Origin of the sequence: Anaerobutyricum hallii DSM 3353, assembly GCF_000173975.1 — a bacterium.
GTDB lineage: Bacteria > Bacillota > Clostridia > Lachnospirales > Lachnospiraceae > Anaerobutyricum > Anaerobutyricum hallii.
In genome coordinates this window covers 57,672-173,014 of the sequence record NZ_ACEP01000064.1, presented here as the reverse complement: position 1 = coordinate 173,014, position 115,343 = coordinate 57,672, and the positions used below count along the sequence as shown (strand labels likewise).

Sequence of the window (115,343 nt, the reverse complement as noted above, 5' to 3'; positions counted from 1 at the left end):
CGACAAATTATACACCTAATTCCTCAAGAAATGCCTCACATCCCTGAACAATATCATCATAAGTCACATCAAAATTACCAGTATACCACGGGTCTGCAATATCCCTCTTAACCCCTGCATATTCTAATAGCAGATGTACCTTGTGCTTTGGATCATGACCAATGATCCTCTTTACATTATTGATATTCCACTGATCCATACACAACAGATAATCATAGGTAGTATAATCTTCTTTGGTAAGCTGTACCGCCGCACGCTTTTTATGAGGTATCCCCATCTCATCAAGCTTCGCTCTTGCACCCGGATGCAGAGAATTACCAATTTCCTCCCTGCTCGTTGCACAGGAAGCAATAAGGAACGAATCCTCCATTCCCTTTTTTTTCACCATATCCTTTAAAATAAATTCCGCCATTGGTGATCTGCAGATATTGCCATGGCATATCATCAAGACTTTAATCATATGCTCCACCCCTCTTTCTTTTTAAATCTATTTTACCATAAATTCTGGGGTTTTTGTAATTTTTTCAAAGATTCTATTTCTGATGGAGATTAATTTATTCAATTAGATATGAAAATGTATTTCTTCTGTTTCCATTATATTTTTTAAGACTCATATTTCGGAGCTATCTGTGTTGTCCATTCAAATATCTTATTTAACACCTTATCCACAAGAACCGTATAAATAGAAGCAAATACATTGGCTCCAATACGAAGCACAACCGCTCCTGTCATTCCAAATAACCCAGAAGCAATGGACAACGCACCAAAGGTATTAAACACGGTCTGCCACGCGTAACCTGCAGAATATCCCACTCCAATTCCACCAATAATTCCGATATATGGGTACATTGATTTTGGAAGAACAATATAAAGTACCACAAAAATGAGGGAACCTAAGATATTATAAGGCCCTCTTAATTTAGCCCTTGCAACTAAATCACTGGAAAATGGCAGACATACAGACATACAGGCAATTCCTGCCCACATCGCTCTTGGTAATCCTAATAAAGACATAATGAGTAATGCGGTAGAAACCATTACTGTCAGTCGAATATACCACCAGTTTCTTGCAGAATGAAGATTAAATTCTCTGAACAAATCAAGAAATGTCCGGCGATATGGCCGATTCCTCTGATTCTTATAAAATACTGCCATGCAGATAGCCATTCCAATGAGTAAACTTATTACTCGCATACTATACTCTTCTCCAGTAACATCATATCCCTGTAATAATAAATATCCTAATACAAATGTTGAATGATTAGACATGATCACATTATGGCAGCCTAAAATCATCAGTAACATAATACAAACAAGATTTACAAAAAATGCAGGTATCGGGGCTAAAGTGTTTGTAAATCTCGGCCCTATGATAAGAATCCCGAAAATTCCTGCAATACACAAAAGACCATGTGTTGTTTTAATTCCGAAATCCGCCTGTCTTAATACAAGCAATGCTAAGAGAACAACAACTCCTGCAACACTGTTTCCAGAACCAAATACTGCGCTAAACAGCGTTACTAAAGCAAAGCAGAAAGCCACAACAAGGTATACCTTAACATTATAAATTAGGATGTGCCTTCTCTTTTCCTTCGGGTCTGTTGTCTTTTTGATCAATTCTTTTGAACCAGTTGAGCTAAGTTGCAGCTCTTGATAAAATGTCATAAATTTCCCACCTTTTCTCTTTTCATAAAATGAATTTATCGTCAAAGTGGAATACAATATACCTCAAGCTACTCTAATTGTCAAGCATATTAAATCAAAGAATTTTGGCATAACCATCATAAATTCTCATATCTTTGTCTGAATTGGGTTATAAATATAGCTAAATTGAACTAAATAAATTTACATAATTATACAATTCTATTCGTAGGTAGTAGGTAGTCCTAGTATCTTTTTAGTACTTCTCAGAAAAAGAAAAAAGCCCTAGAGCCACTATTTAAGCGGCTTTAGGGCTTTTAAAATATGTTCAAAAATTAGTTGTTGATTAACTGGTCTTCATCACTCCAGCTGTACAGCTTACGGATATCTGCACCAACTTTTTCTGATGGATGCTCAGAAGCAAGTTTTCTCATAGCTTTGAAGTGTACCTGAGATCCAGCATCAGACATATCAAGTAAGAAGTCTTTTGCGAATGTACCATCCTGAATATCAGAAAGAATCTGTTTCATTGCTTTCTTTGTCTCAGCTGTTACGATCTTAGGACCTGTGATGTAGTCACCGTATTCAGCTGTATTAGAGATAGAATATCTCATTCCAGCGAAACCTGACTGGTAGATTAAATCTACGATTAACTTCATCTCATGGATACATTCGAAGTATGCGTTACGTGGGTCATAACCAGCTTCGCAAAGTGTTTCGAAACCAGCCTGCATAAGAGCACAAACACCACCACAAAGTACTGCCTGCTCACCAAATAAGTCAGTTTCTGTCTCTGTTCTGAATGTTGTTTCAAGAAGACCTGCTCTTGCTCCACCGATACCAGCACCATAAGCTAATGCAAGTTCCTGAGCTTTTCCTGTGTAATCCTGCTCTACAGCAACTAGACAAGGTGTTCCTTTTCCTGCTAAGTACTCAGAACGTACTGTATGACCTGGAGCCTTAGGAGCGATCATTGTTACATCAACGTTTGCAGGTGGTACGATACATCCGAAGTGAATGTTGAAACCATGAGCGAACATTAACATATTACCTTCTTCAAGGTTTGGCTCAATACTTTCTTTGTAAAGTTTTGCCTGTTTCTCATCGTTGATTAAGATCATGATGATGTCAGCCTGTTTTGCAGCCTCTGCTGCTGTATAAACTTTTAATCCCTGCTTTTCAGCTTTAGCCCAGGATTTACTTCCCTCATAAAGACCAACGATAACATCACAGCCAGATTCTTTTAAGTTTAATGCATGAGCATGTCCCTGGCTACCGTATCCGATAATCGCAATTTTTTTTCCATCCAATAAAGATAAATCACAATCTTCCTGATAAAAAATTTTTGCTGCCATTTTTGTTTCCTCCTGTAAAAATTATAAAAATAAATGTATTCAATTATCAAAATTGATTTTATCTCTTCTGATAAGAATTTCAATCGTTATAATACTCCTCTTTATAGGAGAAATCAAGGGATATTTGATTATTTTTTTAAAAATTTTCTTAAAAAATGAATCAACTTACCGGTTTTCCTGCATTTATTTTAAAAAAACGCCTTTTTCCCGTAAAAAAAGAAAGGATAAATGCATATCCTTTCTTTAATAGTAAAAAATTATAGTTATTGCTCTTATTTCAAACTACAGTATATTATTATATTAAAATCAATTCAGTGTACTTACGCCTCTTCCAAGCCCAGTAATTCCTGTACGAACCATTTCAAGGACTTCAAAGTCTGCCATAAGATTTAAAAAGGCATCTAGTTTGTTCTGGTTACCAGTAAGCTCAATCATAAGGGAGTTAGCAGCTACGTCAACAACCTTTGCGCGGAAAATATCTGCAATCGCAATAATCTCCTGTTTTTCTTTCTTATCTGCCATCACTTTCACAAGGACAAGCTCGCGACATACAGAATGGCTGTTCTCAAGTTCTACGATTTTACGAACTTCAACCAGCTTGGCAATCTGATTACGAATCTGCTCAAGAATCTGGTTATCCCCACTTACTGCTACTGTAATACGGGTATACTTCGGATCGTTCGTGATTCCCGCCGTAATGCTGTCGATATTATATCCACGACGGCTGAACAGAGCAGCAACTCTTGCTAACACTCCCGGGTTATTATCTACTAAAAGAGATAAAACAATCTGTCTCATAATACTTTCCTCCACTAACATAAATTAATATGTAGAGATACCCTCCGTCTTCTCCGGATAGTATCCTTTTATAAATTTATCGTTACCAACTCCATAAGAATCATTGATTCCCGGATCTTCTCCAATACCAAAAACAAAGTACTGTAACGCCTTTTTATTTGCTTCGTAGTCTACCTGCATTACCCATGCTCCATTGCCACTAAGACGTCCTTCTGTATAAGAGCCTTCATATGGAATACGGAACTGTTCTACTTCGGTCGCTCCCATTGTGATCACTGAAGTTAAAAGACTTCTTATCTGCTTTTCCGTAAGGTCTGTTGTAACATATTTTAATGCTTTCATGCAGATATTTGTAATTGTCATAACATCTTCGCTCTTTAATTCATTAAATACAGAAATAAGAATCTTACGCTGACGATCTGTTCGTCCAAACTCTCCAGTAATATCCTGACGGATTCGGCAGTATGCCAATGCCTGATATGGTGTAAGCATATTCTCCCCTGCCTTTACATTCTTTTCTCCATGTTTTGAATTTACATAAGCAGTCTTCAAGAAATAAGCTTCTGCCTCAGTGAGATCCATTGGAACACCGCCGATCAAGTCAACTACCTCACGGAAGGCTTCCATGTCTACTTCCACATAGCCATCAAGCTTAATGCCAAATGTTTCTGCAATAGTCTCATACTCAAGCTGTACACCACCGTAAGAATAAGCTGCATTAAACTTATGGTATCCATATCCTGGAATATCAATATACATATCTCTCATAAGAGACGTAAGCTTTAACTTACCATTCTTCAAATCTATCGTTGCGATCATAGTCGAATCCGAACGTCCGGCTTCTGTCTCATCGGAACGCTTGTCACAGCCAATCAGTAAAATATTGACTACATCCTGATCATACTCAAGATCTGCATCTACGACATCCGCGTTCTTCAATGCTGTCTTTGTATCTGTCGTAATCGTATTCGTTGCTGCTTTATAATAGGCTGCCACCGCTCCTCCAGCTGCTGAAGCAACAAAAGCTACTGTAAGAAGAAAGCACATAAGCACCTGCGCAATTCTCCGGCCTGCTCTTCCACGTTTGCGGGCCTTTTTCGCTTTTTTGGCTTCTTTTTTGTCTATATTTTTGTTTTTATCTGTCTCTTTCAAACTTTAAAACCTCCTGTACAAAAAAACTCTTTTTATACATTATACTAATTTTTCCTCTATTGCAAGTCAAAATTTCTTAAAGTTTATTTAAACTATTTCGAATTCTTTTGCAAAATGATGTCTGTAATACCTTCTTTTTGCAAATATGATATCTTGCTATGCTAAAGCGTGTTTGAAAAATCATTCCTGCAATCTGCATTCCCCAATTTTTATTTCCAATACCACGGGTTAAGAGAAATCTTAAGAATCCACTTTTTCGGAAGTTTTTTATAGTTTTTTCCAAGACGATATCCAATATACTTTGCACCATTTTGTGTAATGATCTTTGGAATATAATAAAATTGTCCCTTTTTAATAAAGTGTTTTAACGTCATCTTAACCAGACGGATTCCTTCAGATTCAGACTTCACCTGAGTAAAAAGCCCGCCGGCATCTACCTGGGATACCGCAAGATCAAAATTTCTCTTTAACTGATCCTTCGCGGTATAATTATGCCAGTGCCATACTTTTGCATCTGCCGCATAGGCAATCTTCTTTCCTGCTTCAATAAGATGAGAAGCAAAAATCATATCCTCATTAAATATCGTATGCAGAGGGAATCCTCCAAGCGCATTATATTCTGACTTGCGGTATGCCGCACAGACATTAGAACAGAAAAATGTCTTAATTCCAAGCTTCGGCAAATCTTCTTTACTCTTAATCCTGCTTTCTTTTGGATAATTAAAAATTCTTGTGTACGCCTCAACTGGATTATCCTTTTTATCTGCCATTTGTCTGCCATATGCCGCACAGACTTCTTCATCTTCAAATGGCTTAATTAAATTCTCAATTAAATGTTCATCCGCAGGAATGGCATCCTGTGTCAAAAGAATCATAATCTCACCATCACACATTGCTGCTGCCTGGTTTCTGGTACCACCGTGATCAAATTCCGGCTTGGTGATATGGATAATCTCCCCCTGTTTTAACGTAGAAAACACCTTGCTATGAAAAAATTCTTCTTCCGTATTAATTAAAAGAATCCTCTGTGGCTGTACTGTCTGTCTTTTTAGCATACGAAGACATTTTTCTAACTTTTCATCTGGATGATATGTCGGAATAATGACATCAATTTTTCGTGTCTCGCTCATTCTTATCTCCCTTTTTAATTTTATATACTCGTAGAATCTTTTTGTACTGATTTTACATGAAAACCGGGTGCAGCCGACAAAAAAACGGCCGCAAAAATAAGTATAAGAAAAGACTCCGAGTAACTATTTTATAGACATTTTACTCTGCTAAGAGCTTTTTGGCAAGACGTACTGCATCGGCTGCATCTGCAGAATATCCATCTGCTCCGATTTCATCAGCAAAACTCTGTGTCGTTACCGCTCCGCCAATCATCACTTTCACGTCAAGATGCTCTTTTTCTTTTAAGGCAATCGTATCTTTCATACGCATCATTGTTGTTGTCATCAATGCAGATAACACGATAATTGACGCATTATGTTCTTTTGCTGCTGCAATAATTTCATCGGCAGGAACATCTTTTCCAAGATCAATTACATCATACCCATAGTTGCGAAGCATCAGGGCAACAAGATTCTTTCCGATATCGTGAATATCACCCTCTACTGTAGCAATAATGATTGTCGGCATTTTTTCCTGTATGCCGCCTTCTTTTAATAGCGGCTCTAAATATTCTACCGCCTGTTCCATTGTATTCGCACTGGAAATAAGCTGCGGCAGGAAATATTTCTGTTTGTCAAATAACACTCCTACTTCATTGATCGCAGGAATCAGCAAACCATCAAGAATTTCTCCTGGCTTTGTTCCTTTAGAAAGTTCTTTTTTTACAACATCAACGATTCCATCTTTATTTCCCTTTAAAACCGCCTCAAATACTGGATTTTTCTTAATATTCCCATCTGCCTCCCCGACAGCTGCATTCTTTTCATTCGGCTGTTTTTCTCCATTTCCGGCTGTCTTTGCTGCTTTTGCAATTGCAGCTTCTTTTAAAGGTTCCATCCGCTGAATCTGTTCAATATAGGCAATATCAGAACCTTCTTTATTGCGAAGCAAATCAGAAGCAAAGGAAATTCCCATTAAAAGCTGATTGGATGGATTCGCAATTGCCATCGTAAGTCCACTTGCAATCGCCATTGAAGCAAAAGCTCCGTTCACATATGGTCTCTCTGGTAATCCAAAGGAAATATTAGAAAGGCCCATTGTAGTACAAAGTTTTAAATCTTCTTTACAATAACGGATGGTTTCTAACGTTTCTAATGCCGCATTTTTATTTGCTCCAACTGTCGTTACTAATCCGTCTACAATAATCTGATTCTTAGAAACGCCAAGTTTCTTTGCCTTTTCTAAAATTGTATTAATAATTTCTTTCTTTTCTGCAAGACTCTTTGGCAGCCCCTCATCAGAGAGTGGAAGAAGAATAAACATTGCTCCATACTTTTTCGCCAAAGGAAGAAGTTTTTCAATTTTCTCTGTTTCAAGAGAAATAGAGTTAATAAGAGCACGTCCCGGATAAGCGCGAAGTGCCGCCTCCATAACTTCCACATAACTTGTATCAATACAAAGAGGAAGGCTTGATACCATTGTTACTTTAGAGATAGCCTTTAACATCATCTCCTTTTCATCAATACCGTTTGTTCCCATATTAATATCAAGGATATGTGCCCCCATTTCTTCCTGCTGTTCTGCCATCTCTTCTACAAGGTCAAGTTTTCCGGCACGAAGTTCTTCCTGCAGTTTTTTCTTTCCGGTTGGATTGATTCTCTCACCAATAACAAGGAACTTTCCGTCAAGAGCGATTTCCTGACTCTTTCTCTCTGAAGCAAGCATAATTGGATGTATGTTGCATGGAGCTTTTGTTGTGAGGCCCGAAACTTTTTCAGTAAGCATTCGAATATGTTCTGGGGTAGAGCCACAGCATCCGCCGATGAGTCCTGCACCTGCTTCAATAAAAGCCGGCCCCCAGGAAGCAAACTCTTCTGGTGTCATCGGATATACCGTTACGCCATCCTCTAACACAGGGAGTCCTGCATTCGGCTTTGCAAGAATAGGAACTTCGGCATACTCTTTCATTTTCTTAATGACAGGGATCATTTCTCCCGGACCGGTAGAGCAATTCACACCGATAATATCTGCACCAATGCTCTGTAACACAACAACTGCTGTGACTGGGTCTGTTCCATATAAAGTTCTTCCATCTTCCTGAAAAGTAAGAGAAGCGATAACAGGAAGATTGCACACTTCCTTAATGGCAATAACAGCTGCTCTTGTCTCAGCGAGACTCATCATCGTCTCTACAACAAACAGATCAACACCAGCCTCTAACAAATACTTTGCCTGTTCTTTATAAATATTAATTAAAGCCTCAAGCTTCATCGGACCTACCGGCTCTAAAGCCACACCAGTCATTGTCATGTCTCCGGCCACAAGAGCCTTATCTCCTGCTGCTCTTTTACTAAGGCCAACTAAGCGTTTATTAATTTCCTCTGCGCGGTCTGCCAGTCCATATTCTTCTAGCTTAACACGGTTTCCAGAAAAGGTAGGCGCATATAAAATATTGGTTCCTGCCTCCACAAAAGACTTTTGCAAATCAATTAACTTATCTTCATTTTCAAGGATCCATTCTTCCGGGCATACTCCCGGTTTCATTCCAACTTTCTGGAGATTTGAACCGGTCGCTCCATCTAAAATAACCGGTTTTTGTTGTATCATGGTATAAAGTTCTTCTGTCTTCATTTTTTGTTTTCCCTTTACTTATATTTATATTTTCTTTATGCTTATTTAACTTATTCTTTATTTCAAATTTTTCTCAACTGGTTTTGTCTTAATCCATTTTTTCAAATTTTTTTATGATGCTGATTGATTTTTCTTTTTGTTATCTCAAAAGCACCGATTATACATATTCTAATATTGACTTAACCAGAGAAACTCTGTTAAATGGTGTCATAAAATAAAATCCTGCCCCGATACCTTTCCCCATCTCAATAATCTGTTTTGAAATCTCAATTGCCGCTTCCTCAAATTCTTCTCTTGAGGCACCTTCTTTATATTTTGCGACCACTTCATCCGGCACATGAATTCCCGGCATCTCATTTTTGATAAAAAGTGCATTCCTTCTGCTGACAAGCGGCATGATTCCGATTAAAATCTTTGCTCCTGTCCTTTCTTTTAAAAATGTAAGACGCTCAATTCCCTCTTTATCATAAACCGGCTGTGTAAGGAAATATCTGCAGCCTGCCTCCATTTTCTTAAGCATTCTTCCGGCAATATTTTCAGGACTCGCCCCGTTCTGATTCAGCGCACCGCCATAAAAAATCGTATCGTCCTTAAATACTTCCTGATTCATGCTCTGTGCAAACTTCATAAGACGGATGGAATTAAAGTCAAATACACTCTTTGTAAACTCCCTGTCTTCTCGTGCTACCGGGTCTCCTGTCACAAACAGATAATTGCGAATACCGCTTGCGTAACTTCCAAGTAATCCACTACGGATTGCAATCCTGTTTTTATCACGACAGGAAAGATGCGGCATCACATCCATTCCTGTTGTCATTTTTATTTTTGCTGCCATCAGAGAAGCATCCGCTCTTGAACGGGCGAGCGGAGAATCTGCAATCGTAATGATATCTGCCTTTGTAGAAAGCAGCGCCTTCGCACCATTAAGCAGCTTTGTATCATCTGTATCAAATGGCGGGTCAAGTTCCACAGCACAAACAAGTTCTCCCATTTCTAATTTCTGACGAAATGTATTTGTTACCTGCTTTTCCTTTATAGCCTCTTTCTGTTCTCCTGCCTGTGTGATGTGTACAGCTGCTTCTTTTCTTTTTTGTACTCGCTTTGTCACATCCCCCCACACTATTTTTGTTGGAATCTTAACAGCACCTTCTGTTTTCTTCGCCTGAAATACCGTTTTATAAATTTCTCCAATATATTCTGGAGTTGTGCCACAGCAGCCACCAAGAACCTGCACACCCAATTCAGAAATTTCTCCAAGTTTCTCTCCAAAATAAGGCACGCTGTCCGAATATACTGCATGGCCTCTAACAATCTGTGGATAGCCACAGTTTGGCAAAGATGTGAGAACCATATCCTCCGGCACACCAAACTCTTCAATGTAACTCTTTAAAAATTTCTTCATATGAGCTGCACCAACACCACAGTTTAAACCAGCTCCATCAAGGAGTCCACTCTGGGTAGCCTCCTGCAAAATCGTTTTATAATGAAAACCAGTACGGCTATATCCCGTTGGTGTCAATGAAAACTGACCGATAATAAAGGCTTCCGGACAACTCTTTCTGATATATTCTGCCATTTTTAAGACATACTGCGTATCCGGAAATGTTTCTAATACAAAAATATCAGCACCAGCCTCTAAAAAGCTGTCACATATTTCATAATACTGTTGTAAAATGTCTGCCTCTTCACTGTCTCTTTCTTCTAAAATAGGGCCGATATCTGCCGCTGCAAATATCGGATATTCCTCTTGATATACTTCTTGCGCAGTTTCTTTTGCCAATTGGTAACCCGCAATGATTAATTGTTTCAATGTTATATTTTCAAACGCTTCTGCCTTTGCCTGTGTCAAAGACAAGAAAGTTCCTTCATTCGCCAAAAAAGTATTACTTCTTAAAAGCTGCGCCCCATTTTTCACATAACTTCTATGTATTTCTCTCACCAACGCAGGATTCGTAATATTGGCTTCCTCAGAGCAGATGTAATTTTCTTTTTCTATAGAATCAAAATACGTTCCCATCGCTCCGTCTGTTAATAGTTTATGATTTTCTAAATATTCCCGTATATTCATCCTCATTCATCCTGTTCATAAAACGTTTTGTTGAATCTATAATAATTCCATATAATACATCAGAAAACCCATTATACTATCGTTATCCTATGGAATTACTATACATTGTCATAGTTACAAAAAATCCTGTAACTTCTGTCGGGGTAAAATTACTTGTCGCAGCAGCTACAGGATCTATGTCATTAAATTTCTGTTACTTTACCTTCATACTCAAGTAGCAATCTGCCTTTCATTCCACAGGCAATTGCAAGCTTTCTCATACAGCGCATCATAGAGCGGTTATCATCTACCCCGTAACGGTCAATAATATCTACATATTTATCAATCGCATCCATCGCACTCTTATCAGAAAGATAGAACGTCTCGATAATCTCTTCTATATTACTTCTCTTTGATGTCGTAAAATATAACAGTGTAATCTGAAGTCCAGTAAAGACATTATATAACTCTCTGTTATAGTCTGCCATTCCAGATTTCAAAAATGCGTACAAATCACTCAAACGCATCGTATCAATATCATCAATATGCATATCATAGCTTCTTAACTTATTCTCTACATCAATATCCATGATAATAGAGCTAATCATCATCGCCACCTGAAATCCATCAATATCATTTCTACTCTTCGCAGTTAATACCGGTGCGTTATTACTCATCTGCTGACAATAAATAATATCACGAATCAGCGCATTTTCAAAGAGGTTATCTGCTAAAGTATTATCTACTTTTACAATAAATTCTTTCTTTCCGGTATCCATTGCAACCGGACGGCTGCAGTCTTCCTCATTCTCCGGATCTAACTTTACGATTTTAATCGGATAAATCAGTCCTCCTGTAATGTCTTTATAAATGGCTTCTGTCTTTTCAGAAAGCACTTTCCCTAAAATTTCCATTATTGTTCTTCCTTCCTTCGTATCCTGTAATAAACTTCTCATATTTTAACAAAATACTTTCTCTGATGCAAGGAAGATTTTTGTTCTCCCCCTTCCTTCCTCTGCTATTTTTTACTAATATCTATCCTCTTTTCTCCCATAATACGCTTCGGCCCGTCCAGATATCTCATTATAAAATGCTGCCTCAGCCGCATAACGATATGGATTAATAAAAATAAGTCCTATTCCAAGCGTTAATATTCCAATAATATACCATCCAATAAAGCTGAATCTTAAACAAAATAGTTCCCATTTATGCTTTTTCATAATCTGTTTCGATGCTTTAAATGCCTCGTGCACTGTAAAGTCTGGTCTTTCCTCAAGAATATATGGCACCATCGCATAAGAATATTTTGTGATAATTCCTGGCGCAATCAGCAAGACATATCCCAGTGACAGAGCAAAAAACAATGTAATCTTTGCACAAAGCACTCTCCACCAATCAGACATTCTGCTCCCCAGACGATAGATTCCGTTCTTTCTTCTGTCTAAGAGAGCCAGATTAAAATCAATATAACCAAGACGTATTACTCCTCCAATAAAAAAGTAAATCAATGCTATGATTGTCGTACCAAGAAATAAAATTGGATAAAATCCCGGAAGGAATTCAAGAAAATAAACAAGGATAACCGCCACTAAAACATATCCTGCAATAAACAAAAAAGAGGACGAAAAAACGCCAAGCCATCCTGCTGCAAATCCTGCTGCAATCGCCTTCATCCAATTTCCTTTCAGCGCATCCCGCGCAATCTCTTTATACATACCTGAACCTAGTTTCATAAATAAAATCCTTTCATTTGCATCATACGAAAAAACCCTATATTTGAGCATGGTAAAAGCAGACTTCATATAGTACAGAAAAAAGCCATCCATTCACAGGACAGCTCTTTTTTCCGTATACACTTGTGCAATTAGATATTCCACATCTCTTTAATTCTTACAAGTTCATTCAGGGTCATATTCATGAATGCCTCGTTCTTTGGATTATTGCTAAAAGCGTTCGTCTCTTTGCGGTATGTGATTTCTTCTGCGACATCTTCTACCGTAATTCCCTTTTCTTTTAAAATCTGTGCTGCTTCATAACCTCTCATAGTAAGCCTCCCGTTTTATTTAAATAAAATTCTGTATTCATTATAAAACAATCTTTGCAAATAATCCACCCTTTTTATATATTGTGAAATCTATTTTGATCTTTCGCATCTTCACCTGCACCAAAGCCAAGTTCATCATATTTAGACTTTACTTCTTCCCATGGAAGTGTATCTCTCTCTTCTTTTAAATAGGAAAGAATATCTGCAATCCCCTCACCTGTATAGGCACTTGTATAAAAAATCTTCTTACAACCAGCCAGTTCAAGCCACGCCGCTGCCTGTGCCGGCTGCGCCGCCCAGTGATCAATCTTTGTCACAACACCCACGACTTCTCTGTTACAGACTGGTGTAAGATTGGGTGAATATAAGGAAAAGGGTTCTGTTGCATCCATCAAAAGTCCGATAACATCTGCCTCCGCTGTAAAAACAGCCAATGCTGAGATCAGATTCTTTGACTGGAGATATTCTCCTGGAGTATCAATGATAACATCATAGTGATTGACATACTGTGTTTTATGGTAAGTAATTGTATTCCCCTTCATCGCCTGGGTCAAAGTAGTCTTGCCTGCCTCGCTTCGTCCGATAAACATAATTTTTCTCATAGTATCTTCCTCTCATCCGCCTGTAATCAAACGATTATACTATACCATAAGGGAAGGGGGGATGTAAACTGCTGAGTGATTTTGGTCCTCTCCGGGGGATGTTTGAAACACGCTCTAGTTTGTTTAAGAGTTATTTTATTTTGATTGATTTTATTTTTGAGTATGCACTATAGTAGGTGTGTCCTTTGACTGTTTTTGAACAGCGGACTTTGAAGTAGTATTTTTTCTTTGATTTTAGTTTTTTTACAGTAGCTTTTCCTTTGGATGAGTTTATTGTTGCGGCTTTTTTATAGCCTTTGTTTTTCTTGGTGGAATAATATACTTGGTATTTTACGCCGTTTCCTTTTAAATTCCATATAATCTGTGCCTTTTTCTTTGCAGAAGATTTCACTTTTATTGTAGGGGTGCGTAGTTTTACAGGTGCTGGTCTGGTATTATTTTTTGCTGCAGTTGTCGTAGGTTTGGTGGCTGATGTGGCTGGTTTTTCCGTGGATGTTCCTGGATTGTTATCGCTTGATGAGGTAGTTTTCATGGCAAAATTGATATCTACTGCTCCATTTCCCATCGATTGTTCCTGTATCGGCTGCCTGCCATATCTGATACGTTCCTTTGTATGTACATGCTGCTGAATTATATTGTGCTACCCACTTATTCCACTGACTAAACTGGCTGTCCGTAAGAAATGTCTCAAAATTACTCTTATTAGAATAGATACCTGTCTGGTATCCTTCTGCTTTCACTTTATTTACAAAGGTTGCTGCTATTTTCCCTAACTGTTCTGCTGTCAATTTATTCAAAACAGCTTTTTCTTCGATATCATAATATACCGGATACGCTAATGTATGGCCTTTTATCAGTCGAAGTACATGCTCCGCCTCACTTTGCGCCTTTTTTACTGTATCGGCATAGGAATATAAATATACACCATATGGAATATTATTCTCCTCACACCCTTTTACATTATTAAACCACTGTGCATCATCCTGTTTTGTCTGATTCATCCCAAATCCACAGCGAATAATGGCAAATTCCACACCATCCTCTTTTGCTTTTTTCCAGTCAACCGTTCCCTGATGGTGACTAACATCAATTCCCTTTGCAACAGCTCCTTCAATTACGCTTCCATCGCCGCTATAATACTTTCCATCTATCTTCTTCCAGGCATTCGGAGAAAGCGTAGAAAATGGTACTGCCTTTGCGATTGACTGTCCATTCTCATAACGGAAACTATTTGCCTTATCTCCTGTCTCTTTTGCATAAAGTGGCATGCCAGAAGTGGCTACTATAATAAGTGTAAGTAAGAGTGCCACTATCTTACCAGATATTTTGTTTTTCATTACATTCTTTCCTTTCATTAATAAGTATCTTGCATTCTTCTTTAATCATACTACAACACCTTATTATGGTAGATATTTTTTTTACTCTTCCATCCAAATATTTTAAACTGTGTTTTATTGCTCTTATTCCATATCTTTTTTCACTGTTGTAGTTCTACTTCCTCCTCCGTCCCATCTGAACATACCGTTCCTGTATAGGAGTATGCATCCGAAAATACAAGATTTAAATAATAAAAAGCACAATCACTTTGGATGGGCGGTGTATCCATCATCTCAGGTACTCCTTATGGAGTGTGTCGGGAACCATTTCCGACCTCAAAATAATCATGCTCAGTATTACTATATTCTGTTATATTAACAATATACTATATTTTTTTTACATTGTCAACGGACATTTCTTTTAGTCTTCCGCTGTATAAACGTCTGTTAAGCTTGGATTCCTGCACCTCATACATTGTTGAAATATATAGATATTGCCCCTCTTTTTCTAACTTCACGCCAAGTAAAACATTCTTTGAATACTTTTTTACAAACTCTATGGACTTGTCCTTTTCATTAGGATTTACTCCCACGTAGTCTGGATTTTCCAAAATATCAGGAATATCATCTATATATTTTAGACAATTGAAATGTTTACGTTTAACCATATGTGCTGGCAATCCTGTAGAACGATATATATCTAACTCTGCAATATCAATGTCTAATATTTTATTATATTTAAGATCATATTTACCTACCTTTATCAATTCTCCGCTCATATATCTCACCCTATTATATGTTTTCTAACACTATAATATCATGACATTTAAAAGCATTCCAGTAGTTTAATCAAATTCTGATTGCCGCAGGCAAAGGAGACGCTCCCAAAGAGAGAGCATACCCTATATTTGTGACTTTAGTCGCTGCAGGTTGAATGTTCGCTTAACCGCTCGCATCCAACCTTTGCTCCGAGGCCACAAATATAGGGTATGCTCTCTCTTTGGGAGCTGTCTTTGGCTGCCTATGCAAACTCAGAATTTATTTTGAGAAAGATTTGACGGGATGCACACCATTTATCTTCAGGAGTTCGTCTGCTCCGCAGCCTCACAAATCAGGACTTTAGAATAATCCTCCGATTTTGAGGAACAATGGTGCAAATACCAATGATACAATTGTCATCAGCTTAATAAGGATATTAATAGAAGGTCCTGAAGTATCCTTGAATGGATCACCTACTGTATCACCAACTACTGCCGCACGATGTGCTTCGCTTCCCTTTCCGCCGTGATGTCCATCTTCAATGTATTTCTTCGCATTATCCCATGCTCCACCGGAGTTTGACATGAAAATCGCGAGCATAACACCTGTTACTAATGCACCGCCAAGAAGTCCGCCAAGCGCATCAGGTCCAAGTACAACGCCGATAAATACTGGTGCAAGTACTGCCATAACACCTGGGAGAAGCATTTCTTTTAATGCTGCCTGTGTAGAGATTGCTACGCAGGATTTATAATCTGGCTTTCCTTTTCCTTCTAAGATTCCAGGAATTGTTTTAAACTGTCTTCTTACTTCTTCAATCATCTTATATGCTGCTTTGGATACAGAATCCATTGTAAATGCGGAGAAGAGGAATGGAAGCATTCCACCTACAAACATACCTACAATTACTTTATAATCTAATAAGTTGATTCCTTCTTCGAATAATCCAACTGCCTGTGCGTAAGATACGAATAATGCTAATGCGGTAAGGGCTGCAGAACCGATAGCGAAACCTTTACCCATAGCGGCTGTTGTGTTACCAACGGCGTCTAATTTGTCTGTGATGTTACGAACTTCTGATGGAAGGCCAGACATCTCAGCAATACCACCAGCGTTATCTGCGATTGGACCGTAAGCATCTACGGCTACCGTAATACCTGTTGTGGAGAGCATACCTACTGCTGCCAAAGCAATTCCGTAAAGACCGCTGAAAGAATATGCCCCAATGATTCCGATAGCGATTAAAATAATCGGAACGGCTGTGGACTGCATACCTACGGCAATACCACTGATAACTGTTGTTGCAGGACCAGTCTCAGACTGCTGTGCGATTTTTTTAACAAAACGGTAATCTCCAGACGTATAAATCTCTGTGATTACACCGATTAAAAGACCAACAACAAGACCAAAGATAATCGCGATAGCTTCTTTGAATCCGTTGAAGAACATTTTGCTTAAAATTAAAGAACCAATCATTACCACGATTGCTGCAGAATAACTTCCGTATTTCAATGCCTTGTGCGGGCTGGAATTCTCATCACCCTTTACGAAGAAACATCCAATAACAGATGCTAATACACCAAGTGCTGCAATAACTAATGGGAAAATAGCTCCGCTCTCTTTTGCGTAAACAACACCAAGAGTGATGGCAGATACTAAAGACCCTACATAAGACTCAAATAAATCAGCACCCATTCCGGCAACATCACCTACGTTGTCACCTACGTTATCAGCGATAACAGCTGGGTTACGAGGATCATCTTCCGGGATACCTGCTTCTACTTTACCTACGAGATCCGCTCCAACGTCGGCAGCCTTTGTATAGATACCGCCACCTACACGGGCAAACAATGCGATAGAAGAAGCTCCTAAAGAGAAACCAGAAAGAACATCCGGATTTTTTGTCAGGATATATACAACACCTGCTCCAAAAAGTCCAAAACCTACTACACACATACCCATAACGGCACCACCGGAAAATGCGATAGATAAAGCTTTATTCATTCCGCTATCTTTTGCCGCTGCGGCTGTTCTTACATTCGCCTTAGTCGCAACGTTCATTCCGATATAACCGGCTGCAGTGGAAAATAATGCTCCGACTAAGAAACATACTGCAGTTACCCAGTTACCGATACCAATACCAATCAGTACAAATAATACAGCAACAAAAACGACAAGAATCTTATATTCTGCAGTAAGGAAAGCTCTTGCTCCCTCATGAATAAATGCTGCAATCTCCTTCATTCTATCTGTTCCTGCATCCTGTTTTCCTACTTTTTTTGTAAGATAAAACGCAAAAAGCAATGCGCAGATTCCAAGAACCGGTGCAAAATAAATCAAACGTTCCATACTCATCCTCCTATAACTTATTTTTCTTCATGAAATGTTAATATCATTATCCAAAAAATGCTTTTGTTTGTAAATGTTTTTTATTGTTATAAACAAGAATATTGACGGTTTTTCTTGTTTTTTGGTTACTTTTTTAAAAGTTCCACACATATTTTTCTACCTTTTATGTATTTTTTCTCAAAAAGTATCTTTTTTAGCAATTAAAATTTACCTTTATCTTTTCATTTGAAATCATATTTTTTCTTTATATATATTTTCATAAATACAAAAGAAAGTTTATTTATAAATTCTATTTCTGCATTCGAAAATAACTTTTGCTCCAACAGATATATATATCATAATCTATAGAAAAGTTCATCTGAACAAATGCACAAAAGCGCTTCGTAAACGATATTCATCAAGCTGAAACAAACTACTACTTAATGCCTATAGATATTTTTGATTTTTCTGAATAGGTGCCCATTGCAGGCTGCACTAACCGCACAAAAAAAGGAGATTCATCTATAGCACGCTAAAATACAGAAAAATATAACATAAAAAGATATTTTTCCATAATTAACCCTATGCCAAAGATAAACCCCCATTTTCATTTGTATAAATACTAATAATTCTCTGCTATAACGTGTTTAAAAAATGTTCTGGCAGATTTTTCAAACACGTTGTAGGAAATATATTAAAAGTCCAGATAAAAGTTACGTCATTCATTAACATTACAGCGCATGAAAACATATCTGAAAATACTTTGAATTTATTTTCTTACCTTGATGTGTACTTCACGAAGCTGCATTTCGGAAACTTCATTTGGAGCACCACACATAACGTCCTGTGCATTACCATTCATAGGGAATGGGATAACCTCACGGATATTCTCCTCATTGCGAAGAAGCATGATCATACGGTCTACACCAGGAGCCATACCTGCGTGTGGAGGTGCACCATACTGGAATGCATTATAAAGCGCACCGAACTTTTCTTTTAAGTCTTCCTCTGTATATCCGGCAATTTCGAAAGCCTTTACCATGATATCAAGGTTGTGGTTTCTTACGGCTCCGGAAGAAAGTTCTACACCATTACATACGATATCATACTGATAAGCAAGTAACTCTAATGGGTCTTTTGTTGTTAACGCTTCTAAACCGCCCTGTGGCATAGAGAATGGGTTGTGAGTGAAGATAATCTTCTTCTGTTCTTCGTCATACTCATACATTGGGAAGTCATTGATAAAACAGAAACGATATGCATTCTTCTCTAATAAATCAAGACGCTGTCCTAATTCGTTACGAAGCTGTCCGGCATAAAGTGCTGCCTGTTTTTCCTTATCGGCGATGAAGAAAATGGTATCTCCTGCCTTAAGGCTAGCAATCTCACGAATCTCTGCCTTCATATCATCAGGGATAAACTTATCGATTGGTCCCTTATAGCTTAAATCTTCTTTTACTTCTAAGTAACCAAGTCCACCCATTCCAATCGATGTGGCAAACTTAAGAAGTTTCTCATGGAAACCTTTGGACATCTTATTGGAAACCTTGATAGCACGAACAGTCTGTCCGTGGAATGGCTTAAAGGTACATCTCTGGAAAAAGTCTGTTACATCTACGATACGAAGTGGGTTTCTTAAGTCTGGTTTATCAGAACCAAACTCAAGCATTGCCTGTTTGTAGCTGATAACTGGATAAGGTGCTGCAGTTACAACACTTCCCTCTGGTGCAAATTTTTCAAATGTTGCTGTAAGTACTTCCTCACCTACACGGAATACATCTTCCTGTGTTGCAAAACTCATCTCAAAGTCTAACTGATAGAACTCTCCTGGAGAACGGTCTGCTCTGGCATCCTCATCACGGAAGCAAGGAGCAATCTGGAAATATTTATCAAATCCAGACACCATAAGAAGCTGTTTGTACTGCTGTGGAGCTTGTGGAAGTGCATAGAACTTACCTTTGTACTTTCTGGATGGTACGATATAGTCTCTGGCCCCTTCTGGAGAAGAAGCACAAAGAATTGGGGTCTGAATCTCTAAGAAGCCCATGTCTGTCATCTTCTGTCTTAAGAAGCTGATTACTTTAGAACGGAAAATCATGTTATCTTTTACTTTTTTATTTCTTAAATCAAGATAACGGTATTTCAGACGTACATTTTCATGGTTTTCTTTAGAAGTCATTACTTCAAATGGAAGCTGTTTATATACCTTTCCTAGCATATCTACTTTATGAGCCTCTAATTCAATGGTTCCTGTAGGAATCTTTGGATTGTAAGTCTCCTCATCACGGTGCTCGATCACACCCTCAAGAGAAATACAGTCTTCCTTGTTAATTCCCTCTAATAAAGTAGTATCTCTCATTACAACCTGAAGAACACCATACATATCTCTTAAGTCAATAAAAGATACTCCGCCGTGGTCACGGATATTCTCTACCCAGCCTGCCACACGGACAGTTTCGCCAACGTTTTCTTCGCTAAGCATATCAAGAGTCCTGTCTCTGTAAATGTTTGCAATATTCATTTATCTAAATCTCCCTTCTTATAATACAGCTTTTCATCATATTTTTATCAATTAAGTGGGTAACAAATACAATTCATTTCCTATCTTAGAGGTAGGAGTCTTCTTGCTGAAAAAGAATAAAGTCACAATTTCATTCTCAAAGGAAATCTATCTTTCTTCTTTAATAGCCCACAAGATAAAAATCTTATGCAATAAAAAACGTCCTGAACTAAAACTAGTTCAGGACGGATTATTCCGCGGTACCACCTGAATTACTGCCTTATGAAAAGCAGTCACTCAAAACCAACTTCTGTCTAACGCACAGTCACGGCGCACCTACTAAGGAATCTGCCTGTGTCCGTATTGACAGATTTCGTTCAGATTGCGGCTGGTAAAGTGTTATTCACAGGAATTCATTCTGCAGGGTTCTCAGCTATCCCCACTCTCTGGAAGCGATAATTCCCACTACTTCTCTTCGTCATCGCCTTTACATCAAATCTTAATCAGTCTACCACAGCTTAAAAAAAATGTCCAGAATTTTTTTGAAATATATTTTATACCTCAAGAGGATTCTTTATTGCATACTCTAAGGCTTCCACAAATGCATTCGTCGCTGCCCGGCAGGCAGATTCCGTTCCCGCAAGAACCGCTCCACTGGAATTCGCATGTGACGGCGGATACCAATATCTTGCCACGCGGGTATTGCCTGCCTTTAATGCTTTATCTAATGCATAGTTTGTCTCAATCGGGCCACCAACAAGATAGGCATAAGATTCGCCAGGCTTAAGCTCACACCATTCCTGAAAATACTTTCCCGGTCTTGGAATCGTCTGTGCATAAAATGCGGTTCCCTCATCCCCGTCAAAGTTACAAAGTTCCGAATGATTCTCGATAAAGTCTCTTACATATCGAAGTCCACTCTTCACATCTTCTACCTTCGGTCCGGAAAACAATACAAATACACTGCCGCCGTATTTACTCCAGGAGCATGTTGTTCCTCCATAGTATGTTTCTGCGTGAATCAGCTTGATATTTGCCTTTTTGCTGGCATCATCCACTGCCAGATAACCAATATCATCATTATCTGCCGAGAAAAATCCGACACTCGTATGTCCTTCCGGTATATTATACACACGCGCAAACTCTGGTGTCACATTCGCAATGACTTTCTGGCTGAGCATATGCGTTTCCATTTTTACAATTTTCATAAACAAAATCCTTTCGCTTCCGACAGAACTTTTATTATCATTTTAAACATCACAATATTTTCAATAATCATTCTAAATAATGTATTCTGCCTTTTATAACACCGTATCACTTTAATACCTGATTACATTCATAACACTTATATGCATATCATGTATGTAACATAAGCAATATCCTGCTCAATCACTCAATATCCATTGGGTGAAACGCACAATACTCCACACCCTCTGCGAACGCCTCAACTGCAGAGCGGCATGCCGATTCCGTTCCATATACAATCGCGCCACCTGTATTAACACGGGAAGGAATCTCGGATAATTCTGCAATCTTCACATCGGCTGCTTTTAACGCTTTATCCAGTCCATACATACTCTCCACCGGTGCAGATACAAGATAGGCAATAGAAGTTCCCTCACTAAGTCCCAAAGACTCCTGATAATACTTTCCGATCCGTGGTACATAATCCACATAATAGCCAAGTGTCCCCTCTTCATTTAAAGAATAATTTCCCGACTTATTCTCTATATAATCCTTTGCATACTGAAGTCCACTCTTCACATCTGCAACTTTCTCGCCGGAAATAATCGCCGTAATCTCTCCGCCATATCTGCTCCACGAATAATCCACTCCGCCATAAACCGTCTCAATCTGAATAACTTTAATCTTGGCTTTCTTAGTCGCATCATCCACTGCAAGCCACATAACATCCTCGCAGTCTGCCGAAAAAATAGCCATGCTCTCATGATTCTCCGGGATGTCATAAATCTTTCGATACTCTTCCGTAATCCGTGGAACAAGCTTCTCCATCACTACATGGGCATCAATCCTTCTTTTCATTTTGCCCTCCTCATTTCATTCACTTTACGGTAAAATAGCCTTCTACCGTTTTTATTTGTATTTTACCACGAAATTGCCATACTGAACATAAACTATTTTTTACTTTGCCTGTGAATTTCTGTTCTTTGGTTCTATTTATTTTTCTACTTTTCTTCTTCAATTCAAGAAAAAATAACAGAATCTCAAAACAGCTTTTATCAGAATACATTATTTAAGATTCAAGAATGTCCCAGCATTCTTGCTGTGAGATGCGCGTCATGCAATGCATGACATACTTCTTCTGTGATAAAATACTTATATTTTACTTCATACAACAACATTTACTTATCACTGTACAAATCCTTAAGCACCTGTCTTGCATTTTTCTTCTGGTAACCATCTGGGTCGCTTATCATCTTTCCCTTTCCTGCTCTCCAGCGGAACTGTGCATAATCCGTCAGATAACTCTTATCTTTTTTGCAGGATGGATATCTCTTATACCAGGATGGATAATATTTCTTCATATACTTTTTGGCAAGCTTTACTGCCTCGCTGTTTGTTCGTCCCTTTTTATCTGGGGTTCCAGACAGGCGTACTCCTGCCGGACTCGAATGCACTAAAACAACACTGCCATCTGCACAGCTTCCCACAACAATATAGATATGCGTAGGTGAACTCATAATATCCCCCGGTTTCCAGTCCTTTACCGCTATCGTCTTTTTATAGGTTCCCCAGCCGTACTTTGCATAAGTAGATGCTGCTTTCGATGCCTTTGTAACATAACCCTGACCCTGTTTTCCATTTTTTGTTTTATTTATGTTGTATACACTCCATCCAACAAATCCAGAACAATCCAGTCCATTTCCAAATGCAAACCTGTGCTTTCTATAATTATAGCTTGCTTTCTGCTTTGCACAAAACTTCCTCCAGCTCGCATTCAGTCCAATTCGCAGACCGTCTGTACCTGCCCCGGTATCTGCCTTATTCCAGCCACCGCCCCAGATATACATGGTAGAACCTACAGGAGCAAGTGCCGTTGTCAGAAAATTTTTAATCGTAGAAGTTGAGTTTTTTGCTACCGTTGTTCTGGCAACCGCCCCAAAAGAACTATAGATACGCTTCTCTTCGCCATTCTTCTTGTATATTTTATATGCCCTTACTTTATATTGGTATACACTCCCTCTTTTCTTATTTTTAAAGACAAGCTTACATTGCTTTGTCGCCCTTAACTTCAGGAAAACATTTTCTTCTTCCGTTTTTTCAAACACTTCATAACCATCCGCTCCCTGCACTGATTCCCAGGAAAGTACCACCTGGCCATCTACTCCATTTGCCAGCACACCAAGAGGTTTCCTTAAACTTGTTTTTGCCATCGCATCTGCTCCCCGTCCCAAAAATAATATTGATACTATCAATATCCATGCTATGTATTTCTTTTTCATCATTACCTTCCTTTCCTTTTCTCATCCATGGTAGCATAGAGCATTACACAATTTCAACAGTTATCCGACATCCCACAAACATTTTAATAAAAGAACAAATTTCTTGCCCTTTTCAACAAATTTTTTCTTAAATTTCTCCTAAAAATGTGTTACAATTTATTACAAATTACATATGAGGAGATGTGTCATCTATGAACGCAAACAAACACTCGAAAAAAGTTGTGCATCTGCCGAAATTCATACAAAAGAATCATACGGCAATACTTTTTTCTCTTCTACTTTTTTTGATGCTCCCTGTAACTTTTGTTCACGCACAACGTCTATATACGACAGACGGTGTAAATGTGCGCGCAAAACCAAACAGTTCTTCGAAAGTACTTACATCTGTTTCTGCCGGAACATCTGTAACGAAAACTGGTAGAAGTGGAAACTGGATTGCCGTCAGGGTAAATGGCATAAAAGGTTATATTTACAAATCTTATCTGTCTGGAAGTAAAAATACTTCTACTGCCACAGTCTCTAAAAGTACTTCTTACCGTGCAGTCATTACAGCAAGTAGTGTGAATCTGCGCGCAAAGCCTTCTTTTTCTAGCCGTGTAAAGGGTAGTTTATCTGCAGGTCAGGCTGTGACGGTTTGTTCTACAAATGGCTCCTGGAAAAAAGTACAAACTTCCAAGGGCAAAAAAGGCTATGTATACGGAATTTATGTTAGGAAAAGTGCTTCATCATCAAAGACTACAGCCAAGAAAACTACTACTGCTTCTTCTAGCAGTTACCGAACAAAAGCAGTCTCCTACGCAAAAAGAAGAGTTGGCGATAAATACAGCCAGTCTCGAAGAAACCAGAAAGGATATGCTGATTGCTCTAGTCTGATGCGTGACGCTTATAAGAGTGCTTCCGGCAAATATATCGGAAACACAACCTATGAACAGTTAGAATTGATGCATTCTTATCTGTATTCGATTTCTTCTGTCAGACAGGCAACAGTTGGAGACCTGGTGTTCCATCAGAACGGCTCTAATCATGTTGGGATTTATCTTGGAAATGGAAAGGTTCTTCATGCTTCACAGACTGCGGGGAAAGTGAAGATCAGTACGTTTAGTAGTAGTAGCCGGTATTGGGATACGGGTTGTAATGCGGCGGGATATTGTGTGAAACACTGATCTACCGCAAGCAGGAGGATGCTCCTAAACGAGCAGATGCCCCAAAGAGGAAAGCCCCTATATTTGCGCCCTTAAAGCGAGAATTGAATGTTCGCTTAACGGCCACAAATATAGGGGCTTTCCTCTTTGAGAGCTGTTTTTGGCTGGAGATAGCTCGCTAACTTATAAAATCTAATGTGTAAAATTAAGAAGTTTAATTCATGCAAAGATATGCAAAATATCCCACATACGCCACAAGCATTACAACCCCGCATGGTCTGCGAAGTTCTTTATGGCGTATCGTTCCAAGCCATAGGATAACACCTGCCGCTACTGCCACCGCAGAGTCAATCAGGAACTTGCTTTCAAATGGTACATTGCAAATCAATGCAGTTGTTCCTATTACGAAAAGAATGTTAAAGATATTGCTTCCAACGATATTTCCAATGGCAATCCCGGCATTACCGCTTTTAGCAGCAGTAACCGAAGTAACCAGTTCTGGAAGTGATGTTCCAAAGGCTACAATAGTAAGACCGATGAAACGCTCACTCATGCCAAAAGCTCTTGCAATCTCTGATGCGGCATCTACAACAAGGTCACTGCCCCAGACTACCATAATACCTCCAGCGATAATGAAAATAATGCATTTTAAATAGGACATCTGGCATTCATCTTCTTCTTCAGCCGCTTTATTCTTTTTCGACATCACAAAAAGATAGGCCAGGAAAGCGATAAACAATATCCAAAATATAACGCCTTCTGGAAAGCTGACTGCCCGTCTAGTTATTCCAAAAACAATCATTAAAGCTGTAATTCCTATCATAAATGGAATCTCACAATACAAAGTAGATTTTTGAATCGCAACATTTGTTATAACGGCTGTGATTCCTAGAATAACAAGCACATTCATAATATTACTGCCTACTACATTACCGATAGTGATTCCGGCACTTCCCTTTAATGCGGAAGTAATGCTGACCGCCGCTTCCGGAAGGCTTGTTCCCATTGCTACAATAGTAAGGCCGACAATCAATTGCGGGATTCCCAACTTCCCTGCAATTCCTGCTGCACCATCTACAAAAAAATCTGCTCCTTTTACTAAAAGGACAAATCCGACACATAAAAGTAAAATCTGAAGTATCATTAAGTCATTCTCCTTCTAAATATTTATCTACTCTCGAAATTCTGTACATTCTCAAAATCCAATGCAAAAGCAGACATTTTAAAACGTGTGTGAAAATTCTTCATTGCGTGCTTGAAACATACTCCAAGAGTACACTACTCTTAGAGCGTGTAACTTACAAAAGTCAAGGCTTCTTGTTTCATTTCGGAGTATATTTGAATATATTTACTGAAGGTGATAGTGAGGAAGTTCTGCCTGCTTTCCAAAGCTTTCTTTATGAAGGGCATCCATAACTTTTTCTACTGGACAAATGTCATGTTCTTCCCGCAGGAATTCAAAGATTTCTTCGATTCCCTCTCCAGTATAGGCACTTGTAAAAAATATTTTTTTACACCCAGTGAGTTTTAGCCATTCGGCTGCCTGCTGTGGATTCGCTGCCCAGTGGTCAATCTTGGTTACAATTCCCACTTCGTCGCGGTTTCCAAGCGGTGTTATGTTTGGAGGATATAAAGAATAGGGTTCTGTCGCACTTAACACAATTCCTACCACATCGGATTCTGCAGCATACAGATCAATCGTATGCGCCAAATCCAGATTCTCCGCATATTCGCCCGGCATATCAATGACACAGTCATACTGGCTGACATATTGTGTCTTTTTATAGGTAATATTCTCCCCACGTAAAACCTGCTTTAGTGTTGTCTTCCCACTTTCACTTCTTCCAATTAACAATATCCTTCTCATATAACTTCCCCCTGCTTTTTAGTTGCCATACATCATATATAGTTATACTCCCATAAAGAACATCAATGCAGCCCATGTAAATAATGGATAATACATTCCATGTTCGTCTCTTCCTTTACAAAGATATTCTTCGGCATCTTCTTTACTTACCAGACGGAATCCCTCAAACACTTCTGAACCTTCTGCCCCATCATGGTTCATCTTTGGCATCTCATCACGGTTGATGGAAATGTATACTAAAGCGTTCCCTTCGTCTGTCATGCCCGGTGTACTGAATACGCATGGAGAAACAACTTTGATCTCATCGGATTCCTCCACTTCGATTCCTGTCTCCTCTTTCAACTCACGAATGGCAGTATCTACAAGAGCATTCGGATTATTCCAGTCTCCTTTATCAATGAGTCCTGCCGGAACACTTAACATATACTGTCCGACCGGATAACGATACTCCCAGTTTAAGAGAAGCTTCTTTGGCTGCCCCTTAATATTAAGAACAACGAAACAGCTTACTGCATCTGGCTGCATGGTTCCACACTCTTCATCTGGTGTCAGTGCAACCATTCTATCCTTGTTTCTTCGGCTGGCACAGTAGTAATGGCCACCCTCTCTGTACTGTAAATCATACAGGTTCATATATTCTGATTCATAAATGGTTTCCATTTTTCCGTTATACATAATTTTATCGCCTTTCTTGCTATAAAAAATCCTAAAAGAAATACCATTTTACACAAAAGCGGTACTTCTTTTAGGATATATTGTCATACATTTAAATGGCTTTGTCAAGGTGATTCTGTGGTAAAATCCGATGTACAACCATGCACAACACAGCAGTAATTACAATATCCGGCAGTGTGTAACCGATTATGATATCTACATGCATCAATGCACGGTATAAAATAAGTCCAATAAGCCATACAGCCAGGTTTGCCCAATCCCATTCTTTCACAGCTCTTCTCTTTTTATTAAAGAAGAAATCAGCAATCATAACTGCAATCATCGGCGCAAACACGGAGTTAATCAGATAAAGAAATTCTTCGATATTGTCCATTGGATAAAGAATTGCCGCAATCGTACCAACGATAACTACAACGACAGAAATGTATTTTCCATTGATTTTTTTAGAAAAACTCTCCCCGACAACTTCACCAGAAACACCTGCAGAATGTGCTGCCAAAAAGTTAGTGGTAACGGTAGAAAAAACAATAATAAGAAGTCCGACTACACCAAGACCTGCACGAAGAGAAATCTGTGCGATATCAGAAGTTCCCATACCGATTGCAGCAGACATTCCGATAATATACATCCAGCAGCTTACGAGTCCGTAAACAATTGTGCTTACTGTCGTCGCCTTTACTGGCTTTGTGCTGTTTGAAGTGTAATCACTGATTACCGGAATCCAGGACAATGGCATGGATGCGGCAAGTTCAATCGCTGCACCAAAAGAAAGGGTTTCACCACTCACACTACCGCCGTTTAAAAATGCCCCTGCGTTGCCCTTTGTCACGATAACAAAACATAAAGCGACTGTCATTAAAAATAATGCCGTCATCGCAACCATATTGATTTTTTCAAGACGTTTTAAACCGACCAGAACCCACACAAGCAGTAACACACCGATGATGGCACACCACACACCTGCTCCTGCAGAAAAAATACCATTCGCTGCCAAAGCTCCGTCATAATTTAAAATCGCAAGCCAGCCTGCAAGCTGTAAAATATTTAAAATAGAAAATGGCAGGTTTCCCTTTCGTCCAAAGCTGACTGCAACGGTCTCCATAGCATTATTGTTTGTCTTTGCTCCAAGATATCCTGCTAAAAATAACAGAATACATCCAATAACGTGACCAATTAAAATAGCCAGAAGGCCAGTTTTCATTCCAAGTGGTGCAAAATATGTTCCTGTCAGGATTTCTGACATTGAAACTCCTGCACCAAACCAGATCAGTCCATTACTGAGGACCGATGTTTTATTTTCTTCCATACTAAAATATCCTCCTTGTAAAAATATTAGAAACAAGTATAATATTATAGTACACTTTAGCCATATTTAAATAGCCAATTCGCATACAGCCAGTATGGTCAGATGTATACAATAATACATATGTACTCTTGAAATCTTTTTAATTTTGATTTTATGAGATTTTTTTGTCAGTTGTGTCAAAATTTTTGAGGCATACGCGGTACGCATGTTGATAAATTTCAGGTGCAGCTGATGGAAAATCGGTCACAAAAGTAATTGTAAGAAAAACACCGAGAGCACATTACATACATTAAGGAGAATTCGAATGCTAACCTATTCTTTTACAAACTTAAAAAATGAATCTCTATACATGCATCTTTATCAATGTATCCGTCAGGATATTGTTGATGGCAAGTTAGTTTCCGGGGAAAAGCTCCCTTCCAAAAGAAGTTTTGCAAAAAATCTCGGCGTAAGTACGATTACGATTGAAAATGCCTATGCTCAGCTTTTATCGGAAGGATATATTTACTCCATTCCAAAGAAGGGATTTTATGTCTCTGATTTTAAAAATAATGTGATAAAACCAGTCAAACTGACAACAGAAAATGTGAAACTTTCCTCTGGGCAGTCTGACTTTCTTGCTGACTTTTCCAGCAACCAGACACGTCCGGAAAACTTTCCATTTTCTATCTGGGCAAAATTGATGCGTGAGACTTTTAATACAAACAGTCCAGAACTGATGACGAAACCACCCTGCGGAGGAATTATGGGACTTCGCCAGGCAATCGCCACCCATCTGGAACAATTTCGTGGAATGCATGTACAGCCGGAGCAGATTTTTATTGGAGCCGGAACCGAATACTTATACGGACTTTTAATCCAGCTTCTGGGATTTGACAAAAAATATGCCATTGAAAATCCAGGCTACGAAAAAATTGCCGCAATCTACAACAGCTACAATGTGGCATATCACTATATTCCAATGGATAATAACGGTATCCTTGTCGATGAATTAGAAAAAAGTGAAGCCGATGTGGTACATATTTCTCCATCCCACCACTTTCCTACTGGAATCGTTACCCCGATAAGCCGCCGCTACGAGCTGCTTGGCTGGGCCGCCGCCTCTACCGACCGCTACATTATTGAAGATGACTATGACAGTGAATTCCGCCTGACTGGAAAGCCAATCCCGTCCTTACAGAGTATGGATATCACACAGAAAGTCATCTATATTAATACCTTTACTAAGAGTCTATCTTCAACAATGCGAATCAGCTACATGGTACTCCCACCGAAACTTGCCAACCGCTTTCTGGAACGGTTAAGTTTCTATTCCTGTACCGTCTCAAACTTTGAACAGTACGCTCTAATGCGCTTTATTAACGAAGGCTGCTTCGAAAAACATATTAATCGAATGCGAAACTTCTATCATAAACAAAGAGACAGCCTTCTTGATGCCATAAAAAACAGCCCGCTCGCTTCCTATGTCACCATCATGGAAGAAGACTCTGGACTACATTTTCTACTCAAGGTCAATACGGAACTGTCCGATGAAGAACTCATGCAGAGAGCTTTACAAAAAGGTGTCAAACTAAACAGCCTCTCCGCCTACTATCACGACAGCCCAGATGATTTTGCGGCACATACCTTCATCATAAACTATTCCTATCTCAATACAACGGGGGTGGAGGACGCGATAAAGGTGCTTTATGATGTGATAAAGAAATAGATGCTAAATAAGCTAAGCCTTATTTCCTGTATAAAGCTGGTAGTATCTTCCCTGTTCTTCAATCAAATCATCATGGGAGCCTCTCTCAATGATTCGCCCCTGTTCTAATACCATAATACAATCACTGTTTTTGATAGTAGAAAGGCGATGTGCGATAACGAAGGTAGTTCTTCCATGCATCAGTCGATCCATACCTTCCTGTACGATTTTCTCAGTACGGGTATCAATGGAACTGGTTGCTTCATCAAGGATTAATACTGGTGGGTCTGCGATGGCTGCTCTTGCGATAGATAGGAGCTGTCTCTGACCCTGACTTAAGTTGGCACCATCTCCAGTAAGAACAGTGTCATATCCCTGTGGAAGCCGTTCGATAAAGCTGTCTGCGTTGGCAAGTTTTGCTGCTTCGATAACCTCTTCATCGGTCGCATCTAATTTACCATAGCGGATATTGTCTTTGACGCTTGCTGTAAATAAATGCGTATCCTGTAACACCATTCCGAGGGAATGTCTTAAATCGGCTTTCTTTATCTTATTGATGTTAATGCCGTCGTAACGGATTTTTCCATCCTGTATATCATAGAAACGGTTGATAAGGTTAGTGATCGTTGTCTTTCCAGCTCCGGTAGAACCAACGAATGCAATCTTTTGTCCTGGTGTGGCAAACATTTTGATATCGTGAAGTACAATCTTCTTCTCATCGTATCCAAAGTCTACACCGAGGAATTCTACATCACCAAGAAGCTTGGCATACGTTGTTGTTCCATCTTCTTTATGAAAATGTTTCCATGCCCAGGTTCCAGTATGTTTGTCTGTTTCGTGAATCGTTCCATCTGCATCTTCTGTTGCATTGACAAGAGTTACATAGCCTTCATCTACTTCTGGTTCTTTGTCAAGAAGCTCAAAGATTCGCTGTGCTCCGGCAAGTGCCATTGCAACAAAGTTTACCTGTTGGCTGACCTGACCGATTGGCATATTTAAACTCTTATTAAATGTCAAAAAGCTTGCTAATCCACCAAGAGTAAAACTGCCAATTCCATTGATAGCAAGAATACCACCAACAATCGCAACGATAACATAACTGATATTTCCAACCTGTGCATTTACTGGCATGGCAATATTGGCAAATTTATTTGCATTATCCGCACTATGAAACAGTTTATCATTTAATTCTTTAAATTCTTCAATACTTTTTTCTTCATGGCAGAATACTTTGACAACTTTTTGTCCCTGCATCATTTCCTCGATATAACCATTAGCCGCACCAAGGTCTTTTTGTTGCTGTACGAAGTATTTTCCACTCAAAGTTGCAATACGTTTAGAAAGATAAACCATAATGCCGACCATAGCCAGACTGACAACAGTAAGCGGAACACTTAACACAAGCATACATACGATAATACTGACAACCATAATTCCACTATTAAAAATCTGTGGAATACTCTGGGAAATCATCTGGCGCAACGTATCAATATCGTTCGTATACACGGACATGATATCTCCATGTGCATGTGTATCAAAATATTTAATCGGAAGGTCCTGCATATGCGTAAACAAATCATCACGCAGGCTTCGTAACGTACCCTGAGTGATATTTACCATAATCTGTGAATACAACAGTGTAACAGCTACTCCAATCGCATAAAATCCAGCAACTCTTGTGATTGCGTGTGCAAGACCGGAAAAATCACGACTTCCATCTTTTAGCATTGGAACAATATAATCATCAATCAAAGTCTGCATAAACATCGTTCCCTGTACGTTACAGATAACACTGATCAAAATACAGATCAATACTGTAACAAAGGCAGCCCCGTAATGCTTCATAATATATCCCATAAGACGTTTTAATAAAACTCCGGGATTCTCTATCTTTTTAGCATTTTTCATATTCTTTATCCGTGCCATCTCTATTCACCTCCGTTCTCATCAAAGTCTCCGCCACCCTTAGTCTGGGATTCGTAGACATCTCTGTAAATTTCATTGGATTTCATAAGATTCTCATGGGTATCAAAACCGGAAATTTCTCCGTTATCCATAACAATAATTCTGTCTGCACTCTGAATACTGGAGACTCTCTGTGCGATGATCAATTTTGTTGTATCTGGAATTTCTTTTGCAAATGCTTCACGAATCTTTGCATCGGTTGCGGTATCTACGGCACTTGTACTGTCATCAAGAATCAGAATCTTTGGCTTTTTAAGAAGGGCTCTTGCAATACAAAGACGCTGCTTTTGCCCACCAGAAACATTCGAACCACCCTGTTCGATATATGTATGATAACCATCTGGCATTCGGTCAATAAATTCATCCGCACAGGCAAGATGGCAGGCCCTCTTACACTCTTCCTCTGTTGCATTCTCATCACCCCAGCGGAGGTTATCGAGAATTGTACCGGAGAAAAGAACATTTTTCTGTAATACAACAGAAACTTCATCTCGAAGTGTTTCAATATCGTATTCCCTTACATCTTTTCCGCCAACAAGTAAACGTCCTTCGGAAACATCATACAGACGGCTGATTAAGTTAACAAGACTGGACTTTGCACTACCAGTTCCACCAATGATACCGATTGTCTCTCCTTCTTTGATAGAAAGGTCAATATCATTTAATACATTTTTCTTGCCCTCTTTATTATAACGGAAAGAAACGTGGTCAAAGACAATACTTCCATTTTTTACTTTATAAACAGGATTCTCTGGATTCACAATATCCGGTGTTTCATTTAACACTTCAGATACACGCTCTGCACTTGCCACACTCATAGAAAGCATAACAAATACCATGGAAAGCATCATAAGGTTCATTAAAATACTCATACAATAAGCAAGAAGCATCATGAGTTCCCCTGTTGTAAGTGCAGACTGTACAATCATCTTTGCACCAAGCCAGCTAATACCAAGAATACAGGAGTATACTATAAGCATCATTAATGGAGCGTTAAAAGAAACAATTCTCTCCGCTTTTACCGCCATACGATATACATTACCACTTGCCTTTGTAAAGCGGCTCTTTTCATATTTTTCACGTACATATGCTTTTACAACACGAATTGCAGAAACATTTTCCTGCACACTTTCATTTAAGTCATCGTACTTCTTAAACATTGCTGTAAAATATCCCATTGCCCTCCAGATAATAATTGCAAGAAGCGCACCAAGAATAATAACCGCAACCAGATAAATACTTGCGAGCTTTACATTCACCGAAAATGACATAATCATTGCACAGATTAAACTAAATGGCGCACGCACACACATACGAAGAAGCATCTGATAGGAGTTCTGTAAGTTTGTTACGTCTGTTGTCATACGGGTAACCAAACTTGGGGTACTGAACTTATCAATATTAGAAAAAGAAAATGTCTGAATATTTTCAAACATTGCCTGTCGTAAATTACGGGCAAAACCTGTTGATGCCCTTGCACCGTACTTTCCTCCCATAATACCGGCAAACAAACCTATGCCTGCTGCCACAACCATCCATATACCAATAATATAAATATGATGAATATCTCCCTTTTCCACGCCATCATCAATAATTGATGACATCAAAAGAGGAATAATCATTTCCATGATCACCTCTAAAATCATGAAAATTGGTGTAATAATAGAATCTTTCTTAAACTCTTTAACCTGTCCTGCAAGAGTCTTTATCATTCTAAACCACCGTCCTTTCTCTTTCTTTTTTAATTATATATTCTCTTGATGCACACAGCACTTTGCATTGCCTTACTGCATCTGTTCAAGATTCTCTCGAATCTGCTTTGCCACCTTAAAAAAAGTCTGCAATTCTTCTTCATCGATTCCCTCACGAACCTTTTTCTCCACATTATCAATATTTTGTAGAAAACATTCATGAAGTTTTTCTCCTTTTTCCAGAAGACAAAGACGCTTCAAGCGACAATCTCTCTCTACTGCCACTCTTGCGATATACCCTTTCTGCTCCATCTGTTTCACCAAACAGGTCACCGTAGAACGGGCAATATAAAACTCTGCCTCAATATCTCTTTGAAAAATCTCCTCTTCCTTATGGTCATATAAATAACCGATGATCCATCCTTGCATCACCGGCATCATTCCCTTCTTCTCGGACTTCTCATCGCCCACTGCATTCCGCATCATCATGTTGTCCAAAGAGCGCACAATAAATCCTATCATTTCTTCTCTCTTCACGGTACCTCCTTATCTTCTTATTCCTTTGTATAAATTGTTTAGAATCAAACCATTCAACATTGAATTGTTCAATATCAAACTTTTTTTGCGCTGTATCTATTATATTCATCTTTCAAGATTTGTCAAGAGAGAGATTGCTATTTAATTCATTAGGTAAGCTACAGACGACGGCATATTTGCCAAATTGGAACAAATAGAACCACCAAAGAAAATATACCCTATATCTGTGGCCTCAGAACAAGGTTTGGATATAAGCGCATAAGCGAGCATTCAAACCGCCGCGACTAAAGTCACAGATATAGGGTATATTCTCTTTGATGGTTCGCGTGTTTTGCCTGTAATAAATTATTCTTTAATCACTGTTTTTTGGTAACACAAGATTTAAGAATACCGCAGTAATAGTTGCCAATACAACAGGGGACTTTCCAAAGATAGTTGTTACCCATGCAGGGAAAGTTGCCAACGCTGCATTTGCCTGTGTCACACCCATGCCAAGAGCAATTGATAATCCAACGACTGTTGTATTTCTAAAATCCATCGGTGCTGTTGTGATGAGTTTAATTCCAGTCATTGCAATTGATGCAAATACAGAAACGGTTGCTCCACCGAGTACACAGTACGGAATCGTTGTAAGTACAGAGGAAAACTTTGGAATTAATCCTGCAATCAGAATAATAATAGCTGAAGTCTCAAATACTCTTTTTGCAACAACTTTCGTAGAACCTACAATACCTACGTTCTGGCTGTATGTTGCAGTTGGAAGTCCGCCAAAAATTGCACAGACAATATTACTTAATCCATATCCTACGATACCTCCATTTAATTCTTCATCTGTCGGCATACGGTCAAGTCCGCCTGTTGTTGTTGCGGAAAAATCTCCGATTGCCTGAATGGAATTAATGGCAAATAATACGCCGATTGCAACACAGGAAGATGGTTCAAACTTGATTCCAAAGTGCATTGGCTTTGGAAGCGCAAACCAGGATGCATTTACTACTGCTGAAAAATCAACCATTCCAAAAAATAATGAAATGATATATCCTGCAATAATTCCAATTAATATGGATGCCAGCTTCCAGATTCCTTTTCCATAATGATTCAGTGCTGTTACGATACAAAGTGTGATAATCGCTACAAGCCAGTTCTCCCAGGAACCGTAACTTTCATTGCTCGCACCACCAGCCATATAATTAATTGCTGTTGGATACAATGAAAGACCGATAGCAAATACAACGGTACCTGTAATTAACGGTGGAAAAAACTTACGAATCTGCTTAATAAAAATACCAACGAAAACCGCTACGATACCTCCAACAATCTGTGCTCCTAATATCGTTGCGATATCAAATCTTCCTGCAATTGCCTGCATAGTCGGTACATAGGCAAAACTGATACCCATGATTACCGGAAGTCCAGAACCGATTGCAATTTTCCCTGTCCGAAGGAGAGGGAATACCTGAATCAATGTTGTAATTGCTGACATCGTAAGGGCTGCCTGAATTAAAATAACAGAATCTTGTTCTGACAGTCCGGCCACACCAGCCACGATAATTGCCGGTGTAACACATCCTACAATCATGGCCACCACATGTTGCAGGGCAAGTGGAAGGGTCTCACCTACAGATGTTTTTCCATCCACTTTGAATAGTTCTTCTGACATGTTGTTTGTCGGTCTACTCATAATACCTCCTATGATTTTCTATTATTCTGCTATCGAAAATTTGCATCTTATATGAAAAATCCTGCATAAATAATAGAAAAATTTATATTTTGTCTCATGTATATTAACATTTTTTGTCGGAAAAAGCAACTAAATAGGAATTTCCTCTCCACAGCCAAAGAAACGCCCCCGAAGAGAGTCTAACCCCTATATTTGTGACTTTAGTCGCGGCGGTTTGAATGCTCTCTTTAAGTGCTCGCATCCAAACCTTGCTCCGAGGCCACAAATATAGGGGTTAGACTCTCTTCGGGAGCTGTGCTTTGGCTGTGGGGGGGAAAATTGCTATTTATTGTTGAAGTGATTTGGGGAATCGCCAGAAGGTTTTGGCTTTCTGCGGAGTTGTTTTTTGAAAGATTGACTCGAATTATTGTTGTAGTACGCTGAAAATTTGATTTTTTTTAGGTTTTGTATCAATCCTGAAAGATTTAAATTTCCGAATTACTTCTATCTCTCCTGACTTCTTCCACTAATCTTTCCACTAATTTGCTCGGGTAGCCAAGAAACAAAAGTCCGAGAATCAAACCATCTATATTTGTGATTTGATTCTCAGACTTCGTCTGTTACTCACCCCGGCAAATTCCTATTTACATCATTGCCAGAAGTATTGTTCCTGCAGTAATAAGTACAACACCAAAAGCTGCTTTTTTAGTAAGCTTCTCATGAAATACGATGTAAGAAAATGCAATTGTTATAAGCATGCTTAATTTGTCAATCGGAACAACAACACTTGCCGGTCCTTCTTGTAATGCACGGTAATAGCATAGCCAGGAAGCTCCGGTTGCAAGTCCTGACAGACAGATAAAGAGTAGTTCTATTTTCTCGACAGTCCGTACTTTCTTTTGTTCTCCGGTCACAAAAACCATAAACCACGCCATGACAAGGACAACAGTTGTACGAATGGCTGTACCAAGATTAGAATCAACTCCTTCGATACCTGCCTTTCCAAGTATTGCGGTAAGACTGGCAAATACTGCGGAAAAGACTGCGTAAATAAACCAGCTTCCATCGGAACTTTTCTCCTGATTTGCCATTCCTTTTCTTGTAATCATCAGCATTGTTCCAACACCGATCAAAACAATACCGACACCTTTTCCAAGGCTAAGCCCTTCCTGTAAAAAGATGAGTGCTAATAAAATTGTTAAAATCGTACTGGATTTATCAATCGGAACAACTTTATTAACATCTCCTTTTTGCAGAGCATGGAAATAGCACAACCATGAGGCTCCTGTGGCCAATCCAGATAATACAAGGAATAACAATGTACGACTACTAATATTACTGATGCCTGCCTCTGCACCTGTAACGAACACCATCAGCCACGCAAATATAAGAACAACTATTGTTCGGATTGCTGTGGCCACATTTGAGTTTGTCTTCCGAATTCCACACTTTGCAAGGATTGCTGTGATACCTGCAAAAAAGGAAGAACCTATCGCATAAAAAATTCACATAATATCCGCCTTCTTTTCGTAAAGAAAATTTACAGCATACGCATAGAAATCTATGGCACTTCTACATAAATTTTATATAATTTCCGCTATATTATTACATTTCATAAAGCCACTCATTATACATGCCCCTGCTGCTCCTGTTTGTCTAACGTCATTTATGTTTTCATTGGAAATTCCGCCAATAGCATACACCGGAATAGATACATTTTCACAAATATTTTGTAAAAATGTAAGACCTCTTCCCGGTAGTCCCTTTTTACAATCTGTAAGAAAGATATGCCCGGCAGTAATGTAAGTACATCCAAGTCTTTCTGCCTCTTTTGCCTCCTCTAAAGAGTGGCAGGAGGCACCAATTATTTCAAAATGATTTTTTTCTTGTGGAGTCATTTTCCGAAGAAGTGGCAGAGGCATATGGATTGCTTTTACATTAAGGGCCATTGCTGCTTTTGCAAAACTGTGGAGGATACATGGCACGCTATACTTCTCGCAAATATGCATTACTTTTTCTGCTAATATTGTATATGCTTCTTCTGATAAATCTTTTTCTCTTAATACTATCGCTTTGGGTTGCGCTGCTGCGATAATTTGGATTCTTTTTAAAAAGTCATCTTTACAAAGTTTCCGATTTGTAATACACAGGATATCTGATTTTTCCAATACAGAATTTTTTAATATAGAATTGAACTCTCCTCCTGTAGTATTTTTCTTTTCAAAGTTTTTACCTTGATAGTCTCTGTTTTGATAGGTTCCATTTTTTATAAGCTGTTGCTTCAGATCTTTGGTGGAATTTTGATTTCTTCGCTTACACATAAAGATAATCATTTAAGACTGGCTGCAGGCCTTCTTCCGAAATATCTTCATACATTTTCTGGAAGCTTCTTCCGTCATTGATCTCAAATTGTTCATCACCCTGCTCGCCGTCTTCCTCCTTTCCAGTGTATTTGCTTTCGTGATCACCGATTCCAGTAGAGACACCAGCGGAAACTTTGGTGGCAGCGATTTTTACAATGCCGTTTCGGAAGATTTCGCTTTCTCTTGAGGAAACGGTAATGCCAACAAACGGAAGGAAGATGCGATAAGCACATAATACCTGGCAAAGCTGTTTTTCACCAACGTCTAAAGGATTAATTTTATCGTTATTGATGATTGGGCGAAGTCTTGGACAGGACAGGGAAAGTTCTGCCTGTGGGTATTTTCTCTGTAAATAGTAAACATGAAGTGCGCTTGCTAACGCATCTTTTCTAAAATCAGATAATCCAAGAAGTGCAGAAAAACCCGCTCCTCTCATACCTGCCATAAGAGCACGTTCCTGTGCCTCAAAACGGTATGGCCATACTCGTTTATGTCCCATCAGATGCAAAGTTTCGTATTTATCGGAGTCATAGGTTTCCTGAAATACAGTGACATAATCTGCTCCGCATTCATGCAGATAACGATATTCGTTGGTATTTACCGGATAGATTTCAAGACCGACCATGCGGAAATACTTTCTTGCAAGTTTACATGCCTCACCAATGTATTTTACATCACTTTTTGCCCGGCTTTCTCCAGTAAGAATCAAGATTTCTTCCATACCAGAATCAGCAATTACTTTCATCTCATGGGCAATCTGTTCCATATTAAGCTGCATACGATTAATATGGTTATAACAGTTAAATCCACAGTACACGCAATAATTTTCACAATAGTTTGCAATATAAAGCGGTGTAAACAAATATACTGTATTTCCGAAATGCTTACTTGTCTCTATTTTCGCTTTCTGTGCCATCTGCTCTAAAAATGGTGCAGCCGCAGGAGATAATAACGCTTTAAAATCTTCGATAGAACAAGTTTCATGTTCTAATGCTGCTTTTACATCTTTTGCCGTGTATTTTTCATAATCATAAGAGTTCATCTGACTCATGACTTTTTCCATAACATCTGATGTAATCTGTTCCATTCCTGGCATATATTCCATATGACTTTTTCTTGAAGAAGGGTCTGTTTCCAAACGATGCTTTTTCTCCAGAGCTTCGGCTGATAAATATTCTGAATCAATTAAAAACTGATTTTCCATTTTGCTACCTCTTTTCCAGTAAATCTTTTCACATTTTTATAATTACTAAAATCCTAAAAAACCTTTTCTACAAAGCTGATTTTTCTATATTGCTACAAACTTGCCAGAGTGTGTTTAAAAATGTTTCCTGCAAGATGTTCACTACAATTTGATTTGCAGGAATGATTTTTCAAACACTCTCTGGTTTGCTATCCCATTGACTTTCAGATAAATAACACAGTTTGATGAAAAAACAGATAGGTTATCTGACTAAATATCAATGAGATAATTCACAAGTTATCATTTAATGCAAAAATCCTGTCAGTGGGTCAGAAGCCGATGCTCCTCTTGTAAGCACACGTCCAAGACCAGATAAATATGCCTTTCTTCCTGCCTCAATTGCCTGACGGAATGCCGCAGCCATCATTGGAAGATCACCGGCAGTTGCCAAAGCAGTATTCGCCATAATCGCAGCCGCTCCCATTTCCATCGCCTCACAAGCTTGTGATGGCTTACCAATACCGGCATCTACAATAATCGGAAGATCAATCTCATCAATTAAAATCTGGATAAATTCCTTTGTGGCAAGCCCTTTGTTAGAGCCAATTGGAGAAGCAAGCGGCATAACACAGGCTGCTCCCGCATTCACTAAATCTCTGGCAGCATTTAAGTCTGGGTACATATATGGCATAACAACAAATCCTTCTTTTGCAAGAATTTCTGTTGCCTTAATCGTTTCCTGGTTATCTGGAAGAAGATACTTGCTGTCACGCATAATCTCTACCTTTACAAAGTTTCCACAGCCAAGTTCTCTTGCCAAACGTGCGATTCTTACCGCCTCCTGTGCATTTCTCGCTCCGGAAGTATTTGGTAAAAGAGTAACACCCTCTGGAATATAATCTAAAATATTTTCATGGTCTTTTGTGTTGGCTCTGCGCACTGCTAACGTAATAATTTGCGCACCAGCATCTCTTACAGCCGCTTCGATTAACTTCATGGAATACTTTCCAGAACCTAAAATAAAACGGGAATCAAACTCATGTCCACCAATCACTAATTTATCTTTTGTCTTCATAATAAAACGCCCTTCTTTCTCACATATTTCTCGCAGTTAAGTAATTACTTTGTAAAACCATAAACTTTCGACATAAATACATTTGCTATCATTTCATAAAAATGCATTACTGCCTTCTTATAAGCTTTTTGGCGGTATACACTTATTTGCTGCCGCCGCCCATGAAGCTTACGATTTCTACCTCATCACCATCTTTTAAAATTGTCTGTGCATACCGTTCTTTTGGAATAATCTCCAGATTATATTCCACAACAATATGTTTCACATTATAATTTTCCTGTTCCAGGTAATCTGAAACAGAAATTCCTGTTTTTTCACAATCCTGTCCATTGATTCTTACCACACTTTCACCTCCTGTAGACTAAGAAAAGAATTCTGCCTGAAGGGTTTTCACATAATAGGAGATTCAAAAGTGACTTCCGATTATATAAAATGAATTACATAAAAAAACAGGAAACCACCGATTCGGTAACTTCCCGTAAACTATACAAAACTTTTATGCTTCCCTACGTTGGCATTATCCAAATCAGGTTAATGGGTCGAAGGTCATACCTTCCTCTCAGCCTGTAATACAAGCTCCCCTGTTGTTCAATTGTATTTAATATACACTTATTGTCAGAAAAAAGCAAGATAAAATTACTACTTCATCACAATAAGCTCGTATTCTCTGCTTCCTAAGCCAATCTTTTCTGCATGTTCTAAGCATGTTTTATATTCAGATTCCGGAGTGGAATTTTCGAAATGATCGTGATGATCGCAAAAGCCTTCTTTATGCATATTTTCAGAAAGCTGGCTGTTTGGCAGTGGCTGCATCTTCAAACAGGCATCTACACAGGCCTGGTCTAATGCTAATGGATCAAAGGATGCAAACATACCGATATTCGGCAGGATTGGTGCATCATTCTCTGCATGGCAATCACAGTTTGGAGATACATCAACAACTAAAGAAATATGAAAGTTTGGTCTTCCATCTACTACTGCTTTCGTATATTCTGCCATTCTGCAGTTTAAGTCCTTTGTTGCTGCCCAGTTCTCAAATTCAATAGCATCAAAATTACAGGCACCGATACATCTTCCACAACCAACACAGTTAGCTCCATCAATGTGCATCTTCTTGGTCTCTTCATCAAAGACCAGACCATTATTGGCGCACTCTCTCATACAGCGGCGGCATCCTCGACACATATCTTCGTGAATCGTTGGCTGACCATTTGTATGCTGCTCTTTCTTACCAGCACGAGAACCGCATCCCATACCGATGTTCTTAATCGCACCACCAAATCCTGTCGTCTCATGCCCTTTAAAATGGCTTAAACTGATAAAAATATCTGCATCCATAATCGCACGGCCAATTTTGGCACTCTTTATGTATTCTACACCTTCTACAGGTACTTCAATATCATCTGTCCCTTTTAATCCATCTCCAATTAAAATAGGACATCCGACAGTCATTGCAGTAAATCCATTCTCCCAGGCACACTGTAAATGCTCTAAAGCATTCTTACGGCTTCCAGGATATAGCGTATTACAATCTGTTAAAAATGGTTTACCACCTAATTCTTTTATAACATCCGCAACTGCTTTTGCATAGTTTGGACGAAGAAAACTTACATTGCCGAGCTCACCAAAATGCATCTTAATTGCTACAAACTTATTCTCCATATCAATTTCTGAGATTCCGGCCTTCTTCAGAAGTCTCTTTAATTTGAGTGGAAGTCCCTCTCCTAACTTTGCCCTGAAGTCGGTAAAATAAACTTTTGATTTTTCCATGTTCGCAATCCCTTTCTCATAATATTTAGTCTGAAATGAAATATTTTCTCATTACAAGTATACTTTACAGCTATTTTGACACTCTGTCAATTACAAAGTATTAAAATAAAATATCGTTCTTTATTTTAACATAGATTACGACACTTAATATCGTAATTTAATTGCCGAGTACTTTCCTGAAGAAACTTTTAATATTTATGTTGTCAGAACCTTTTAGTCCTTCTCAAATAGATAAGTGAAATAAGTATATCATGCATTGCATGACGCGCATCTCGCAGAAGAATGCTAGGCATTCTTGAAATGAAGATACAAAAAGCCCAGCTTCCTAATTAAAGAGAGCTGGACTAAAATTCTATTTTTAGATTAATAAGTGTCTATTTTAAATTCTTATAAACCTCTTTTTCAATTTCCGCCAGAGAAATCTTTTTCTCTTTTGCGATTCGTGCCATGTCCTCATACTCTGGTTTTTCTTTTGTAATACCATAACCGGAGGCTGCTTTTACACGAACGGTTCCGTAAATAGTTTCTACTTCTCTAATTTCTCTTTTCAGGCCATAGCGTTTACAGGTATATTCACGAACGCCGAGTGTCGTTGTGTGCTTTAAAATAAGTGTGAGGAATTTTTCTCTATCCTCTTTTGCACACATACAGGTAAGCATTACGGCTGGACGGTTTTTCTTCATCTGGATATTGGTTGTATATACGTCAAAGGCTCCTTCTTCCATAAGAAGTTCTGTGACAAAACCGATTTTTTCTGGTGTCATATCGTCAAGGTTACAGCAAAGTTCTATGATGGAATCCATTTCCTGCACTGCTCCGTGACAGCCTGTCTGCTCCTGTCCTTCTACGGTGTTTCCGATAATCGCACGAAGGCAGTTTGCATCGGTAAAGTCTTTCATTCCCATACCATAGCCTGTCTGTTCTACTGCCATCATTGGCATCTGTCCGAAAGACTGGGCAAAATGTTTTAAAAGTGCTGCTCCAGTTGGAGTACAGAGTTCTCCTTCAATTCTTCCACCATAAATAGGAATTCCCTGTAAAATGTGTGCAGTTGCCGGAGCTGGGATTGGAAGAATACCATGTGCACAGTGAATCTGTCCATAACCTACATGGACAGGAGAAGCGATAATCTGCTCTGGTGCAAGTTTATAAATTGCCAGGCATACACCTACGATATCTGCTACGGCATCCATCGCTCCAACTTCATGAAAATGTACTTCTTCTACCGGACGGCCATGTGCATGGCTTTCTGCGTCTGCGATTAATTTATATACGGCAATAGCATCTTCTTTTACTTTTTCTGGTACGTTCAGATGTCCGATGATATGCTCAATATCTTTCATGCTGGTATGGTGATGGCTGTGTCCATGTGCATGTGTATGTCCTTCATGACTGTGTTCATGTTCTTCATGAACATGACTGTGTGTATGTGCGTGCATTGGAACATCTATACTTTTTTCTTCTTCCCCATTAACAGTCACTACCATATGTGTTCCCATAATACCGCATTTTGCAATTGTTGTCCGCTCGATGTTTACCTGTGGAATCTGCAAATCATTTAATTCTTTTACAAAAGCATCTTTATCCGGCATTAATTCTGTGAGTGCTGCCATGAGCATATCTCCGGCAGCTCCCATGTTACATTCTAAATATAATGTTTTCATTGTTGTTGACTCCTTTATGTTCTTATCTTTTTATATGCATTTCTCAATTCAAATTCTCTGCATTTTTCATGGATACGTGGTTAATCATGCTTGCCATATATCCCGCACCAAATCCATTATCAATGTTTACAACGCTGACTCCGCTGGCACAGGAGTTAAGCATGGATAAAAGAGCTGATAAACCACCAAAAGATGCTCCATAACCAACACTTGTCGGTACAGCGATTACCGGGCAGTCTGCGAGGCCGCCGACTACGCTGGCAAGTGCTCCTTCCATTCCTGCAACAACAACGATAACCTGTGCACTCATCAGATCTTCAGAGTAAGCCAGTAAACGATGAATTCCTGCTACGCCGACATCATAGATTCTTACGACTTCATTCCCGAGAACTTCTGCCGTTAGGGCTGCTTCTTCTGCCACTGGCAAATCGCTGGTTCCACCTGTAGCAATGACTACCTTTCCATTGCCATCCTTTTCTGGCAGTTCTCCGACGATACCCGTTCGGCTTAATGCATCATATCTGAGAGGGAGACTGGCACCAACCAAATCGGCCGCTTCCTGACTCATTCTTGTAATCAAGACAGCATTATCTCCTTTTTTACGGAAAGCTTCTGTGATTTTTAAAATCTGTTCCGGAGTCTTACCAGCACCATAAATGACTTCCGCTGCTCCCTGACGAATCTTTCTGTGATGGTCAAGTTTGGCAAAACCAAGGTCTTCAAAAGGTTCTGTCTTTAATTCTAACGCTGCCTTTTCGACGCTGACTTCTCCCTGTGCAACCTTATTCAAAAGCTCTGTTAATTTCGTATGCTCCATAGTATTTTACCTCTTTTACTTTGTAAAATTTCTAGTTTTATTTTACTATTTTGCAATATATAAGGTCAAGAACAAATGTTACTTTTAAAATCCCCCTTTGCTATCCGTACATCTTTCTTTTATGTCAGCTTTATAATTTCATGCAACTACTTCTTTATTTATGTGGAAATTAATCAGCTTTGTGATTGCTTCTAAAAAAATGCATTGTAAAAACCAGAAAGCATTTTTCGAATACAATCTATATACAAAAAATAGGCCAGACATAATGTCTGGCCTATCTATCATGCAATATTGCCTTTTTAAAACCATTTCCCGGCTTACTGTTCGTCAACAATTAGTCAACAGAAACGATTTCTTTTTTATTGTAAGATCCGCATGCTTTACATACTCTATGTGGCATAGTTAATGCACCACATTTGCTACATTTTACTAATGTAGGAGCAGACATCTTCCAGTTTGCTCTACGGCGGTCTCTTCTTCCTTTAGAAGATTTATTCTTTGGACAAATTGACATGGTCACACCTCCTCTTGTAATTACTTCTTTTGTGACGTTCGGGATATATTACTTATGCAGTATTCAATACTTTAATATCTTATTGATTAAAGTCACGGAAGATATCCTGAATAGCCGCCATCCGCGGGTCAAGGCTCTCCTTGTGACAATCACATGTGTGATTGTTTAAGTTGGTACCGCAGATGCTGCACAATCCTTTACAATCTTCCTTACAAAGAACCTTTGTAGGGAGTGCAACCACAATCTCATCCATGATGAGCTTGTCTACATCCAACATATATCCGTCTATGAAACTTAATTCATCCACGTCTTCAATGCCATCTGACTCTGTATTGGGATTAACACTGCGATCAATCGTGATATGGAATGTATTCTCCACATCCTCCAAACATCGATCACATGGTATTATCAATCGAATCGTCGTCTCACCTGTAACATGAAGTTTATCTTCTGCTTTGGAAACAGTCAAAAGAAAAGGCTCCTTATAGGATACCGGATAACTGCCTCTTCGAAGCTTGAGCTTCTCAAAATCAGGCTCAACTTTAAAATTCTTGATAACAGATGGATTAGATAAGATTTCCGATATATTTATCTTCATAATATCGCAACCTCTCTTTTCTCATACTCTTGGTATTATACACAGTTACTTTTTCTTTGTCAAGAAATATTTTCATATATTTCGCATATATTTTATTAAATGAACTGCTGGGAGATCTGATTTGAAAAAACTTATTTTTCGTTTAGCACAAGTACTCTGCTGCTTATCCTTTATTCTTATGCTTTTACAGTATTCTCTCGTATTAAAGTACGCAAAAGAAGGACTGTTTGTATGGGTCTCCTGTGTACTTCCGCTTCTCTTGCCATTTATCATTTTGTCGAAATTCTGGATTCGGTACGAAATACCACAACTTTTCTTTAAGCAAGTACACCGCCTTGTTCCCGCAGGCACGACCATCGCTATTTCACTTCCCGTCTTCTTGCTTGGACTTTGCTCTGGCTTCCCTGTTGGTGCTATATTTATTTCGCATTATTATCAACAGAATCTCTTAAACAAAAGGCAGGCAGAATCACTGCTTCCTCTGGCCTCCTTCGTAAGCCCTATGTTTGTAGCAGGGTACGTCCGCTCCCAGATAAATCTGCAGGAAAGATTATGGATATACTATCTTCTTTGCCTTTACCTGCCTGTTTTGTTATGCTATCTGCTACTCCTGATTCCAGACTCACATATTTCTGCTATATATCATAGACAAAAAAAGCGAAGACAGGCCAGCTCATCCTCTTTCGCCAGAAAAGATTCTGCAAAGTCTGTCACAAAACTTTCAAATAAGAAGCCTCCTGCCCTCTCTTTATCAGAAGAAGTCTTTCTTCCTTCTCTCGAAATCATCTTTATTATCGGAATCTATATGATGATCTTCTCCATTCTTTCAGGAATGCTTACAAGCTTTCCGCTTTTTCAGGCACCTGTATTCACCTTTGTGCTTGCGAATCTTGAGGTCACTACAGGAATTCACTTATTAGCCTTAAAACCATTTATCACACCTCAGATACAATATGCCCTCATTGCAGCTGCTACATCTTTTGGCGGGTTATGTACTATGGCCCAGGTCCAGACAGTTCTCTCTGCTACAGATCTGTCTTTAAAAAGATATATTGTTATAAAGACAGGGACTGCTTTTGTGAGCTTTCTTCTATGCCTAATTCTTTTATGCTGACCTTTTGTCTCTATATTTTCAGTATTAATAAGGGCAGATTCTCATCCCTATTTTTCCTGCCGTATTTAGCAAAGGGGTACACTTTTTATTTTCCCCTAAAGAACTGCTTTCTTCTTTTAGAGCGTGTTCGATAATCTACTCTTCTGCCCGTTCCTCTTTCTTTTCAAAATCTTCTTTTCTCCGGCCTGTCCGAATGCCTGCTCCAAGCTGCAGGTCAATCTCCTGTTTGTCCGCAACAATCTGTTTATGTTCTGACTTTAACTTTTCGAGTACGGAATTAAAGTATTCTTTTTCTTCTTTAATAATTGTACTGTACATATATTCAAGGCCTTCTAACATATTCTGTGTATACTGCAGAGCGCCTGTCTGTACCTCTCTTGCAGTTTCTCTCGCCTTTCCATTCAGCTCATCAGCAGCTTTCTGTGCATCTTTTACGATGGAGTCTGCACGCATATTTGCCAGTGCAACAATCTCATTATCATCAATCATCACACCAGCCTCTTTGGCTGCATCTTTTACGATACGCTCGGCACGGGCCTTTGCATCCGCAATGATGGATTCCTTGGATTTTATAATCTGGCGGCTTTCTGCCAGTTCTTTTGGCAGGCGGGTGCGCACCTCATCAAGCATTGCTAACAGTTCCTCCCGGTTTATCTTAATCATACTTCCGCTGCTTAAGACTCCGGCAGTTTTACAATTATCCACATATACTTCTATTTCTTCAATCAATTCTTCGATACTCATATTTGCCATTCTTTTCCTCCCATACCGCAGTTAGCTCTGCTTATACTTCTCATAGACCCTTTTACTGACTTCTTCTGGTACAAACGGTGTAATATCCCCATCAAATGCGGCAAGTTCTCTTATCATACTGGAACTTACAAAAGAATATTCTGCGCTGGTAGCAAAAAACATCGTTTCTATGTTCGGGTTTAACTGTTTATTTGTCTGCGCCATCATCAATTCATATTCAAAGTCTGATACTGCCCGGATTCCTCTGACAATGACATCTGCTTTCATTTTATCACTAAATTCAATAAGAAGTCCATTAAAAGATACAATTTCCACATTCGGAATATTCTTCGTCACTTCCTTAATAAGTTCCACTCTTTCTTCTATAGAAAAAAGTGGTTTCTTCGCTTTATTAATCAATACACCTATAATCACTTTGTCAAAAACTGCTGCGGTACGTTTTATAATATCTAAATGTCCTAGAGTAATCGGGTCAAAACTTCCCGGGTAAACTGCTGTTGCCATAATTTCGTCTGTTCCTCTACTTTCGTAATATTCTTTTCTTTACTTTTTCTGAAGGAAAGTGTGCTTATTCGTCTTATAAATCTTTTCTTTTGTAATGGTAAATCCGGTGTCCATAACCCAGGAGAATTCTGTATCAAGATCTGACTCAATAATAATTGTTGTGTTCTCATCGCAAAGCACCGAACCATCTAAATATAAAACAGCTTCTTTTTCCAAAAGCTTTCCATATGGCGGGTCCATAAATATGTAATCAAATGCTTGTTTTTTATCTTCTAAAATGCGGAGTGCTGTCATAACATCTTTAGACATCACTACTGCCTTCTCTCTAAGGTGCGTATGATTAAGATTCTCCTCAATACAGGCAGCTGCCTTTCTGTTTTGTTCCACAAAGACCGCCTGTGATGCCCCTCTGCTTAATGCTTCAATTCCAATGCCGCCGCTTCCGCTGAACAAATCAAGAAACCGGCTCTCCTCCACATAAAAAGACAGCATATTAAATAACGTTTCCTTAATTCGGTCCGTTGTCGGCCGTGTTCCCATTCCCTCAATCGTCTTTAATTTTAAATGACGTGCTGAACCTGCGATAACTCTCATAATATCTTTCGTCCATCCTTTTTCTTGTATAATTATATTTATTGTATACTATATCCTATTTTTGTCAAGGCACTTCCTTTCTTAGAAAATACTCTGTGTTTAAAAAGCAAAATTCCTGTTATCATAGCCTCTTTTCCAGTTACTAAAACCAGTTTTTTAATATCAGCCTGCCAGCTTTCCCTTTATTTTCTTAATCTCTTTTTTCGTAAGTCCTACTGCCATAAGATATACTTTAAAAGAGCCATAATGCTCTATAATATGATCATACGCTTTTTCTATCCACTGTGGCTTCGAAAACTCTAATTCCTCAAGGCCATCTTCTAAACGTAGTTTTACATTCTCTTTTAAATAGGTATGTGTTACTTCATAGTTCGCCACAATATCCTCCTTAGAAACCCCTGCAAGTCCCATAAGAATCATAGCAAGGACTCCTGTTCTGTCTTTTCCAGCCTGGCAGTGAAACAACAGGCACCCATCAATATTGTCTAAAATAAAATGGAAAATCTTATACAACATTTCTTTGTATTCTACCAGCTTCACATAAAACTCTCCCGGGTCAAATCCTACCTCTTTTACCGCTCTTAAATCCAGGATTCCATCTGTGATCAGCGGACAGTTTATGTATTTTACTGCGTTATTTCCCCGAAAAGGATTCGGATAGATTAATGCTTCTTCCCTGCTTCTTAAATCAATAATACCAGAAAGGCCGTATTCTATAAGAAACGTTTTATCTTCTTCTGTAATATCGGTAAGATTCTCACTGCGGAGAAATTGATGATGTATTGTAACCGACCCTTTTTTTGTTGCATAGCCTCCTAATTCCCGTACATTATATGCGTTTTCCATAGGAAGGCGAGTGTAATTTAAATACGGTTTTCTCTTCATATAGTAATCTCCTTCTATCGTTCATAAAATTTCTCTTATTGTTTTCTCTTACTATAGCAATTTCCATTCGGTTTTTAAATATTTTTTGCAAAATTCAAATTCTTCTCCAGAGAATACTGATGCAATTTCTGGAAATTATATCCTTCTTTCTTTAAGTAATCCACTGCCTCAGAAGCCATTTTTAAAATATCTGCATTCGAGTAAATATCGCCAAGTGCAAAATTCATCGTTCCACTTTGTTTTACACCAAAAAACTCTCCCGGACCACGAAGTTTTAAATCTTCATTGGCAATCTCAAATCCATCATTAGAATGTCCGATAATGGAAAGACGTTCCATCGCTTCTTCTTTTTCTGAACCAGAAATAAAGACACAGTATGACTGTGCTTTTCCTCTTCCAACACGTCCGCGGAGCTGATGGAGCTGAGCAAGGCCAAACCGTTCCGCATTCTCTATGAGCATAACGGTTGCATTTGGAACATCAATACCGACTTCTACAACGGTAGTAGAAACTAAAATCTGAATTTCATTCTTCGAAAAGCGTTCCATAATATCATTCTTTTCTGCCGGGCGCATATGTCCATTTAAAGCTTCAACGGTAATAGAAGGCGGTAATGCCTGCGAAAGCATTCTTGCATACTCTTCCACATTTTCCAAATCCATTTTTTCATTTTCCTCAATCATCGGACAGATCACATATGCCTGATGTCCAAGTGCTACCTGCTTTCTTATAAATTCCCATGCAGCCGGACGATAGGAAGTTCCCACAACAGAATTTTTAATCGGCAGTCTGGAAGCCGGCATTTCATTCATAATGCTAACATCTAAATCTCTGTACAAAATAATTCCCAGTGTACGTGGAATCGGCGTCGCACTCATTACAAGAACATGGGGGTCTTTCCCTTTTTTCATAAAGGCATCTCTTTGTTTTACTCCAAAACGATGCTGCTCATCGGTAACAATAAATGCAAGATTGTCAAAAGCTACATCGTCCTGTATCACTGCATGCGTTCCAATTAAAATTTGAATCTCACCAGAGGCACAGGCTGCCTTTATCTCTCTTTTTTCCTTTGCTTTTGTGGAACCGGTAAGCAGGGCAACGGTAATCCCAAGTGGGGAAAGGAGTTTCACAAAGTTCTGGTAATGCTGTTCTGCAAGTACCTCTGTCGGAGCCATCAACGCCGCTTGGTAACCGGCAAGAACAGCAGCATACATCGCTGTCATTGCTACAATCGTCTTTCCCGAACCAACGTCTCCCTGTAAAAGGCGGTTCATTGCCATTGTATCGGAAAAGTCCTGGCGAATTTCATTTAACACCTTTTTTTGTGCCCCTGTAAGAGGATACGGTAAATTTTCTACAAACCTCTTTACGGGTTCTTCCATTGGAATAATATAGTGATTGAGTGCTTGTTCCTCCCTGTCTTTGACAAGTTCTAACGCACTGAAAAAACGGAAAAATTCATCAAAAATGATTCGCTTTTTCGCCTCCATCAAATGTTCGGTCCCTGTAGGAAAATGTACTTCTCTAAGTGCTGTATTCACTGGTTCTAAATCATAATAATTTCGAACGGTTTCCGGAAGATACTCTTCTTCTCTGTACATTTCAAATGCAGCTGCCTGTGCTTTTTGTACTGTCTTATTCGACAATCCTGTTGTGAGAGGGTAAATCGGCTGAAATGTTTCCATTAACTGCAAATACTTTTCCCTCTTACAGTACTCCGGCTGTTCTAACATAAGACGTCCATCTTTATAAATCGGGGTTCCTGTAAAAATCCACTGTTCTCCCTGTTTTAATGTATTTCGAAGATACGGCATATTAAACCAGCGCACAAAAAGCTGTCCGCTGACATCTGCGATAAGCCCGGTACAAAGTTTTAACTTCCGAACAGTCTTTAGATGAATCGGGGAAGCGATTTCTGCCTCAATCGAACATCTTTGTCCTGTCTTTATCTCTGATATGGAAATTGGCTCTGGATAAGTCGTGTAACAACGAGGATAGTGATGCACCAACTGATCTACGGTCTCTATGTCAAGCTTTGCAAGTAACTTTTCCGTCTTTTCTCCAATTCCTTTAATTTCCCTTACTGGTATTCCCAACTGAGATTCTCCTTCCTCCACATGCATCATGTGGTAATATTATTTTATCTTAATCAAAACACTCTTATATGAAAATAGCAGCGATTCCATGTCAATACACGGAATTGCTGCCACAAAGGAGTAATTTATTCCCTCTTTTTTCATTATATCATTATTTCATTTATCTTACTCGACAGAAATCATATAGTAATAGATTGGCTGTCCGCCAAAGTTGACCTCTACTTCGCATTCTGGGAACTTATCCTCAATTGCATCGGAAAGTGTATCTGCATCATCTTTGGTTACATCGGCTCCATAGTAAAGGCAAATAAGTTCCGAATCTTCATCTGCCATTGTAGAAAGTAATTCTAATGTTGTCTCAGTAAGATTCTTTCCTACTGCAGCGATTCCATCATCATTGATTCCCATGATGTCTCCATTATGAATTTCCTTTCCATCAATTACTGTGTCTCGTACCGCGTAAGTAACCTGACCGCTTGCAATATCCTGATAAGCCTCTTTCATATTCTCTTCGTTCTCATCCACACCTGCTTCTGGCATATATCCAATCATTGCGGATATTCCCTGTGGAATTGTCTTTGTTGGAAGAACGATAATCTTCTTATCTTCTGTTAAATCTCTGGCCTGCTCTGCTGCAAGAATAATATTCTTATTATTTGGCAGGATAAAGATATTCTTTGCATTGACCTGCTCGATTGCGTTAAGCATATCCTCTGTGCTAGGATTCATCGTCTGGCCGCCTTCAATAAGGTAATCTACACCAAGACCTTTGAAAATATCGGTAAGTCCCTCACCAACAGATACTGCAATAAATCCAACTTCTTTGGCTGGTTTTTCTGCAGCTGCTTCTTTAGCGGCAAGTTTCTCTTCTTCTGCTTCCTGCTGTCTCTGACGGGCTGCCTCATTCTCTGCATCTTTGATGAGCTTCTCCTGATGCTCTAAGCGCATATTGTCAATCTTCATATTAGAAAGCGCACCAAATGTTAAGGCCTTTTCAAAGGCTTCTCCTGGATGATTTGTGTGTACATGTACTTTACAAATCTCTTCATCCGCAACTAATACTAAAGAATCACCTATAGAAAGGAAGAACTTCTTTAATCCCTTCTCATCTTCTTTTGTGAGCGGCTTATCTAACAAAATAATAAATTCTGTACAGTAGCCAAATTTGATATCTGCTGTAGAAATATCTGCTTTTGGTGCACTGATTACTGCAGATGACATAGACGCTGCCTCTGCCGGAACTTCAATGTCTGTTACCTTGCCGGTAAGAGCATCAACGATTCCCTGTAACACTTCCATAAGACCCTGTCCGCCAGAATCTACTACACCTGCCTCTTTTAATACCGGAAGCATATCTGGTGTCTTAGAAAGGACTTCGTAGCCGTAGGCAACGATTGCCTCGCAGAATGCGATAACATCCATATCCTCATCGACTAACTCTTCTGCCTTATCTGCCATTCCTTTTGCAACCGTAAGGATAGTTCCTTCTTTTGGCTTCATAACTGCCTTATACGCTGTCTCTACTGCTCTTGTAAATCCGGCTGTAATCTCATCCTTACCAAGAGAATCTGCTTTGGAAACTGCCTTTGTGAATCCTCGGAATAACTGGGAAAGGATTACACCAGAGTTACCACGGGCTCCACGAAGAGAACCATTGCTGATAGCTTTACATATTGTAGCCATTGTAGGTTCAGCAACTGCTCCAACTTCCTTAGCTGCTGCTAAAATTGTCAGGGACATATTTGTTCCGGTATCTCCATCGGGAACCGGAAATACATTCAGTTCGTTGATATAATCTTTTCTGGAATTAATACGGTTTGCACCGGCTAAAAACAATTTCTGAAAAGTTTTTGCGTCTATGGTGTGACTGTTCACAACATTTCCTCCTTATTTACCTGTTTTATCTATAATTCATAGTAGTTATCTTGTTCTTTTATTCTATAAAAAGGAATCCCTTCTAAAGCGTTATCTTAGAGCGTGTTTGAAAAATCATTCCAACAACCTGCACGCCCCAATTTGCAGAAAGCATTTTTCAAACACGTTCTAATCTACGATACGGACTCCCTCTACATAAATATTAATTTTCTCTACACTCATACCGGTAAACTTCTCCACGCGGTACTTTACATTCTGGATTAAATTCTCTGTAACTGTAGCTATGGAGACACCATATACTACAATAATATGAAAATCTATATAAATCTTGTTATCATTTATCTTGATATGAACGCCCTTGCTTACATTGTCTCTCTTTAAAAGCTGGGCAAAACCATCTTTCATATTCACAGATGCCATTCCAACGATACCAAAACACTCAATCGCGTTAATTCCGGCATAAGTTGCAATAACCTCTTCATCTATAATAACCTGACCTAAATCGGTGTGCATTTGTCCCTTCATATACTATCCCTCCGTTTTATTATCGTTTTCTATAGTATAACCTCTTTTCGGTGAAATTGGAACCACAAACATAAAATTCTTCCATTTTAAGTGCTTTCTCCTGAAACAAAAGAAGTATCTTCCCATATATTATTATAAGGAACATATTGGGGAGATTTTATGAAAAAATTATGCGGATTCGCTCTTTTTTGCTTTTCCTTTGGTCTGTTCCTGAGCTGCTTTCTCACCGGCTTTGCAGTAAAGTTCATTATTCTGGTCATCAGCATCCTGCTTGGATATCTGCTGTTTTGTGACCGATTTTAACAGAAAAGAAAAAAGAGGGAATCACTGATTCCCTCTTAACTCATATCTGCATACATTCCTGTAAGGACAAAGATTAGAGTCTTCTCTTATCCTCAGTGACAGTAAAACTACGCACGTTCTACTTTACCTGATCTTAAACAAGAAGTACAAACATACATTTTCTTAGAAGCTCCGTTCACTTTCACTCTTACAGACTTAATGTTGGATTTCCACATTTTGTTTGATCTTCTATGTGAATGACTCACTTTGATACCGAAATGAGCACCTTTGTCACAAATAGCGCATCTTGCCATGATAGCACCTCCTCGCGAATATACTTAAGTCTGACAGACTTACAACGAGTCTATACTATCAGAAATCAAAACAAATTGCAAGGAAAACTTTTAAAAATCTTCACTTTTTTTATTTGATTGATCTAAGGCAACCCAAAGTGTGTTTAAAAACCGCTTTCTATACGATATGCATTACACTTCGTGGAAGATTTTTCCTGCACGAAAGTAACGTGGTAATCTCACGTTAACTGAATACCGAATACCTTTTAAATTCCTGCGCCATCTACATCTACAACAGAAGCCTCTGCCTGTGCTGCTTTATTCACCGCAGATTCTACTTCCGGGTCAACTTTGTCCTCTGCGTCCTCTCCCTTAATAATAGAAACAACTTTATTTACGGCATCTGGAACCATATCAAGTACTTTGGTAACGGCATCCTGATCTCTGATATTGACAAGCTTTGTCTGTCCGTTATGAATAACTAAAATAGCACTTGGGGACATTTTACCTCCGATTCCACCGCCTGCACTGCTTCCCTTTTCTTTATTAAAGGCACCTGCTCCCATTCCAAAGGAAATGTCAACAAGTGGCAGAATAATCGTATCTCCAATAACCTGTGGTTCTCCAACAACTGTCTTTGAAGATAATACGTGGTCCATTCCACTAAATAAAGAATTCACTGTTGTATCAAAGTTTTGTTTATCCATTGTACGCCCTCCTGTTTAACCTAAAATGATGTTTTTAATCATTGTTCTTACACTTTTCTCTTTTAATATAGAAACAGCCAGAACAAGCATATATCCCAGCCGGATTCTTCCTCTTCCCCTGCACTTGGCCTCGAACATCTTTCTTTCAAAATCCGGATATAAAGAAAAATGTTCTCCATACTTCGGATAAAAAACAGCCGCAATACCTGTAATATATCCTGTATATTCCGGATTACCAGTTCCAAATGCAATGTTTCCTTCTAGCTTTCCCGGAAGAGCATGCTTTAGAAAGCGAATAAGAACGTCCTTTCCCAGCTCTAACCATTCCCGCCACGGCATTTTATCTAAATTAACCTTTGTTTCTTTTAAGCTTTTTATTTTGCTTTTTATTTTCTTTAAAGAAGACTCTTTCTTTGGTTTCTTTCCATCTTTTTGCTTTCTTTCTTTATTCTTTTTCTTATCTTTACTATTTTTATCATCTCCAGAGTCTTTCTCTTTTGTTTTTTCTCTGCCTTCTGACACATCTGAGGATTTCTCTTTAGGGACTGCCTTTTCCGCTTTCTGTTTAGAAACAGAATCTATGCTTCGACTCTTTCCCTCTGCCAGTGTCTCTGCTGTTTTACGTTCTTCTTTTGCTTTTTCCTTTTGAGACTTCTTTTTTTGCCGTTCTTTCTGTTTTTCAAGAAATTCCGGCTGATTCCCGGCAATCTGATACCCCAGTATACGTATCCGGTAATCAAAGACCTTCTCTATGTAACTGGTCTTAAAATAAAAAAGCCAGAACAGCCAGGTAACTCTTACCATAAACTTTGGTCCCTTCTGTTCCTCCTTTTCGAGTTCAAAAGAATACTGAATCGGCGTTAGCAGAACAAGCAAAACAAGTCCGATAAATAACAGGAGCAGTATTCCAAGTATTTTTAATAGTAATAATAATACATACAGCACATTTCTCCTCCTGTTTTAAAACTTCTCCAGATAATCATTCATCTCATAGATACAATCACTATTATATCCCATCTGCACAAGTTTTAACACGATTTCATAAGCCTCTTTCATAGAACCTGCAAGTCCCAACAGCTTTAAATCATTGTTCTGATAAAACTTCTGTCTCATCTCTCGTGAAGAAAGAATATACATGATCACATCTTTCCCACAGGAAGTCGTAATACCATACCAAAGTCCTTTCTTCCATATAAAAGGATGGCGGACTCCCCGCAATATAGCCTTCGCATCGTGGGAAATCGTCTTCCCAATCATTATATGTTCTGATATTGTCAACAAAAGACCGCCTCCTGTCATGATTTATTTGCAACTTATATTATATCTTTATTCTATCCATTAATTTTTCAGATTTATTTGAAAGAATATAACTCTTTTAATATTGCTTTATTTTACATGCGTATGTGTAAATAAATGTTCATTGCAATATTCATAATTTCCATTACACTTTGAGCAGTAACGGAATTCTAAATTTGGGTCATCTAATTCTGTCTTACCACAGACTGCACACTTATGACGATATGGTTTATTTGAAGCCACAGATGATGCCTTCCGGTATGCTCTCTTTCTGTGAATCTCTTTTGGAGAAACCTTTTTATAATTCCTTGATGAGAAGTAAAACAGCAGAAAGTTCAGTAAACTTACTACAATAGCAATTCTTGCTCCAAGTCCTCCAACGACAAACTGCCAAACTAAAAGCGCCACATCAAACCACGCCATCCACTTTACTTTCAGCGGAAGAATACCATAAAGATATACCCGCATCTCCGGGAATATCGTGGCGTAGGCTAAAAACATGGATAAGTTCAAATAAAAAGTATCCATGAAAATCATTGTTGATGGATAAATAAAATATACAATAAATGATGCCACAATTGTCGCAAGAACTCCTATAAGGATATACATATTAAAGCGAAATGCTCCCCATACCTGTACTAAAGATTCTCCAATCGAATAGTAAAACATCAGTACAAAAATAATAAAAATGAGACTTGCATTCGGTGGCACAATAAGGAAACCAAGCAGTCTCCAAATCTGTCCATGAAGTATCATATACGGGTTTAATGCGACATAATAGTAATAAGAACCCTTTGTCAAAATATTAAGTACCGCTCCTATCGCATACAGCATAACGATATACAGCGGCAGATTTCGTATCGCATATCTTCCAAATTTACGTTCCAGCTTATCTAGCCAGTTCATGGCACTCCTCCTTTAACTTTCAATGTACTGACAAGAAACCTTCTGCAAAAACAAGTGCAGTAAAAATCCCAAGCGTACATTCTTAATAAAATATTTTTGTTTATAAATGAACAGCCGGAAATCCCGGCTGTCTCATACATATTCAATTATTTAAAATGTTTATTCTTGGCAATGATTGCTCCGGCAATCAGAGTCAGTAATAAAGAGATTCCTACAACAATCCAAAATCCATATGGATTATTCGCAAATGGAATTCCTGCTACGTTCATACCAAGCGCACTTGTAACAATCGTTGGTACAGTAAGCACAATGGTAATAACTGACAAAAACTTCATCGCAATATTTAAGTTATTCGATATAACAGAAGCAAAGGCATCCATTGTTCCACTTAAAATATCACTATAAATCTTCGCCATCTCAATCGCCTGCTTATTCTCGATGATAACATCTTCAAGTAACTCCTCGTCATCTTCATAACGTGGAATGGATGTATTACGCATCAGTTTCTCAAGAACAACCTCGTTGCCTCGCAGAGAAGTTGTAAAATATACAAGACTCTTCTCTAAATCAAGCATTTCAATCAATTCCTGATTTCTCTGAGAAATGTGAAGCTTCTTCTCCACTTCATCACTCTTCTTGTCAATAATCTTCAGATACTGCAGAAACATCGTCGCATTGCGGTATAACATCTGGTAGATGAAACGAGTTCTCTTATACGTATAAAAATCCCTCACTCTTCCATCCATAAATACGGTCAGTACCGGTGAGTCTACAAGACAGACGGTAAATATATACTTATCAGTAAAGATAATTCCAAACGGTATCGTATAGAAGTATTCTCTTCCCTTACGCTCTTCGATTGTTGGAATATCCAGGATAATTAATGTGTAATTTTCCTCCACCTGTATACGGGAACGTTCCTCCTCATCCAAGGGGCTTTTTAAATCGTCAACATCAATGTTAAACTGGTCTGCTGTGGTACTTAGTTCTTCTGCCGTAGGATTGGTAAGGGCTATCCAGCATCCTTCCTCTGCCACTGCAACTTTGCGAATCCCTGAATCGGTCGTTTTAAAAATTCTTATCATGAGACTTCCCTCTTTCAACAGTTTATCGTATCTCAGTCTGCATCTTCTCTATCTTGGCAAAACGAAAGAAAGAGTCCGTTTCGCGGACTCTTACATAACTGAAACCGTTTAAATTTATTATAAGAAATATCTAATACTTTGTCAAACGCATTTCTGTGATTTTTTTACTATTTTTTAACTGCTTTTCTTTTTCATTTATTCTTTTTTTGCAGGAACGAGCAGAATCGTTCCCGCTGGTACAGTAAGATTATACAAAATACGGTTTACCTTTGCTAATTCTTCAAAGGTCATTGAAACATTTTTCAGGATAATTTTTAATGTATCCCCTTCTTTTACTACATAAGGCCGGAAATCTACTTTCCCCTGTCCCCTGCAGTCTGGTACACAGATTTCCTCACCCGGCTGCAAATTATATATATCTACAAAAGGGTTTAGATCAAGAAGTGTTCTTACCCGGCAATGATGCCTTTGTGCAATGCTATACAGCGTATCTCCTGTCTTTACTGCATACACCGGGCCGGGGCATTTTTTGGTGTCACATATGTTTACATAAACTTTTTCACTCATAGATGCTCTTCCTTTTTCTTCCTCAATTATAAAATATGACAGTCAGAGAAAAAGGTACTTTATCGTGAAAAACTCCTTATACAACTACTCCCCTCTTCTTTTGCTTTTTGTAAACATTTTCCATTCATTATATCTTTTTTTCGAAATTTGTTGTATTTTACGTTCAACTCGTTTATAATGGTTTGGATATTGAGAAATTTATCTATATATAGTGATTCAGAGCCATAGTGTCTGTCTCATTGCCTTTCTGTCAAATAACGCAGAATGCTTTTTCATCAACAAAGTGACTGAACAAGACGATACGGTGGCATCGGCAAGCGAAGTGTATCGCGGACGGTGTTATAAATGTATTCTGAACATTAGATTACCTTATTTTAATACACAACATGAATACACATTTTACTAAAGGAGATGATTAATTAATCATGAAACACGCATTAGGTATTGATATTGGTTCTACTACCGTTAAGGTAACAGTTATCAATGAGAGCCATGATATCCTTTTTTCCGATTACAAACGACATTTTGCAAATATTAAAGGAACTTTACAGACCTTATTATCTGAGGCGAGAGAAAAGCTGGGCAATCTCACAATCCATCCAACCGTAACTGGTTCCGGTGGGATGGCAATCTCAGAATACTTACATATTCCATTCTGTCAGGAAGTAGTTTGTGTGGCGAATGCCTTACAGGATTATGAACCAAAAACAGACGTAGCAATCGAACTTGGCGGTGAAGACGCCAAGATTATTTATTTTAATAACGGAATTGAGCAGCGTATGAACGGTGTATGTGCCGGTGGTACTGGTTCTTTCATCGACCAGATGGCAAGTCTTTTACAGACAGATGCAACCGGTCTTAATGAATATGCCCGTGATTACGATACCCTCTATCCAATCGCCGCTCGTTGCGGTGTTTTCGCAAAGTCTGATATTCAGCCATTAATCAATGAGGGGGCAACAAAAGAAAATCTTGCTGCTTCTATCTTCCAGGCTGTAGTAAACCAGACAATCAGTGGTCTTGCCTGTGGTAAACCAATCAAGGGATATGTCGCTTTCCTTGGTGGTCCTCTTCACTTTATGCCAGAATTAAAGAATGCATTTATCCGTACTTTAAATCTGGACGAAGAACATATTATCGACCCTCCATACTCTCATCTTTTTGCAGCAAAAGGTGCCGCATTAAACGCAAAAGAAGAATGTTCCTTCACATTAGATGATCTCTTAAAAGAGTTTGAATCCGACATTCAGCTTGCTGTAGAAGTAGAACGTATGGAGCCTCTTTTTAAAGACGAAAAAGAATATGATGAATTTATCGAAGAGCACAACCAATTCAAGGTGAAAAAGGCAGACTTAGCTACCTACAGTGGCAAATGCTATCTCGGTATTGATGCCGGATCTACGACAACAAAGCTTGCTTTAGTTGGAGAAGATGGTTCCCTCTTATACCGTTTCTACGATAATAATAACGGAAGTCCGTTAAATACAACAATTCGTGCTATGAAAGAGTTAAAGGAGTTACTTCCTCCTGCTGCGAAGATTTCCGGTTCCTGTTCTACTGGTTACGGTGAAGCATTAATTAAGGCTGCACTGCAGCTTGACCACGGCGAAGTAGAGACAATGGCACATTACTATGCTGCCGCTTTCTTCGAGCCAGATGTAGACTGTATTTTAGATATCGGCGGACAAGATATGAAATGTATCAAGATTCGTAACCACGCTGTAGATAACGTACTTTTAAATGAGGCCTGTTCTTCTGGATGTGGTTCTTTCATCGAAACTTTCGCAAAATCTCTGAACTATTCTGTAGCTGATTTTGCAAAGGTTGCGCTGTTTGCCCCATCTCCAATCGACTTAGGTTCCCGCTGCACTGTATTTATGAACTCCAAGGTAAAACAGGCACAAAAAGAAGGCGCCAGCGTTGGTGATATTTCTGCTGGCCTTGCTTATTCCGTTATCCGTAATGCCTTATTAAAAGTTATTAAGTTAACCGACCCCAAACAGCTTGGTAAAAAAATCGTTGTTCAGGGTGGTACATTCTATAATGATGCGGTACTTCGAAGCTTTGAACGTATTTCCGGCTGTCACGCCGTTCGTCCAGATATTGCCGGTATCATGGGTGCTTTCGGTGCAGCCTTAATTGCAAGAGAGCGTGAGGAAGAAACTGGAGATACACAGATGCTCTCCATCGATGAGATTATCAACTTGGAATACAGCACTTCCATGAGCCGCTGTCAGGGATGTAACAACCACTGTATCCTTACCATTAATAAGTTTAACAATGACCGTCAGTTTATTTCTGGTAACCGTTGTGAACGTGGTCTTGGCCTTGAAAAGAATCATGAGCATGTACCAAACCTTTACGAATATAAATATAAACGAATTTTTGGATATAAAGCATTAAAACCAGACGAGGCAAAACGTGGTGTTATCGGTATTCCACGAGTACTGAATATGTATGAGAACTATCCATTCTGGTATACATTCTTTACAAACCTTTCTTTCCGGGTATTGCTTTCTCCAAAGTCTTCCCGAAAGATTTACGAACTTGGTATTGAGTCCATTCCAAGTGAATCCGAATGTTATCCTGCAAAGATTGCACACGGACATGTAATGTGGCTTTTAAAGAAGGGTATCAACACCATTTTCTATCCTTGTGTTCCTTATGAGGAAGACCAGATGGAAGGTGCCAACAACCATTACAACTGCCCGATCGTAACATCTTATGCAGAAAATATTAAAAACAACATGGAAGAGCTCCGTGATCCGAATGTCCTTTTTATGAACCCATTCTTAGCACTCGATAATGCAGATGCCTTGAAGGTACGTCTTTATGACGAGTTATCTAAACATTTCGATGTGACAAAAGAAGAGATTGACCATGCCGTAGATGAAGCTTATAAAGAAGCTGCACAGGTAAGAAAAGATGTACAGGCAAAGGGCGAAGAAACACTTGCTTATCTCGCAGAAACTGGAAAGATGGGTATTGTTCTTTGTGGTCGCCCTTACCATATCGACCCAGAGATTAACCACGGTATTCCTGAACTGATTAACTCTTTTGGCATCGCCGTATTAAGTGAAGATTCCATCTGTCACTTAGGTCATGTTGAGCGTCCATTAATCGTTTCTGACCAGTGGATGTATCATTCCCGTCTGTACGCTGCCGCAAACTACGCAAAGAAGAACAAGCAGTTAGAAGTCATTCAGCTTAACTCCTTTGGCTGTGGTCTTGATGCGGTAACTACCGACCAGGTAAATGATATTATGACGAATTCCGGACGTATTTATACCGTCCTTAAGATTGATGAGGTAAATAACTTAGGTGCTGCCAGAATCCGTATCCGTTCTCTGATTGCTGCCGTAAAGATCAGAAACCGTAAGCACATTGAGCCACATCCGGTTCCGGCAAATATCGAAAAAGTAGAATTTACAAAAGAAATGAAAAAGGACTACACCATTCTGATTCCTCAGATGTCCCCAATTCATTTCGACCTGCTCACCCCTGCCTTCCGTCACTGTGGCTATAACGTAGAGATTTTGCCGGAAATGGGGAAACAGGCAGTAGATACTGGATTAAAATATGTAAATAACGATGCCTGCTATCCATCTCTTATCGTTGTTGGACAGATTATGACTGCCTTAACTTCCGGCAAATACGATCTGAACAAAACAGCCGTTATCATCTCCCAGACTGGTGGTGGCTGTCGTGCGACAAACTATATCGGATTCATCCGCCGTGCATTAGCTAAGAACGGTTACGGTCAGATTCCAGTTATCAGTTTAAGCGTACAGGGAATTGAGAAGAATGAAGGTTTTAAATTCACTCCGGCACTTTTAGTTCGTGCTCTTCAGGGAGTTATTTACGGAGATTTATTTATGCGTGTTCTCTACCGCGTCCGCCCATACGAAAAAGTAAAAGGTTCTGCAAATCATTTACATGAAGTATGGAAAAAGCGTTGTATTAAATCTCTTGAGAAAGCACGATATGGAGAATTTAAGAAAAATATCCGCGGCATTATCCGCGACTTTGACAGATTACCAATCACAGATGAGAAGAAACCTCGTGTTGGTATCGTTGGAGAAATCCTCGTAAAATTCCTTCCAGACGCAAACAACCATCTGGTAGAACTTTTAGAAGAAGAGGGGGCAGAGGCAGTAATGCCAGATTTATTAGACTTTATGTTCTACTCCTTCTACAATAGTAATTTTAAAGCAGAATATCTCGGAAAATCTACAAAAGCTGCTAAGTTATGTAATATGGCAATCTCTGCACTGGAAGCTTACCGAGGCTTCCTGCGAAAAGAATTAGAAAGAAGCGATCGTTTCACTGCACCACCTCACATTGAGGAACTTGCCGAGTACGCAAAACCAATCGTATCCCTCGGTAACCAGACCGGTGAGGGATGGTTCTTAACTGGTGAAATGGTTGAACTTATCAAACAGGGCGCCCCAAATATTGTTTGCACACAGCCATTTGCCTGCCTGCCAAACCACGTTGTAGGTAAGGGTGTTATCAAGGAACTGCGCCGTAAGTATCCGGAATCTAATATCGTCGCAATTGACTACGATCCAGGAGCAAGCGAAGTAAACCAGGTAAACCGAATTAAATTGATGCTGGCAACAGCGGAGAAGAAGTTGAAATCTGATTTGCCGCAGGCAAGATAGACGCCAAACAAACGCCCTCTGAGAATGAAAGAATCCTTATTTGTGACTTTAGTCGCGGCGTGTTGAATACTCGCTCTACTCGCTCGTATCCAACACTTGCTCCGAGGCCACAAATAAGGATTCTTTCATTCTCAGAGGGCTGTGCTTGGGATGTGGAAGAAAAAAATGGAATTTATTATTAAAGAATTTGGAAATTCGTAAAAGGCTGTCTTTGGCTGCTGAAGTTAAATCAGAATTCATGTTCAAGTATTTGGGGATTCGCCAGAAGGTTGCGGTTTTACGAAAAATATAGCAATTCTATAACATGGTATTCGAAGAATAGGTTTATTCTATTCTGCAAATCAGTGAAAAAAATTGAGAAAATAAATTGTAGCCTTATCTTTTTTGTACTCTGTCATAGGAAAAATGTATTTTGAAAATTCACAATGTTCTGGAGAATCTCCAAATTCCCAACAGGAATTTCTGGCGTTACTTCAGTAGCCACCGTCAGAAACATATTGGCCTGCTATGTTTCGTCAACTTCGCCTGCTACAGTTCCGCAGCAAATTCCCTCAACTTCTGTTTTGCTTTTGGAGACAGATTCTTCGGAACCTGCACCTCTATCGTCGTATACTGGTCACCATGTACAGAAGAATTCTTCATGGAGACGATACCCTTTCCGCGGAGTCTTAATTTACTTCCGGATTGTGTTCCCGGTTTTATGCTACAGCGGACATTACCATAAATGGTCGGTACGGTGACATCTCCGCCAAGAACGGCTGTGATAAATGGGATAGTTACTGTGTTAAAAATATCCTGACCGTCTCTCTTAAAACCTGGCTTTTCCGAAACGGTTACTTTCAAGAATAAATCACCGGCAGTTCCACCATTATAGCCGGGAGTTCCCTTGCCTTTTAATCTGATACTCTGTCCCGTTTCTATTCCTGCCGGAATATTAACTTCTAATGCCTGTACTTTGCCATTCTCATCTTTTAAGTGGATTGTTTCTTTTTTTCCAAATGCGGCTGCATCAAAGTTTACCTGTATATCTGCATGAATATCATTTCCTTTTGTTTGATAAGATTGCCGATTTCCAAATCCTCCATTTTGCCGGAAATTGCCGTGAAAGCCATTATTAAAGTTTCCATTTTGACCAGAGCCGCCTCTGAAACCAGATTTTTTAAAGCCTCCGCCAAAAAAGTTTTCAAAGATATCTCCCATATCACCGCCTTCAAAATGAAACTCCTGATAACCATTGCCGTTATTCGAGCGGTATGTGCCTCCGCGAAAACCTCCGCTTCCCCCGAAGTTACTAAAACCTCCAAAACCTCCATCGTTACCATACGGGCCAGACTGTGCATTTCCCGTTCCATCAAAGGCGGCATGACCAAAACGATCATAGAGTTTCTTTTTCTCTGGATCACTTAAAACTTCATACGCTTCTGTCACTTCCTTAAATTTTGCTTCGGCATTACTATCCCCAGGATTAATATCTGGATGGTATTTCTTCGCCAATTTACGATAGGCCTTTTTAATAGTCTTCTCATCTGCATTTTTATTTATTCCAAGAACATCATAATAATCTGTTTTTGTTACCATAATCTTCACCCTCTCGTTGTGAATTCTATTTGTTCTAGTTGAAATATAACACTGTATTTTCTTATTGTCAACTCTTTCTTTAAAATACGCTCTACGAGGATTCTCATTTAACCAAACACGACAACGGCCACTACTTAAATATCATTTCCTGGAGCATGTTTAAATACCTCTTTTAAACACACTCTTAAAAGCCTTTCCATCTTCTTCCACGCAAATTTCAGAAAAGGCTCTTTTATTGACTTTATCTTTCTTTTCCTTTATACTATTATAGATATTAAATCACAAAAGAAAGGAAAGGTATAATGAAAAAAGTTACATCGTTATTAATGGCACTTATTCTGTCTGTTACTATTTTAATGGGCAGTATTCCAATGAATGCTTCAGCAGCTACTACAGAAGTTCCTGTTGGCTGGTATCAGCAGGGTAAAAAAGTATACTACTACGAAAATGGTAAGAAAGTTACTGGCTGGCATACATTAAAGAGCTACTATGACAAGAAAAAGTACAAATTCTACTTTAACAAAAACGGAGTATTAGTTAAGGATTTATTTACACTTAACTACAAAAAATGGATTAAGAAAGACATTACGATCGTTGTTAACACAAAGACACATAATGCTACTCTTTATGCCAAAGATAAAAAGACTGGCAAGTATAACATTCCATTAAAGACTATGGTTTGCTCTACTTCAAGAAAGGCAAAAGGAACAAAGGCTTATTCTGGATGCCGTCTGGAAAAAACTTCTGCTGTAAGATGGTTCATCTACAAGAAAAGCCGTCCATATCATTATTACCAGTGGGGTGTTAAGGTAAAACATGGTAACTTCTATTTCCATTCTGCACGATACACTACTACAAATAACAGAAAGTTAGAAGTTGGTTTATATAACGACCTTGGAACAAACCAGACAACAACAAGCGTTCGTCTTCAGGCTGTCAATGCAAAACTTATCTATGATATTGCTACAAAGACAAACAAGAAGAAACGTGTCTGGGTTAAAGTAATCAGAAAGAACAAGGAAAAAGGACCTTTCGGTGTTTATACTTTAGCCGGAACTACTGGAAAGATTAAAAATAAAAAGAAAAGAATTGACCCTACAGATCCTAGTATTAAGGGAAATAAGAAGATTTACTCTTATGCTATGAGTATTTTAAACGGTCTTAAATAATTTTCTAATAAAAGAAGCATTGCTTCATTAAATTTACCTGTCTGTGAACATGAGCAACATTCTATTTTGTTTATCAGACAGGTATTTTTATGAGCTAATGATTCTTTTTATTTTCTTGTTAGAAGAGGGTAAAGCAAATATGTTCACATTATATAGCCCAGCAGATATATAATAGATATCCAGCATAAATGGAAAAAACAAGGATACCATCTCTTCTTTTAATTTTCTGACGAATTAACATAGGAAGAAGCGCAAGTACTGAAATAAGGATACATAAAGGCATATCAATTTGTGCCATCTGCAGTGAAACTGGAAGTTTCTCTCCACTAAGTAATGTACAGATTGGTAAAATAAAAGCGGAATCTATCATATTGGCACCTATAATATTTCCGACAGACAAAGAAGACTCTTTTTTTAGGATTGCTGTAACTGTTGTTACAAGTTCCGGCAAAGATGTTCCCATTGCAACAATCGTTACCGAGATAATATCTTCGCTGATATGCAGAATTTCCGCTATTTTACAGGCAGAATGTACTAGTAACTCTGAACCTGCTACAATACACACCGCGCCTATACAAAACCAGAAAAATGTTTCCCATATACTACTTTGTTTTTCTTTCCATTTACTTCTTTTATTTTTTACCTTTTTTTCTCCGTTTTTCCCAGCCTGTATTTTTTTATGTAATATCATATCTTCTTTTTTTCTTTTACTGTTGGAAACTTCTTTTTTACAAACTGCATTTTTGACATTCTCTACAAGAAATAAAATCCCGGCAAGTAATAGCAGGAGACAATCTGCCCTGTCAAATATTCTATCTTTGAAGCTAATCAATAACAACAGTAATGTTCCAATATATAAGCTGTTTTTAAATAAATATTCTTCTCTTTTAATTGCAACGGGAAGAAAAAATAAACTAAGCGCAAGAATAATTCCTGTATTTGCAGAAACAGAACCAACTGCATTTCCTATTGCCATGGCAGAATGCCCATCTAACGCAGCCGCCACAGAAACAATGATTTCCGGCATCGTTGTTGCAAAACTCACAATCGTTGCTCCGATCACATATTTCGGTATTCCAAGTATTTCCGATAATTTTGACGCAGCATCAACAAACCAGTCTCCTCCCTTACAAATAAGAATCAGTCCAATAAAAAAAGACATATAAATCATATACAGCCCTCCTGCCCTATATCTCTTTCATATGTCTTTTTTCGGTATTTATACCTGTTTTTTTTATATGCCTTATATATTTTTATTGGTTTTCGTTCAGAATTCCCCCCGGCAGATGCTTCACTTCTCTTCCTATTGCTTTTGCTTCCGGTGCTTTCAAAACTTCTATTTCTTTGCGGATTGCGTCCATCTTCAAATCAAGGGCGGCACTCTCATCAGCACATTTCTTTAAATCCGCTGTAAGCTGGTCAGAAGCAATATCTTTCTTATATTTTAATTTATGTTCAAGGCTTGCCCAGAAATCCATTGCAATTGTACGAAGCTGTACTTCTACTTTCATCATTTTCTTTTTATGCTCTAAAAAGATAGGGACTTCCACAATCAAATGCAGACTCCGATAGCCATTCTCCTTCGGATTCTCTATGTAATCTTTACGCTGAATCAATGTGATATCATCCTGCTCTAGCAGACAATCTGCAAGAAAATAAATATCTTCTCTAAATGAGCAGATAATACGGATTCCTGCAATATCTGTAAGATTCTCCTCAATACTCTGCGTTGAAAAAGGAAGATTCCTTCTGTTTAACTTCTCTGTAATGCTCTCAAGACTTTTCACCCTTGTTTTAATCGACTCAATCGGATTTCTGTCATGTGCCAGTGAAAACTGTTCATTCAGCACACGAAACTTTGTCTCTACTTCCATAAGCGCACACTGGTAATATGCCATTAATTCTTTATATGGTTTTTGCTCTCTCTGAAGCAAATCATGTATTTCTTTTGTAGATAATTCCCGGAACACCCTCTCTCTGAGTCTATCCCCGATTGGTGAACGCATTAAATCATCTAATGCTCCAAAAATTTTCTTTCTCTGTTCCATTCTTCTTCATTCCTTTCATATCGTATTTCCACGACAAGTAGAATACTCTGTCTAATTTTACCATAAATTGTTGTTTATCTCAATTCATTTTCTATATCTTACTTCACAATTCCTTATACAATTTTCTAAAGATGTTTGTTTGCAAATTCGATATTTTATGCTATAATACCTCAAGTTGTAACACTTTTTTAATATTTGTAAGACATTTGTAACTATTTAATATCTTCAAAATACAAAATAATGAATAGATGCTTCTTATTTTTTATTTTAAATCTGTAAAAACATCTTATAATCATGTTCTCCTGGAATCTTTTTTACAAAGTCAAGTGTAGAAAAGACTTTAGGAACAAACACATAATACATTAATGGAGGAATTGTTGTGAAAAAACATATCTTTTTAGGCGTTCTTTTAATGTTGACCGGATTTTTCTTTATTCCGTCAAAAACTTTCGCTTTTCAACATGCCTACGAAAGCAAATCTGACTTTATTTATGCCCTAGCAAGAAATGAACTGCCCGTATACTATTCTGATTACAGCAATGATTTAAAAACTGTACTCCCTAAATATACCGGTGTCAAAGTAATCGGTTCTTCCGGTTCCTGGTACGAAATTCAGTATGCTTCTAAAAAAGGCGGAACAAAGAATGGCTGGGTAACAAGAGATGAATTTCATTCTGATTGCCTGATTTATGATGGCAGAGAAAAACAGCCTTTTTCAAACGGTACCTATCAGCTTTCTTTTTATGAGGAGAATTCCTCGGATTCTTCTTTTGCTATGAATACAGCTTCTATTATCTCAGAAAATTTTTCCTGTTCTTTTAAATATGCTGGTGACAACCGTTACACCATACGCAAAGCAGGAGAAGAAAAATATTTAAAAGCAGATACATTATCAAACACACCTTCTTCAAATGAACTTTGGGGAAGTAAACAGGAAGCTGGTACTTTTCTTATTACAAGAAAAAAGGACTATTATACAATCTGCGATGAAACTACCAAAAGAAATCTTTCTCAAAACGATGGCAGTATTTTAGAGTTCACAACAGATTCTAATGCCGTATGGCGTCTGACCCGTAATAAAAAAGCAATCGAAAAAGAAAATCTTCAGGTTTTTGTCCAGTTTGACCCTGTCTGGGCAAAGCATCATTACGGCAATGAAACCACAAAAGATACTGACACAAATAATTTTTGCACTTCCGGCTGCGGTATTTTTGCCACAGTAAATGCTATCTACTCTTTAAGTGGCCATTTTCCTGATCCTTATGAACTGGCACAATACGCTTCTGATAAGCATTACCGCATCGAAGATTGTGGTACTGACAGCGGATTCTTTAAGGCAGCTGCCGAAAAATTTGGCTATAAATATGGATTCTCCTACGATGGAAGCGGCGAATCCTTTAAAGAATTAAAGGAAAAGTTAAAAGAAGGAGATACTGCTATCGCCTATCTTCCAGGACATTACGGTACTATTGTTGATTATAATGCAAAAAAAGATAAATATCTGTTAATGGATCCCCATTATCTCCCAAAAAGAGGGACTTCTTCTTTCGGAGACTGGGTAAGCCAGAAGGATTTAGAAGAAGGCACATTGATGGTGCAAACTTTTTTCTACTATAAAGCGGAATAGTATTGAAGTAACAGACGAATCCCGAAAGCTAAGTACTGTATATCTGTGACTTTCGTCGCGGCAGGTTAAACGTTCGCTTACGCGCTCACATCTAACCTTTGCTCCCAGGCCACAGATATACAGTACTTAGCTTTCGGGATTCTGTTTTTTGGCCGCCTCAATGTAGTATTGGTACAGATATTGGAAAATAAGTTTTTAAGGAAAGATTTGACAAACCTTCCACCTGCTATTTCAATTCAAATAATAGAAATTATGTAAAACCTTCTAGAACGTGTTTGAAACATGCTCTAACCTCCCTTTTTCCGTCTATTGAATCAAATCACAATAATTTATCCGTCTTCCTCCTATTTGAGCGTTGTTATTTCTATATGAGTGTTATATAATATAAGCAATATGTTATGGGAAGGCGGGTTACATATGAATTTAAGACAGATTAATGAATTGTGGAATGAATATAAGGAAAAGTATGATTTACCAAAGGATGTGCAGATTTCGGCTGTGCAATATGATGCAGAGAAATATGTTGAGGGGTTTTTTAACATTTTAGAGCTTCTTGACGGCAAGTACATTCTGCATTTGAATCCTCGTTTTCATCTTTATAGTGACAGTTATGCCCGTTTTATCCTTTTCCATGAATTTACTCATTTTTATGATTTCATAAACAGTTCTTTTGATGAGACAGAAGACTTATTTATTTATATGAATGCCTATTCTGAATTTCATGCCTGCCGTGTTACACTGGCACGTTTTATGGAACGCCTTACCCTAAAAACTGTACATATAGACAAGATTCAGATTCCAGGGCCATTTAATGAGATTTCTATCCGTCATCTTTTAGAGGAGGGGCTTTGGAGAGTAAAAGTTTGTTTTGAACAGTTTCTTGAAACACTTGAACCGAATGATTTCGTTATGACTTTCCGTCAGTTAATGTATCTTCTCGGTTATATCTCTCTTTTTGAGAACGATGATGTTTTATTAGAGCAGACTTTACAGTTTGCACATCTTGATACTGATGATTTCTTCGCTTTATATCATGCTTTAAAAGAGATTGATCACGATGAAATTTTAAGACTTACAAGAAAGATTTACAATTCTGCATTTCTCATATATTTAAGGGGATTTTTCAGAAGGAACTACGACAAACGTATTCTTCCGGATGACGAGCTTGAGAATATCACAGCAGATAATTGCGATGAATATAAAGCAATCCTTGACAAACGACAACAGGAGGTTGCAGCTTAAGGTTGAGAATAAACAGACGCCCTCATAAGTTTCTATATAATAAGAACTTATGAGGGCTGTTTTATTTTTAACCTTAATGCAGTAAAGATATACGCTATATTTGTGGCCTCGGAGCAAGTGTTGGATGTGAGCGCTTAAGCGAACATTCAACGCGCCGCGACTAAAGTCACAAATATAGCGTATTTCGTTTCCTGCCTTCGTCGGTTTAGCCTATAAATTACTATCTAATCTGTCCTTCTCCCCGGATGATATATTTATAAGTACATAATTCTTCTAAGCCCATTGGTCCTCTGGCATGAAGTTTCTGGGTGGAGATTCCCATCTCGCATCCGAGTCCAAATTCGCCTCCATCTGTGAAGCGGGTAGAAACGTTCACATATACTGCGGCACTATCTACTCTCATAGTAAAATAGTCTGCTGCTTCTTTTGATTCTGTGATAATTGCTTCACTGTGACCTGTAGAATGTTTTGAAATATGCTCTACTGCTTCTTCCACGCTATCTACTATTTTTACCGCAAGAATGTAATCAAGGAATTCTGTATCAAAATCATCTGCCCCAGCCGGTGTTCCTGAAATAATTTTAGCGGCTCTATCGCAAAGACGCAGTTCCACCGGAATTTCACCTTTTTCTTTTCGTTCTTCTACTAATTTTTTCTGTAATAATGGCAGGAACTTTTCAGCAACTGCACTGTGGACAAGAAGAACTTCTTCTGCATTACAAACGCTTGGGCGGCTGGTTTTGGCATTTTCAATGATTTGTAATGCTTTCTCAAAACTGGCACTTTCATCGACATAGACATGGCAGATTCCTGTTCCGGTCTGAATACATGGTACTTTGGCGTTCTCTACGCAGGAACGGATAAGGCCAGGGCCTCCTCTTGGAATGAGTAAATCCACATAACCGACTGCTTTCATCAATTCTACAGAACTTTCTCTGCTGGTATCTTCGATAAGCTGGATGCCTTCTCCTGGAAGATTTGACTTTACCATACCTTCTTTTAAGGCAGTAACTACAGCATTCGCACTCTTCCACGCTTCTTTTCCACTTCGAAGAACACAGACATTACCACTCTTAATACAAAGGGCTGCTGCATCGCTTGTTACATTTGGACGGCTCTCGTAAATAATTGCGATAACTCCCATTGGAACTGCTGTCTTTTCAATGACAATTCCATTTGGGCGTTCTACAGTTCTTAATACTTTTCCGGCAGGGTCATCTAAGTCAATCAGCTCTCTGATTCCCTTTGCCATTCCCTCGATTCGACCAGCATCTAACATTAAGCGGTCAATCATGACATCAGAAATCTTTCCTCTTGCTGCTTCCACATCCTGTTTATTTGCCTCTAAAATTGCATCTGTATGTGCTAAAAGGGCATCTGCCATATTGGCAAGTGCCTTGTTTTTGGTTTCGGTATCTGCTGAGTTAATCGCATTTTTCGCTGTGACTGCCTGTGTCAGTATCTCTTTTGTTGTCATGCTTTTTTCCTCCCGATAAACTTTGTTCCCACCTTTTCTCCATCAATGATATTGTAGAGAAGTTCTGGTTTTGTTCCGTTAGCAATAATCATATCAATGCCGGCATTCATTGAGATTTCTGCCGCATGAATCTTTGTAATCATTCCACCAGTACCAAGTGTTGTTCCTTTTGTACCTGCTAATTCTTTTATTTCCGGAGTAATAGAAAATACAGTATCAATTAACTGAGCATCCGGGTTATTACGCGGGTCGCCGGTATAAAGACCATCAATATCACTTAAAATAATCAATAAATCTGCATTTGCATTCTCTGCAACGATTGCTCCCATTGTATCATTATCACCCACAGAAATTTCCTGTGTTGCAATGGTATCATTTTCATTGATAATCGGAATAACATTTAACTCTAACAGACGGTTTAATGTACTCTGAAAATTCTTGTGGCTTTCTTCATTTGAAAAGTCAAGCCCGGTAATCAGCATCTGTGCAACGATATGATTATATTCTCTGAATAATTTATCATAAAGATACATCAGTTCACACTGTCCTATCGCTGCTGCGGCCTGCTTTGTGGGCATATCTTCGGGCTTACTTTTCATATTCAGTTTACCGACACCCATACCGATAGCACCGGAAGATACCAAAATAAGCTCATGTCCTGCATTCTTTACATCACTTAAGATTTTGCAAAGCTTTTCTGTTCTTCTGATGTTGATTCTTCCGCTTGTATGGGTCAATGTTGATGTTCCCACTTTTACAACGATTCGCATAATAACCTCCTAAAAAAGGCACCTGCTGCGAACAGATGCCTTTTTATTTATAAATATTTTATAATACTTTACTTAAGAAACTCTGAGTTCTCTCATTTGTTGGATGGTCCATAACCTCTTCCGGGGTTCCCTGTTCCATAATAACACCCTGGTCAATGAAAAATACTCTGTCTGCTACATCATGGGCAAATCCCATCTCGTGAGTAACTACAACCATAGTCATACCCTCTGCAGCCAGCTCTTTCATAACATCAAGAACCTCACAAACCATTTCAGGGTCAAGTGCTGAAGTTGGCTCATCAAATAACATGATATCTGGTTCCATCGCAAGCGCACGGGCAATCGCTACACGCTGCTGCTGTCCACCGGAAAGCTGTTTTGGCTTCGCATCTGCTTTCTCTGCCAGGCCAACACGCTTTAACAGCTCAAGAGCCTTCTTTTCTGCTTCTTCTTTAGACTTTAACTTAAGTTCTACAGGAGCAAGCATAATATTCTCTTTTACTGTATAATGAGGGAACAGGTTAAACTGCTGGAATACCATTCCGATATGCTGACGAATCTTGTCAATATTTGAATTCTTTTCCGTAATACTCTGTCCATCTACAAGAATCTCTCCGGCTGTTGCTTCCTCTAAACGATTCAGACAGCGAAGAAATGTTGACTTACCAGAACCAGAAGATCCAATGACACAGATCACCTCACCGGCTTTAATCTCTGCATCAATTCCCTTTAAAACATGTACATGTCCAAAACTCTTCTTTAGACCTTTTACATGAATCTTTACATCTTTTTCAGTTGTCATTACGCATTCATCCTCCTTTCAACATATCTTGAGATAAATGACAGAACTGTCACTATCAAAAGGAAGAAGACTGCTACCCATGTATATGTTGCAAATGATTCCATCGTTCTTCCTACATAAATCTTTGCATTATACATAACCTCTGATAAACCGATTGCGTAAAGAATCGTAGAATCCTTTAACGTAATAATAAACTGGTTTACAAGAGATGGGAGACAGATACGCACTGCCTGCGGAAGAATAATCTTCTGCATTGACTTTGCATAACTTAAACCAAGACTTCTTGCCGCTTCCATCTGTCCTTTATTAACGGACTCAATAGAACCTCGGAAAATCTCAGAAATATAAGCGCCTGCATTCAGGGCAAGTGTAACTAAACTGGCTGTAAATACGGTAATGCGGAACTGTGAGCCTGTAACCGCCTGAACTAACTGTGGCAGAGCAAAATAGAAATAAAATGCCTGCACCAGCATCGGAGTACCACGAATCAGCCAAATATAAAACTTTGCGATTCCACGTAATACAATATTACTGGAAATATTCATAAGACATACGAAAATACCGATAACCAAAGCGATGATCAGAGATAGAATCGTAATCTTAACTGTCATAGTAAGTCCAGTCAACAATGTTGGATAGACTTCACTTAAAACTCCAAATAGATTCATAAATTAACCTCTTACCTAACCTTTGTCTCTCAATTATTTCGCTGAGGTATATTTTGCAACGATCTCATCATAAGTACCGTTCGCTTTAATATTCTTTAAACCTTCATTAAACATCTTGAGTAAATCTGCGTTCTGTCCTTTTAATACGGCAAAACCATAAGGTGTGGAGAAGTTATCTTTCTCTTCTGCTACGATTTCAAGACCATTACCCTGAGAAACACCATAAGCCATTACAGGCTGATCTTCGAAACATGCAACGGTATTGCCTGTCTTAACATCCTGGTACATTGTTGCGGAATCATCAAAATATGTGATATCAAATCCATATTTATCTTTTAAAGACTCAGCACAGTCAGCTCCCTGTGTACCTGTCTTCGCTGCAACTTTCTTACCTTTTAAATCTTCATATCCCTTGATGTCACTGCCTTTCTTTACAGCCATACATACATAGGAATCATAGTAAGCTTCGGAGAAGTCATATTTTTTCTGTCTTTCTTCTGTGATAGACATACCGGCAATTGTTCCATCTGCCTGTCCGGACTCAAGAGCAGCTACAGCGGCATCAAAACCAAGAGACTGTAAATCATACTTAAATCCCTGATCTTTTGCGATCGCAGCTAAGATATCTACATCAATACCTACGAATTCATTTTTATCATTTGTGAATTCAAATGGTGCAAAAGTTGTATCTGTCGCGATAATATAAGTCTTATCAGAAGCACTGCCTCCTTCTGAACTGGATTCTGCCTTGTTTGAGCTGCTTCCACATGCTGCTAATGATAACATCATAACTGCTGCTAAAGCTACAGATAAGAATTTTTTCATAATGTATCCTTCCTTTCTTAATTCTTATTATTTTATACTCACCATTCTATTATATCTATTTTGAATAAAAAATGCAAGAAGCTTTCAAAATATATTCACTTTATTTTTTTACGATTTTCTTTCTTCTGAAAATTTTTCTTGACTTTTTGCCTTATATGAAATATTATAAGCCAAAATCGTCAAAACGATTTAGTAAAAATTTATTTTTATACCGGCAATCTATTTATCGGTATAATATACATTTATGATAAGGAGATGTAGAATTATGAAAACAGTCACAATCAAGTTTGGCTCTGTGGATAATGCGACATCATTTGTAAAAGCTATTGAAGATTTTGAAAGCCACTTTGACTTAATTTATGGACAGTACGTTGTAGATGCCAAGTCTCTTCTTGGAGTAATGACTATGGATATCCGCAACAAAGTTGATTTAAGAATCATGGAAAGAGAAAATGAGATGCCAACGATCATGAAGGCAATCTCCCCTTATATCGCAGCATAATTTTTTCTTCAAATTGTATGCCTGAATTGGACCTTCCAATTTGAATCTTAACAGAATTTATGCTATAATGAAAATGCTCGGAGGCTCAATTTTTTAAAGCTGACGAGCATTTTCTATATTTAGGAGGGACAGCTTATGTGGTTCGATGAAGCAGTAGTTTACCAGATTTATCCATTAGGACTCTGTGGAGTTTTAAATGAAGAAAGAAGCAGCGATGACAGTGTCGTGGGACATTCCATCCTTGAAGTAAAGGACTGGATTTCTCATATTAAAAAGCTCGGTGCTACCTGTATTCTTTTTAATCCTCTTATGGAAAGTGACTATCATGGATATGACACCAGAGATTATTACACTGTAGACCGCCGCCTTGGCACGAACGATGACTTAAAGGAAGTATGTGATGCTATTCATGAAGCCGGTCTTAAAATCTTATTTGACGGTGTATTTAATCATGTTGGCCGCGGTTTCTGGGCATTTAAGGATGTGCAGGAAAAGAAATGGGACAGCCCATATTGTGGATGGTTTCATTTAAGTTTTGATGGAAATACAGAATATAACGATGGATTCTGGTATGAGGGATGGGAAGGACATAACGAACTTGTTAAGTTAAATCTTGATAATCCGGATGTCAGACAGCATCAGTTCGATGCAATCAAACAGTGGACAGACCTTTATGGCATTGACGGTCTCCGCCTTGATGTTGCTTACTGTCTGAGTGATTTTTACTTAAAAGAGCTACGCCGTTTTACCAGTACTCTGAAAGAAGATTTTGTTCTTATGGGAGAAACATTACATGGCGATTATAATATGTATATGAATGATGAGAAGTGTCATTCTGTTACAAACTATGAATGTTACAAAGGATTGTATTCCAGTTTTAACTGTGCGAACATGCATGAGATCAGCTACAGCTTAAACCGCCAGTTTGGTTATGAAAACTGGTGTATTTACCGCGGAAAGCATCTTCTCTCTTTTGTAGATAACCATGATGTCAGCCGTATTGCCACTATATTAGAGGATAAACAGCAGCTGCCTGTTATTTATGGCCTGCTATTTGGAATGCCAGGTGTTCCTTCTATATATTATGGAAGCGAATGGGGCATTGAAGGTAAAAAACAGGGACGTGATGAAGAGATTCGTCCTCGTCTTGAAAAACCGGAATGGAACGAACTTTCTGATGCAATTGCCGCTTATGCGAAAGCACACCACACTCACCCGGCTTTATACAACGGTGGCTATGCGAATCTTCTTGTAAGAGATAAACAACTCATTTTTGAAAGAAGCTGTGATGAGGAACGTGTTATTGTTGCAATCAATGCCGATTCCAACACATTTCATGCTGATTTTAATGCGCGCTCCGGTCTTGGAACAGATCTTGTTACAGGAGAAACTGTTGACTTTGGCGGTGGGATGGATCTTCCACCATATAGCGTGGCTTACTGGAAAACCGAAGTAATCTAAGTAAAAATATAGAAATTTATTAAAATAAAAAAGGATGGTCATCTATGAAGTTAAGCAATGCAGAAATGCAGGAAATTGATACGATATTAGAAAAATATTGCAACACCAAAGAGGCACTTTCCATGAAAAATTTCTGCCAGCACGGCAGTGTAAGCACTTATAAACATGTTATGTACGTCACAAGAGTATGTTATTACTTAAATAAACACTTCGGACTTGGGGCAGATGTAAAGTCCCTCGTTGTCGGTGCTTTTCTTCATGACTTCTATCTTTACGACTGGCACGAAAAAGATGACAGCCATAAGTGGCATGGATTCTCCCACGCGCACACAGCCTTGCTGAATGCTGATGCCCGCTTTGCTCTAACCGATAAAGAGCGGGATATTATCGCACATCATATGTGGCCGCTGAATTTGACAAAACTGCCTCGGTGTAGAGAAGCGCTGTTGGTGTGCCTGGTTGATAAATATTGCTCTACGGTTGAAACTCTTACTATGCGGTCGGCAGAATCAGCATTCTGATTTGCTGCAGGCAAAGCTGACGAAACATTAAAATCGTCTGTTTTGGCCTGCACAAATCAGAATTGTCTATTCAAGATAATCAGAAAAAGCCTCCTCATATTCTTGATATTTCTCATACCAGATGAGATTTTGCTGTAGATATTCTTCTGATAATTCTTCGAATCGTTTGTGGAGTTCTCTCTGTCTTTTTGTCCATTTCTCTGATTGGTATTGCTCAAAGGTAAGGTTATCTAACTCGGTAGCAGCTTGTTTTTGCCAGTATTCTATATTTTTCTGGCATTTTTCGAGCTGTTCTCTGGCGAGAGTCAGCTGCCAGTCTGTGTAGGATTGTTCGGTGTTAAAGCGGGCACTCTGATGGCGTTCTTTTGCCGGAACAGATAGAAGTCCTTCTACTAAGGCAGTATTTTCTGCTTCTACCACGTCTGCCCAGGTCTGATCGCCTTCTCTTTTTTTCTTTAGCATATGAAGATAGTGCTCATAGTTAAATGGATAGTATTTTACACCATCTTCTTCGAATAATAACAAGGCATCTGCAATTTTGCTGACAAAGTATCTGTCGTGGGAAATGAACAGCATTGTCCCTGTATATGCAGAAAATGCCGATTCCATCGTTTCTTTTGCCGGTAAGTCCATATGATTGGTTGGCTCGTCTAAAACTAAGAAGTTTGGGCGGCTTTCAAGAATTTCTGCCAGAATTAAGCGGCTCTTTTCTCCACCGGATAAATCACGGATTTTTACATTTGCCTTTTGAGAGGAAAACAAATATCTTCCTAATATCTGACGTTTTTCTTTTTCTGTTAATTTGGGAAAACATTCGCCAAAATGCTCTTCTACTCTTTTTTCTGACTGTATTTCCCCGGAATGCTGGTCAAAATATCCTGTTGCAATTCCATTGCCAATTATATATTTTCCCGAGATTGGCTGGAGTTGCCCAATGATTGTCTTAAAAAATGTGGTTTTTCCTGCTCCGTTAGCTCCAAGTACTGCTATTTTCTGCCCTCGTCGGATTCGCAGGGTAAGTTCCCTGATAGGATTTTTGTAGCCGATCTTTAAATGCTCGGTTTCTAAAACATTTTTTGCTCCTGGCATAAGCGGCTCTAACTTTTCTTTAAAAATATAGGCTTCTTCTTTATCTGGCTTTTCCACTTTTTGCATCCGCTCTAACACTTTTTTCTTAGAACGTGCCATCGAAGCTTTTTTTGGCTTATGTTTAAACTTTTCTATCAGTTCATTTAATCTTGCTATTTCTTTTTGCTGTGCATCATATTTTTTCTGCTGGGACACTCTTTGCTTTTCCTTTTGCTTTTTATATTCTGTATAATTGCCGACATAGCGCATTAATTTCCCATCAGAAAGTTCATAAATGATTTCTGCAGTACGGTCAATGAAAAATCGGTCGTGAGAAACCATAATAACTGCCTTTTCATAGGAGACAAGATATTCTTCCAGCCACTCTACTGATGCAATATCCAGGTGGTTTGTTGGTTCGTCCAGAAGCAAAATATCTGGCTTTGATAATAAAAGCTTAATAAATGCCAGCTTAGTCTGCTCTCCACCGGAAAACTGCCCGATTTTTTTGCATTTATCTTCTTTTTTAAAGCCAAATCCAGTAAAAATCCGGTCATATTCTTTCTCAAAATAATATTTTTCTTTGGAGAAAATATCCTCCTCGCTTACTAAAGACAATATTTCTTCCTCTACGGTCCGCTCTGCATTTGAAAAGCTTTGCTGATGCAAAAATCCGATTGAAATCGCTTTATCAGTTGTGATTCCTTTTCCAAAGCGTTTATCATCTCTATCTAAGGATAATTCCCCACTAATTAAACGTAAAAGCGTTGTCTTTCCTGCTCCGTTACGTCCGACAACCGCTATTTTTTCCTGTCCTTTTATTGAAAAATCAATATGATTTAAGATGGTCTTGCCTCCAAGAGAAACGGTTCCATTTTCAATCTGATAACGCATAATTATTCACCATCTACTGTCCTGTAGACAACGTCTCCGCTTTTTCCGCCAGATTTGCTGCACAGGCAGACTTCATAAATTTCCATTGTCTTATCTACCGATTTACACATATCATAAATGGTAAGGAGCGAAATCTGTACTCCTGTCAGCGCTTCCATCTCGACACCCGTTTTTCCTGTTGTTTTTGTCTCGCAGACTGCAGTTATACTGCTGCTTTCTTCCTGCATGATGAAATCAACTGTTACAGAGGTAAGATTTAAGATATGACATAAAGGAATTAATTCGGAAGTTTTCTTTGCTCCCATAATGCCTGCAATACGGGCTACCCCCAGCACATCTCCTTTTTTCATGTCCTGATATTTTATTTTATCGAAACATTCTCTACTCATGCGGATAGATCCTTTGGCAACAGCAACTCTCTTTGTCACTGCTTTCTCACTCACATCCACCATAACAGCATTTCCATGTTTATCAAAATGCGTGTATTCCATATTTTTTCCTTTCTTTTTTACTTTCCAAACCCACAATTTGGGAATGTACATACTGGACAGTTTAAACATAAACCGCCCTCTCCCAGTGCCGCCAACTCTTCAACACTTATTTCATCATCTGCCATAATGCGTGGAAGTGCCAAATCAAAAATCGTTCTTTTTGCATACATAACGCAGCCTGGCAATCCTATGATTGGAATATTTCCATTATAGTAACTTAATAAAAACATTGCTCCTGGAAGAACTGGTGCTCCGTAAGAAACAATTTCCGCTCCTGTATTTTTAATCGCAAGCGGTGTCTTATCATCCGGATCAACGCTCATTCCACCGGTACAAAGAACAAGGTCCGCCCCCCTTTCAATAAAGGAAAGAATTGCTTTTGTAATCTTTTCATGATCATCGTTACAGATTTTCTGTCCGATAACTTCGGTATCGTATTCTGCAAGTTTTTCCTTAATAACAGGAGTGAAAGTATCCTCAATTCTGTGGTAATAGACTTCATTTCCTGTTGTAACGATACCGACTTTTTTATGAACAAATGGTTTTAATTCAAGGATTGGCTCTCCCCCGCAGACTGCCTTTGCCTGTTCCATCTTTTCTCTTTCAATGACAAGCGGAATAATTCTTGTTCCAGCAAGCTTATCTCCCTTTTTCACTGCAAAGTTTCCGTGACGGGAGGCAATCATCAGCTCCCCCATCCCATTGATCTTTTTCATTTTGTCACTGTCTACTTTTAAAAGCCCGTCAATATCTGCAACAAGTTCAATCTTTCCCTCTTTTACCGAAGTTGGATGCATATATTCTCCCTGACACATTTCCCGAAGGATTTCTGCCGCCTCATTTTCGTGAAGTCTGGTCTCTCCCTTTTCCCAAATATAAACGTTGTCTTTTCCAACGCTTAGTAATACTGGAATATCTTCTTCTGTAATCACATGTCCTTTGCGAAAAACTGCATCCTTGGTAACGCCTTTTATAATCTGTGTGATATCGTGACACAGTACCTGCCCTACTGCGTCCTGTGTTTTCATTAATTTCATTATTGCTACCTCTTTTATTTTTTCAATAAATTTTTGTCTAAATTCAATGTTTCGTCTTTTTACTATTCTCTGTTATTCCCGAACAACATCCTCAATCAGTATATCAAAAGTACCGCCGCACGCCATCCCAACACGCGCTGCCACATCCGCATCCATCACAAAATGGAATAAAAATGCCCCGCCGCTGCCAATCATTTCGTGTCCTTTTTCGATAACCTTACTCTCTGCTAAACCTCCTCCGACACTTCCCAGAATGGATTTATCTTCAAAAATTAACATTTTAGCTCCTTCTTTTCTAGGAGAAGAACCCTGTGCTTTTAATATTGTTGCCATCGCACATGGTCGAGTTCCATTAAGCCACTCTAATAGTACCTCATAGTCAAGCTCTGTCTGCACCGTTCCATCTGTTTTTTTCGTTCTCTTTTCTAAAATAAGTTCTGCTAGAATAGAAATGGCAATTTCTGGCGGAGTCACTCCATTAATCGGCAGACCAATCGGGTTATGTACCTGTGCGATTTTCTCTTCAGGAACACCCATCTCACGAAACATCTTAAACTGTGCACTCACTCTTCTTTTGGAGCCAATCATTCCAAGATACCCTGGGAGTTCATGGGTTAAAATATAGTAAAGACAATCTCCGTCACAGCTATGTCCTCTTGTAACAATTGCAACATAATCGTTTTTATTGATATTCAATGTTGGAAGCACATCCGTAAACTTTCCGCAAATCACTTTTTTGGCATGAGGAAACCGTTCTCTATTGGAAAATTCTTCTCTCTCATCCACAACCCAGACATCAAATCCTGTCTTGGCTGCAAATTCACATAAATATCCAGAAATATGGCCTCCACCGAGAACGATAAGGCGTTCTTCCTTTGCGATTGGTTCAAAGAAACGATATGCATTTTCTTCTTTTCTAAGAATAGGCTGGTAAGAAAAATCTTCTTCTGTCTGCTCTATAATTTTTCTTTTTAAAATAACATTTGTATTCGACTCCGGTATCCCTCCTGTTTCTTTTGAAGAAATTTCTGTCACAAGATTACAAACTTTTTCCTCAAATAAATATTTCTGTAAATGTTTTTTCATCTATAAAAACTCCTTTAAAATTAATTTTGCTGCTATCACATATTTTATTTTGATAGTTAAACATTGTAAAATCTGTACTATTCCTTAATGTGCTATTCTTAAAAAGATAAATATAAGTACAGCAAAACTTTATAGCTTCTATAATTATACAAATTACACAAGTAAGTTCCTTATATTTATCCATTTTTATTCACTTGATTTATAAAATTTTGATCATAAATATATTATAGCAATAATATACTATTATCTCAAGTTCTAGAGCGTGTTTGAAAAATGCTTTCTGTAAGATGTATGTTACAATTTGTGGGAGATTTTGCCTGAATGAGGGCGGCGTAGTGGGCTACGTCAACTGAATGAAGGCAAAATATACCGCAAATTGGAGCGTGCAGATTGCGGGAATGATTTTTCAAACACGCTCTACCCTCTCATAACTTGGTTTCCACTCTGTCTATAAATTGCAGCAAAATTCTAACTTTTTGCAATTTTCTTACGTATATCTTGCATTTTTTTCAAAAATATGTTGAAATACCTTTTATTCTGTGCTATTTTAGTATTGTTTGCTATATAACAATACAGCATTACTCTCTGGAGAGTCTTTACCTCAATGTAAAGCGCCGAAGGTGTACGGCAGTATATCTGCTAATCTCTCAGGCAAAAGGACAGGGCACTATAAATGCATGTTTACTCTTTAGAGGGCTGATAATGGGTATCAGTCCTTTTTGTGTCTTTAGAAAACTGTGAATTCTTACTTTGCAAAGGCAGTTTCCCCTTTTCCGAGATGATTTTTCAGGAGAATCAATTGTGATATGGTTATTCATATTGTATTTCACACAGAAAAATCTATTAAGAAAGGAAAGATAGAATTATGCCTTTCATATTAAGAAGGCATAGTCTGTCAAAACAAGTAGTATGTTTGGAACAATCAACTCAATCTTAACCAAAATTGATGATTTAGTATGGGGGGTCCCGTTAATCGTCATGATTCTGGCAACCGGTATCTTTCTGACAATCCGTTTGAAAGGTATTCAGGTTCGTAAACTTATCCTCGCTTTTAAGTATATGTTCTCGAATGAAACGGATGGAGAACACGGAGAAATTTCCAGTTTTGGAGCATTATGTACCGCTCTTTCTGCTACGATCGGAACCGGTAACATTGTAGGTGTTGCTACGGCTATCGTTGCTGGTGGACCGGGCGCACTTTTCTGGATGATCATTGCTGCCACTGTTGGTACAGCTACAAAGTACTCCGAATGTCTTCTCGCCATCAAATACAGAACGGTTGCAGACGATGGACATATCGTCGGTGGACCATTTTATTACATAGAAAAAGGTATGGGCGAAAACTGGAAATGGCTTGCGAAAATCTTTGCTGTTTTCGGTGTTATGGTAGGTCTTTTAGGTATTGGTACCTTCTCACAGATTAATGGTATTACCAGTGCGGTAAATAATTTCTTTGATGCAAACAATGCATGGACCGTACAGTTATTTGGAAGAGATTATTCTTGGACAGTTGTTATTGCCGGAATTATTTTAACAATTTTTGTTGCTTTCGTTATTATTGGAGGTCTTCGAAGAATTTCTGCTGTAGCACAGGTTGTTGTTCCATTTATGGCTGCCGCTTACATTATTGCCGCTGTTGTAATTTTAATTCTTAACTATAAAGCTATTCCTGGTGCTGTTGTAGAAATCGTTCAGAGTGCTTTTGGTATGCGTGCGGTTGCCGGTGGTGCTCTTGGTGCTATGATGCTTGCTATGCAAAAAGGTATTGCCCGTGGTATTTTCTCTAACGAGGCCGGTATCGGAAGTGCACCAATCGCTGCTGCTGCTGTACAGACTACAGAACCTGTAAGACAGGGACTTGTATCTATGCTTGGTACGGTTATTGATACCATTATCATTTGTACAATGACTGGGCTTTCCATTGTCATTACCGGAAGCTGGGACAAGGGACTTGAAGGTGTTGCTGTTACAACAAGAGCATTCCAGGTTGGACTTCCTTTCCCTGCAAAGGTATCCGCCTTTATCTTAATGCTTTGCCTTGTATTCTTTGCATTTACTACAATTCTTGGATGGGACTATTACAGTGAAAGATGTCTTGATTATCTGACAGGCAATAACCAAAAAGTAGTTCGTGCTTATCGCTGGATTTACATTGCCTGCGTATTTATCGGACCTTACATGACTGTTTCTGCTGTATGGACTATTGCGGATATTGTAAATGGTCTTATGGCGATTCCAAACCTGATTGCGCTTCTCGCATTGAATGGAGTTGTCGTGGCAGAAACGAAAAAATATTTCAAGAAGTTCTGATTTATCTAGATAAACAGACGCTCACAAAGAGAGCCTATCCCCTATATTTGTGACTTTAGTCGCGGCGGTTTGAACACTCGCTTCATATGCTCGTATCCAAACCTTGCTCCGAGGCCACAAATATAGGGGATAGGCTCTCTTTGCTGGCTGACTGTGGATGCTGGTACAAAATCAGAATTCATGTTAGAGATTTGGGGATTCTCCAGAATATTATGAATTTGTAAAAGGCCTGCGTATTTTCTTATAAAACCACAGTCTTTCTGGAAATTTCCAAATTCCTCTAACTGGTTTTCTGAGCTGTCAACGCACAGAACTCCTGAAGCTAAATAAAGCATATTTGTGGCCTCGGAGCAAGGTTTGGATGTGAGTGCTTTAAGCGAACATTCAAACCGCCGCGACTAAAGTCACAAATATGCTTTATTTAGCTTCAGGAGTTCGTCTGCTTTGCAGCCTCACAAATCAAAATTTCTTTTGCTTTTTCTGGAGGGTTTTCCTTAATGATTTTGGCCACAGTTTCGTACCCTAACTTCGGTGTATAGGCCGTTGCAAAAGCATAGGATTGTTCTAAGTGTTTTTTGCAATTTTCCACATCAGGTTCTATCGTTTCAACACATTTTTCCCTGAAGATCGTGACAGCTCTTTCTGCAAGTTCAAGGCTTTCTAAGAGACTGTCTGCAATAAGTGGTAAAAAGGCATTGAGTTCAAATTCTCCATGAGCTGCTGCCATTGTGATTGCGGTATCATTTGCGATGATTCGCATGGCACATTGCATAGTCATCTCTGGAATGACAGGATTTACTTTTCCCGGCATGATTGTGCTGCCCTGCTGCATTGCTTTTAAGTGCAATTCTCCAATGCCCCCTCCTGGTCCGGAATTCATAATCCGAAAATCATTGGCAATTTTCATGAGGTTTACTGCCAGTGCTTTCAATAAACCAGAGACTTCCACGAACACATCATTGTTCTGTGTTAAGTCCATCGGATATTCGGCTGCAGCAAGTCCAAGTCCGGTAAGCCGACGCAATTCCTCTATGACACGAAAACGATATTTATGCTGTGCATTATCGGAAAGACCTACTGCCGTTCCACCAAGATTGACCTGTCTAAGCCTCTCTTCTACTTTATAAATTCGCCAGCGGTCTCTTGCGATTGCCTGGGCACAGGCACCAAATTCTTCTCCAAGCGTGATTGGAACCGCATCCATCCACTCGGTTCTTCCTAGCTTTTCGATATCCTGAAAGGCATTTTCTTTTTCCTGTAAGGAAGTCTGTAATGCTGCACAGGCATCGCTTAACTTTCTGATAAGAAAAATGGAGGCAATTCGAAGTGCTGTCGGATAGACATCATTGGTGGACTGTCCTCTGTTTACATCGTCTAAGGGATGAATACAGTTATAGTCTCCATAGTTTTTCCCTAAATGTTTTAATGCGATATTGGCAATGACTTCGTTAACATTCATATTTGTCGATGTACCTGCCCCGCCCTGTAATGCCTGTGTAACAAACAGGGCATCTATTCCTCTTCGATTATCTTCCGCCTGATTTTGATTATCTCGATTATGTTCCGCCTGCTGAGAAAAACTTTTGTCCTCTTCTGTTTTTAAAAGTAATTCATCGCATGCCGCTACGATTGCCTGATACTTTTCTTTTTCTATATCTTCCACAAGATTCTCATATGTTTTTGCTGCCGCTTTTTTTACGAGAAGCATTGCGTGAATCAAATGCAGATTTACTTTTTTATGAGAAAGTGGAAAGTTTTCAACAGCTCTTTGTGTATTGATTCCATATACGGTTTCATCTGTTAAATATTTTTCTCCAAGGGTATCCTTTTCTAATCTCAAAGTACTCCGCTCCTTTACTGTCTTTTAAAGTGTGTTTGAAGTATCTTTTAACGCTTTAATTCTTCTAAAAGATACGGAAAAATACCAATACTTCTCTCCAAAATCCCCTGCATATAAGCAATTGCTGTCCCATAGTTTGTAAATGGAATATTCTGATCTTTCGCACACTTCATGCGGTACTTCATTTCACGTTCATTTAACATACAGCCCCCACAGTGGATTATCAGTGAAAACGGTGATAAATCTTCAGGAAATTCCCGTCCGGAAGACGTCTCGATTGTAAGCTTTTTGCCTGTATAATTTTTCAACCAGCGAGGAATCTTGACACTGCCAATATCATCACACTGACGATGATGTGTACAACCTTCTGAAATCAATATACGGTCACCGTCTTTTAGTCTGTCAATGGCAGCCGCTCCAAGTACTGCCTCCTCAAGAAATCCTTTGTATCTTGCCATTAAAATAGAAAAGGAAGTAAGAGGAATTTCCTCTGGCACATCTGCACTTACTTTTGCAAATACCTGACTGTCGGTAATTACCATTGCCGGACGCTTTCCAATCGTATCAAGTAATTCTCTAAGTTCATATTCCTTCACACAAATAGCCGCTCCGTCTGCCTCTAATACATCACGAATTACCTGCTGCTGTGGCAAAATTAATCTTCCCTTTGGTGCTGCCTTATCAATCGGAATAACAAGCACAACAAGATCCGCCGGATGAACCAGGTCTCCGACAAGCTGAAGTTTCTGATTATCTGTCTTTACCAGTCTGGCAAGTTTTTCTTTTAACTCATTGATGTGTTTTTTTTCTAATGCACTAACACAGATACTATTTACCTGTTCAGATTGCTCTGTACGCAACAGATTTTTCTGTTCTTCTGAAAGAATATCTTCCTTATTATATACAAGCAGATATGGAATCTCTTTTTCCTTAAAAATAGCAAGCAATTCTTCCTCACACTGCTTTATTCCTTCTGTAGCATCAATAACAAGTACTGCAATATCTGTACGGTTAAGTATCTGCTTTGTCTTGCGGACACGAAGTTCTCCAAGATGCCCTTTGTCGTCAAAACCTGGCGTATCAATAATCATAACCGGTCCTAACGGAAGAAGTTCCATTGCTTTTGAGACCGGGTCGGTTGTTGTTCCTTTTGTGTCAGATACGACAGCTAACTCCTGCCCTGTTACCGCATTTACCACGCTGGATTTTCCAGCATTTCGTCTGCCAAAAAAACCAATATGTATTCTTTCCCCGGATGGGGTATCATTTAAACCCATAAAAATGCTCCCTTTCAAACTATACTTGTCTACAGACGATTTTAAGAAAAGAATCCAAAGTATTTTTATTCCGTCACGTTAAACATTCCATTCTGCCCCAAAACAAAACTTCTCGATAACTCTCTCGAAGTTTTTGGTCAGAATTCCATAACGTGAAAGTCATAAAAATATCTTTGATTCTTTTCTTAAAATCTGTCTTTGTAATAGATACTTTTTTCTTAAAAATAATAAATATACTCTCTAATTTATAAGATTTCAATCAATGCTTTAATCTCTTCCTCCTTTGTAGCCCAGCTTGTAGCAAGACGAATGATCGTGTGGTTATCATCTGCCTTTTCCCAAAAGCTTATCGCTACTTTTTGCTCTAATTCTTTCAACCTTTCATCTTCTAATACAAGAAAAATCTGATTGGTCGGAGAGTCAATATAAAAAGTATATCCCTTCTCCTTTAGAGCCTGCTTCAATGTATCCGCTGTTTTGATTGCATTTTTACTAATCTCAAAATACAGATTATCGGTAAAAAGGGTATCAAACTGTACACCAAGCACTCTCCCTTTTGCAAGAAGTGCTCCGTGTTGCTTTACCGTAGTCATGAAATGTTTCGGTGCATTATTCTTCGGAAATACAACTGCCTCTCCGCATAATGCTCCAACCTTTGTACCACCGATGTAAAATGCATCACATAAAGAAGCAATGTCCGCTAGTGTCACATCATTTTCTTCACTGACAAGACCGTAGCCAAGTCTTGCACCATCTAAATAAAGTGGTGCATCATACTCATGACAGACTATAGACAACTCTTCCAACTCTTTTTTACTGTAAAGTGTACCGTATTCTGTCGGATGAGAAATGTACACCATTCCCGGAAAAACCATATGTTCATGGTTGCCGTCTGCATAAAAATCTGCAAAATACTGTTTTACAGCTTTTGCAGTAATCTTCCCGTTCTTATGCGGAATTGCCAACACTTTATGGGCGGATGCTTCAATTGCTCCTGCCTCATGTGTGCTGATATGGCCTGTATTTGCCGCAACAACACCTTCATACTGACTTAGTATCGCATCAATAACTGTAGCATTCGTCTGTGTTCCACCAACTAAAAAATAAATATCTGCCTCTGGACATTCACAGACTTCCCTGATCTTCTGCTTTGCTGACTCACAATATTGATCTGTCCCATAGCCGGACAACTTTTCCATGTTTGTTTCTAACAAACGCAGTAAAATCTTTTCATGGGCGCCTTCTGAATAATCATTTACAAAATCTAGCATTATATGTCTCCTCTAAAAAAAATCATTTTTATTATAGCACAAACTATAGCAAAAAAGCAGCGAGAACCCACTTGATAAAATACACTTTTTTAGAGCGTGTTCGAAAAATGCTTTCTGCAAGATGTGCGTCACAATTTGTGGGAGATTTTGTCTGAATGAGGGCGGCGTAGCGGGCTACGTCAACTGAATGAAGGCAAAATATACCGCAAATTGGGGCGTGCAGGTTGCAGGAATGATTTTTCAAACACGCTTTAGCACTTCCCCATTATTTTCTTTTGTTTATAATAAATCCAGCAACGTATTATATACCTTCTCATTATTCTTTACTACCAAAGCTATACTTTCCCTTGCATGATTCAACCTGTGAAAAATCTTTCTTACATATGAACTTCCATTTTTCATAAAACAGGCTGCCCTTAGATATCCTTCTTCATCATAATAATACCGCTCATCAAGCAGCAGAACTATTTTATCCATATCTCTGACCGCCTGCATTTTTAAATCTGCCTGCGCTTCCTGCCTCTCCGATTCTTCTATTTCAACCCACTGGTATCCCTGCTTTATATAATCACTTAGCAAATTCTCTGCCTCAACATCATCATTGGCATATACTACAAAAATGTGCGGATATCCCCTTGAATTCATCCTCGGCGGCAAATGCATCATATTCTGAATAAATGTAGAAAGTTCCGCATTCGTCCGAATACGATTTGTTAATCGAAAAACCTTAATATCTGTCTGATTTTCCAACTTTTTTATATTCTCTTTATCCATTTCTTCTGATGAGATAACATCTTCAGAATCACTGGAAAATATCACAGGCTGCTCTTTGCTTAACTCTAACAATCTCTCTATCTTATCTTTGGAAAGCAAATGTGCCTCATCAACTAAAATCCCTCTATATTTTTCAAGCGGTATTTGTGTTCCGGCTTTTCTTTCTTCGCAATTAAATTGCTTCCTTTGATCATAATCCTGGCTGCTATCTGGTCCTTTATCCTGCCCGCTATTCTGACTGCCACTTTTCTTCTCGATGCGAATCTGCTCATCTGCCAAAAAATCAATTCTTTGTAAGCGTTCATGTAATATTCTCCACTTTTCTCCATTCTCCTCGCAATGTACCATACAGATTCGATGGCGAACAGACAGCTTCATAGCAATATCATAAAGAAGCAAGGTTTTTCCTGTTCCCGGAATTCCACTAAACCAAAAACATCCTGATTGCTTTACATAAATATCTCTTAAAATCTTTTTCTCAATATCTCTTTGCTGAGAAGTCAGGAAATATTCCTTTTTTAAAAAACGGACGGGGTCTGTTATCGGTGAAATCAAATATAACTCCGCCCGAAACAAATCTTCGATATTTCCTTCATAATTCGTACCTTCTTTTTGTAAATCCTCACATAATCTTTCCCAGTCTGCATCCACGATATGATCATGATGTGTCAGACGAACCAGCCTGTTCTGGCTGCTAATATAGGTATAAGATTGAATTGGTCTTCCTAAAACAGATAAATAATAGCGATTCTGAATCAGCTGCTTACGAATTGCCTGATCCGAAACCACCCCACTCTTTAATTCAATATTTACAATATGATTGTCCTTAATCTGAAGAAGATCAAACTCTTTTCCCAATCTTGGAATCTGGAAAGAATAGAAAAAACGGAGGGAATATACTTCCTGCATATGCATTTCCAACTGAGCTGCCAATGCCCTCATACTCCCCCATTCCCAGGTACGTATTTTTAAAGGAAACTTCCTTCCAGATAACTGCCTTTCCAGTTTTGATATATGCTCTATACTCTGATTTCTTGTAAGTGTATAAATTGATAGTGATTTCACTTTGTCACCTCGAATGGAATCATTACTTTATTTTTAATGTTCTAAGATACATTTTCTGCTCCGGTGTTATCCGATAACTCTCAATCGCTTTTTGAATTGTTTTATTATGTGTCCAGACATCCAGCTTTTTATCCTCTATAAATGGAAGAATGTTCTCATATTGTTTTGCAAGTGCCGTAGCAAAATACCATGCCCGCATCATATTCACATAATACTCTTTCGAACAAATCTGCATCACCTTTTCCGGATACTCCATCTGAAAATTTTCATCCAGATAATATCGCATCAACATACCAATTCCAAATCGTATCGTATATGTATGCTGTGATTGTATCCAGCGATACACCTCTTCTATAAATACATCAAGATGCTTTTTTACCGTACGGACAGCAAGCAAATCACAAGTTGCCCAATTATCTATAAAAGGCAGAAATCGTTCCAGCTCCTGTAAACACTTTTCGTAATCCTTTATCTGCTCTAGTAAAAGACCATGCAGATTATTTTCTTCATAATACGAATGTGGAAGCACTTGCAAAAACAGCCTTGCCTCTTTAGTTTTACCAAACTCTTTTGCAAATGAACGCAGTACAGGAATCCGAACGCCGATAATCTTCTCCTTATTCACCGTCGGCATAAGCTTCGCATGAAAATCCCGATACTTTATATCCTGAAGATCAAAAAGTTTTGACTGTATATCTTTTACTATGTTTTTCTGGTTCATGATTTTCCTTTCTGACGCTATATATTTATGGTACTGCCAAAATTTAAGTCGAGCATTAACTTTTTACAGTTCCGGATTTTCTAACAAATCTTCGATGCTGCATCCTAGTACTCTTGAAAGCTTGTAAAGGGTTCTCGCCTGTGCTTTATCAATATCATTTACTTTTTGCTCATACATTTGTATCGAACGAAGTTTTACACCTGAAAGTGCTGCAAGTTCTACTTGAGATATGCCACGATTTTCACGAATTGTTTCTAAATGAATTTCCTGTGTTATGCTCATATATTTTTTATTCATATCTTCAATGAAATGCCCTATATCCATTTCATGATATACGCTATACATTGTAACAATTTCTGAAAGAGGTATTCTTGAAAAAATATCTTTGAATCGTCTACAGGTAGCCCACTGATACTCTGCCAAAGCCCAACCAGCCCAATAGACTTCAGAACGTTCCTCAGAAAATATTTTTTCTGGAAATTTGTAATTCATATAAGCGTACATAATGATTTCCTGAGCCAGTTCTATCCCAGATATTCCTGAAACAATCGCTGGATTTCCACGCTCAAATTTGTCTGCATATCCAGATTGGACAAACAGCCTTGAAAATATATCTGCATTAAAACGACAATTGCTAATCGCATAATCAAAACATTCAGCCAGATTTTGCTTCGCATCATATAGATAAGATTCGCTGTATGCGTGAATCATTGTCCTTCATCTCCTCTCTGAGAATATCCAAAACAAAAATATCATTTTTATAGGAATGCCTGTTACGAATTTCTCTTCGATACGTTTCTCTCACATTAGAATCCCTTGCAATAAACTTAGGATAATAAACTGTTTTGTCTGCAAAATCAGCCCCGTCAAATGTCAGATTACGAAAAGATTTTTCAGAAATTAACACCGTCTGCGTTCCTAATCTACCCAGATGAAGAGCTTCGTTTAAACTGCGAAGAGGCAAACCATTTTGCACAAAAGATTCTGCAAAAGAAAAATAGGAATCATCCGCCCGATAGCCAATAATAACATCATAGGCTTTTAAATCAATAGAAAAATTCTCAATAATATAATCACAGGCATCTATTGCGATCTCATTAGAAAGACGAAATGTCCTGTTTTTTAGCAACAATGCCATCCAGTGTAAAATATTGTACTTTCCATCTAACAAATTCAATATATTTAAGGAATCTTGCTCAAGAACATATTTATTTACAAAACCATCACTGTTTTTCTTGCAAGCCCATTCCATAGCCATAGATAATTCCTGCGTACAATAAAAACCCCGTCCATAATCATTATTTGTTTTACCAAGTAAAAGATCCGGCTTTTCAATGATATGATCCGAGCCATGTAATAATTTAATTTTTCCCATGTATGCCACCTCCTTATAAGATATTATATTATTGTAATGATAGTACATCAACAAAAACATATAAAAAAGAACATAGTATAATATTATCAGTTCTTCCATCATCGCTATAAGAAAATGTGCTATCACATTTTCAAATTTGCTCCAAATCCACATCTGATAATGCATACTATGTTCTATCTTTTATAAAATAAATACTACTCAACAGTATTTTGAATATTCTCACTATATTTTTCAAAGCTTTTTTCTATTTTTTCCAGTTTGCGTGCATGCTCCTTCAATTCCTTTACTAATTTTTCTCTATCCTGTCGTTCCTTTTTATAATTGATACGATGTTCCATACTCGCCCAAAAATCCATGGACATCGTTCGAAATTGAATCTCTACAGGGAAATATTCCATACCATCAAGACAATAAACCGGAATACCTAATATAATATGATAACTTCGATATCCATTAGGTTTAGGTCCTGCAATATAATCACGTTCCTTCATAACAATTAAGTCTGTTTGACTTTTTAAAATCTCAACAAGATTATATATATCATTGACAAAATAGCAAATAACTCTTGCACCTGCAATATCCATAAGAAAATTTTTAGCATTAGTCAGTGACGGTTTCTTTTCTTTTTTTATCAATTTATCTTCAATGCTTTTTTTCGATTTAATCCTACTCTGGATATTATGAATTGGAACAAGATGCGTAGCTGATGATTCATATAAAGTATGATTTAATGTATCTAGACGGCTCAAAATCATCTGCATAGCATCTTCATAAGGTTTAATTAAATTATAATATTCTTTTTCGTTCATTGTAACAACATTCCTCCTCGTATCTTTTATCATTTTATTGGAGAAATGTGTTCAATGTATGATAGACTAATGACAGTTTTTTTACAGTATTCTTACATGATATAGATTTTCATAAAAGTTCAACAAATATTCCTACTTCTTGTTCATTAAGCTTCGGTAGCTGCTTAGCAAAATTATAAAGCAAACCCACTTCCGTTTTTATCGGGAACTTGCAATTATAATTACATTTCGCATTTTCTTCAATTGATTGTAACTGACATGATGCGTTTAACACAATATGTCCTGATATATCTTTTATAAATGATTCTATGATAATTTTAGGGCAGCTATCCGAATCTTCTTCCCCCTATGGATGTTCTCTCGTTTCCGCATATTCATCTAGTATATATCGTGCATAATTTGTTGCCTGCCTCTCTTGTCCAATCGGTGTCAGTTTTAATGCATTAATCCACTGAAAAAAATATTCTCTTCGCAAAAAGACGGCAAATTCTTTGCATGCTCTGCGAACTTCGCTGTCAATATCTTTATCAAATCGTAATCGGAGTCCTGTTCGATGCCCTTCTCTGGTCAAATCAATATTTTTCTCCCAGTCATCTATGGTCCATATATGCCACATTATAGCCACCTCATTATTTCTTCTGCCTGCTCTTTCACTGCATTTGCTTTTTCCCTTTTTAAAAGTTCTGTAAGTGTAATTTTTATTTTTCTTTTACATTCTTTTGTGCAGCTCTCCTCCTCCAAAATTAATTCAATTATAGACAAAACACTACACCGTATATGATAATCTGTATTCTTGATATAATTAAGGATTTCATCCAAAACAGCTCTCTCTCCGAAAGAATATTTGCCATACAGACAATTCAAGATACAATTATCATCTCGTTCCTTTTCTAATATAGCATTCAAATATCCAATAACTTCTGTCTCGTTTGTACACAAATGCTGTTGTACATAAATCCACGAATCAATTGCATAACTTCTTGCCAACCCATCTTTTTCCGATAAAACAGCTTTTTCAAGACTTTTTACCACGCTTTTTTCACAATAGCAACCTATAGCATCATAAGCTTCTGTTCTTACCAGCTCATTTTCTTCATGACATAATTGCAATAAAATCTCGATGGCTTCCTTCTGTTTTGCTGTATTTACAAAACGTGAAAGTACACTGGCAGTAAAAGTTTTGACTGTATCATCTTTATCAAAGGCGAACTTTTTTAAATCTTCAAAACACTCCTCTTTAAATTCTTCCTCTGATAACTCTTCATATTTTTGTATTAATGTCAGCTTTTCTTCGTCGGTCATGAATTCGCCTCTCTTTAAAATGTAAATTCATATACTCCCCTATTCGTAAAAATAGCTCCCTTATTTTTGGTTAGGAAAGTCGCACTATATATCGTCTCTTCTGGTTCATATTTTGCCAAAACTTTTCTTGATGGAATATCTATTACTTTCACATATTTGGGATTAGCAGCAAGGATTTTATTTCCCTCTAGCATTGTATGTCCATACAGTTCCCATGCCTCATCTGTAATAGGATATATTGGCACAAATCGTTTATTTTCCGGTTCAAAAGCTACATAATAATCGCCTACATATTTTGTGTATGTCTTTGCTCCTACTATTACTGTTTTTCTATCAAAATCTCTTCTTACATACCCCATAAAAACATACGGTCTTTCTCCCCATTCAAATTCGTATTTTAAATCTCCATTTTCATCAATATGATAGCAGAGTATTTTTACATAGCCTTCTATTTCCCTTCTCATATCTGTAAAAATATATAACCTATCTGCTACCTGTATCACATTTACAACTCTTCGTTCCTTATCTTTTAATATCTGCTTTGTGCTTCCATCTTTTATATCAAGACGGCGTAGACAAAAATTTGTGTCTGAATACCAATAATAATCTCCTTTATGTGCAATACTATCTGGTTGCAAATCCATTGCTCGCAAATAAAGTTTTTGTGACAAACGCTTTCCTTCCGGCATCTGATATAAATAGGCATGTCCCGATGTATTATAGACAAGCAATTGTTTCGTGTCTTTATCATAATAAAAATTACACATATTCGATAATTTATCTGATAAAAATATCTGTTCATATCCATTATTCATATCTAATCCTACAATTTGTGTCTGCAAGGTAACAAATAATAAGTTATCTTCTATTTTATTACCCTCATACGCTCTTTTCTTAATGATTTTCTTAAGCATTTTTACCCCTCAATACTTTCCGTTTTGATATAAACTTTCTGTTTCTCATCTATCAATTGACGTAATGCCGCTCTCTGATATTCTTTTGTCAAATCCTTTATTCTACTTGCCCATTTATCCGCATATGAGCTGCAATAAATGAACACTGTTATTCCCATCAATATGACAGGAATGTAATAATTATCTACAAATTTTAATACCCATAGCACAGGTAAAAAATAGACAGATTGTATAATATCTTTTTTAAAAACTTTCCTTTTATAAGTTCGGAAATCTTCTTCATTCCATACTCGTGTCTCTTTTAATTCCTCATTCCAAAACTCCCAGTCTGGCTTATCCAAGGCAAACCATCCCCAGGTTGGTGCAGTTCTTGAAAAATTCTCCGCCACATCTTCTCTGGTCAAGCCATACTGACATATAAACATAAATATTGTAAAAACAGCTACTGCATCTCGTATTTTTCTGGAATATATTATTTCAAATTTCATTTGTTCCTTACTTTAATTTTTATTTATATACATTTTCATTAAATACCTGGTATCTTTTATAGCAGTATGTATCTTATTTCAATTACCATATCCCTTGCTTTTCCTGCAAAATTTCTTTTCTCTATATAAGACACAATTAAAGTAAGGAAAGTGTGACACTTTATTTCAAACTTTTTAGCATTTTTATTAATTCTGACTCTTTTTCTGTACCAGACAAAGTAATAAGATATTCTCCATCCTCGTAATAATAAGAAGTTATATTCCCATCTTTAATCATATACAGCTCTTTACCATTTACCTGAACCTTTTTTCTTCCAGTTCCATCATAAGTAATATGTACATCTACATTTTCTTTAAAACCTTGCATAAAAGTAATATAATTATCATTTGTGCCTTCATAATAAACATCATACATAGTCGTAGGATTCTCTGTCTCATATAGTATATGATACCCTTTCGGTACATAGCCAAGATGCAGTTGCCGAAATATTTCTTCTGAATCTGCAATCTCTTTAGAACTGCGTATATGGATATTATCGTCGAAAAACTGAATGATAAGCTCCCCCACTTTTTCTCTCAAATCATCGTTTGCTAAAACAATTCCTGCATTCAATATTAAAATAATCGCTGCCACCAGCAAAATATGCCATCGTCTTTTCTTTTTTGCCTTTCTTTTTTCCTCATGAATCATCGCATTCATTTTCTGGATAAACGCTTTGGAATATTTGTAAGAATAATCTTTTGTTTTTTCTGTTACCTCTTCATAATCCTGTCTGGCAGCCTTCCTCGCTTCTTGCTCCAATAATTTTTCAAAATCCATATTCACAAGTATATCCTTTCTTTTGCATCCCTTTTTTCAGCTGTTCTCTCGCCCGACTTGAAATTTTTCTTACATTCGCAGGACTGGTCCTAAGAAGTTCTGCAATCTGGCGGCTATTTAACTTATTATGATATTGAAGATAAATAACTTCCCGGTAAGGATATTTTAATCCCTTAATCAGAGTATTTAAAAATTCTTCCGCCTCTTCTTTTATTAACTGGTTTTCTAATAAATTATACATTTCAACAGGCTGTTCAAAAACTTCTTCGTCTTCCGTCAATTCTATTCTCTTATTGCGTTTCAAAAAGTTATAGCACTTATTTTTTAAGATAGTAACAATATAATTCCATGTTCCAACTGAATCTTTTTCATCGATCCGGTCCAGATAATCTGTCAGCGTAAGAAAAGTATCATGAACTATATCTTCCGCCTCTATCTCACTTTTTAAAAGAATACTGGCAGTATAATGCATCCGATTTCTGTAATCCTCATAAAGCCTAACAAACTTTATCCTCTCCTCCTCGGTATCTAATGCCATTAAATATATCAACATGTATGTAATCTCCCTTGTATTTTGAAAATATCTTATCATGAGTGCTCTTTCTTTGTATATAAGAATCTTCTATTCACCAATTAACTTGTATTTTTTTATTAGATCCTTATAGGACTGATTCTTCTCTATCTTCTGAAACACTGGTGCTGTATCCTCTTTTGTCAAAACATATTTATCTGCAGTAACAAATGCCAAAAACAACATAATACAAATAAGCAAACGCAACCGAAAAAACAAAAAAGACGGGAGAGATTCATATTCCTCCTGTCTTTTTCGATTCGCAGTATATCTTTTATGTTGTTTTCGATAACTTCCTGTCCGGTAAGTGTAATTTTGATAATGCATATACTTTTCACCTTCCATCTTCGTCTCTACAAATATTATGAAGGAGACTCCAATTTCATTCTGAAAATATTAATTTGTTGACTCCAGTAACAAAATGTCAATAGTTTTTTAATCACTCTTTTCAAAAAGGCAAATAAATAGAACGTATAGTTTATTTCCATACGCTCTATCTCACATTTCATGTTAAATTTTGAATTCTACGAACTGGAGGTTCGTAACTCTATTCTTCCAACATAATAGTCTCTTCGTATGTCTGAACATCCTCTGTGGTCGGGTAAACAGAAAAAGAATATGCAAGATTATATCTTGGTTACTTGCTATCCCTGATACCTTATTCTTTCAACCAGCGTTTCCTTTTTCAGATTACTGCTTAAAACGCAGGAAAGTACAATCTGCAAAAGACCGACCAGCAAAATCATAGCAAGAATTGGTGTAATTGGAACATGATAGACATTCATTCCAAATATTCCATTATTCTTTGCATAGGAAAAAAGTGCATAGCCGAGCGGCAGACCAATAATCAAAGCTACGCATATGGTGCCAACCGTAAAAATCAGTCCCTGTAACTGCAGGCATAAATTTAATTGTTTATTTGTCATGCCCACAGCCTGTAATACACCATATTCCTGCTTTTTTGTCGTAATATTCATGATCATGGTGTTTGCCATATTCATAAAACCGATGAGTCCCACAACCGCCATAAACAGATAACAGCCAAGCTTCATCATGCGGGTTACTGATTCTGCAGATTCTAACTGTGCATGATAGGTATCCATTTTTATATGCGAAGTATTAGAAATCAAAGTATTCAGACTCTGTTCCACAGATGCCACATCTTTTTTATCACAGTCCACCCACAGATAGCCATAGGCTGTTCCTCTCGGATTCATGGAACGGTATACACCTTCTGGAATGACAAGATAAGTGTCCGCACTTACAAAAGATCCTGCAATCTTTCCCTGATAGGTATAGGTTCCACTTCCATTCTCAAAGTCAAATACAATAGATTCACCCGGAGCATATCCATCTTGTTCCATCCACGCCGACCAGCCAAAGAAAATATCACCATTCTTTACCGCCTGATCATAGTCCATAGAACCAATATCCCCATCTTGGCGCATAAAATCAAAATCCTTTTTACTCACAACAGCAGCCGGAAATCTTGTTCCGTTCAGATTTACAGAGACAATCTCTCTCGTCATAACATCTGTCACTCCCGGAATGCTTTTGATTTCTTCAATCAGCGAATCATTCAATGGATTATCCGTCAGAATCGTATCCAGATTATTCTCCGGATATCTTTCATCATACTCAGCAGAATAGTCAAGCTGCAGTTCAAATTGTCCATGATTAACGGAAAGACGTGCTTCATGCTCCGTATCAATATTTCCTACATAATTAGAGATAATCACAAACAATGCGCAGGAAAGCCCCAGTGTAAGGATGGTACCAATGGTTCTTTTTGGATTACCCGTTATATTTGCCATTGCCATAGAAAACATGGTGACATTTTTTCTGCTATTTCGTTTTCCTTTTTTTGTGTTTCTGCATTTTCTAAATACCGTGTTGCTTCGATAGGTGAAATCCGTGAAACAATTTTCATTGGTTTACGCAGTGCCAAAGCAACGGTAAGAAATGATACGAAAATACATAGAAGCATAATAGGCAGGGAAAACAGTGGCACCTGCTGATTTTGGACTCCCATAGAGCCAGTTCCGGTTGATACAAAGTTCCCCTGTTCTACCAGCCAGTTAAAACCGTATTTTGCAATCAGAAAACCAAGAAGCAATCCAACTGGTATTGAAGAAATTGTCAAAAAAATACCCTCTCTGAAGATTAGTTGTTTCATCTGCTTTTTTGTCGCTCCCAGAGCCTTGATTTTTCCATACTCCTGTATCTTGTTGACAATACCGACCTGAAAAATATTATAAATGACCACAACAGAGAAAAGTACAATTGCAAGAATCAGAATTCCGCATACCGCAATCGTTTCATAACTTGGCTGCAAGACCCATTGCAAATAGAGATCATTGACTATAACGTTTTTTTCTTCGATCCCACAAGCTGCTGCAATCTGCTTTATAACCGAATCAATATTATTCATAGATACATTTGCAGAATCATTTAAAGTAAAATAAATATTATACTGTCTGTCATTCTCTGCGACGTGCTCATCATAAAACTCCTGTGACCCGAAAGCAACATAAGATGCCTCGATGGTATACTCATCCCGATCATATAGGATTCCGCTGACAACAAATTCTTCCGGCTTATATTCTGACTGCATCCCTGCGCGGTAATCCAGTGTAACCGTATCTCCGATCTTTACATCACCATACCCCATTGCACGAAAAAATGCTCTTCCTGCGGCAATTTCCTGCATTTTTTCCGGATACTGTCCTTCCTTCAACTCATATTCTTTATTATAAGGAAGCATTTTTCTTGCAGTCTCATCCATGCAGACAAACCCGCCTTTTTCATTGCCTTTTATGATACCTTCGGTGCACATAGTGCCTGTAGCATCTATTTCCGCACGGCGGTTTACTTCTTTTAACTGCGATCCGTCTGCGGAAATAAACAGACCATAATTGCTTCCATATGATCCTGCCGCCTGACTTTTCTGTAAATGAATTACCCCATTTCCCACAGTACTGATGATAACAAGCAGCATCGTGGTCAGACAGATTGCCATCATGATCAGTATACTTCTTGTCCTGTTCCTTTTGTCATTGCTATATGCAATCCTGCTTATTGTCTTCATCTGAAATCCACCACCTGTCCGTCCTCAATCACCAGAATACGGTCAGCGACCTGTGCAATTTCGTCATCATGGGTAATCATTACAATTGTCTGTCCATATTTTTTTGCTGTCATCTTAAGCAGAGCGATTACCTCATCACTGGTCTTAGAATCAAGATTTCCTGTCGGCTCATCTGCAAATATAATTTCCGGACGATTCACCAGTGCTCTTGCAATTGCTACTCTCTGCTGCTGTCCTCCGGATAACTGATTTGGCAGATTATAAATCCGGTTTTCAATCCCCAGAGTTGCAATAATATCATTTACATACGCTTCATCCACTTTTCTTCCATCCAGCCCCAGTGGCAGTACAATATTTTCCCAGACATTAACAGATGAAACCAGATTAAATGCCTGAAAAACAAATCCGATTTTTCTTCTGCGGAAAACAGCAAGGGCATCTTCCTTCATCCTGTATAAATCTTTCCCTGCTAAAGTAACACTGCCTTTTGTCGGGGTGTCTAGCCCTCCAAGCATATGAAGTAATGTACTTTTACCGGAACCTGACTTTCCAACAATTGCGACAAATTCTCCCTGCTCAATCTGAATGTCCACCTGATCGACCGCTTTGACCTGATTCTCACCTGCTCCATAAAACTTACAAAGCTGCTTGGTTTCTAATATCACACTCATGTGTTGCCTCCTTTTCATCCTACATCCAAATTGTATCAGGGCAATCTTTCATTTCACTTTCAAAAAACGAGCAGAAGTCTTACAGAATTGTAAGATTTCTGCCCACTTAAAATTTAACCAACATATGGTAATTGAATCACAAACGTGCTTCCTTTTTTCTTTTTGCCGGAGGTTACCGTAATCGTACCTGCGTGTTTTTCGATAATTTCTCTCGATAGAAAAAGTCCGATTCCTGTACCGCTCTTTTCCATGACCTCCTTGGAACTTCCTCTGTAAAATCGTTGAAAAATTTTGTGATACTCATTCTGCGGAATACCAATTCCCTGATCCTCAATTTCCATTCTTACAAGATCGTTTCTTTTTTGTAACCGGATAAATATTTTTGAACCACACGGACTGTACTTGACCGCATTATCCAGAACGTTGATCACAGCTTCACCAAGCCACCTTTTATCCTGCATAATCGTGCATGTTTCCAGCTCTTTTTCATAGTCAAAAACGAATTCCATTTCTTTCTCATCCGCTTTAGGATAAGTGCGGTTCACAGCAGATATGACAGTATCCATAAGTGGAAGTTTTTTCTTATTAATCTGAATCAGTCCAGTTTCCATCTTGGATATTTCAAGAAGCGACTGCAATAATGTCTCCAGTCCATCCAGAGCACTCCGACAACGGATACGAAACTCCTCCTGTTCTGTGGCACTTAAGTCATTCTGCATCAGCACACTAAAACATGTATCCAAAGCTGCAACCGGTGTCTTTAACTGGTGAGAAATATCAGAAACCATTTCTTTCGTGTTCTCCTTTTCTGCCCTTGCTTCTTCCTTTATCAACTGAATATGATGTCCGATTGCTTCAAGCTGGTCATTCAATTTTTCCAGTTCTGCATGATTTTCCGTTTTCAGTAAATCATCAAATTTATTTTCTCGGAATCTGATCAGAATTTCTTCCAATTGGTCTAAAATTTTCTGATGACACGCATCTTCTTTTTTCTTCCAATAAAGTAAAAAAGTCAAAAGAAGCACGCATATCACAGTGCTTACAGCACCGGTCACCATAACCTGATGCCGAAATTGCGAATAAAATGCATTCCCTTTATTCCCCCAGTATCCATATTGCTCCAATAATCGCCTTCCCTGTTCGTTAGTTTCAATATCCTTATCCTTAAGTAATTCCGAAACAGCATCCAGCCCGGAAAATTCTTCCTTTGCAGCAATCTCTGTCATAAGATTCATTTTATATTTATAATCTTCATAAAACATATACGTGGTAAAGCAATTTAATATTGCAAACAATACTATAACAGGCAATACCAAGGAGAGCACTACTGTGATCTTCTTGCGATATCTCTTTGTCACTGCCTTACCTCCTGATTCCATATATACCCAAGACCTCTGATATTCTTTATATAGACCGGTGCAGCCGGATTGTCTTCGATTTTCTCACGGAGTCTTCTGATATTGACAGCGATTGTATTTTCATCCACAAAATCCCCTTCCAGATCAAACACATTTTCCAATATTTGTGTTTTTGAAAGAATCTGTTTCGGATTCTGAAGAAAAAAAGTCAGCATTTTCAACTCCGTTTTTGTCAGACTGATTTCACGACTCTTTATCAGGACTTTCATTTCTCCTGCGATAAATATGATATCTCCCGAAATCATCTTTCCGGCTTCCGTTTTCTCCTGTCTGCGGCGGAAATGTGCTTCTATTTTCAAAAGAAGTACCGAAAGACTAAACGGCTTTGTAATATAATCATCTGCCCCTGCTTCATATCCCATGACCTGATCCATCTCCTGATCTAGTGCTGTAAGACAAATAATGTATGTATTATAATTGCATCTCATCCACCTTACAAATTCCAGTCCATTCCCATCCGGAAGATTCACATCACAAATGGTAACATCCACATTATTATCACTTGCAATTCTTTTCGCTTTTTTCACTGATTCTGCTGAAAAAACCTCATATCCGGATTTTTTCAGTGAGAATGTAATTCCACGATTTAAATTTTCATCATCTTCAACCACGAGTATACCTGGCATAGCATATGCACCTCTCTTTATTAACTATATATATTTAATATCAGAGTAGATATTGTTTTTATAACATCACAGTATTGGATATTTTCCACGAAACAATTTTTACTCTAAAATTGATTCCACATTTTTTCTATTTCTCTGCTTTCAGATAGATTTTTAAGTTCTGTATTCACTTTCTCAACACAATTACCAACAAAATTATCATCATTATGTCTACCGTCTTGAAGTGATATTTTTCCATTCAAATCATATCACACTCTCCGTCATATTTCCATTTCAATTTACTCAGTCAAGTCACTTCGTCCAGCTACATTTCCTGTCGGTTATGGCATCGAATGCATGACGCTCATGGATATGCGGTGTCACTTCGTTCATGTGCAGTGACCAGTTAATAATTCCCGTTTAACAAAAAACAGCTCCCCCAGAGAGAAGATACCTTCTCTCTGGGGGAGCGTCTCCTTGCCTGCGGCAATTCCTATTTAATTTTTAAAACTATGGATTGGTGCAGGGATTCTTCCGCCTCTGTTTACGAATGCGGAACAGTCAAACTGATTCACTGGCATAATTGGAGCATAACCTAAAAGTCCTCCAAACTGTACCGTATCACCAACGCCTTTACCGATTACAGGAATAATGCGGACTGCTGTTGTCTTCTGATTTACCATACCGAGTGCCATCTCGTCTGCGATAATTCCGGAAATCGTTGTTGCCTTTGTATCTCCCGGGATAGCAATCATATCAAGTCCAACAGAACATACACAAGTCATTGCTTCTAACTTCTCTAAAGTAAGTGCTCCTGCCTCTACTGCATCGATCATTCGCTGATCTTCACTAACTGGAATAAATGCACCACTTAAACCACCAACGTAAGAGGAAGCCATTACGCCACCCTTCTTTACCTGGTCATTTAAGAGAGCGAGTGCTGCTGTTGTTCCTGGTGCTCCGGCATATTCAAGACCAATTTCTTCTAAGATTTCTCCAACACTGTCGCCAACTGCAGGTGTTGGCGCAAGAGATAAGTCAATAATACCAAAAGGTACGCCAAGACGCTTAGAAGCTTCTTTTGCTACAAGCTGTCCTACACGGGTAACCTTGAAAGCTGTCTTCTTAATTGTCTCACAAAGTTCTTCGAAGTCTTTACCACGAACATTTTCAAGAGCACGTTTTACAACACCAGGACCGCTGACTCCGACATTGATGATAGTATCTGCTTCTGTCACACCGTGGAATGCACCTGCCATAAATGGATTATCGTCTGGTGCGTTAGTGAATACAACAAGCTTAGCATTACCGATACTGTCTTTATCTGCTGTTTTTCTGGAAGTCTCAAGAATAATCTCACCGAGCATCTTTACTGCATCCATGTTGATTCCTGTCTTTGTAGAACCTACATTGATAGAACTGCACACTCTGTCGGTTACAGAAAGTGCTTCTGGAATAGACTCGATAAGATACTTGTCTGCTTTTGTCATTCCTTTGTTAACTAATGCAGAATATCCACCGATAAAATTCACGCCTACTTCTTTTGCACAGCGGTCTAACTCTTTTGCAATGCGTACAAAGTCTTCTGGCCCTTTGCAGCAGGCACCACCTACTAAAGCAATCGGTGTGATAGAAATACGCTTATTTACGATAGGGATACCAAACTCCTGCTCGATTTCCTTTCCTACTTTTACAAGATTCTTTGCTTTTGTTGTAATCTTGTTGTAAATATTCTCACATACTTCATCAAGAGAATCACTGACGCAGTCTAACAGGCTGATACCCATTGTAATAGTACGAACATCAAGGTTCATCTCATGAATCATCTTATTAGTTTCAATTACTTCATTTATGTTTAACATAGCGGGCCTCCTAGATACGATGCATCATTTCAAAGATTTCCTGGTGCTGCGCCTGAATCTTAACACCAAGTTCCTCTCCAATCTGTTCAAGCTCGCTTGCCATAACAGGGAAAGTCTTAACTACTTCTTCTGACTCAACAATCATCATCATGTTGAAGAAACCGCCGGTAATTGTCTGGTTAATGTCAAGAATATTCACGTTGTTATTTGCAAGATAAGTACAAACCTTTGCAATGATTCCAACAGAATCTTTTCCGAGTACAGTGATAATTGATTTCTTAAGCTTTTTTCCTTCCATGGTTAATACTCCTTATGTGTGTAAATTATTTAAGGTAATTATACAAAGCAATTACTAGATATAATTACGATTTAACTGCTCAAGTTCTTTTTCTTTTTTCCCTAGATTATACAAGTAGGTGCGGTTCTGCTCGCTACCTGCAAAGTAAAGTTCGCTTTATCAAGATCAATATTATGTAATAAAAGCTCCACCTTTACCGTCTCATAGGCCAGTTCACCATAGTTATTCTCTTTACTAAGATGCCCCAGAAAAATATGTTTACACTCTTCTCCAATTACTTTTGACAAAAACTGTCCGGCTCTCTCGTTTGAAAGATGCCCTTTATTCCCCATAATTCGCTTCTTGAGAGGATATGGATACGGGCCAACCATAAGCATGTTTAAGTCATGATTGGACTCAACCAGTAAGGACTCACAGCCCTGTAACTTCTCTACAAGATATTCATCATATGTTCCAAAATCGGTTGCTACTCCGACTTTTGATTCCGTATCACTTACCGTATAACAGACCGGGTCTGCCGCATCGTGAAGAATACGGGATGCTTCTATTTTAATTCCATCCATGTAAATCGGATTGTCCGGTGTGATACTCTCAAAAAGATTTTTATCGACCTTTCCAAGAGAGGATGTACTTAAAATCTCATCAATGGTTTTTGCTGTAGCAAATACCGGAACGGGATACTTTCTAAGAAACACGCCAAGACCACTGATATGATCCATATGTTCATGTGTCACGAAGATTCCCTGAATGGTTTCCGGTGCTACTTCCATCTGTGTCAGTCCCTCCACAATTCTCTTTCTGCTGATTCCCGCATCAATAAGAAAATGGGACTTTTCATTACCTACATATATACAATTACCGCTGCTACCGCTGGCGATGCTCGCTAAATTCATCTATTTACCATCCTTTTGGCTCAAATTTACCAACCATTATATACTAAATTATCTTATTAGTAAAGAGTTAGTAAAGAGAAAGCAGGCTCTCTACTGCCGTTTTTATCTGATTTTCCGTTTCAGAGATTCCTAAATGGTTATCAATTACTGTGGAACATTCCTTCCGAAATACTTCTTCTGGAAGCTGTTTTGCCATAATTTCACGGCACTTTTCTTCGGTATATCCCCGGCCTTCTTTTAGACGCTCAATACGAGTTGCCTCATCTACATAGACATACCACATCATATCAAAATCATTCTGATAGCCTTCTTCTAAAAGGAGAGCCGCCTCCACCGCAATGAAAGAAGCCTCTCCTTTTTCCTTTATCCCATCGATCCGATGGAAAATCTCTTTTTTTACATTCGGATGTGTAATCGCATTTAAACGGGCGAGTCGTTCCTGATTTCCAAAAACAACTTTTGCCAATGCCGGCCGGTCAATCGTTTTATCTTGGGCAAGGATTCCCTCACCAAATGCCTCCACGATGTCTAAATAATTCTGCTGGCCTGGCTCCATTAAATCATGTGCCACTAAATCGGCAAGAATCACTTCCGCACCGTATTTTTCTTTTAAAATGTTCATGACCACACTTTTTCCGGAACCAACTCCGCCAGTAATCCCGACAACTTTCATATTATTTTGCTCTTTATTTTGCTTCATACCAGGTCTTTCCTTCTTCAATATCAATAGACAGCGGAACTTTAAGGTCTGCCGCTCCCATCATTTCTTCTTTTAATATCTTGCGTACTTCTTCTACTTCATCCTCTTTTGTCTCGATTAAAAGTTCATCGTGAATCTGTAAAATAAGTCTTGAAGCAAGCTTTTCTTCCTGCAGACGTTTACTCACACGAATCATCGCGATCTTAATAATATCCGCAGCCGTTCCCTGAATGGAAGAATTCATCGCCACACGTTCGCCAAAACTTCTCTGCATAAAGTTACTCGAAGAAAGTTCTGGAATTGGACGGACACGGCCATATAACGTCTTAACATAGCCTTCCTTTTTGGCAAATGCTACATTGCCGTCAAGATACGTCTTAATTCCCGGATATGTTGCAAAATATTTATCAATATATTCGCTCGCTTCTTTTCTCGAAATCTTTAAATCCTGACTTAAACCAAACGCACTGATACCGTAAACAATACCAAAGTTTACTGCCTTTGCACTTCTTCTAAGCAGCGGAGTGACTTCTTCAAATGGTACACCAAATACCTGAGATGCAGTCATACGGTGAATGTCTTCTCCATGTCGGTACGCATCAATCAGGTGTTCATCTCCTGCCATATGTGCAAGCACACGAAGCTCGATCTGAGAGTAATCTGCACTGACAAATACATAACCTGAATCTGGCACAAATACTTTTCGAATCGCCCTGCCAAGTGGCATACGAATCGGGATATTCTGTAAGTTTGGATCAGAACTTGATAATCTTCCCGTTGCCGTTACTTTCTGATGAAAAATACTGTGAATCTTTCCATCCTCCTGAATAAAGGCTGCCAGACCATCCGCATAGGTAGACTTTAATTTTGTAAGCTGACGATATTCTAAAATGTTAGAAACAATCGGATAATCTGGTGCCAGCTTCTCTAAAATATCCGCACTCGTGGAGTAGCCTGTTTTTGTCTTTTTCGCAAACGGCATCTTTAAATCTTCAAATAAGATGACACCAAGCTGTTTTGGTGAATTGATATTAAATGTCTTGCCTGCCTGCTCATAAATATTTTTTTCCAGCTCTTCAATACGTCCTACAAGCTGGTCGCCATATTCTTTTAAGGCATCCTTTTCTACTGTGATTCCGTACTTTTCCATATCGTAAAGCGTGGCAACCGTTGGACGCTCAATCGTAAGATAGAGTTCTTCCATTTCGGCTTCTCTCAACTTTTCAAGTACAAGTGGATAAGCATGGAATGGCACATAGGAAAGATAGGCTGCCATCTGCACTGTCTTCTCTTCTTCCTGTGAAAAGACTTCTTCTAACGCTTTTTTCCCGCAGACTTCCTTTCTTGACGGAAGCATCTGACGAAGGTAATCTCTTGCAATGTCCTCATAGTCATACGCAGACTGTAATGGATTTAACAAATATGCCTGTATACCTACATCCTGAATCTGGCTTTCATACTCTCGCACTTCTTCTGAAAAATGTAACAGTGCTTTATAATCAAGGACAATCAGCTCTGTTCCTTCTTTTAAAAGCTCTGTAATCTTTTCTTTTAAATAGTCCTCTGTCACAAAGCCGCCCACTAAGGCAAGTACTGTATTATCCCTCCATGTAAGAGAAAGCCCCTTACAATTTCCACTCACACCGATAATTCCAAGCGCTGCCTGTCCCTCTTCTTTAATAGAAGTAAATGCATTCTCTATTTCGCCCAGGTCAAAAGTACTTACAACTTCTAAAGTCTCTTCTTCCTTTTCGTCCTCCCCAAAATATTTAAAAAGGCTCTTTAATTCCAACTCTTTAAATAACTGGTATGCATCCTTTGTAAAAAGTGTTCCAATCTTTGCATCTTTAAAATCATAAGAAATATCGCAGTCTTTTTTAATTGTCGCAAGATCTTTGCTCATAATTGCCTGCTCATAGTATTCCTGCAGATTATTTTTTGCGCGGGCAGGCTTGATTTCTTCGATATGCTCATGGGCATTCTCAATGGAATGGTACTCTTTAATAATCTTTGCGGCTGTCTTTTCCCCGATACCAGGAACTCCTGGAATATTGTCGGAAGTATCGCCCATAAGCCCCTTCATATCAATAAATTCTGTTGGGCTCACGCCGTAAAGTTCGCGGACATCTTCCTCATAATAGTCCTCTGTTACCGTACCAGAGGCCTTGGTCTTTGGAATCTTAATTTTTACTTTTTTTGTCGCAAGCTGTAATAAATCCCGGTCTCCAGATACAATAGCCACATCAAATCCAGCTTCCTCGGCTTCTTTTCCGATTGTTCCCAAAATATCATCTGCCTCAATGCCTGCCTGCGTGATAATCGGGATTTCCATTGTCTTTAAAACTTCCTTCATCAACGGAACCTGCTCATGTAATTCCGCTGGCATTGGCTTTCTCGTCCCTTTATATTCTTTATATTTTATATGACGGAAGGTCGGTTCTTTCCGGTCAAATGCCACAAGAAGATGCGTTGGCTTCTCCTCTTCGACATAGCGAAGCATGATATTTAAAAAGCCAAGAACCGCATTCGTATGCTTTCCCTCGGCATTCGTCAAATCCGGCAGCCCATAAAATGCCCGGTTTAACAGGCTGTGTCCGTCCAACAGCATAATTTTATCTGCCATTCTTTCCTCCTAAACTTTATTTATGTACTCTCGGAATTTTATCACACAATCAAATGCTGAAAAGTTCTGAAAATACATAATTTAACAATTATAACATAAACATATTTTTCAATTTCTTTATAATTATTCAGCAAAATAATACAACAGCCCACAACTGAATACAGACATTTCTTTCTTCAGTGCAGGCTGATGTATCGTATCATTCTTATTTCTTTTCCCTAATGATACAATGCAATGGATAAAACATCACAGCAACATTGCAGAAATCAGATACGCAAACATCCATATTAAAATCGCCGCCGTGACAAGAATTGTTATGATTTTCGCTATATGTTTACGCTTTGCTTCTCTTTCAATCTCTACATAACGACTTTCTACTTCATTCTGAAGCTTCTTCCTAAAATCCGCAGCCAGTTCTTCTCCTTCATCGAGCTGCTTTAATCCAACAAGCATCACATAATAGATTTCTAATTCTTCCCAGCAATCTTTACAATCTCGGACATGCTCGATAAAAGCCTTTGTCTCTTCTTTATCTAACTTATTATTAATAAAATTCAGTACCATGGACTGTGCGTTCTGACAATTCATATGTTTCTCCAGTTTCAATATTTTATAATTATTAAGACATTACTTAGGGTATATTTGTATCCCAGAGCGTGTTTGAAAAATGCTTTCTGCAAGATGTGCATCACAATTTGCGGGAGATTTCGCCTGAATGAGGGCGGCGTAGCGGGCTACGGCAACTGAATGAAGGCAAAATATACCGTAAATTGAGGTGTGCAAATTGCTGGAATGGTTTTTCAAACACGCTCTAGCACGTTGAAAGAAGTTGAAGGAAATGGATTTATCCTGAAACTTCAATGTGCCGGCATACAAATTTTATTCTTGTCTTTGATTCTGTTATGCATTTTTCAGGAATGCAACATATCCCTTTTTCGCCTCATATAAATCAGATTTGCTGATAATCTCCCACGGAGCATGCATACTCAATACTGCCACGCCGCTGTCTACAACTTCCATGCCGTAAAGGGCAGCGATATAAGCGATGGTTCCACCTCCGCCATAATCTACCTTTCCAAGTTCCGCGGTCTGGAACGCAACCTTGTTATCATCAAAAATACGTCGAAGTCTTGCAAGATATTCTGCGTTCGCATCGTTAGAGCCGGACTTACCTCTTGCTCCGGTATATTTATTAATAACCATTCCTTTTCCAAAGTACGCACAGTTTTTCTTCTCAAAAGCTTCTGCATAAGCAGGGTCGTAAGCAGCACTTACATCGGAAGAAAGCATTCTGGAACGGGCAAGGGTTCTTCTTACTGCTAAGTTGGAATCCTGTCCCATCAGAGCAAGAATCTCTGCAACGGTATTCTCAAAGAACATGGACTGCATACCTGTTGCTCCGACACTTCCGATTTCTTCTTTGTCTACTAAAAGACAGCAGGAAGTTCTATCCACATGCCCTGCCTCCATCATGGCTGCAAAAGATGGGTAAGCACATACTCTGTCATCATGCCCATAACCGGCGATCATGCTGCGGTCAAGTCCACAGTCTCTTGCTGGACCTGCTGGTACCACTTCGATTTCTGCGGAGAGGAAGTCTTCCTCTTCCATCTGGTATTTCTCTTTCAAAAGACGTAAAATATTCGCTTTCACTGCATCTTTTTCTTCTCCTGCAAGAGGACGGCTTCCGACAAGGATATCCAGATTTTCACCTTCCACAACAACGGAGCCTTTCTTTTCCATCTGCTTTCCAGCTAAATGAATCAACAAATCTGTTACATAAACAACTGGGTCAGCAGGATCTTCACCAATATTTACATTCACTACCGTTCCATCCTTCTTTGCCACAACACCATGAAGTGCAAGCGGAAGTGCAACCCACTGATACTTCTTAATTCCACCATAATAATGCGTATCCATAAAAGATAATTCGGTATCTTCATATAATGGATTCTGCTTTAAGTCAAGACGTGGAGAATCAATGTGGGCGCACAGGATATTCATTCCTTCGGTAAGCGGCTGCTTTCCAATCTGGAAAAGAGCAATTGTCTTACCCATGCCGACACCATATACTTTATCTCCTGCTTTTAAGCGGGTTCCCTGTGCAATCAGTTTATTAAGATCCTGATAGCCGTGACTTTCCGCTTCTTTGATAAAATACTGCGTACACTCACGTTCTGTCTTACATTTACTTAAAAATTCTTTATACTCTTGCGCGAGAACTTCTACATTCTTATCGTCCTCTTCTGTATAACTAAGCCATGAATTTTCTCTCATAACATTACACCTCCATAAACGATTTTATTATATCCCAAGAAGCGTTCCGGGTCAATCCGGTGCGTGTCTAAAAACTCGTTCATCTGCAAGACAGCGCATCACAAAGAATTTCTGCGAGCCGCTCAGTATCCACCTTTTTTTTCTTACCCTTTACTGTCAGCAAGATATTACTCTGCCTGAATACTTCCCTGCAAATCTCTGTCATCCGCTCTGTTGTAACCCGGCGATAAGATTCCGTTCGCTCCTCAATGTCTTTATAGTATACGTCAAGAATATGTCCTTCATAAGCTCTCACCCAGTTAAATTCCTCCGTATCATCTAAAAGGAACCCCGCATTATCTACATAATGAGGAAGAACATAGGAAAGTTCATCTGTTATGCCCTCTTTCATGGACTTCAACACTTCTACAACCGTCTCCACAGAATCATAAAGATGCTTTGGCAACACTTCATAAGTGAGTGTCATCTGCCCGATATTATTATAATGCTGGAAACATGGGTCATAGCTATATACATAGCCCTTTTTCTCTGAAAGTTCCTGATGAATCTTACAGAACTCACCCTCAAATAAAATATCAAACAGCAGATTTTTCTCTGCTAATGTATAATTTGACGCATTAATGTCTACTGAAAAGCAGACACACGTTTTCTTACTGTTTTTCACATACACTTTTGGCTTTCTTGCAAAAAAGCGTTTCGGAACCGGAGCGAGATTCTTCCGTTCTTTTTTCATTACAGTAAGTGGGTAATTTTCCATAAGCTTTGTTACAGTTACAACTGCTGTTTCTGGATAATTGCCGCTTATATAAAAGAAAATGTTATTGGAAGAAAGTACTTCTTTTTGAAATTTACGAAGCTGTTTCCCTTTTATTTTATCTAATGTTTTTTTCTTTCCGGTAATTGTCCGCTCTAATGAAGTATTTTTCCACGCAATCTTTTTTGTAAAATAACCAAGGCTGCTTTCCTCATCTTCCTCACGGATTTCTGCCTTGATGCGCTTTCTTTCTGTATCAATCACTTCTTCCGGAAGAGTAATCGGTTCAAAAATCCCGGTCAGAATCTCCGCTGCCTCCTCAAAATGTGCCGGTGCTCCCGTGATAATAAACTGAATAAATTCTTCATAAGTGGAAGCATTAAAATCAAGCCCGCACCGGTCTAAAGTCTGGTACAGATTCTCTCCCATCTGATAATGAATGTTTTTAAATACAATATGCTCGAAAAAATGAGAAATTCCGTTATTCTCCTTTGTCTCAAACAGCGAACCTGCCCGCACATAAAGGCACAGGCAGAAGCTATGAATATTTTCATTTTTGTCGTGAAATACAGATACTCCCTGCGGAGTAATATGTTCTCGTTCCATCAACACCTCCAAATTTCATTTATTTTCTTCTTCGGTCACATCGACCGTTTTGAATTCGTTCTTTTCTAAGGTTGTAAAGTCCATTTCTGGCAGTTCCGGATGGACTTCTTCTGGCTGTTCTTCCATATCGATAATAAACGATACAAGAAGCGTATCTTCGTTAACTTCTTCTCCATCTTTGACATAGATTTTATCAACGGTACCATTTACTTTGGAAATGACAGTTGTCTCCATCTTCATCGCCTCAATAACCATGAGTGGCATATTTTTCGTTACACGGTCACCTTCTTTGATTCGGATATCACAGATTGTTCCCGGTAAAGTTGCTCCAAGATGAC

At 38.5% G+C, this 115,343-nt stretch carries 107 protein-coding genes, 5 pseudogenes, 2 riboswitches and 1 other annotated feature (1 of these 115 only partly in view); of the genes and pseudogenes, 14 read left to right on the top strand and 98 right to left on the bottom strand.

What is annotated here, in order from left to right:
- Positions 1–7 precede the first annotated feature (7 nt).
- The 22 genes from EUBHAL_RS06345 to EUBHAL_RS06255 form a co-directional block, all read right to left on the bottom strand.
- On the bottom strand, positions 8–460 hold the full coding sequence (locus EUBHAL_RS06345; protein WP_022170463.1) for a low molecular weight protein-tyrosine-phosphatase: 453 nt from the start codon (positions 458–460) through the stop codon (positions 8–10).
- Positions 461–603: 143 nt separating this feature from the next.
- A complete protein-coding gene (locus tag EUBHAL_RS06340) occupies positions 604–1,665 on the bottom strand; it encodes an FUSC family protein (protein ID WP_005346658.1) in 1,062 nt (353 codons plus the stop codon).
- 311 nt (positions 1,666–1,976) lie between these two features.
- The gene (ilvC, locus tag EUBHAL_RS06335) at positions 1,977–2,996 is read right to left on the bottom strand and encodes a ketol-acid reductoisomerase (RefSeq protein WP_005346657.1); all 1,020 of its coding nucleotides are present in this window, start codon (positions 2,994–2,996) and stop codon (positions 1,977–1,979) included.
- Positions 2,997–3,302: 306 nt separating this feature from the next.
- Entirely contained in the window at positions 3,303–3,794 is a 492-nt protein-coding gene (ilvN, locus tag EUBHAL_RS06330; RefSeq protein WP_022170464.1) for an acetolactate synthase small subunit, read from the bottom strand.
- 24 nt (positions 3,795–3,818) lie between these two features.
- Positions 3,819–4,946 carry an LCP family protein gene (locus EUBHAL_RS06325; protein ID WP_005346652.1) on the bottom strand — a complete coding sequence of 376 codons (1,128 nt, stop codon included), beginning with the start codon at positions 4,944–4,946 and terminating at the stop codon, positions 3,819–3,821.
- Positions 4,947–5,022: 76 nt separating this feature from the next.
- Positions 5,023–5,256, bottom strand: a complete 234-nt coding sequence (locus EUBHAL_RS17210; protein ID WP_353963098.1) for a DUF6783 domain-containing protein — start codon at positions 5,254–5,256, stop codon at positions 5,023–5,025.
- Positions 5,156–6,076 (bottom strand): glycosyltransferase family 2 protein, encoded by a 921-nt coding sequence (locus tag EUBHAL_RS06320; protein ID WP_005346649.1) that lies wholly within the window; start codon positions 6,074–6,076, stop codon positions 5,156–5,158. Before EUBHAL_RS06320 ends, EUBHAL_RS17210 begins: the two co-directional genes overlap by 101 nt.
- Before the next feature lie 139 nt (positions 6,077–6,215).
- Complete coding sequence (locus EUBHAL_RS06315; protein WP_005346648.1) at positions 6,216–8,687, bottom strand: homocysteine S-methyltransferase family protein; 2,472 nt, start codon at positions 8,685–8,687, stop codon at positions 6,216–6,218.
- A gap of 157 nt (positions 8,688–8,844) precedes the next feature.
- Positions 8,845–10,755: a bifunctional homocysteine S-methyltransferase/methylenetetrahydrofolate reductase gene (locus tag EUBHAL_RS06310; RefSeq protein ID WP_022170465.1), complete on the bottom strand. Its 1,911-nt coding sequence runs from the start codon at positions 10,753–10,755 to the stop codon at positions 8,845–8,847.
- A gap of 182 nt (positions 10,756–10,937) precedes the next feature.
- On the bottom strand, positions 10,938–11,690 hold the full coding sequence (locus EUBHAL_RS06305) for a hypothetical protein (RefSeq protein WP_005346645.1): 753 nt from the start codon (positions 11,688–11,690) through the stop codon (positions 10,938–10,940).
- 72 nt (positions 11,691–11,762) lie between these two features.
- Positions 11,763–12,467 (bottom strand): DUF975 family protein, encoded by a 705-nt coding sequence (locus EUBHAL_RS14745; protein WP_167534392.1) that lies wholly within the window; start codon positions 12,465–12,467, stop codon positions 11,763–11,765.
- 131 nt (positions 12,468–12,598) lie between these two features.
- The gene (locus EUBHAL_RS06295; RefSeq protein ID WP_005346642.1) at positions 12,599–12,778 is read right to left on the bottom strand and encodes a hypothetical protein; all 180 of its coding nucleotides are present in this window, start codon (positions 12,776–12,778) and stop codon (positions 12,599–12,601) included.
- Positions 12,779–12,852: 74 nt separating this feature from the next.
- Complete coding sequence (locus tag EUBHAL_RS06290) at positions 12,853–13,380, bottom strand: EutP/PduV family microcompartment system protein (RefSeq protein ID WP_005346640.1); 528 nt, start codon at positions 13,378–13,380, stop codon at positions 12,853–12,855.
- Positions 13,381–13,510: 130 nt separating this feature from the next.
- Complete coding sequence (locus EUBHAL_RS14740; protein ID WP_135960912.1) at positions 13,511–13,945, bottom strand: hypothetical protein; 435 nt, start codon at positions 13,943–13,945, stop codon at positions 13,511–13,513.
- Entirely contained in the window at positions 13,887–14,717 is an 831-nt protein-coding gene (locus EUBHAL_RS06285; RefSeq protein WP_167534391.1) for a glycoside hydrolase family 25 protein, read from the bottom strand. The genes EUBHAL_RS14740 and EUBHAL_RS06285 overlap by 59 nt, the downstream gene beginning before the upstream one ends.
- 140 nt (positions 14,718–14,857) lie before the next feature.
- Positions 14,858–14,989 (bottom strand): hypothetical protein, encoded by a 132-nt coding sequence (locus EUBHAL_RS16340; protein ID WP_005346636.1) that lies wholly within the window; start codon positions 14,987–14,989, stop codon positions 14,858–14,860.
- Between the two features lie 93 nt (positions 14,990–15,082).
- Positions 15,083–15,475 (bottom strand): PBECR3 domain-containing polyvalent protein, encoded by a 393-nt coding sequence (locus EUBHAL_RS06280; protein ID WP_005346634.1) that lies wholly within the window; start codon positions 15,473–15,475, stop codon positions 15,083–15,085.
- Positions 15,476–15,815: 340 nt separating this feature from the next.
- A complete protein-coding gene (locus tag EUBHAL_RS06275) occupies positions 15,816–17,804 on the bottom strand; it encodes a sodium-translocating pyrophosphatase (RefSeq protein WP_022170705.1) in 1,989 nt (662 codons plus the stop codon).
- A gap of 748 nt (positions 17,805–18,552) precedes the next feature.
- The gene (aspS, locus tag EUBHAL_RS06270; RefSeq protein ID WP_005346630.1) at positions 18,553–20,304 is read right to left on the bottom strand and encodes an aspartate--tRNA ligase; all 1,752 of its coding nucleotides are present in this window, start codon (positions 20,302–20,304) and stop codon (positions 18,553–18,555) included.
- 217 nt (positions 20,305–20,521) lie between these two features.
- Positions 20,522–20,774: a binding site (T-box leader), on the bottom strand.
- Positions 20,775–20,837: 63 nt separating this feature from the next.
- Positions 20,838–21,491 (bottom strand): BMC domain-containing protein, encoded by a 654-nt coding sequence (locus EUBHAL_RS06265; protein WP_005346629.1) that lies wholly within the window; start codon positions 21,489–21,491, stop codon positions 20,838–20,840.
- A gap of 181 nt (positions 21,492–21,672) precedes the next feature.
- A complete protein-coding gene (locus EUBHAL_RS06260; protein WP_005346628.1) occupies positions 21,673–22,326 on the bottom strand; it encodes a BMC domain-containing protein in 654 nt (217 codons plus the stop codon).
- Positions 22,327–22,646: 320 nt separating this feature from the next.
- Positions 22,647–23,750 carry a hypothetical protein gene (locus tag EUBHAL_RS06255; protein ID WP_135960911.1) on the bottom strand — a complete coding sequence of 368 codons (1,104 nt, stop codon included), beginning with the start codon at positions 23,748–23,750 and terminating at the stop codon, positions 22,647–22,649.
- 188 nt (positions 23,751–23,938) lie between these two features.
- Between EUBHAL_RS06255 and EUBHAL_RS06250 the strand changes: the two genes are divergently transcribed.
- Positions 23,939–24,910 carry a C40 family peptidase gene (locus EUBHAL_RS06250; RefSeq protein ID WP_005346624.1) on the top strand — a complete coding sequence of 324 codons (972 nt, stop codon included), beginning with the start codon at positions 23,939–23,941 and terminating at the stop codon, positions 24,908–24,910.
- Between the two features lie 193 nt (positions 24,911–25,103).
- Here the strand turns inward: EUBHAL_RS06250 and EUBHAL_RS06245 are convergent, their stop codons facing one another.
- The 4 genes from EUBHAL_RS06245 to cytX all read right to left on the bottom strand — a co-directional run bounded on the left by EUBHAL_RS06245 (position 25,104) and on the right by cytX (position 28,737).
- On the bottom strand, positions 25,104–26,033 hold the full coding sequence (locus EUBHAL_RS06245; RefSeq protein WP_005346622.1) for a calcium/sodium antiporter: 930 nt from the start codon (positions 26,031–26,033) through the stop codon (positions 25,104–25,106).
- A 204-nt stretch (positions 26,034–26,237) separates the two neighbouring features.
- A complete protein-coding gene (locus tag EUBHAL_RS06240) occupies positions 26,238–26,756 on the bottom strand; it encodes a EutP/PduV family microcompartment system protein (protein WP_005346620.1) in 519 nt (172 codons plus the stop codon).
- A gap of 42 nt (positions 26,757–26,798) precedes the next feature.
- Complete coding sequence (locus tag EUBHAL_RS06235) at positions 26,799–27,431, bottom strand: NUDIX hydrolase (protein ID WP_005346618.1); 633 nt, start codon at positions 27,429–27,431, stop codon at positions 26,799–26,801.
- 91 nt (positions 27,432–27,522) lie between these two features.
- Positions 27,523–28,737, bottom strand: a complete 1,215-nt coding sequence (gene cytX / locus EUBHAL_RS06230) for a putative hydroxymethylpyrimidine transporter CytX (protein WP_005346617.1) — start codon at positions 28,735–28,737, stop codon at positions 27,523–27,525.
- A gap of 304 nt (positions 28,738–29,041) precedes the next feature.
- Between cytX and pdxR the strand changes: the two genes are divergently transcribed.
- Entirely contained in the window at positions 29,042–30,445 is a 1,404-nt protein-coding gene (gene pdxR / locus EUBHAL_RS06225; RefSeq protein ID WP_044922221.1) for a MocR-like pyridoxine biosynthesis transcription factor PdxR, read from the top strand.
- Between the two features lie 12 nt (positions 30,446–30,457).
- Here pdxR and EUBHAL_RS06220 read toward each other — a convergent pair whose 3' ends face one another.
- From EUBHAL_RS06220 to EUBHAL_RS06155, 14 genes are all read right to left on the bottom strand, one after another.
- Positions 30,458–32,350 (bottom strand): ABC transporter ATP-binding protein, encoded by a 1,893-nt coding sequence (locus EUBHAL_RS06220; RefSeq protein WP_005346613.1) that lies wholly within the window; start codon positions 32,348–32,350, stop codon positions 30,458–30,460.
- Between the two features lie 2 nt (positions 32,351–32,352).
- On the bottom strand, positions 32,353–34,101 hold the full coding sequence (locus EUBHAL_RS06215) for an ABC transporter ATP-binding protein (protein ID WP_005346611.1): 1,749 nt from the start codon (positions 34,099–34,101) through the stop codon (positions 32,353–32,355).
- Between the two features lie 72 nt (positions 34,102–34,173).
- Positions 34,174–34,617, bottom strand: a complete 444-nt coding sequence (locus EUBHAL_RS06210; protein ID WP_022170713.1) for a MarR family winged helix-turn-helix transcriptional regulator — start codon at positions 34,615–34,617, stop codon at positions 34,174–34,176.
- Positions 34,618–34,969: 352 nt separating this feature from the next.
- On the bottom strand, positions 34,970–36,277 hold the full coding sequence (locus tag EUBHAL_RS06205) for a uracil-xanthine permease family protein (protein WP_005346605.1): 1,308 nt from the start codon (positions 36,275–36,277) through the stop codon (positions 34,970–34,972).
- A gap of 644 nt (positions 36,278–36,921) precedes the next feature.
- Entirely contained in the window at positions 36,922–37,782 is an 861-nt protein-coding gene (locus EUBHAL_RS06200; RefSeq protein WP_242648752.1) for an EamA family transporter, read from the bottom strand.
- A 78-nt stretch (positions 37,783–37,860) separates the two neighbouring features.
- Positions 37,861–38,445 carry a thiamine phosphate synthase gene (locus EUBHAL_RS06195; protein ID WP_055298523.1) on the bottom strand — a complete coding sequence of 195 codons (585 nt, stop codon included), beginning with the start codon at positions 38,443–38,445 and terminating at the stop codon, positions 37,861–37,863.
- A gap of 145 nt (positions 38,446–38,590) precedes the next feature.
- Positions 38,591–39,844, bottom strand: coding sequence for a 2-iminoacetate synthase ThiH (gene thiH / locus EUBHAL_RS06190; protein ID WP_005346598.1), 1,254 nt, complete (start codon positions 39,842–39,844; stop codon positions 38,591–38,593).
- 283 nt (positions 39,845–40,127) lie between these two features.
- The gene (locus EUBHAL_RS06185) at positions 40,128–40,898 is read right to left on the bottom strand and encodes a thiazole synthase (protein ID WP_005346597.1); all 771 of its coding nucleotides are present in this window, start codon (positions 40,896–40,898) and stop codon (positions 40,128–40,130) included.
- Positions 40,899–41,040: 142 nt separating this feature from the next.
- The gene (gene thiS, locus EUBHAL_RS06180) at positions 41,041–41,241 is read right to left on the bottom strand and encodes a sulfur carrier protein ThiS (RefSeq protein WP_005346595.1); all 201 of its coding nucleotides are present in this window, start codon (positions 41,239–41,241) and stop codon (positions 41,041–41,043) included.
- 143 nt (positions 41,242–41,384) lie between these two features.
- Positions 41,385–41,491, bottom strand: a riboswitch (TPP riboswitch).
- A gap of 46 nt (positions 41,492–41,537) precedes the next feature.
- Entirely contained in the window at positions 41,538–42,668 is a 1,131-nt protein-coding gene (locus tag EUBHAL_RS06175; RefSeq protein WP_005346593.1) for a DUF362 domain-containing protein, read from the bottom strand.
- Between the two features lie 374 nt (positions 42,669–43,042).
- Positions 43,043–44,332: a nickel pincer cofactor biosynthesis protein LarC gene (gene larC / locus EUBHAL_RS06170; protein WP_044922217.1), complete on the bottom strand. Its 1,290-nt coding sequence runs from the start codon at positions 44,330–44,332 to the stop codon at positions 43,043–43,045.
- A gap of 43 nt (positions 44,333–44,375) precedes the next feature.
- Positions 44,376–45,149, bottom strand: a complete 774-nt coding sequence (larB, locus tag EUBHAL_RS06165; protein WP_005346589.1) for a nickel pincer cofactor biosynthesis protein LarB — start codon at positions 45,147–45,149, stop codon at positions 44,376–44,378.
- A 334-nt stretch (positions 45,150–45,483) separates the two neighbouring features.
- Positions 45,484–45,663 carry a 50S ribosomal protein L32 gene (rpmF, locus tag EUBHAL_RS06160; protein ID WP_005346585.1) on the bottom strand — a complete coding sequence of 60 codons (180 nt, stop codon included), beginning with the start codon at positions 45,661–45,663 and terminating at the stop codon, positions 45,484–45,486.
- A 79-nt stretch (positions 45,664–45,742) separates the two neighbouring features.
- Complete coding sequence (locus EUBHAL_RS06155) at positions 45,743–46,261, bottom strand: YceD family protein (RefSeq protein ID WP_005346563.1); 519 nt, start codon at positions 46,259–46,261, stop codon at positions 45,743–45,745.
- A 259-nt stretch (positions 46,262–46,520) separates the two neighbouring features.
- Here EUBHAL_RS06155 and EUBHAL_RS06150 point away from each other — a divergent pair, with 259 nt between their 5' ends.
- A complete protein-coding gene (locus EUBHAL_RS06150; protein WP_135960910.1) occupies positions 46,521–47,375 on the top strand; it encodes a hypothetical protein in 855 nt (284 codons plus the stop codon).
- Positions 47,376–47,510: 135 nt separating this feature from the next.
- On the opposite strand, the gene EUBHAL_RS06145 is transcribed toward EUBHAL_RS06150, so the two are convergent.
- The 15 genes from EUBHAL_RS06145 to EUBHAL_RS06080 all read right to left on the bottom strand — a co-directional run bounded on the left by EUBHAL_RS06145 (position 47,511) and on the right by EUBHAL_RS06080 (position 59,743).
- Positions 47,511–48,128, bottom strand: coding sequence for a hypothetical protein (locus EUBHAL_RS06145; RefSeq protein WP_005346552.1), 618 nt, complete (start codon positions 48,126–48,128; stop codon positions 47,511–47,513).
- 21 nt (positions 48,129–48,149) lie between these two features.
- Positions 48,150–48,632: a pantetheine-phosphate adenylyltransferase gene (coaD, locus tag EUBHAL_RS06140; RefSeq protein WP_005346549.1), complete on the bottom strand. Its 483-nt coding sequence runs from the start codon at positions 48,630–48,632 to the stop codon at positions 48,150–48,152.
- 39 nt (positions 48,633–48,671) lie between these two features.
- Entirely contained in the window at positions 48,672–49,226 is a 555-nt protein-coding gene (rsmD, locus tag EUBHAL_RS06135; protein WP_005346548.1) for a 16S rRNA (guanine(966)-N(2))-methyltransferase RsmD, read from the bottom strand.
- Positions 49,227–49,388: 162 nt separating this feature from the next.
- Positions 49,389–50,111 (bottom strand): tyrosine-protein phosphatase, encoded by a 723-nt coding sequence (locus tag EUBHAL_RS06130; RefSeq protein ID WP_005346546.1) that lies wholly within the window; start codon positions 50,109–50,111, stop codon positions 49,389–49,391.
- Between the two features lie 74 nt (positions 50,112–50,185).
- Entirely contained in the window at positions 50,186–52,234 is a 2,049-nt protein-coding gene (gene recG / locus EUBHAL_RS06125) for an ATP-dependent DNA helicase RecG (protein ID WP_005346543.1), read from the bottom strand.
- 138 nt (positions 52,235–52,372) lie between these two features.
- Positions 52,373–54,082 (bottom strand): DAK2 domain-containing protein, encoded by a 1,710-nt coding sequence (locus EUBHAL_RS06120; protein ID WP_005346539.1) that lies wholly within the window; start codon positions 54,080–54,082, stop codon positions 52,373–52,375.
- A gap of 82 nt (positions 54,083–54,164) precedes the next feature.
- Positions 54,165–54,236 (bottom strand): DUF6783 domain-containing protein, encoded by a 72-nt coding sequence (locus EUBHAL_RS17205; RefSeq protein ID WP_353963092.1) that lies wholly within the window; start codon positions 54,234–54,236, stop codon positions 54,165–54,167.
- Positions 54,237–54,250: 14 nt separating this feature from the next.
- Complete coding sequence (locus EUBHAL_RS06115; RefSeq protein WP_005346536.1) at positions 54,251–54,607, bottom strand: Asp23/Gls24 family envelope stress response protein; 357 nt, start codon at positions 54,605–54,607, stop codon at positions 54,251–54,253.
- Between the two features lie 410 nt (positions 54,608–55,017).
- Positions 55,018–55,203: a 50S ribosomal protein L28 gene (gene rpmB, locus EUBHAL_RS06110; RefSeq protein ID WP_021907351.1), complete on the bottom strand. Its 186-nt coding sequence runs from the start codon at positions 55,201–55,203 to the stop codon at positions 55,018–55,020.
- Between the two features lie 245 nt (positions 55,204–55,448).
- A complete protein-coding gene (locus EUBHAL_RS06105) occupies positions 55,449–55,889 on the bottom strand; it encodes a GerW family sporulation protein (protein ID WP_005346528.1) in 441 nt (146 codons plus the stop codon).
- A gap of 15 nt (positions 55,890–55,904) precedes the next feature.
- A complete protein-coding gene (locus tag EUBHAL_RS06100) occupies positions 55,905–56,834 on the bottom strand; it encodes a DUF2953 domain-containing protein (RefSeq protein WP_005346526.1) in 930 nt (309 codons plus the stop codon).
- Between the two features lie 15 nt (positions 56,835–56,849).
- Positions 56,850–57,170, bottom strand: coding sequence for a hypothetical protein (locus EUBHAL_RS06095; RefSeq protein ID WP_135960909.1), 321 nt, complete (start codon positions 57,168–57,170; stop codon positions 56,850–56,852).
- Between the two features lie 105 nt (positions 57,171–57,275).
- Positions 57,276–58,091, bottom strand: a complete 816-nt coding sequence (locus EUBHAL_RS06090; RefSeq protein ID WP_005346520.1) for a hypothetical protein — start codon at positions 58,089–58,091, stop codon at positions 57,276–57,278.
- 146 nt (positions 58,092–58,237) lie between these two features.
- Positions 58,238–59,176, bottom strand: a complete 939-nt coding sequence (locus EUBHAL_RS06085) for a magnesium transporter CorA family protein (protein WP_005346514.1) — start codon at positions 59,174–59,176, stop codon at positions 58,238–58,240.
- A 195-nt stretch (positions 59,177–59,371) separates the two neighbouring features.
- Positions 59,372–59,743, bottom strand: a complete 372-nt coding sequence (locus tag EUBHAL_RS06080) for a LysM peptidoglycan-binding domain-containing protein (RefSeq protein ID WP_005346511.1) — start codon at positions 59,741–59,743, stop codon at positions 59,372–59,374.
- Positions 59,744–60,168: 425 nt separating this feature from the next.
- On the opposite strand from EUBHAL_RS06080, the gene EUBHAL_RS06075 reads away from it, so the two are divergent.
- A complete protein-coding gene (locus tag EUBHAL_RS06075; protein ID WP_005346509.1) occupies positions 60,169–64,407 on the top strand; it encodes a 2-hydroxyacyl-CoA dehydratase in 4,239 nt (1,412 codons plus the stop codon).
- A 528-nt stretch (positions 64,408–64,935) separates the two neighbouring features.
- Here the strand turns inward: EUBHAL_RS06075 and EUBHAL_RS06070 are convergent.
- The gene (locus tag EUBHAL_RS06070; RefSeq protein WP_005346505.1) at positions 64,936–65,985 is read right to left on the bottom strand and encodes a DnaJ C-terminal domain-containing protein; all 1,050 of its coding nucleotides are present in this window, start codon (positions 65,983–65,985) and stop codon (positions 64,936–64,938) included.
- A 302-nt stretch (positions 65,986–66,287) separates the two neighbouring features.
- Between EUBHAL_RS06070 and EUBHAL_RS06065 the strand changes: the two genes are divergently transcribed.
- On the top strand, positions 66,288–67,154 hold the full coding sequence (locus tag EUBHAL_RS06065) for a hypothetical protein (RefSeq protein ID WP_005346502.1): 867 nt from the start codon (positions 66,288–66,290) through the stop codon (positions 67,152–67,154).
- 148 nt (positions 67,155–67,302) lie between these two features.
- Here EUBHAL_RS06065 and EUBHAL_RS06060 read toward each other — a convergent pair whose 3' ends face one another.
- The gene (locus tag EUBHAL_RS06060) at positions 67,303–68,325 is read right to left on the bottom strand and encodes a calcium/sodium antiporter (RefSeq protein WP_005346498.1); all 1,023 of its coding nucleotides are present in this window, start codon (positions 68,323–68,325) and stop codon (positions 67,303–67,305) included.
- 82 nt (positions 68,326–68,407) lie between these two features.
- A complete protein-coding gene (locus EUBHAL_RS06055; RefSeq protein ID WP_005346489.1) occupies positions 68,408–69,202 on the bottom strand; it encodes a GTP pyrophosphokinase in 795 nt (264 codons plus the stop codon).
- A gap of 379 nt (positions 69,203–69,581) precedes the next feature.
- On the opposite strand from EUBHAL_RS06055, the gene EUBHAL_RS06050 reads away from it, so the two are divergent.
- Positions 69,582–70,829, top strand: a complete 1,248-nt coding sequence (locus tag EUBHAL_RS06050) for a C39 family peptidase (RefSeq protein ID WP_005346471.1) — start codon at positions 69,582–69,584, stop codon at positions 70,827–70,829.
- Between the two features lie 417 nt (positions 70,830–71,246).
- Complete coding sequence (locus EUBHAL_RS06045) at positions 71,247–72,071, top strand: hypothetical protein (RefSeq protein ID WP_044922203.1); 825 nt, start codon at positions 71,247–71,249, stop codon at positions 72,069–72,071.
- Positions 72,072–72,291: 220 nt separating this feature from the next.
- Here the strand turns inward: EUBHAL_RS06045 and EUBHAL_RS06040 are convergent, their stop codons facing one another.
- From EUBHAL_RS06040 to EUBHAL_RS06020, 5 genes are read right to left on the bottom strand one after another with little or no spacing between them, the layout of a single operon-like run.
- Entirely contained in the window at positions 72,292–73,548 is a 1,257-nt protein-coding gene (locus tag EUBHAL_RS06040) for a glutamate-5-semialdehyde dehydrogenase (RefSeq protein WP_005346465.1), read from the bottom strand.
- On the bottom strand, positions 73,545–74,318 hold the full coding sequence (gene proB, locus EUBHAL_RS06035) for a glutamate 5-kinase (protein WP_005346462.1): 774 nt from the start codon (positions 74,316–74,318) through the stop codon (positions 73,545–73,547). The genes EUBHAL_RS06040 and proB overlap by 4 nt, the downstream gene beginning before the upstream one ends.
- Positions 74,319–74,376: 58 nt before the next feature.
- Positions 74,377–75,120: an amino acid ABC transporter ATP-binding protein gene (locus tag EUBHAL_RS06030; protein ID WP_005346460.1), complete on the bottom strand. Its 744-nt coding sequence runs from the start codon at positions 75,118–75,120 to the stop codon at positions 74,377–74,379.
- Entirely contained in the window at positions 75,120–75,788 is a 669-nt protein-coding gene (locus tag EUBHAL_RS06025; RefSeq protein ID WP_005346457.1) for an amino acid ABC transporter permease, read from the bottom strand. Before EUBHAL_RS06025 ends, EUBHAL_RS06030 begins: the two co-directional genes overlap by 1 nt.
- Before the next feature lie 33 nt (positions 75,789–75,821).
- Positions 75,822–76,613 (bottom strand): transporter substrate-binding domain-containing protein, encoded by a 792-nt coding sequence (locus tag EUBHAL_RS06020; protein ID WP_005346454.1) that lies wholly within the window; start codon positions 76,611–76,613, stop codon positions 75,822–75,824.
- Positions 76,614–76,878: 265 nt separating this feature from the next.
- Between EUBHAL_RS06020 and EUBHAL_RS06015 the strand changes: the two genes are divergently transcribed.
- The 3 genes from EUBHAL_RS06015 (at position 76,879) to EUBHAL_RS06005 (ending at position 79,097) form a co-directional block, all read left to right on the top strand.
- Complete coding sequence (locus EUBHAL_RS06015) at positions 76,879–77,115, top strand: HPr family phosphocarrier protein (RefSeq protein WP_005346452.1); 237 nt, start codon at positions 76,879–76,881, stop codon at positions 77,113–77,115.
- Between the two features lie 135 nt (positions 77,116–77,250).
- Positions 77,251–78,576 (top strand): alpha-amylase family glycosyl hydrolase, encoded by a 1,326-nt coding sequence (locus tag EUBHAL_RS06010; RefSeq protein ID WP_005346449.1) that lies wholly within the window; start codon positions 77,251–77,253, stop codon positions 78,574–78,576.
- Positions 78,577–78,620: 44 nt separating this feature from the next.
- Complete coding sequence (locus EUBHAL_RS06005; protein ID WP_005346447.1) at positions 78,621–79,097, top strand: HD domain-containing protein; 477 nt, start codon at positions 78,621–78,623, stop codon at positions 79,095–79,097.
- Between the two features lie 66 nt (positions 79,098–79,163).
- On the opposite strand, the gene EUBHAL_RS06000 is transcribed toward EUBHAL_RS06005, so the two are convergent.
- The 5 genes and pseudogenes from EUBHAL_RS06000 to EUBHAL_RS16790 form a co-directional block, all read right to left on the bottom strand.
- The gene (locus tag EUBHAL_RS06000; RefSeq protein ID WP_005346444.1) at positions 79,164–81,059 is read right to left on the bottom strand and encodes an ABC-F family ATP-binding cassette domain-containing protein; all 1,896 of its coding nucleotides are present in this window, start codon (positions 81,057–81,059) and stop codon (positions 79,164–79,166) included.
- Positions 81,060–81,061: 2 nt separating this feature from the next.
- A complete protein-coding gene (moaC, locus tag EUBHAL_RS05995) occupies positions 81,062–81,550 on the bottom strand; it encodes a cyclic pyranopterin monophosphate synthase MoaC (protein ID WP_044922255.1) in 489 nt (162 codons plus the stop codon).
- A 17-nt stretch (positions 81,551–81,567) separates the two neighbouring features.
- Complete coding sequence (locus tag EUBHAL_RS05990) at positions 81,568–82,587, bottom strand: molybdopterin-binding protein (protein ID WP_005346440.1); 1,020 nt, start codon at positions 82,585–82,587, stop codon at positions 81,568–81,570.
- 72 nt (positions 82,588–82,659) lie between these two features.
- A complete protein-coding gene (locus tag EUBHAL_RS05985; protein WP_005346438.1) occupies positions 82,660–83,673 on the bottom strand; it encodes an XdhC/CoxI family protein in 1,014 nt (337 codons plus the stop codon).
- A gap of 248 nt (positions 83,674–83,921) precedes the next feature.
- Positions 83,922–84,023 (bottom strand): annotated as a pseudogene (locus EUBHAL_RS16790) (DUF6783 domain-containing protein); the annotation flags it as partial.
- On the opposite strand from EUBHAL_RS16790, the pseudogene EUBHAL_RS16785 reads away from it, so the two are divergent.
- Together EUBHAL_RS16785 and EUBHAL_RS05980 are read left to right on the top strand one after the other, a co-directional pair.
- Positions 83,991–84,104, top strand: a pseudogene (locus tag EUBHAL_RS16785) (DUF6783 domain-containing protein). The pseudogenes EUBHAL_RS16790 and EUBHAL_RS16785 overlap by 33 nt on opposite strands.
- A gap of 144 nt (positions 84,105–84,248) precedes the next feature.
- Positions 84,249–84,346, top strand: a riboswitch (glycine riboswitch).
- Between the two features lie 236 nt (positions 84,347–84,582).
- Positions 84,583–85,983: an alanine/glycine:cation symporter family protein gene (locus EUBHAL_RS05980; RefSeq protein ID WP_005346434.1), complete on the top strand. Its 1,401-nt coding sequence runs from the start codon at positions 84,583–84,585 to the stop codon at positions 85,981–85,983.
- Positions 85,984–86,410: 427 nt separating this feature from the next.
- On the opposite strand, the gene EUBHAL_RS05970 is transcribed toward EUBHAL_RS05980, so the two are convergent.
- The 4 genes and pseudogenes from EUBHAL_RS05970 to EUBHAL_RS16780 form a co-directional block, all read right to left on the bottom strand.
- Positions 86,411–87,823 carry an aspartate ammonia-lyase gene (locus tag EUBHAL_RS05970; RefSeq protein WP_005346432.1) on the bottom strand — a complete coding sequence of 471 codons (1,413 nt, stop codon included), beginning with the start codon at positions 87,821–87,823 and terminating at the stop codon, positions 86,411–86,413.
- Positions 87,824–87,870: 47 nt separating this feature from the next.
- On the bottom strand, positions 87,871–89,100 hold the full coding sequence (gene hydF, locus EUBHAL_RS05965) for a [FeFe] hydrogenase H-cluster maturation GTPase HydF (protein WP_005346430.1): 1,230 nt from the start codon (positions 89,098–89,100) through the stop codon (positions 87,871–87,873).
- Positions 89,101–89,345: 245 nt separating this feature from the next.
- Positions 89,346–90,371, bottom strand: a complete 1,026-nt coding sequence (locus EUBHAL_RS05955) for a threonine aldolase family protein (protein WP_005346425.1) — start codon at positions 90,369–90,371, stop codon at positions 89,346–89,348.
- 43 nt (positions 90,372–90,414) lie between these two features.
- A pseudogene (locus tag EUBHAL_RS16780) lies at positions 90,415–90,555 on the bottom strand (DUF6783 domain-containing protein); the annotation flags it as partial.
- Between EUBHAL_RS16780 and EUBHAL_RS16775 the strand changes: the two are divergent.
- Positions 90,493–90,726: pseudogene (locus EUBHAL_RS16775) on the top strand (DUF6783 domain-containing protein). The pseudogenes EUBHAL_RS16780 and EUBHAL_RS16775 overlap by 63 nt on opposite strands.
- Here the strand turns inward: EUBHAL_RS16775 and EUBHAL_RS05950 are convergent.
- From EUBHAL_RS05950 to EUBHAL_RS05840, 22 genes are all read right to left on the bottom strand, one after another.
- Positions 90,651–92,210: a DNA/RNA helicase domain-containing protein gene (locus tag EUBHAL_RS05950; protein WP_005346422.1), complete on the bottom strand. Its 1,560-nt coding sequence runs from the start codon at positions 92,208–92,210 to the stop codon at positions 90,651–90,653. The pseudogene EUBHAL_RS16775 and the gene EUBHAL_RS05950 sit on opposite strands and share 76 nt — an antisense overlap.
- A gap of 22 nt (positions 92,211–92,232) precedes the next feature.
- Positions 92,233–92,931 carry a DNA alkylation repair protein gene (locus EUBHAL_RS05945; RefSeq protein ID WP_005346420.1) on the bottom strand — a complete coding sequence of 233 codons (699 nt, stop codon included), beginning with the start codon at positions 92,929–92,931 and terminating at the stop codon, positions 92,233–92,235.
- A gap of 63 nt (positions 92,932–92,994) precedes the next feature.
- Entirely contained in the window at positions 92,995–93,642 is a 648-nt protein-coding gene (locus EUBHAL_RS05940) for a helix-turn-helix domain-containing protein (protein ID WP_005346418.1), read from the bottom strand.
- Positions 93,608–94,306 (bottom strand): DUF3990 domain-containing protein, encoded by a 699-nt coding sequence (locus tag EUBHAL_RS05935; protein WP_022170758.1) that lies wholly within the window; start codon positions 94,304–94,306, stop codon positions 93,608–93,610. Before EUBHAL_RS05935 ends, EUBHAL_RS05940 begins: the two co-directional genes overlap by 35 nt.
- A 194-nt stretch (positions 94,307–94,500) precedes the next feature.
- Positions 94,501–95,115: a GTP pyrophosphokinase gene (locus EUBHAL_RS05930; protein WP_022170759.1), complete on the bottom strand. Its 615-nt coding sequence runs from the start codon at positions 95,113–95,115 to the stop codon at positions 94,501–94,503.
- 346 nt (positions 95,116–95,461) lie between these two features.
- On the bottom strand, positions 95,462–95,731 hold the full coding sequence (locus tag EUBHAL_RS05925; protein WP_005346411.1) for a hypothetical protein: 270 nt from the start codon (positions 95,729–95,731) through the stop codon (positions 95,462–95,464).
- The gene (locus EUBHAL_RS05920) at positions 95,731–96,417 is read right to left on the bottom strand and encodes a HEAT repeat domain-containing protein (RefSeq protein WP_005346408.1); all 687 of its coding nucleotides are present in this window, start codon (positions 96,415–96,417) and stop codon (positions 95,731–95,733) included. Before EUBHAL_RS05920 ends, EUBHAL_RS05925 begins: the two co-directional genes overlap by 1 nt.
- Positions 96,418–96,431: 14 nt before the next feature.
- Entirely contained in the window at positions 96,432–97,331 is a 900-nt protein-coding gene (locus EUBHAL_RS05915; protein WP_005346404.1) for a hypothetical protein, read from the bottom strand.
- Positions 97,332–97,333: 2 nt separating this feature from the next.
- Entirely contained in the window at positions 97,334–97,756 is a 423-nt protein-coding gene (locus tag EUBHAL_RS05910) for a hypothetical protein (RefSeq protein ID WP_167534390.1), read from the bottom strand.
- Between the two features lie 223 nt (positions 97,757–97,979).
- Entirely contained in the window at positions 97,980–98,639 is a 660-nt protein-coding gene (locus EUBHAL_RS05905; protein WP_005346402.1) for a DUF4367 domain-containing protein, read from the bottom strand.
- Positions 98,629–99,192 carry an RNA polymerase sigma factor gene (locus EUBHAL_RS05900; RefSeq protein WP_022169746.1) on the bottom strand — a complete coding sequence of 188 codons (564 nt, stop codon included), beginning with the start codon at positions 99,190–99,192 and terminating at the stop codon, positions 98,629–98,631. Before EUBHAL_RS05900 ends, EUBHAL_RS05905 begins: the two co-directional genes overlap by 11 nt.
- A 662-nt stretch (positions 99,193–99,854) precedes the next feature.
- Positions 99,855–101,024, bottom strand: a complete 1,170-nt coding sequence (locus EUBHAL_RS05890) for an ABC transporter permease (RefSeq protein WP_242648750.1) — start codon at positions 101,022–101,024, stop codon at positions 99,855–99,857.
- Positions 101,012–102,298 (bottom strand): ABC transporter permease, encoded by a 1,287-nt coding sequence (locus EUBHAL_RS05885; protein WP_005346372.1) that lies wholly within the window; start codon positions 102,296–102,298, stop codon positions 101,012–101,014. Before EUBHAL_RS05885 ends, EUBHAL_RS05890 begins: the two co-directional genes overlap by 13 nt.
- On the bottom strand, positions 102,295–102,969 hold the full coding sequence (locus EUBHAL_RS05880; RefSeq protein ID WP_044922198.1) for an ABC transporter ATP-binding protein: 675 nt from the start codon (positions 102,967–102,969) through the stop codon (positions 102,295–102,297). Before EUBHAL_RS05880 ends, EUBHAL_RS05885 begins: the two co-directional genes overlap by 4 nt.
- A gap of 113 nt (positions 102,970–103,082) precedes the next feature.
- Positions 103,083–104,348, bottom strand: a complete 1,266-nt coding sequence (locus tag EUBHAL_RS05875) for a sensor histidine kinase (RefSeq protein ID WP_005346367.1) — start codon at positions 104,346–104,348, stop codon at positions 103,083–103,085.
- Positions 104,324–105,013 (bottom strand): response regulator transcription factor, encoded by a 690-nt coding sequence (locus tag EUBHAL_RS05870; protein WP_005346366.1) that lies wholly within the window; start codon positions 105,011–105,013, stop codon positions 104,324–104,326. Before EUBHAL_RS05870 ends, EUBHAL_RS05875 begins: the two co-directional genes overlap by 25 nt.
- A gap of 476 nt (positions 105,014–105,489) precedes the next feature.
- Positions 105,490–106,854 (bottom strand): PFL family protein, encoded by a 1,365-nt coding sequence (locus EUBHAL_RS05865; protein ID WP_005346364.1) that lies wholly within the window; start codon positions 106,852–106,854, stop codon positions 105,490–105,492.
- Positions 106,855–106,864: 10 nt separating this feature from the next.
- Positions 106,865–107,152 (bottom strand): ACT domain-containing protein, encoded by a 288-nt coding sequence (locus tag EUBHAL_RS05860; RefSeq protein ID WP_005346363.1) that lies wholly within the window; start codon positions 107,150–107,152, stop codon positions 106,865–106,867.
- A 101-nt stretch (positions 107,153–107,253) separates the two neighbouring features.
- Positions 107,254–108,045, bottom strand: coding sequence for an MBL fold metallo-hydrolase (locus EUBHAL_RS05855; RefSeq protein ID WP_005346350.1), 792 nt, complete (start codon positions 108,043–108,045; stop codon positions 107,254–107,256).
- A gap of 67 nt (positions 108,046–108,112) precedes the next feature.
- On the bottom strand, positions 108,113–108,745 hold the full coding sequence (coaE, locus tag EUBHAL_RS05850; protein ID WP_005346346.1) for a dephospho-CoA kinase: 633 nt from the start codon (positions 108,743–108,745) through the stop codon (positions 108,113–108,115).
- Positions 108,732–111,368, bottom strand: coding sequence for a DNA polymerase I (gene polA / locus EUBHAL_RS05845; protein WP_005346344.1), 2,637 nt, complete (start codon positions 111,366–111,368; stop codon positions 108,732–108,734). Before polA ends, coaE begins: the two co-directional genes overlap by 14 nt.
- Positions 111,369–111,614: 246 nt before the next feature.
- Positions 111,615–111,956 (bottom strand): anti-sigma factor family protein, encoded by a 342-nt coding sequence (locus EUBHAL_RS05840; protein ID WP_044922194.1) that lies wholly within the window; start codon positions 111,954–111,956, stop codon positions 111,615–111,617.
- Here EUBHAL_RS05840 and EUBHAL_RS16770 point away from each other — a divergent pair, their 5' ends adjacent.
- Positions 111,957–112,115: a DUF6783 domain-containing protein gene (locus tag EUBHAL_RS16770; protein ID WP_334290884.1), complete on the top strand. Its 159-nt coding sequence runs from the start codon at positions 111,957–111,959 to the stop codon at positions 112,113–112,115.
- Here the strand turns inward: EUBHAL_RS16770 and EUBHAL_RS16765 are convergent.
- The 4 genes and pseudogenes from EUBHAL_RS16765 to EUBHAL_RS05825 all read right to left on the bottom strand — a co-directional run.
- Positions 112,077–112,172, bottom strand: a pseudogene (locus EUBHAL_RS16765) (DUF6783 domain-containing protein); the annotation flags it as partial. The gene EUBHAL_RS16770 and the pseudogene EUBHAL_RS16765 sit on opposite strands and share 39 nt — an antisense overlap.
- 96 nt (positions 112,173–112,268) lie before the next feature.
- Positions 112,269–113,645, bottom strand: a complete 1,377-nt coding sequence (locus EUBHAL_RS05835; protein WP_005346337.1) for an aminopeptidase — start codon at positions 113,643–113,645, stop codon at positions 112,269–112,271.
- Between the two features lie 79 nt (positions 113,646–113,724).
- Positions 113,725–115,005 (bottom strand): M16 family metallopeptidase, encoded by a 1,281-nt coding sequence (locus EUBHAL_RS05830; RefSeq protein ID WP_005346335.1) that lies wholly within the window; start codon positions 115,003–115,005, stop codon positions 113,725–113,727.
- A gap of 15 nt (positions 115,006–115,020) precedes the next feature.
- Positions 115,021–115,343: the final stretch of a pyruvate carboxylase gene (locus EUBHAL_RS05825; RefSeq protein WP_005346333.1), read on the bottom strand. Its footprint extends 3,244 nt past the window's final position; 323 of the gene's 3,567 nt are visible here — the last part of the coding sequence; the start codon falls outside the window, past its right edge; the stop codon is at positions 115,021–115,023.

What these genes read in the sequence shown, in the direction of transcription:
- EUBHAL_RS06345 (WP_022170463.1), bottom strand. Translation starts at nt 460, where the DNA reads ATGATTAAAGTCTTGATGATATGCCATGGCAATATCTGCAGATCACCA.
- EUBHAL_RS06340 (WP_005346658.1), bottom strand. Translation starts at nt 1,665, where the DNA reads ATGACATTTTATCAAGAGCTGCAACTTAGCTCAACTGGTTCAAAAGAA.
- ilvC (WP_005346657.1), bottom strand. Translation starts at nt 2,996, where the DNA reads ATGGCAGCAAAAATTTTTTATCAGGAAGATTGTGATTTATCTTTATTG.
- ilvN (WP_022170464.1), bottom strand. Translation starts at nt 3,794, where the DNA reads ATGAGACAGATTGTTTTATCTCTTTTAGTAGATAATAACCCGGGAGTG.
- EUBHAL_RS17210 (WP_353963098.1), bottom strand. Translation starts at nt 5,256, where the DNA reads ATGGTGCAAAGTATATTGGATATCGTCTTGGAAAAAACTATAAAAAAC.
- EUBHAL_RS06320 (WP_005346649.1), bottom strand. Translation starts at nt 6,076, where the DNA reads ATGAGCGAGACACGAAAAATTGATGTCATTATTCCGACATATCATCCA.
- EUBHAL_RS06315 (WP_005346648.1), bottom strand. Translation starts at nt 8,687, where the DNA reads ATGAAGACAGAAGAACTTTATACCATGATACAACAAAAACCGGTTATT.
- EUBHAL_RS06310 (WP_022170465.1), bottom strand. Translation starts at nt 10,755, where the DNA reads ATGAATATACGGGAATATTTAGAAAATCATAAACTATTAACAGACGGA.
- EUBHAL_RS06305 (WP_005346645.1), bottom strand. Translation starts at nt 11,690, where the DNA reads ATGAGAAGTTTATTACAGGATACGAAGGAAGGAAGAACAATAATGGAA.
- EUBHAL_RS14745 (WP_167534392.1), bottom strand. Translation starts at nt 12,467, where the DNA reads ATGAAACTAGGTTCAGGTATGTATAAAGAGATTGCGCGGGATGCGCTG.
- EUBHAL_RS06295 (WP_005346642.1), bottom strand. Translation starts at nt 12,778, where the DNA reads ATGAGAGGTTATGAAGCAGCACAGATTTTAAAAGAAAAGGGAATTACG.
- EUBHAL_RS06290 (WP_005346640.1), bottom strand. Translation starts at nt 13,380, where the DNA reads ATGAGAAAAATTATGTTTATCGGACGAAGCGAGGCAGGCAAGACTACT.
- EUBHAL_RS14740 (WP_135960912.1), bottom strand. Translation starts at nt 13,945, where the DNA reads ATGGGAAATGGAGCAGTAGATATCAATTTTGCCATGAAAACTACCTCA.
- EUBHAL_RS06285 (WP_167534391.1), bottom strand. Translation starts at nt 14,717, where the DNA reads ATGAAAAACAAAATATCTGGTAAGATAGTGGCACTCTTACTTACACTT.
- EUBHAL_RS16340 (WP_005346636.1), bottom strand. Translation starts at nt 14,989, where the DNA reads ATGATGGATACACCGCCCATCCAAAGTGATTGTGCTTTTTATTATTTA.
- EUBHAL_RS06280 (WP_005346634.1), bottom strand. Translation starts at nt 15,475, where the DNA reads ATGAGCGGAGAATTGATAAAGGTAGGTAAATATGATCTTAAATATAAT.
- EUBHAL_RS06275 (WP_022170705.1), bottom strand. Translation starts at nt 17,804, where the DNA reads ATGGAACGTTTGATTTATTTTGCACCGGTTCTTGGAATCTGCGCATTG.
- aspS (WP_005346630.1), bottom strand. Translation starts at nt 20,304, where the DNA reads ATGAATATTGCAAACATTTACAGAGACAGGACTCTTGATATGCTTAGC.
- EUBHAL_RS06265 (WP_005346629.1), bottom strand. Translation starts at nt 21,491, where the DNA reads ATGAAAATTGTAAAAATGGAAACGCATATGCTCAGCCAGAAAGTCATT.
- EUBHAL_RS06260 (WP_005346628.1), bottom strand. Translation starts at nt 22,326, where the DNA reads ATGAAAAGAAGGATTGATGCCCATGTAGTGATGGAGAAGCTTGTTCCA.
- EUBHAL_RS06255 (WP_135960911.1), bottom strand. Translation starts at nt 23,750, where the DNA reads ATGATGAAAAAGAAATACATAGCATGGATATTGATAGTATCAATATTA.
- EUBHAL_RS06250 (WP_005346624.1), top strand. Translation starts at nt 23,939, where the DNA reads ATGAACGCAAACAAACACTCGAAAAAAGTTGTGCATCTGCCGAAATTC.
- EUBHAL_RS06245 (WP_005346622.1), bottom strand. Translation starts at nt 26,033, where the DNA reads ATGATACTTCAGATTTTACTTTTATGTGTCGGATTTGTCCTTTTAGTA.
- EUBHAL_RS06240 (WP_005346620.1), bottom strand. Translation starts at nt 26,756, where the DNA reads ATGAGAAGGATATTGTTAATTGGAAGAAGTGAAAGTGGGAAGACAACA.
- EUBHAL_RS06235 (WP_005346618.1), bottom strand. Translation starts at nt 27,431, where the DNA reads ATGTATAACGGAAAAATGGAAACCATTTATGAATCAGAATATATGAAC.
- cytX (WP_005346617.1), bottom strand. Translation starts at nt 28,737, where the DNA reads ATGGAAGAAAATAAAACATCGGTCCTCAGTAATGGACTGATCTGGTTT.
- pdxR (WP_044922221.1), top strand. Translation starts at nt 29,042, where the DNA reads ATGCTAACCTATTCTTTTACAAACTTAAAAAATGAATCTCTATACATG.
- EUBHAL_RS06220 (WP_005346613.1), bottom strand. Translation starts at nt 32,350, where the DNA reads ATGGCACGGATAAAGAATATGAAAAATGCTAAAAAGATAGAGAATCCC.
- EUBHAL_RS06215 (WP_005346611.1), bottom strand. Translation starts at nt 34,101, where the DNA reads ATGATAAAGACTCTTGCAGGACAGGTTAAAGAGTTTAAGAAAGATTCT.
- EUBHAL_RS06205 (WP_005346605.1), bottom strand. Translation starts at nt 36,277, where the DNA reads ATGTCAGAAGAACTATTCAAAGTGGATGGAAAAACATCTGTAGGTGAG.
- thiH (WP_005346598.1), bottom strand. Translation starts at nt 39,844, where the DNA reads ATGGAAAATCAGTTTTTAATTGATTCAGAATATTTATCAGCCGAAGCT.
- EUBHAL_RS06185 (WP_005346597.1), bottom strand. Translation starts at nt 40,898, where the DNA reads ATGAAGACAAAAGATAAATTAGTGATTGGTGGACATGAGTTTGATTCC.
- EUBHAL_RS06175 (WP_005346593.1), bottom strand. Translation starts at nt 42,668, where the DNA reads ATGGAAAAATCAAAAGTTTATTTTACCGACTTCAGGGCAAAGTTAGGA.
- larC (WP_044922217.1), bottom strand. Translation starts at nt 44,332, where the DNA reads ATGAAAACATTATATTTAGAATGTAACATGGGAGCTGCCGGAGATATG.
- larB (WP_005346589.1), bottom strand. Translation starts at nt 45,149, where the DNA reads ATGGAGCATACGAAATTAACAGAGCTTTTGAATAAGGTTGCACAGGGA.
- rpmF (WP_005346585.1), bottom strand. Translation starts at nt 45,663, where the DNA reads ATGTCAATTTGTCCAAAGAATAAATCTTCTAAAGGAAGAAGAGACCGC.
- EUBHAL_RS06155 (WP_005346563.1), bottom strand. Translation starts at nt 46,261, where the DNA reads ATGAAGATAAATATATCGGAAATCTTATCTAATCCATCTGTTATCAAG.
- EUBHAL_RS06145 (WP_005346552.1), bottom strand. Translation starts at nt 48,128, where the DNA reads ATGGCAAATATGAGTATCGAAGAATTGATTGAAGAAATAGAAGTATAT.
- coaD (WP_005346549.1), bottom strand. Translation starts at nt 48,632, where the DNA reads ATGGCAACAGCAGTTTACCCGGGAAGTTTTGACCCGATTACTCTAGGA.
- rsmD (WP_005346548.1), bottom strand. Translation starts at nt 49,226, where the DNA reads ATGAGAGTTATCGCAGGTTCAGCACGTCATTTAAAATTAAAGACGATT.
- EUBHAL_RS06130 (WP_005346546.1), bottom strand. Translation starts at nt 50,111, where the DNA reads ATGAAGAGAAAACCGTATTTAAATTACACTCGCCTTCCTATGGAAAAC.
- recG (WP_005346543.1), bottom strand. Translation starts at nt 52,234, where the DNA reads ATGCATGTGGAGGAAGGAGAATCTCAGTTGGGAATACCAGTAAGGGAA.
- EUBHAL_RS06115 (WP_005346536.1), bottom strand. Translation starts at nt 54,607, where the DNA reads ATGAAGGGACAAATGCACACCGATTTAGGTCAGGTTATTATAGATGAA.
- rpmB (WP_021907351.1), bottom strand. Translation starts at nt 55,203, where the DNA reads ATGGCAAGATGCGCTATTTGTGACAAAGGTGCTCATTTCGGTATCAAA.
- EUBHAL_RS06105 (WP_005346528.1), bottom strand. Translation starts at nt 55,889, where the DNA reads ATGGATAAACAAAACTTTGATACAACAGTGAATTCTTTATTTAGTGGA.
- EUBHAL_RS06090 (WP_005346520.1), bottom strand. Translation starts at nt 58,091, where the DNA reads ATGAACTGGCTAGATAAGCTGGAACGTAAATTTGGAAGATATGCGATA.
- EUBHAL_RS06085 (WP_005346514.1), bottom strand. Translation starts at nt 59,176, where the DNA reads ATGATAAGAATTTTTAAAACGACCGATTCAGGGATTCGCAAAGTTGCA.
- EUBHAL_RS06080 (WP_005346511.1), bottom strand. Translation starts at nt 59,743, where the DNA reads ATGAGTGAAAAAGTTTATGTAAACATATGTGACACCAAAAAATGCCCC.
- EUBHAL_RS06075 (WP_005346509.1), top strand. Translation starts at nt 60,169, where the DNA reads ATGAAACACGCATTAGGTATTGATATTGGTTCTACTACCGTTAAGGTA.
- EUBHAL_RS06070 (WP_005346505.1), bottom strand. Translation starts at nt 65,985, where the DNA reads ATGGTAACAAAAACAGATTATTATGATGTTCTTGGAATAAATAAAAAT.
- EUBHAL_RS06065 (WP_005346502.1), top strand. Translation starts at nt 66,288, where the DNA reads ATGAAAAAAGTTACATCGTTATTAATGGCACTTATTCTGTCTGTTACT.
- EUBHAL_RS06060 (WP_005346498.1), bottom strand. Translation starts at nt 68,325, where the DNA reads ATGATTTATATGTCTTTTTTTATTGGACTGATTCTTATTTGTAAGGGA.
- EUBHAL_RS06055 (WP_005346489.1), bottom strand. Translation starts at nt 69,202, where the DNA reads ATGGAACAGAGAAAGAAAATTTTTGGAGCATTAGATGATTTAATGCGT.
- EUBHAL_RS06045 (WP_044922203.1), top strand. Translation starts at nt 71,247, where the DNA reads ATGAATTTAAGACAGATTAATGAATTGTGGAATGAATATAAGGAAAAG.
- EUBHAL_RS06040 (WP_005346465.1), bottom strand. Translation starts at nt 73,548, where the DNA reads ATGACAACAAAAGAGATACTGACACAGGCAGTCACAGCGAAAAATGCG.
- proB (WP_005346462.1), bottom strand. Translation starts at nt 74,318, where the DNA reads ATGCGAATCGTTGTAAAAGTGGGAACATCAACATTGACCCATACAAGC.
- EUBHAL_RS06030 (WP_005346460.1), bottom strand. Translation starts at nt 75,120, where the DNA reads ATGACAACTGAAAAAGATGTAAAGATTCATGTAAAAGGTCTAAAGAAG.
- EUBHAL_RS06025 (WP_005346457.1), bottom strand. Translation starts at nt 75,788, where the DNA reads ATGAATCTATTTGGAGTTTTAAGTGAAGTCTATCCAACATTGTTGACT.
- EUBHAL_RS06020 (WP_005346454.1), bottom strand. Translation starts at nt 76,613, where the DNA reads ATGAAAAAATTCTTATCTGTAGCTTTAGCAGCAGTTATGATGTTATCA.
- EUBHAL_RS06015 (WP_005346452.1), top strand. Translation starts at nt 76,879, where the DNA reads ATGAAAACAGTCACAATCAAGTTTGGCTCTGTGGATAATGCGACATCA.
- EUBHAL_RS06010 (WP_005346449.1), top strand. Translation starts at nt 77,251, where the DNA reads ATGTGGTTCGATGAAGCAGTAGTTTACCAGATTTATCCATTAGGACTC.
- EUBHAL_RS06005 (WP_005346447.1), top strand. Translation starts at nt 78,621, where the DNA reads ATGAAGTTAAGCAATGCAGAAATGCAGGAAATTGATACGATATTAGAA.
- EUBHAL_RS06000 (WP_005346444.1), bottom strand. Translation starts at nt 81,059, where the DNA reads ATGCGTTATCAGATTGAAAATGGAACCGTTTCTCTTGGAGGCAAGACC.
- moaC (WP_044922255.1), bottom strand. Translation starts at nt 81,550, where the DNA reads ATGGAATACACGCATTTTGATAAACATGGAAATGCTGTTATGGTGGAT.
- EUBHAL_RS05990 (WP_005346440.1), bottom strand. Translation starts at nt 82,587, where the DNA reads ATGAAATTAATGAAAACACAGGACGCAGTAGGGCAGGTACTGTGTCAC.
- EUBHAL_RS05985 (WP_005346438.1), bottom strand. Translation starts at nt 83,673, where the DNA reads ATGAAAAAACATTTACAGAAATATTTATTTGAGGAAAAAGTTTGTAAT.
- EUBHAL_RS05980 (WP_005346434.1), top strand. Translation starts at nt 84,583, where the DNA reads ATGTTTGGAACAATCAACTCAATCTTAACCAAAATTGATGATTTAGTA.
- hydF (WP_005346430.1), bottom strand. Translation starts at nt 89,100, where the DNA reads ATGGGTTTAAATGATACCCCATCCGGGGAAAGAATACATATTGGTTTT.
- EUBHAL_RS05955 (WP_005346425.1), bottom strand. Translation starts at nt 90,371, where the DNA reads ATGCTAGATTTTGTAAATGATTATTCAGAAGGCGCCCATGAAAAGATT.
- EUBHAL_RS05945 (WP_005346420.1), bottom strand. Translation starts at nt 92,931, where the DNA reads ATGAACCAGAAAAACATAGTAAAAGATATACAGTCAAAACTTTTTGAT.
- EUBHAL_RS05940 (WP_005346418.1), bottom strand. Translation starts at nt 93,642, where the DNA reads ATGATTCACGCATACAGCGAATCTTATCTATATGATGCGAAGCAAAAT.
- EUBHAL_RS05935 (WP_022170758.1), bottom strand. Translation starts at nt 94,306, where the DNA reads ATGGGAAAAATTAAATTATTACATGGCTCGGATCATATCATTGAAAAG.
- EUBHAL_RS05930 (WP_022170759.1), bottom strand. Translation starts at nt 95,115, where the DNA reads ATGAACGAAAAAGAATATTATAATTTAATTAAACCTTATGAAGATGCT.
- EUBHAL_RS05925 (WP_005346411.1), bottom strand. Translation starts at nt 95,731, where the DNA reads ATGTGGCATATATGGACCATAGATGACTGGGAGAAAAATATTGATTTG.
- EUBHAL_RS05920 (WP_005346408.1), bottom strand. Translation starts at nt 96,417, where the DNA reads ATGACCGACGAAGAAAAGCTGACATTAATACAAAAATATGAAGAGTTA.
- EUBHAL_RS05915 (WP_005346404.1), bottom strand. Translation starts at nt 97,331, where the DNA reads ATGCTTAAGAAAATCATTAAGAAAAGAGCGTATGAGGGTAATAAAATA.
- EUBHAL_RS05910 (WP_167534390.1), bottom strand. Translation starts at nt 97,756, where the DNA reads ATGTTTATATGTCAGTATGGCTTGACCAGAGAAGATGTGGCGGAGAAT.
- EUBHAL_RS05905 (WP_005346402.1), bottom strand. Translation starts at nt 98,639, where the DNA reads ATGGATTTTGAAAAATTATTGGAGCAAGAAGCGAGGAAGGCTGCCAGA.
- EUBHAL_RS05900 (WP_022169746.1), bottom strand. Translation starts at nt 99,192, where the DNA reads ATGTTGATATATTTAATGGCATTAGATACCGAGGAGGAGAGGATAAAG.
- EUBHAL_RS05890 (WP_242648750.1), bottom strand. Translation starts at nt 101,024, where the DNA reads ATGGCAAATATAACGGGTAATCCAAAAAGAACCATTGGTACCATCCTT.
- EUBHAL_RS05885 (WP_005346372.1), bottom strand. Translation starts at nt 102,298, where the DNA reads ATGAAGACAATAAGCAGGATTGCATATAGCAATGACAAAAGGAACAGG.
- EUBHAL_RS05880 (WP_044922198.1), bottom strand. Translation starts at nt 102,969, where the DNA reads ATGAGTGTGATATTAGAAACCAAGCAGCTTTGTAAGTTTTATGGAGCA.
- EUBHAL_RS05875 (WP_005346367.1), bottom strand. Translation starts at nt 104,348, where the DNA reads ATGGAATCAGGAGGTAAGGCAGTGACAAAGAGATATCGCAAGAAGATC.
- EUBHAL_RS05870 (WP_005346366.1), bottom strand. Translation starts at nt 105,013, where the DNA reads ATGCCAGGTATACTCGTGGTTGAAGATGATGAAAATTTAAATCGTGGA.
- EUBHAL_RS05865 (WP_005346364.1), bottom strand. Translation starts at nt 106,854, where the DNA reads ATGTTAAACATAAATGAAGTAATTGAAACTAATAAGATGATTCATGAG.
- EUBHAL_RS05860 (WP_005346363.1), bottom strand. Translation starts at nt 107,152, where the DNA reads ATGGAAGGAAAAAAGCTTAAGAAATCAATTATCACTGTACTCGGAAAA.
- EUBHAL_RS05855 (WP_005346350.1), bottom strand. Translation starts at nt 108,045, where the DNA reads ATGAATTTAGCGAGCATCGCCAGCGGTAGCAGCGGTAATTGTATATAT.
- coaE (WP_005346346.1), bottom strand. Translation starts at nt 108,745, where the DNA reads ATGAAGCAAAATAAAGAGCAAAATAATATGAAAGTTGTCGGGATTACT.
- polA (WP_005346344.1), bottom strand. Translation starts at nt 111,368, where the DNA reads ATGGCAGATAAAATTATGCTGTTGGACGGACACAGCCTGTTAAACCGG.
- EUBHAL_RS05840 (WP_044922194.1), bottom strand. Translation starts at nt 111,956, where the DNA reads ATGAATTGTCAGAACGCACAGTCCATGGTACTGAATTTTATTAATAAT.
- EUBHAL_RS16770 (WP_334290884.1), top strand. Translation starts at nt 111,957, where the DNA reads ATGTTTCTCCAGTTTCAATATTTTATAATTATTAAGACATTACTTAGG.
- EUBHAL_RS05835 (WP_005346337.1), bottom strand. Translation starts at nt 113,645, where the DNA reads ATGAGAGAAAATTCATGGCTTAGTTATACAGAAGAGGACGATAAGAAT.
- EUBHAL_RS05830 (WP_005346335.1), bottom strand. Translation starts at nt 115,005, where the DNA reads ATGGAACGAGAACATATTACTCCGCAGGGAGTATCTGTATTTCACGAC.